General features: G+C 39.6%; 107 protein-coding genes, 1 tRNA gene, 2 other RNA genes, 1 pseudogene, 1 CRISPR repeat array and 1 riboswitch (2 of these 113 only partly in view). Of the genes and pseudogenes, 52 read left to right on the forward strand and 59 right to left on the reverse strand.

Annotated features, from left to right (window positions below; all coding sequences use genetic code 11):
* From A4G16_RS04730 to A4G16_RS04745, 4 genes are all read left to right on the forward strand, one after another.
* On the forward strand, nucleotides 1-62 hold the end of the coding sequence (locus tag A4G16_RS04730; RefSeq protein WP_165888914.1) for a SirB2 family protein. It extends 310 nt beyond the left edge of the window; the window shows 62 of its 372 coding nt (coding positions 311-372); its start codon lies off the left edge, out of view; it ends in the stop codon at nucleotides 60-62.
* A gap of 9 nt (nucleotides 63-71) precedes the next feature.
* A complete protein-coding gene (locus tag A4G16_RS04735; protein ID WP_165888915.1) occupies nucleotides 72-785 on the forward strand; it encodes a DUF554 domain-containing protein in 714 nt (237 codons plus the stop codon).
* The gene (locus A4G16_RS04740) at nucleotides 782-1,348 is read left to right on the forward strand and encodes a UbiX family flavin prenyltransferase (RefSeq protein ID WP_165888916.1); all 567 of its coding nucleotides are present in this window, start codon (nucleotides 782-784) and stop codon (nucleotides 1,346-1,348) included. Before A4G16_RS04735 ends, A4G16_RS04740 begins: the two co-directional genes overlap by 4 nt.
* Nucleotides 1,349-1,419: 71 nt before the next feature.
* Nucleotides 1,420-1,857, forward strand: a complete 438-nt coding sequence (locus A4G16_RS04745) for a hypothetical protein (RefSeq protein WP_165888917.1) — start codon at nucleotides 1,420-1,422, stop codon at nucleotides 1,855-1,857.
* Nucleotides 1,858-1,860: 3 nt separating this feature from the next.
* Here A4G16_RS04745 and A4G16_RS04750 read toward each other — a convergent pair whose 3' ends face one another.
* A complete protein-coding gene (locus A4G16_RS04750; protein WP_165888918.1) occupies nucleotides 1,861-2,733 on the reverse strand; it encodes a helix-turn-helix transcriptional regulator in 873 nt (290 codons plus the stop codon).
* A gap of 111 nt (nucleotides 2,734-2,844) precedes the next feature.
* On the opposite strand from A4G16_RS04750, the gene A4G16_RS04755 reads away from it, so the two are divergent.
* Nucleotides 2,845-4,920 (forward strand): TonB-dependent siderophore receptor, encoded by a 2,076-nt coding sequence (locus tag A4G16_RS04755; RefSeq protein ID WP_165888919.1) that lies wholly within the window; start codon nucleotides 2,845-2,847, stop codon nucleotides 4,918-4,920.
* Nucleotides 4,921-4,964: 44 nt separating this feature from the next.
* Nucleotides 4,965-6,533: an alpha/beta hydrolase-fold protein gene (locus A4G16_RS04760; protein WP_165888920.1), complete on the forward strand. Its 1,569-nt coding sequence runs from the start codon at nucleotides 4,965-4,967 to the stop codon at nucleotides 6,531-6,533.
* On the opposite strand, the gene A4G16_RS04765 is transcribed toward A4G16_RS04760, so the two are convergent.
* Genes A4G16_RS04765 through A4G16_RS04780 form a run of 4 tightly spaced genes read right to left on the reverse strand, consistent with a single transcriptional unit; the run spans nucleotide 6,530 to nucleotide 8,661 of the window.
* Nucleotides 6,530-6,766 carry a sulfurtransferase TusA family protein gene (locus A4G16_RS04765; RefSeq protein ID WP_237052393.1) on the reverse strand — a complete coding sequence of 79 codons (237 nt, stop codon included), beginning with the start codon at nucleotides 6,764-6,766 and terminating at the stop codon, nucleotides 6,530-6,532. The genes A4G16_RS04760 and A4G16_RS04765 overlap by 4 nt on opposite strands.
* A gap of 22 nt (nucleotides 6,767-6,788) precedes the next feature.
* Nucleotides 6,789-7,301: a hemerythrin domain-containing protein gene (locus A4G16_RS04770; protein ID WP_165888921.1), complete on the reverse strand. Its 513-nt coding sequence runs from the start codon at nucleotides 7,299-7,301 to the stop codon at nucleotides 6,789-6,791.
* A 10-nt stretch (nucleotides 7,302-7,311) separates the two neighbouring features.
* A complete protein-coding gene (gene tgt, locus A4G16_RS04775) occupies nucleotides 7,312-8,460 on the reverse strand; it encodes a tRNA guanosine(34) transglycosylase Tgt (protein ID WP_042803241.1) in 1,149 nt (382 codons plus the stop codon).
* A 60-nt stretch (nucleotides 8,461-8,520) separates the two neighbouring features.
* A complete protein-coding gene (locus tag A4G16_RS04780) occupies nucleotides 8,521-8,661 on the reverse strand; it encodes a hypothetical protein (RefSeq protein ID WP_165888922.1) in 141 nt (46 codons plus the stop codon).
* A 96-nt stretch (nucleotides 8,662-8,757) separates the two neighbouring features.
* Here A4G16_RS04780 and A4G16_RS04785 point away from each other — a divergent pair, with 96 nt between their 5' ends.
* From A4G16_RS04785 to A4G16_RS04795, 3 genes are all read left to right on the forward strand, one after another.
* Entirely contained in the window at nucleotides 8,758-9,330 is a 573-nt protein-coding gene (locus A4G16_RS04785) for a DUF1439 domain-containing protein (protein ID WP_165888923.1), read from the forward strand.
* A gap of 102 nt (nucleotides 9,331-9,432) precedes the next feature.
* A complete protein-coding gene (gene cspD / locus A4G16_RS04790) occupies nucleotides 9,433-9,651 on the forward strand; it encodes a cold shock domain-containing protein CspD (protein WP_165888924.1) in 219 nt (72 codons plus the stop codon).
* Between the two features lie 97 nt (nucleotides 9,652-9,748).
* The gene (locus tag A4G16_RS04795; protein ID WP_165888925.1) at nucleotides 9,749-10,660 is read left to right on the forward strand and encodes a DMT family transporter; all 912 of its coding nucleotides are present in this window, start codon (nucleotides 9,749-9,751) and stop codon (nucleotides 10,658-10,660) included.
* A gap of 94 nt (nucleotides 10,661-10,754) precedes the next feature.
* On the opposite strand, the gene A4G16_RS04800 is transcribed toward A4G16_RS04795, so the two are convergent.
* The 3 genes from A4G16_RS04800 to ppx all read right to left on the reverse strand — a co-directional run bounded on the left by A4G16_RS04800 (nucleotide 10,755) and on the right by ppx (nucleotide 13,836).
* Nucleotides 10,755-11,624, reverse strand: coding sequence for a MurR/RpiR family transcriptional regulator (locus A4G16_RS04800; RefSeq protein ID WP_027074506.1), 870 nt, complete (start codon nucleotides 11,622-11,624; stop codon nucleotides 10,755-10,757).
* 9 nt (nucleotides 11,625-11,633) lie between these two features.
* Entirely contained in the window at nucleotides 11,634-12,098 is a 465-nt protein-coding gene (gene nanQ / locus A4G16_RS04805) for an N-acetylneuraminate anomerase (RefSeq protein WP_165888926.1), read from the reverse strand.
* 232 nt (nucleotides 12,099-12,330) lie between these two features.
* Nucleotides 12,331-13,836, reverse strand: a complete 1,506-nt coding sequence (gene ppx, locus A4G16_RS04810) for an exopolyphosphatase (protein ID WP_165888927.1) — start codon at nucleotides 13,834-13,836, stop codon at nucleotides 12,331-12,333.
* 207 nt (nucleotides 13,837-14,043) lie between these two features.
* On the opposite strand from ppx, the gene A4G16_RS04815 reads away from it, so the two are divergent.
* Both A4G16_RS04815 and lysC read left to right on the forward strand, forming a co-directional pair.
* Nucleotides 14,044-14,373 (forward strand): DUF496 family protein, encoded by a 330-nt coding sequence (locus A4G16_RS04815; RefSeq protein WP_027074503.1) that lies wholly within the window; start codon nucleotides 14,044-14,046, stop codon nucleotides 14,371-14,373.
* Between the two features lie 170 nt (nucleotides 14,374-14,543).
* A riboswitch (Lysine riboswitch) is annotated at nucleotides 14,544-14,727 on the forward strand.
* A gap of 97 nt (nucleotides 14,728-14,824) precedes the next feature.
* Nucleotides 14,825-16,177, forward strand: a complete 1,353-nt coding sequence (gene lysC, locus A4G16_RS04820) for a lysine-sensitive aspartokinase 3 (RefSeq protein ID WP_165888928.1) — start codon at nucleotides 14,825-14,827, stop codon at nucleotides 16,175-16,177.
* Nucleotides 16,178-16,261: 84 nt separating this feature from the next.
* Here lysC and mukB read toward each other — a convergent pair whose 3' ends face one another.
* The 6 genes from mukB to A4G16_RS10975 form a co-directional block, all read right to left on the reverse strand.
* Nucleotides 16,262-20,680 carry a chromosome partition protein MukB gene (gene mukB, locus A4G16_RS04825; RefSeq protein WP_237052408.1) on the reverse strand — a complete coding sequence of 1,473 codons (4,419 nt, stop codon included), beginning with the start codon at nucleotides 20,678-20,680 and terminating at the stop codon, nucleotides 16,262-16,264.
* A 69-nt stretch (nucleotides 20,681-20,749) separates the two neighbouring features.
* Nucleotides 20,750-21,472, reverse strand: coding sequence for a chromosome partition protein MukE (gene mukE / locus A4G16_RS04830; RefSeq protein WP_165888930.1), 723 nt, complete (start codon nucleotides 21,470-21,472; stop codon nucleotides 20,750-20,752).
* Between the two features lie 48 nt (nucleotides 21,473-21,520).
* Nucleotides 21,521-22,864, reverse strand: coding sequence for a chromosome partition protein MukF (gene mukF, locus A4G16_RS04835; RefSeq protein ID WP_165888931.1), 1,344 nt, complete (start codon nucleotides 22,862-22,864; stop codon nucleotides 21,521-21,523).
* 173 nt (nucleotides 22,865-23,037) lie between these two features.
* Nucleotides 23,038-23,172, reverse strand: coding sequence for a LuxR C-terminal-related transcriptional regulator (locus tag A4G16_RS10965; RefSeq protein WP_237052394.1), 135 nt, complete (start codon nucleotides 23,170-23,172; stop codon nucleotides 23,038-23,040).
* Between the two features lie 219 nt (nucleotides 23,173-23,391).
* Nucleotides 23,392-23,631, reverse strand: a complete 240-nt coding sequence (locus A4G16_RS10970) for a phosphate/phosphite/phosphonate ABC transporter substrate-binding protein (RefSeq protein ID WP_257793005.1) — start codon at nucleotides 23,629-23,631, stop codon at nucleotides 23,392-23,394.
* 33 nt (nucleotides 23,632-23,664) lie between these two features.
* Nucleotides 23,665-23,898, reverse strand: a complete 234-nt coding sequence (locus A4G16_RS10975) for a hypothetical protein (RefSeq protein ID WP_237052396.1) — start codon at nucleotides 23,896-23,898, stop codon at nucleotides 23,665-23,667.
* Nucleotides 23,899-24,337: 439 nt separating this feature from the next.
* Between A4G16_RS10975 and A4G16_RS04850 the strand changes: the two genes are divergently transcribed.
* From A4G16_RS04850 to A4G16_RS04865, 4 genes and pseudogenes are all read left to right on the forward strand, one after another.
* Nucleotides 24,338-24,541, forward strand: a complete 204-nt coding sequence (locus A4G16_RS04850; protein WP_165888932.1) for a hypothetical protein — start codon at nucleotides 24,338-24,340, stop codon at nucleotides 24,539-24,541.
* Between the two features lie 32 nt (nucleotides 24,542-24,573).
* The gene (locus tag A4G16_RS04855) at nucleotides 24,574-24,891 is read left to right on the forward strand and encodes a helix-turn-helix domain-containing protein (protein ID WP_165888933.1); all 318 of its coding nucleotides are present in this window, start codon (nucleotides 24,574-24,576) and stop codon (nucleotides 24,889-24,891) included.
* A complete protein-coding gene (locus A4G16_RS04860) occupies nucleotides 24,851-25,831 on the forward strand; it encodes a reverse transcriptase family protein (protein ID WP_165888934.1) in 981 nt (326 codons plus the stop codon). Before A4G16_RS04855 ends, A4G16_RS04860 begins: the two co-directional genes overlap by 41 nt.
* Before the next feature lie 191 nt (nucleotides 25,832-26,022).
* Nucleotides 26,023-26,142: pseudogene (locus tag A4G16_RS04865) on the forward strand (twin-arginine translocation signal domain-containing protein); the annotation flags it as partial.
* Nucleotides 26,143-26,277: 135 nt separating this feature from the next.
* On the opposite strand, the gene parC reads toward A4G16_RS04865, so the two are convergent.
* Nucleotides 26,278-28,524, reverse strand: a complete 2,247-nt coding sequence (gene parC, locus A4G16_RS04870; RefSeq protein WP_165888936.1) for a DNA topoisomerase IV subunit A — start codon at nucleotides 28,522-28,524, stop codon at nucleotides 26,278-26,280.
* Between the two features lie 309 nt (nucleotides 28,525-28,833).
* Here parC and pnp point away from each other — a divergent pair, with 309 nt between their 5' ends.
* The 4 genes from pnp (at nucleotide 28,834) to tadA (ending at nucleotide 34,622) form a co-directional block, all read left to right on the forward strand.
* A complete protein-coding gene (gene pnp, locus A4G16_RS04875) occupies nucleotides 28,834-30,975 on the forward strand; it encodes a polyribonucleotide nucleotidyltransferase (protein ID WP_165888937.1) in 2,142 nt (713 codons plus the stop codon).
* Nucleotides 30,976-31,056: 81 nt separating this feature from the next.
* The gene (gene nlpI / locus A4G16_RS04880; RefSeq protein ID WP_165888938.1) at nucleotides 31,057-31,980 is read left to right on the forward strand and encodes a lipoprotein NlpI; all 924 of its coding nucleotides are present in this window, start codon (nucleotides 31,057-31,059) and stop codon (nucleotides 31,978-31,980) included.
* A 219-nt stretch (nucleotides 31,981-32,199) separates the two neighbouring features.
* Nucleotides 32,200-34,029 carry a DEAD/DEAH box helicase gene (locus tag A4G16_RS04885; RefSeq protein ID WP_165888939.1) on the forward strand — a complete coding sequence of 610 codons (1,830 nt, stop codon included), beginning with the start codon at nucleotides 32,200-32,202 and terminating at the stop codon, nucleotides 34,027-34,029.
* A gap of 74 nt (nucleotides 34,030-34,103) precedes the next feature.
* Nucleotides 34,104-34,622 carry a tRNA adenosine(34) deaminase TadA gene (tadA, locus tag A4G16_RS04890; protein ID WP_165888940.1) on the forward strand — a complete coding sequence of 173 codons (519 nt, stop codon included), beginning with the start codon at nucleotides 34,104-34,106 and terminating at the stop codon, nucleotides 34,620-34,622.
* 68 nt (nucleotides 34,623-34,690) lie between these two features.
* Here the strand turns inward: tadA and A4G16_RS04895 are convergent, their stop codons facing one another.
* From A4G16_RS04895 to mepM, 10 genes are all read right to left on the reverse strand, one after another.
* Complete coding sequence (locus tag A4G16_RS04895; protein WP_165888941.1) at nucleotides 34,691-35,782, reverse strand: lytic murein transglycosylase; 1,092 nt, start codon at nucleotides 35,780-35,782, stop codon at nucleotides 34,691-34,693.
* 3 nt (nucleotides 35,783-35,785) lie between these two features.
* On the reverse strand, nucleotides 35,786-36,709 hold the full coding sequence (gene truB / locus A4G16_RS04900) for a tRNA pseudouridine(55) synthase TruB (RefSeq protein WP_165888942.1): 924 nt from the start codon (nucleotides 36,707-36,709) through the stop codon (nucleotides 35,786-35,788).
* A 2-nt stretch (nucleotides 36,710-36,711) separates the two neighbouring features.
* A complete protein-coding gene (gene rbfA, locus A4G16_RS04905) occupies nucleotides 36,712-37,092 on the reverse strand; it encodes a 30S ribosome-binding factor RbfA (protein WP_027074477.1) in 381 nt (126 codons plus the stop codon).
* A 124-nt stretch (nucleotides 37,093-37,216) separates the two neighbouring features.
* Complete coding sequence (gene infB, locus A4G16_RS04910) at nucleotides 37,217-39,766, reverse strand: translation initiation factor IF-2 (protein ID WP_165888943.1); 2,550 nt, start codon at nucleotides 39,764-39,766, stop codon at nucleotides 37,217-37,219.
* Nucleotides 39,767-39,789: 23 nt separating this feature from the next.
* Entirely contained in the window at nucleotides 39,790-41,286 is a 1,497-nt protein-coding gene (gene nusA / locus A4G16_RS04915; RefSeq protein ID WP_165888944.1) for a transcription termination factor NusA, read from the reverse strand.
* Between the two features lie 20 nt (nucleotides 41,287-41,306).
* Nucleotides 41,307-41,768, reverse strand: coding sequence for a ribosome maturation factor RimP (rimP, locus tag A4G16_RS04920; RefSeq protein ID WP_165888945.1), 462 nt, complete (start codon nucleotides 41,766-41,768; stop codon nucleotides 41,307-41,309).
* A 246-nt stretch (nucleotides 41,769-42,014) separates the two neighbouring features.
* Nucleotides 42,015-42,091: transfer RNA gene (locus A4G16_RS04925), tRNA-Met, on the reverse strand.
* A 49-nt stretch (nucleotides 42,092-42,140) separates the two neighbouring features.
* Nucleotides 42,141-44,285, reverse strand: coding sequence for a transglycosylase SLT domain-containing protein (locus A4G16_RS04930; protein ID WP_165888946.1), 2,145 nt, complete (start codon nucleotides 44,283-44,285; stop codon nucleotides 42,141-42,143).
* Between the two features lie 210 nt (nucleotides 44,286-44,495).
* Nucleotides 44,496-45,176: a bifunctional protein-disulfide isomerase/oxidoreductase DsbC gene (dsbC, locus tag A4G16_RS04935; protein ID WP_165888947.1), complete on the reverse strand. Its 681-nt coding sequence runs from the start codon at nucleotides 45,174-45,176 to the stop codon at nucleotides 44,496-44,498.
* 9 nt (nucleotides 45,177-45,185) lie between these two features.
* Entirely contained in the window at nucleotides 45,186-46,715 is a 1,530-nt protein-coding gene (gene mepM / locus A4G16_RS04940; protein WP_165888948.1) for a murein DD-endopeptidase MepM, read from the reverse strand.
* Nucleotides 46,716-46,859: 144 nt separating this feature from the next.
* Here mepM and znuC point away from each other — a divergent pair, with 144 nt between their 5' ends.
* The 5 genes from znuC (at nucleotide 46,860) to sucD (ending at nucleotide 54,068) form a co-directional block, all read left to right on the forward strand.
* Entirely contained in the window at nucleotides 46,860-47,684 is an 825-nt protein-coding gene (gene znuC, locus A4G16_RS04945; protein WP_165888949.1) for a zinc ABC transporter ATP-binding protein ZnuC, read from the forward strand.
* A 144-nt stretch (nucleotides 47,685-47,828) separates the two neighbouring features.
* Nucleotides 47,829-50,642, forward strand: a complete 2,814-nt coding sequence (gene sucA, locus A4G16_RS04950) for a 2-oxoglutarate dehydrogenase E1 component (protein WP_165889901.1) — start codon at nucleotides 47,829-47,831, stop codon at nucleotides 50,640-50,642.
* A gap of 45 nt (nucleotides 50,643-50,687) precedes the next feature.
* Nucleotides 50,688-51,917, forward strand: a complete 1,230-nt coding sequence (gene odhB / locus A4G16_RS04955; RefSeq protein WP_165888950.1) for a 2-oxoglutarate dehydrogenase complex dihydrolipoyllysine-residue succinyltransferase — start codon at nucleotides 50,688-50,690, stop codon at nucleotides 51,915-51,917.
* Between the two features lie 112 nt (nucleotides 51,918-52,029).
* Nucleotides 52,030-53,190, forward strand: coding sequence for an ADP-forming succinate--CoA ligase subunit beta (gene sucC / locus A4G16_RS04960; RefSeq protein ID WP_165888951.1), 1,161 nt, complete (start codon nucleotides 52,030-52,032; stop codon nucleotides 53,188-53,190).
* A gap of 8 nt (nucleotides 53,191-53,198) precedes the next feature.
* Nucleotides 53,199-54,068, forward strand: a complete 870-nt coding sequence (sucD, locus tag A4G16_RS04965; RefSeq protein WP_165888952.1) for a succinate--CoA ligase subunit alpha — start codon at nucleotides 53,199-53,201, stop codon at nucleotides 54,066-54,068.
* Nucleotides 54,069-54,202: 134 nt separating this feature from the next.
* On the opposite strand, the gene A4G16_RS04970 is transcribed toward sucD, so the two are convergent.
* From A4G16_RS04970 to cas3, 12 genes are all read right to left on the reverse strand, one after another.
* Nucleotides 54,203-55,648 carry an alanine/glycine:cation symporter family protein gene (locus tag A4G16_RS04970; protein ID WP_165888953.1) on the reverse strand — a complete coding sequence of 482 codons (1,446 nt, stop codon included), beginning with the start codon at nucleotides 55,646-55,648 and terminating at the stop codon, nucleotides 54,203-54,205.
* A 100-nt stretch (nucleotides 55,649-55,748) separates the two neighbouring features.
* On the reverse strand, nucleotides 55,749-56,738 hold the full coding sequence (locus A4G16_RS04975) for a nickel/cobalt transporter (protein ID WP_165888954.1): 990 nt from the start codon (nucleotides 56,736-56,738) through the stop codon (nucleotides 55,749-55,751).
* Nucleotides 56,729-57,370 carry a DUF1007 family protein gene (locus tag A4G16_RS04980; protein ID WP_165888955.1) on the reverse strand — a complete coding sequence of 214 codons (642 nt, stop codon included), beginning with the start codon at nucleotides 57,368-57,370 and terminating at the stop codon, nucleotides 56,729-56,731. Before A4G16_RS04980 ends, A4G16_RS04975 begins: the two co-directional genes overlap by 10 nt.
* A 58-nt stretch (nucleotides 57,371-57,428) precedes the next feature.
* Nucleotides 57,429-57,828, reverse strand: an RNA gene (rnpB, locus tag A4G16_RS04985) — RNase P RNA component class A.
* A 137-nt stretch (nucleotides 57,829-57,965) separates the two neighbouring features.
* Nucleotides 57,966-60,245: direct repeats of the CRISPR family, unit length 32 nt; unit sequence GTTTCAACTCACAGCCACGCGAAGGTGGCTGC.
* Between the two features lie 198 nt (nucleotides 60,246-60,443).
* Nucleotides 60,444-60,737 carry a CRISPR-associated endonuclease Cas2 gene (cas2, locus tag A4G16_RS04990; RefSeq protein ID WP_165888956.1) on the reverse strand — a complete coding sequence of 98 codons (294 nt, stop codon included), beginning with the start codon at nucleotides 60,735-60,737 and terminating at the stop codon, nucleotides 60,444-60,446.
* A gap of 40 nt (nucleotides 60,738-60,777) precedes the next feature.
* Entirely contained in the window at nucleotides 60,778-61,791 is a 1,014-nt protein-coding gene (gene cas1c, locus A4G16_RS04995; RefSeq protein WP_165888957.1) for a type I-C CRISPR-associated endonuclease Cas1c, read from the reverse strand.
* Nucleotides 61,792-61,956: 165 nt separating this feature from the next.
* The gene (locus A4G16_RS05000; protein ID WP_165888958.1) at nucleotides 61,957-62,148 is read right to left on the reverse strand and encodes a hypothetical protein; all 192 of its coding nucleotides are present in this window, start codon (nucleotides 62,146-62,148) and stop codon (nucleotides 61,957-61,959) included.
* 202 nt (nucleotides 62,149-62,350) lie between these two features.
* On the reverse strand, nucleotides 62,351-63,010 hold the full coding sequence (gene cas4 / locus A4G16_RS05005; RefSeq protein ID WP_165888959.1) for a CRISPR-associated protein Cas4: 660 nt from the start codon (nucleotides 63,008-63,010) through the stop codon (nucleotides 62,351-62,353).
* Nucleotides 63,011-63,859 carry a type I-C CRISPR-associated protein Cas7/Csd2 gene (cas7c, locus tag A4G16_RS05010; protein WP_165888960.1) on the reverse strand — a complete coding sequence of 283 codons (849 nt, stop codon included), beginning with the start codon at nucleotides 63,857-63,859 and terminating at the stop codon, nucleotides 63,011-63,013.
* Between the two features lie 20 nt (nucleotides 63,860-63,879).
* Nucleotides 63,880-65,919, reverse strand: coding sequence for a type I-C CRISPR-associated protein Cas8c/Csd1 (cas8c, locus tag A4G16_RS05015; protein ID WP_165888961.1), 2,040 nt, complete (start codon nucleotides 65,917-65,919; stop codon nucleotides 63,880-63,882).
* On the reverse strand, nucleotides 65,916-66,656 hold the full coding sequence (gene cas5c, locus A4G16_RS05020; protein WP_165888962.1) for a type I-C CRISPR-associated protein Cas5c: 741 nt from the start codon (nucleotides 66,654-66,656) through the stop codon (nucleotides 65,916-65,918). The genes cas8c and cas5c overlap by 4 nt, the downstream gene beginning before the upstream one ends.
* A gap of 10 nt (nucleotides 66,657-66,666) precedes the next feature.
* On the reverse strand, nucleotides 66,667-69,120 hold the full coding sequence (gene cas3 / locus A4G16_RS05025; protein ID WP_165888963.1) for a CRISPR-associated helicase Cas3': 2,454 nt from the start codon (nucleotides 69,118-69,120) through the stop codon (nucleotides 66,667-66,669).
* 198 nt (nucleotides 69,121-69,318) lie between these two features.
* On the opposite strand from cas3, the gene ycaO reads away from it, so the two are divergent.
* The 5 genes from ycaO to cmoB all read left to right on the forward strand — a co-directional run bounded on the left by ycaO (nucleotide 69,319) and on the right by cmoB (nucleotide 74,934).
* Nucleotides 69,319-71,082, forward strand: a complete 1,764-nt coding sequence (ycaO, locus tag A4G16_RS05030; RefSeq protein WP_165889902.1) for a 30S ribosomal protein S12 methylthiotransferase accessory factor YcaO — start codon at nucleotides 69,319-69,321, stop codon at nucleotides 71,080-71,082.
* A 184-nt stretch (nucleotides 71,083-71,266) separates the two neighbouring features.
* Nucleotides 71,267-72,247 carry a putative oxygenase MesX gene (locus tag A4G16_RS05035; RefSeq protein WP_165888964.1) on the forward strand — a complete coding sequence of 327 codons (981 nt, stop codon included), beginning with the start codon at nucleotides 71,267-71,269 and terminating at the stop codon, nucleotides 72,245-72,247.
* 101 nt (nucleotides 72,248-72,348) lie between these two features.
* Entirely contained in the window at nucleotides 72,349-73,380 is a 1,032-nt protein-coding gene (locus A4G16_RS05040) for a methionine synthase (RefSeq protein WP_165888965.1), read from the forward strand.
* 5 nt (nucleotides 73,381-73,385) lie between these two features.
* Entirely contained in the window at nucleotides 73,386-73,748 is a 363-nt protein-coding gene (locus A4G16_RS05045; RefSeq protein WP_207951347.1) for a flavin reductase, read from the forward strand.
* A gap of 223 nt (nucleotides 73,749-73,971) precedes the next feature.
* Nucleotides 73,972-74,934: a tRNA 5-methoxyuridine(34)/uridine 5-oxyacetic acid(34) synthase CmoB gene (cmoB, locus tag A4G16_RS05050; RefSeq protein WP_165888966.1), complete on the forward strand. Its 963-nt coding sequence runs from the start codon at nucleotides 73,972-73,974 to the stop codon at nucleotides 74,932-74,934.
* Between the two features lie 117 nt (nucleotides 74,935-75,051).
* On the opposite strand, the gene bioB is transcribed toward cmoB, so the two are convergent.
* The gene (gene bioB / locus A4G16_RS05055; protein ID WP_165888967.1) at nucleotides 75,052-76,059 is read right to left on the reverse strand and encodes a biotin synthase BioB; all 1,008 of its coding nucleotides are present in this window, start codon (nucleotides 76,057-76,059) and stop codon (nucleotides 75,052-75,054) included.
* Between the two features lie 89 nt (nucleotides 76,060-76,148).
* The gene (gene pckA, locus A4G16_RS05060) at nucleotides 76,149-77,756 is read right to left on the reverse strand and encodes a phosphoenolpyruvate carboxykinase (ATP) (RefSeq protein ID WP_165888968.1); all 1,608 of its coding nucleotides are present in this window, start codon (nucleotides 77,754-77,756) and stop codon (nucleotides 76,149-76,151) included.
* A gap of 340 nt (nucleotides 77,757-78,096) precedes the next feature.
* Here pckA and ftsB point away from each other — a divergent pair, with 340 nt between their 5' ends.
* The 5 genes from ftsB to gloB all read left to right on the forward strand — a co-directional run bounded on the left by ftsB (nucleotide 78,097) and on the right by gloB (nucleotide 80,535).
* On the forward strand, nucleotides 78,097-78,378 hold the full coding sequence (ftsB, locus tag A4G16_RS05065; protein WP_165888969.1) for a cell division protein FtsB: 282 nt from the start codon (nucleotides 78,097-78,099) through the stop codon (nucleotides 78,376-78,378).
* Nucleotides 78,379-78,386: 8 nt separating this feature from the next.
* On the forward strand, nucleotides 78,387-79,067 hold the full coding sequence (gene ispD / locus A4G16_RS05070; RefSeq protein WP_165888970.1) for a 2-C-methyl-D-erythritol 4-phosphate cytidylyltransferase: 681 nt from the start codon (nucleotides 78,387-78,389) through the stop codon (nucleotides 79,065-79,067).
* 1 nt (nucleotide 79,068) lies between these two features.
* Entirely contained in the window at nucleotides 79,069-79,545 is a 477-nt protein-coding gene (gene ispF / locus A4G16_RS05075; RefSeq protein WP_165888971.1) for a 2-C-methyl-D-erythritol 2,4-cyclodiphosphate synthase, read from the forward strand.
* 143 nt (nucleotides 79,546-79,688) lie between these two features.
* Nucleotides 79,689-79,786: signal recognition particle sRNA small type (gene ffs / locus A4G16_RS05080), an RNA gene on the forward strand.
* A gap of 41 nt (nucleotides 79,787-79,827) precedes the next feature.
* Nucleotides 79,828-80,535, forward strand: a complete 708-nt coding sequence (gene gloB, locus A4G16_RS05085) for a hydroxyacylglutathione hydrolase (RefSeq protein WP_165888972.1) — start codon at nucleotides 79,828-79,830, stop codon at nucleotides 80,533-80,535.
* Here the strand turns inward: gloB and phoR are convergent.
* From phoR to pstS, 6 genes are all read right to left on the reverse strand, one after another.
* Nucleotides 80,532-81,803: a phosphate regulon sensor histidine kinase PhoR gene (phoR, locus tag A4G16_RS05090; RefSeq protein ID WP_165888973.1), complete on the reverse strand. Its 1,272-nt coding sequence runs from the start codon at nucleotides 81,801-81,803 to the stop codon at nucleotides 80,532-80,534. The two genes, gloB and phoR, sit on opposite strands and share 4 nt — an antisense overlap.
* On the reverse strand, nucleotides 81,803-82,495 hold the full coding sequence (phoB, locus tag A4G16_RS05095; RefSeq protein ID WP_042803340.1) for a phosphate regulon transcriptional regulator PhoB: 693 nt from the start codon (nucleotides 82,493-82,495) through the stop codon (nucleotides 81,803-81,805). The genes phoR and phoB overlap by 1 nt, the downstream gene beginning before the upstream one ends.
* A 79-nt stretch (nucleotides 82,496-82,574) precedes the next feature.
* Nucleotides 82,575-83,339 (reverse strand): phosphate ABC transporter ATP-binding protein PstB, encoded by a 765-nt coding sequence (gene pstB / locus A4G16_RS05100; RefSeq protein ID WP_237052397.1) that lies wholly within the window; start codon nucleotides 83,337-83,339, stop codon nucleotides 82,575-82,577.
* Between the two features lie 10 nt (nucleotides 83,340-83,349).
* Nucleotides 83,350-84,201: a phosphate ABC transporter permease PstA gene (gene pstA, locus A4G16_RS05105; protein WP_420704469.1), complete on the reverse strand. Its 852-nt coding sequence runs from the start codon at nucleotides 84,199-84,201 to the stop codon at nucleotides 83,350-83,352.
* Between the two features lie 15 nt (nucleotides 84,202-84,216).
* Complete coding sequence (pstC, locus tag A4G16_RS05110) at nucleotides 84,217-85,170, reverse strand: phosphate ABC transporter permease subunit PstC (protein ID WP_420704465.1); 954 nt, start codon at nucleotides 85,168-85,170, stop codon at nucleotides 84,217-84,219.
* Between the two features lie 71 nt (nucleotides 85,171-85,241).
* The gene (pstS, locus tag A4G16_RS05115; RefSeq protein WP_207951358.1) at nucleotides 85,242-86,252 is read right to left on the reverse strand and encodes a phosphate ABC transporter substrate-binding protein PstS; all 1,011 of its coding nucleotides are present in this window, start codon (nucleotides 86,250-86,252) and stop codon (nucleotides 85,242-85,244) included.
* Nucleotides 86,253-86,488: 236 nt separating this feature from the next.
* Between pstS and uppS the strand changes: the two genes are divergently transcribed.
* The 8 genes from uppS to lpxA all read left to right on the forward strand — a co-directional run bounded on the left by uppS (nucleotide 86,489) and on the right by lpxA (nucleotide 95,074).
* Nucleotides 86,489-87,202, forward strand: a complete 714-nt coding sequence (gene uppS, locus A4G16_RS05120) for a polyprenyl diphosphate synthase (protein ID WP_165888977.1) — start codon at nucleotides 86,489-86,491, stop codon at nucleotides 87,200-87,202.
* Between the two features lie 26 nt (nucleotides 87,203-87,228).
* A complete protein-coding gene (locus A4G16_RS05125; RefSeq protein ID WP_165888978.1) occupies nucleotides 87,229-88,098 on the forward strand; it encodes a phosphatidate cytidylyltransferase in 870 nt (289 codons plus the stop codon).
* 3 nt (nucleotides 88,099-88,101) lie between these two features.
* Entirely contained in the window at nucleotides 88,102-89,415 is a 1,314-nt protein-coding gene (rseP, locus tag A4G16_RS05130) for an RIP metalloprotease RseP (RefSeq protein ID WP_165888979.1), read from the forward strand.
* Between the two features lie 69 nt (nucleotides 89,416-89,484).
* On the forward strand, nucleotides 89,485-91,860 hold the full coding sequence (gene bamA / locus A4G16_RS05135; RefSeq protein WP_165888980.1) for an outer membrane protein assembly factor BamA: 2,376 nt from the start codon (nucleotides 89,485-89,487) through the stop codon (nucleotides 91,858-91,860).
* A gap of 76 nt (nucleotides 91,861-91,936) precedes the next feature.
* Nucleotides 91,937-92,734, forward strand: a complete 798-nt coding sequence (locus A4G16_RS05140) for an OmpH family outer membrane protein (protein WP_165888981.1) — start codon at nucleotides 91,937-91,939, stop codon at nucleotides 92,732-92,734.
* Nucleotides 92,734-93,759 (forward strand): UDP-3-O-(3-hydroxymyristoyl)glucosamine N-acyltransferase, encoded by a 1,026-nt coding sequence (lpxD, locus tag A4G16_RS05145; RefSeq protein WP_165888982.1) that lies wholly within the window; start codon nucleotides 92,734-92,736, stop codon nucleotides 93,757-93,759. Before A4G16_RS05140 ends, lpxD begins: the two co-directional genes overlap by 1 nt.
* Nucleotides 93,760-93,781: 22 nt before the next feature.
* Nucleotides 93,782-94,249 (forward strand): 3-hydroxyacyl-ACP dehydratase FabZ, encoded by a 468-nt coding sequence (fabZ, locus tag A4G16_RS05150; RefSeq protein ID WP_420704466.1) that lies wholly within the window; start codon nucleotides 93,782-93,784, stop codon nucleotides 94,247-94,249.
* A gap of 30 nt (nucleotides 94,250-94,279) precedes the next feature.
* Nucleotides 94,280-95,074 carry an acyl-ACP--UDP-N-acetylglucosamine O-acyltransferase gene (lpxA, locus tag A4G16_RS05155; protein ID WP_027074435.1) on the forward strand — a complete coding sequence of 265 codons (795 nt, stop codon included), beginning with the start codon at nucleotides 94,280-94,282 and terminating at the stop codon, nucleotides 95,072-95,074.
* A 30-nt stretch (nucleotides 95,075-95,104) separates the two neighbouring features.
* On the opposite strand, the gene mnmC is transcribed toward lpxA, so the two are convergent.
* From mnmC to trpCF, 3 genes are all read right to left on the reverse strand, one after another.
* Nucleotides 95,105-97,108, reverse strand: a complete 2,004-nt coding sequence (gene mnmC / locus A4G16_RS05160; RefSeq protein ID WP_165889905.1) for a bifunctional tRNA (5-methylaminomethyl-2-thiouridine)(34)-methyltransferase MnmD/FAD-dependent 5-carboxymethylaminomethyl-2-thiouridine(34) oxidoreductase MnmC — start codon at nucleotides 97,106-97,108, stop codon at nucleotides 95,105-95,107.
* Between the two features lie 66 nt (nucleotides 97,109-97,174).
* Entirely contained in the window at nucleotides 97,175-97,309 is a 135-nt protein-coding gene (locus tag A4G16_RS11015) for a hypothetical protein (RefSeq protein ID WP_257793002.1), read from the reverse strand.
* Between the two features lie 21 nt (nucleotides 97,310-97,330).
* On the reverse strand, nucleotides 97,331-98,752 hold the full coding sequence (gene trpCF / locus A4G16_RS05165; RefSeq protein ID WP_165888983.1) for a bifunctional indole-3-glycerol-phosphate synthase TrpC/phosphoribosylanthranilate isomerase TrpF: 1,422 nt from the start codon (nucleotides 98,750-98,752) through the stop codon (nucleotides 97,331-97,333).
* A gap of 101 nt (nucleotides 98,753-98,853) precedes the next feature.
* Here trpCF and A4G16_RS05170 point away from each other — a divergent pair, with 101 nt between their 5' ends.
* The 4 genes from A4G16_RS05170 (at nucleotide 98,854) to A4G16_RS05185 (ending at nucleotide 100,753) form a co-directional block, all read left to right on the forward strand.
* Nucleotides 98,854-99,165: a YqcC family protein gene (locus A4G16_RS05170; protein ID WP_165888984.1), complete on the forward strand. Its 312-nt coding sequence runs from the start codon at nucleotides 98,854-98,856 to the stop codon at nucleotides 99,163-99,165.
* A gap of 211 nt (nucleotides 99,166-99,376) precedes the next feature.
* A complete protein-coding gene (gene truC / locus A4G16_RS05175) occupies nucleotides 99,377-100,105 on the forward strand; it encodes a tRNA pseudouridine(65) synthase TruC (RefSeq protein WP_165888985.1) in 729 nt (242 codons plus the stop codon).
* Between the two features lie 17 nt (nucleotides 100,106-100,122).
* Complete coding sequence (locus A4G16_RS05180) at nucleotides 100,123-100,284, forward strand: YoaH family protein (protein ID WP_080686597.1); 162 nt, start codon at nucleotides 100,123-100,125, stop codon at nucleotides 100,282-100,284.
* Nucleotides 100,277-100,753: a hypothetical protein gene (locus A4G16_RS05185; RefSeq protein WP_165888986.1), complete on the forward strand. Its 477-nt coding sequence runs from the start codon at nucleotides 100,277-100,279 to the stop codon at nucleotides 100,751-100,753. Before A4G16_RS05180 ends, A4G16_RS05185 begins: the two co-directional genes overlap by 8 nt.
* A gap of 34 nt (nucleotides 100,754-100,787) precedes the next feature.
* Here A4G16_RS05185 and A4G16_RS05190 read toward each other — a convergent pair whose 3' ends face one another.
* Nucleotides 100,788-101,639, reverse strand: a complete 852-nt coding sequence (locus A4G16_RS05190; protein WP_165888987.1) for an inorganic triphosphatase — start codon at nucleotides 101,637-101,639, stop codon at nucleotides 100,788-100,790.
* Between the two features lie 60 nt (nucleotides 101,640-101,699).
* On the opposite strand from A4G16_RS05190, the gene A4G16_RS05195 reads away from it, so the two are divergent.
* The 3 genes from A4G16_RS05195 to serS all read left to right on the forward strand — a co-directional run bounded on the left by A4G16_RS05195 (nucleotide 101,700) and on the right by serS (nucleotide 105,105).
* Nucleotides 101,700-103,109 carry a YcjX family protein gene (locus tag A4G16_RS05195; protein ID WP_165888988.1) on the forward strand — a complete coding sequence of 470 codons (1,410 nt, stop codon included), beginning with the start codon at nucleotides 101,700-101,702 and terminating at the stop codon, nucleotides 103,107-103,109.
* A gap of 143 nt (nucleotides 103,110-103,252) precedes the next feature.
* Nucleotides 103,253-103,732: an SsrA-binding protein SmpB gene (gene smpB / locus A4G16_RS05200; RefSeq protein ID WP_027074427.1), complete on the forward strand. Its 480-nt coding sequence runs from the start codon at nucleotides 103,253-103,255 to the stop codon at nucleotides 103,730-103,732.
* 65 nt (nucleotides 103,733-103,797) lie between these two features.
* Nucleotides 103,798-105,105, forward strand: coding sequence for a serine--tRNA ligase (gene serS, locus A4G16_RS05205; protein ID WP_165888989.1), 1,308 nt, complete (start codon nucleotides 103,798-103,800; stop codon nucleotides 105,103-105,105).
* 26 nt (nucleotides 105,106-105,131) lie between these two features.
* Here serS and A4G16_RS05210 read toward each other — a convergent pair whose 3' ends face one another.
* Genes A4G16_RS05210 through A4G16_RS05220 form a run of 3 tightly spaced genes read right to left on the reverse strand, consistent with a single transcriptional unit; the run spans nucleotide 105,132 to nucleotide 106,779 of the window.
* Entirely contained in the window at nucleotides 105,132-106,223 is a 1,092-nt protein-coding gene (locus A4G16_RS05210) for a hypothetical protein (protein ID WP_165888990.1), read from the reverse strand.
* A gap of 24 nt (nucleotides 106,224-106,247) precedes the next feature.
* Nucleotides 106,248-106,526 (reverse strand): BrnA antitoxin family protein, encoded by a 279-nt coding sequence (locus A4G16_RS05215; RefSeq protein WP_165888991.1) that lies wholly within the window; start codon nucleotides 106,524-106,526, stop codon nucleotides 106,248-106,250.
* Nucleotides 106,495-106,779 (reverse strand): BrnT family toxin, encoded by a 285-nt coding sequence (locus A4G16_RS05220; protein WP_165888992.1) that lies wholly within the window; start codon nucleotides 106,777-106,779, stop codon nucleotides 106,495-106,497. Before A4G16_RS05220 ends, A4G16_RS05215 begins: the two co-directional genes overlap by 32 nt.
* A gap of 248 nt (nucleotides 106,780-107,027) precedes the next feature.
* On the opposite strand from A4G16_RS05220, the gene leuS reads away from it, so the two are divergent.
* Genes leuS through holA form a run of 3 tightly spaced genes read left to right on the forward strand, consistent with a single transcriptional unit; the run spans nucleotide 107,028 to nucleotide 111,229 of the window.
* Nucleotides 107,028-109,613, forward strand: a complete 2,586-nt coding sequence (gene leuS, locus A4G16_RS05225; protein WP_165888993.1) for a leucine--tRNA ligase — start codon at nucleotides 107,028-107,030, stop codon at nucleotides 109,611-109,613.
* A 53-nt stretch (nucleotides 109,614-109,666) separates the two neighbouring features.
* Nucleotides 109,667-110,161 (forward strand): LPS assembly lipoprotein LptE, encoded by a 495-nt coding sequence (lptE, locus tag A4G16_RS05230; RefSeq protein WP_165888994.1) that lies wholly within the window; start codon nucleotides 109,667-109,669, stop codon nucleotides 110,159-110,161.
* Between the two features lie 42 nt (nucleotides 110,162-110,203).
* The gene (holA, locus tag A4G16_RS05235) at nucleotides 110,204-111,229 is read left to right on the forward strand and encodes a DNA polymerase III subunit delta (protein ID WP_165888995.1); all 1,026 of its coding nucleotides are present in this window, start codon (nucleotides 110,204-110,206) and stop codon (nucleotides 111,227-111,229) included.
* A gap of 1 nt (nucleotide 111,230) precedes the next feature.
* Here the strand turns inward: holA and yacG are convergent, their stop codons facing one another.
* The 7 genes in view from yacG to A4G16_RS05270 are tightly spaced (at most 42 nt apart) and all read right to left on the reverse strand, a layout consistent with a single transcriptional unit that may run on beyond the window.
* Nucleotides 111,231-111,416 carry a DNA gyrase inhibitor YacG gene (gene yacG / locus A4G16_RS05240; RefSeq protein WP_165888996.1) on the reverse strand — a complete coding sequence of 62 codons (186 nt, stop codon included), beginning with the start codon at nucleotides 111,414-111,416 and terminating at the stop codon, nucleotides 111,231-111,233.
* Complete coding sequence (gene coaE, locus A4G16_RS05245) at nucleotides 111,401-112,036, reverse strand: dephospho-CoA kinase (protein ID WP_165888997.1); 636 nt, start codon at nucleotides 112,034-112,036, stop codon at nucleotides 111,401-111,403. Before coaE ends, yacG begins: the two co-directional genes overlap by 16 nt.
* Nucleotides 112,037-112,044: 8 nt before the next feature.
* Complete coding sequence (locus A4G16_RS05250) at nucleotides 112,045-112,356, reverse strand: helix-turn-helix domain-containing protein (protein WP_165888998.1); 312 nt, start codon at nucleotides 112,354-112,356, stop codon at nucleotides 112,045-112,047.
* The gene (locus A4G16_RS05255) at nucleotides 112,357-112,734 is read right to left on the reverse strand and encodes a type II toxin-antitoxin system RelE/ParE family toxin (RefSeq protein ID WP_165888999.1); all 378 of its coding nucleotides are present in this window, start codon (nucleotides 112,732-112,734) and stop codon (nucleotides 112,357-112,359) included. It lies immediately after the preceding gene.
* A 42-nt stretch (nucleotides 112,735-112,776) separates the two neighbouring features.
* Nucleotides 112,777-113,412: a prepilin peptidase gene (locus A4G16_RS05260; protein ID WP_165889000.1), complete on the reverse strand. Its 636-nt coding sequence runs from the start codon at nucleotides 113,410-113,412 to the stop codon at nucleotides 112,777-112,779.
* Nucleotides 113,413-113,415: 3 nt separating this feature from the next.
* Nucleotides 113,416-114,612 carry a type II secretion system F family protein gene (locus A4G16_RS05265; RefSeq protein ID WP_165889001.1) on the reverse strand — a complete coding sequence of 399 codons (1,197 nt, stop codon included), beginning with the start codon at nucleotides 114,610-114,612 and terminating at the stop codon, nucleotides 113,416-113,418.
* Nucleotides 114,605-115,343 carry the 3' portion of a GspE/PulE family protein gene (locus A4G16_RS05270; RefSeq protein WP_165889002.1) on the reverse strand. It continues 656 nt past the right edge of the window, so only the last 739 of its 1,395 coding nucleotides appear in the window; its start codon lies off the right edge, out of view; it ends in the stop codon at nucleotides 114,605-114,607. Before A4G16_RS05270 ends, A4G16_RS05265 begins: the two co-directional genes overlap by 8 nt.

Raw genomic sequence — 115,343 nt, forward strand, 5'->3', positions numbered from 1 at the left:
AACATTACTTGCTTGCGGTAGTCTCTTTTATGCTTGTAATGCTTACAGCTACGCTTCACTAAAGGATAAATATGATTGGTCCTTTTGTTAACGCCGGTGCTGTGATTTTAGGTGGTATTTTAGGTGCCTATTTAGGCAGCCGACTACCGCAAAGACTGCGTACTACTCTGCCCTTAATTTTTGGCTTATGCTGCTTTGGATTAGGCATAATGCTTACTAACGCAGTCCAAAATATGTCAGCAGTGGTACTTGCCTTGATTACCGGAACTATTATCGGTGAGTTAATTTACCTAGAAAAACTGATTGGAAAAGCAGCCGGCTCTGTGAGAGGATTAATTGATAGATTTCTTCCACCTGCCCATAATATTTCGCAAGAGGAATTTTTGGAGAAATTTATTGCGATTCTTGTACTGTTTTGTGTGAGTGGCACCGGCATTTTTGGTGCAATGAAAGAAGGAATGACAGGCGATCCTACTATCCTTTACATCAAATCTATTTTAGATTTCTTCACCGCAATGATTTTTGCAGCTACACTAGGTTATGCAGTCGCAACTATTGCTATCCCACTAGTCTTTATTCAAGGAATTTTAGTATTATTAGCAACCGTGATTATGCCATTGACTACAGCAAATATGATGGCAGATTTCTCGGCAGTGGGTGGCTTACTACTCTTTGCTACCGGTTTTCGCATTTGTGGCATTAAAATGTTCCCGGTTGCTAATATGCTACCGGCACTACTTTTAGCAATGCCGATTTCTTATTTATGGGAATACTTTATTAAATGACAAAACAACGGATTATTGTAGGTATCAGCGGGGCAAGTGGCTTTCAATATGGCTATAAAGTCTTAAAACTACTCAAACCTTTCGCAAACATTGAAACCCATTTAGTGATTACAAAAGGGGCGGAAATGACACGCAGTTTAGAAACCTGCTACACCCGAGAAGAAATCCTTGCATTAGCCGATGAAGTCCATTCCATTCAAAATATTGGAGCCAGCATCGCCAGCGGCTCCTTTAAAACCGTAGGTATGATTATTGCGCCTTGCTCCATGCGAACCTTATCTTCCATCGCTCATGGGTTTAGTGATAATCTCCTTACTCGCGCAGCAGATGTGGTACTGAAAGAACGCCGCAAGTTAGTATTAATGATAAGAGAGGCCCCACTTAATCTCGCTCATATTGATAATATGCGAAAAGTGACAGAAATGGGGGGCATCATTTTCCCACCTATTCCGGCATTCTATCAACAGCCGAAAAGCCTTGATGAAATGGTAACGCATAGCGTGAGTCACGCCCTTTCGCTGTTAGATATTGAAATTCCTAATATGCCACATTGGGGAGAATAGTAGCGAATAAAACCACTTACCTTTTGCCAAATGAATGTTAAAATACCTGATATTTTTATTAGATATTTTATATGCAACCAATTCCTAACCTTATTTCAGATTTTATCCACGCTAATCATGTTGTTAGTTTCGCGGCTCATCACCAAACTGATTTTTGGGCCGCAAACTGTTTTTATGCCTTTGATGCTAACAATGCCCGGCTGATTATTTTAAGTAGCAAGAAAACCAAACACTCAAAGTTAATGCTGAAAAATCCACATATTGTCGGTACGATTTGTGCTCAACCCGAGAAAATAAGCGAAATTGAAGGTATTCAGTTCTCAGCAACAGTACAATGTTTAGAAAGTGAGCAAGAGAAAAACAGCGCTTTGCAAATTTATTACGAAAAACACCCGCTTGCACGGCTAAAACCTAGCGATGTTTGGGTATTATCTTTCAACACCATCAAGCATACCAGCAATAAAATAATATTTGCGAAAAAGACGATTTGGGAAAAACATAAAACCTGAGATTCAAATACTCCCTCTAGCTCTATCACGTTTAATCTGGCTAGGTGTTATCCCAAAAGTTCGCTTAAATGCCGTTGAAAAATTCTCCGAATTTGAATATCCAGCAAATTCAGCCGCTTGTGTAACACTCAATCCTTGTAATAATAATTTATAAGCTTGTTCTAATTTAGAACGTCTTAAATAGGCAAAAATGGAAGTTTTGTGATAATGCTGAAATTCATTTTGTAATGTTGTTACATTGGTATGGAAATACATTGCGATCTGCTTCAAATTCCAACCGTCAAATTTACCGTTATCTAATGATTCCGTTAGCTGTTGTACTCGATCTTTTTTTAACTGGGGAGCTTGCGTTAGCTGCGAAAAAGCACTTGCTAATAAAGCTAATAATTTCCCTTCTTTTTCAAGCAGCCCAAATGGTTGTATTTCCTGTTCTGACACAATATCGTGAATAAGCTTTAACATTCTCTGAGTCAAAATAATTTGGTGAGCTTTTAAATGCTGTTTAAAGTGATGATAGCTAGCTAAATTCAACTGACTTTCTATTATCCATTTAGGATATAGAAAGATAACAACCTCTTTTTGAAGTTGCCCTTTCCTAAAAATTTTACGCCCCATTTCAGCTCTATTTAGAGATAAAAACGCTGCTTGAGGGTTTAAACTTGCATCTAATTCAAATACTTCCGAATTAAAATCAATTTCAGAACGCCCACTCAATAATATAACCAATCTTAGCCCAGCTTCAAATTCTGCGTATTCTTGTTCTACTGTTTCGGTTACTAAAACCTCTGTATATTTCAGCATAAGATCTGAACGCAGTCGGTATAAATGTGAAAAACCTTTCATTCTGTTGGCTTCATCAATCAATATAGTTTTCATAAAATTAAAAACTTTTTTTCTCACAGTAAAAATTTTATTTTACAAAGGTTTTTTGCATAAAAACAAGATATTATTATATTCAATAATCATTCTTATTTAAGGGTAAACATAATGAAAATAACAAAATATTCACTCTCTTTAATAACTTTAGCTATTGTAGCCCCTCAAGTATTAGCACAAACAATATCTGAAATAGAATTAGATGCTATTGATGTCAAAGAAAAGTTAGCTGCTACTACTGGTTATATTCCTGTCTACACTACTGTAGGAACTAAAACATTGACCTCTTTGGCTCGCATACCTTTTAGTATCAACGTTATCTCTGATGATTTAATGAATGATCAAGCTGTTCGTTCTGTTACTGACGCTGTAGCTTATACCTCCGGTATGATGGGTGGTTATCGTGGTAACAATGCTCTTATCGAAATATCTATTCGTGGCATTGGTAATAAAAGTGATGGTGGTACAATCCCTACCTATTTAAATGGTTCTCGCTACCAAACCGCATTTGAAATTGATCCGTTCTTCTTAGAAAGTATCAATGTGATTAAAGGTCCAAATTCTATTCTATACGGGCAAGCTAATCCCGGTGGTGTAATGGATATTATCACCAAAAAAGCGAGTGGTAATCCGCATCGCCATTTGCAATTTATTGTTGGTAATCACAACCGCTACCAAGTAGGGCTTGATGTAGAAAAAAATCTTTCTGAAACGCTATCCGCTCGTTTAATTGGTCAATTGGAAAGAGCAAATTGGAATACACAATTTGTGAAAGAAAAAGGTGGAGCTTTTGCTCCAAGCCTTTTATGGAAACCAACTACAAATACAGAACTTAATGTTTATGCTTACTATGCAAAAAAACCACAAGCAGGCGACCGTAATTTCTTACCAAAAGAAGGGACGATTAATAGCGTAAACGGGAAAAAGCTCCCCTATGATATGTTCCTAAGCGATCTGAACTATCACAGTTTAAAATCAGAGCAAATGCAAGTAGGTTACAATTTTTCACATAAATTCTCACCAAACCTGACGTTCCGTCAGAATACAAGTTACCATAATGGGGAGGAGAATTTTAAAAATTTAGTGTATTGGGGTGATACTGGATCAGTTTTAGAGCGTAGAGCTCGCCGTTGGGATGTAAAAACCCAAGAAATCAGCTTAGATAACCAATTAGAATTTGTATTTAACACTGCAAATATAAATCATACCTTGTTATCCGGCATTGATTATAAACGAGTACGTGAAGATCTTGATAACTATATGGGGATTGCTCCTGATTTTGATTGGCAGAACCCAGTTTATGGCGTGACTATTGCAGAGCCTAGCTTATTTTCAAGTGAAGTAAAGCATTTAAAACAACTTGGTATTTATCTACAAGATCAAATGGAAATAGGTAACTTTGACTTCCTATTAGGTGGTCGTTACGATCAAGCAAAAAATAGCAATCAAGATCGCCTGAACAATAAAACAACTAATAACAAAGAAGGCAAATTTACTTGGCGTACCGGGTTAGTTTACAACTTTGAAAACGGTATCGCCCCGTATATCAGCTATAGTACCTCTTTTGTACCATCAGCCGAAAAAGATGCTCAAGGAAATTTCTTAAAACCAACTACTGCAGGGCAATGGGAAGTAGGAATGAAATACCAACCAACCCAAGACACCTTGCTCACCTTGACAGGATTTAAAATTACACAAAAAGGTTTAGCAAATTATCAATGGCAAACTCGCTCTTACGAACAAATTGGTGAAGTAGAAACCAAAGGAATTGAAGTTAGTTTAAATCAGCAATTATCCGATAAATTTTCAATAGCGGCTTCTTATGCTTACTTGAAAAAAGAAATTACCGCAGATAATGATGGTACTACGATTGGAAAAACACAATGGGGAGTTCCTCGCCATCAAGCATCACTTTGGGCAAAATATAAATTCTTTGATAAGCTAACCACGGGTGTAGGTGTACGCTATATGGGAACGACTTTTGGTAATAACCAAAATAATTTTACTGTACCGGCATACACAATTTACGATATGTCTCTGGCTTATGATTTTATGCCTAATTTGAACTTACAGCTCAACGCTCAAAATCTGACTAATAAAAAATATGTCGCAAGTTGTGCCAATAATTTTTCCTGTTTCTATGGAAAAGATCGCAATTTAAGTGCAACCTTAAACTATCATTTTTAATCTTTAACAGCCCTCAAATGAGGGCTTAAACTTTTGCAAAAAATATGAAAAAAACGACCGCTTGTATTATTAGTTTCTTAGTTTCATCTGTGCTTTATGCTAACAATATGACAATTGAGCTTAAACAAAATGATTTTGTTCAAGGAAAATTAATTCAGAAGGCTGAGCAGCCTCTTTCATTATCTATTGTTTTTCCTGATAAAAGTTCTCGCCTGCTGGCTAAAAATGTCTTTGGCGAACAAGATTTTATGTTTAAATCCGAACAAAACGGTACTGCTACTTTTTCTATTTTAGGTAATGGCTCAACTGTTTCAGACCAAGATTTCACATTAACGATTGAACGTCATATCCCAATCTCGGCACAAATTGCTCCACCTAAAGCAATTGAAAATGTACAGCTTGAAGAGCTCAGACAAAAGATTGCAAAAAATTCTAAAAAACAGACCGCTTTAATTAACGATTTTTGGGATAAAGTAAAACAAGTCGGTACGCCACTGATTGAACCATTGGACGAACAGCAAAGCCGAGTAACCTTTTTATGGCGTGGAGCAAAACAAAATGTTCGTATTTGGGGTGGTGTTTCAACCGAACACGATTTTATGGAACGCTTTGGCGAAACCGATTTATGGTATAAAAGCTATGTCGTGCCTAATGACACTTTGGTTGAATATCGCCTTTCGCCAGATATTCCAACTTTACCCGTGGATGAATATACCCAACGAAGAGCCTTGCTTGCAACAGCACAAGCCGATCCGCTCAACAAAATACCTTACTTTGAGAAAATTGGGCAGAATCTACAAAATACAGATAAGTTTAACTACTATTCTCTTGTTAAATTAGCAAAAGCCCCAACACAGTCTTATCTGCTTGAGGAGTCAAATACCGCCAAAGGCACAATGCAAGAATTGGTTTTCGATAGTGCAAAACTTGGAAATAAACGCCGATTATTTGCCTATTTGCCAGCGAATTTTAGTGTTGAAAACACCTATCCGGTTCTCTACCTGTTTGATGGTGTAGAATATACCGAACGTGTGCCAACTAAAACTATTTTAGATAATATGATCGCTCATAAAGCGATTCCGCCTACAGTGGCAGTTTTTATTGAAAACCCATCGAGTGAATCAAGACGCATTGAGCTGCCAGCCAACCCAATTTTTACTAAAATATTAGCGGAAGAAATCGTCCCTTTTGCCGAAAAATCCATTGGCGTGAAAGCAAAAGAGCGAATTATCGGCGGTTCTAGCTACGGCGGATTATCTTCGGCTTATACAGTGCTAAATTATTCTCATATATTTAACAAAGCACTAATTTTATCGGGCTCATTTTGGTGGAACCCTAAAAATACACCGAGTGAAAATAGTCACTACATCGCACACGAATTTGCGATAAAAGAAAAGTTGCCTGTTTGCTTTTTTATCAGTGCCGGATTTTATGAAAGCGGAAGATCTAATATACTGGAAACCTCTCGCCATTTAAAAGATGTGTTACTGGCAAAAGGCTACCCTGTTACTTATATGGAACAATCCACTTCCCACGGCTATTTAGCATGGCAAGGGTTAATTAGCGATGGATTAAAAGCTTTATTAGGGAAAGATTGCCAATATTCTCACTAAGGAATTGCAAAAATCATCCGATTTTCAACCGCTTGTATCTCGCAAAGCCAACCTTGCTCTTTGGCAAGCAATTCAAAATCGGTAAGGCTACTCTGCTGATTAAGTACAACCTCCAAGCTGTCGCCTTTTTTAAGATCGGTCATCGCTTTTTTAGTGGTTAGAAGCGGAATCGGACAAGCGTAGCCTGTTAAATCTAAAAAATAGTACATAATAAAAAACGGGCGAATCATCATTCGCCCATAAACCACAAGAAAATTAAAGTTTACGGCGTTCTGCCATCACCTTACCCATTGCCGATAATTTATCTTGCTCTAAATGCTCACGCCCAAGCTCAAATAACGGTTCTTCAATGGCGATGTGTGCATCGTAGCCTGCAACAAAATGAGTAATCAAATCACGATCCACATTTTCACGCGTACCTGCTAGTAACTCTCTCAACTGTTCAGATAAATCGTCCCAATTTTTGTGCAAATGCGTATGCTGACGCTCTAATTCATCCACATCTGCTTTTACTTGCGGCTGAACTTTGATAAGTTCAGGGAAAAAATCATCTTCTTCATCAGTATGATGAAGCGGAGCTGAAATATTAAAATAGTTCAGGATTTGCTGAACGTCATTTTTCACCGCTTGGTTCACGCCGTTTTTCTCAAGATAATCAGGCAAAATTTGAAGCTGTTTACAGAAGCTTTTTACTTTACCGTGACAGGCATAAAGCATATCAATCGGCTCAGCCCAGCTTGCAAATGCTTGTGGTTCGAGTTGTTGCATATAACCTCTGTTATTTGTTAATTTCAGACTGTAACGGTGGTACCTCTTTACCGATTCTAGCATAGAACTCAATCACAAAATCATCAAAACGATCATCTTCAATCGCTTGGCGAATTTCTGCCATTAAGCGTTGGTAATAACGTAAATTGTGAATAGTATTTAATCTCGCCCCTAAAATTTCACCACATTTATCTAAATGATATAAATAAGCTTTGGTGTAATTTTTACAGGTGTAGCAATCACATTCCGGATCAAGTGGTGTCGTGTCATTACGGTATTTTGCATTACGAATTTTCACAATGCCATTGGTCACAAATAAATGGCCGTTACGTGCGTTACGGGTTGGCATTACGCAGTCAAACATGTCAATCCCTCGGCGAACACCTTCTACCAAATCTTCCGGCTTACCAACCCCCATTAAGTAACGGGGCTTATCTGCCGGAATTTGCGGGCAAACATATTCTAAAATACGGTGCATATCCTCTTTTGGTTCACCAACAGCTAAACCACCGACCGCATAGCCATCAAAGCCGATCTCGACTAATTTTTCCACCGAAACCTTACGTAGTTCTTCGTAAATTCCACCTTGAATAATACCAAACAGCGCATTTGGATTTTCTAATTCATCAAAGCGATCGCGTGATCGTTTCGCCCAACGTAACGACATTTCCATTGATTTTTTCGCATAATCAAAGGTCGCTGGATAAGGCGTACATTCATCAAAAATCATCACAATATCAGAACCAAGATCGTACTGGATTTCCATTGATTTTTCAGGTGAAAGGAAAATTTTCTCCCCGCTAATTGGGTTTTGGAAAGTTACCCCTTCTTCTTTAATTTTACGTAATTTACCTAAACTAAATACTTGGAACCCACCGGAGTCAGTCAAAATGGGACCGTGCCATTGCATAAAATCATGTAAATCACCGTGCATTCTCATTACTTCTTGCCCCGGACGAAGCCAAAGGTGGAAAGTATTACCCAGTAAAATTTGAGCACCTGTTGCAGCCACCTCTTCAGGGGTCATACCTTTAACCGTCCCATAAGTACCCACCGGCATAAAGGCTGGTGTTTCAACATGATATTCGCCTTTAGGGCGAGAGAATGTTAATCGTCCACGGCGTGCATTGCCACTTGTTTTTTTTAATTCATACTTCATTTTTTATTCCACAAATAAACAGTTCGTGAAAGCGGTCAAAAACCGCCAAAATTTTACCAATTAGAATCTAAAGCCTGTGCCTATACCCAAACCGATTCCAACACCATTTGAGCCACCACCGGCTCCTATGCTTCCGCCCATACCGGTTGATGAGCAAGCAATTAAAGTCAAAATGCTAACGCATAATAAGAATTTTTTCATTTTTTCCTGTCCTAAAAGAAAAAGAGGGACTATGATGATAGCCCAAACGTATTTTAACCTGTTTAGATGATTAAACCTAATTTTAAAGGGTAAATTATGAAAATTTTACGTAAACTGACTATTTTATTACTTTCTTCAACCGCAATTCTTAACGCTAAAGCCGATTTACTTCGCATAAGTGAACAAGAAGTTAATGATTATTTAGCAACTAAGCTTGCTGAAAAAGTACCATTAAAAGATAAAGTTGGGGTCCCACAATTATTTGAATTGGATTACCACCTTCACTCTCTCTCAAGCCAGATTGGTAGAACAGAGGATAAAAAAGTGGCTATTTCCGGTGTAGTTGATGGGCTTTTAAAAGCCAGAGGGAAGAAATATGATGCCTCTATTACTTTGAATATGGATACAACTCCCTATTATGATTCACAAAAAGGTGCATTATTTCTAAAAGATATTAGACTACTTAATTGGTCTGCAACACCGTCAAGATACCAAAGCGAACTGCAAATGTTCTTACCGGTCTTAGTCGATGGTCTAAATAGCTTCCTCAGTAACAATCCAGTCTATACATTAGATGAAAGTAAAGCTCAAGAAGCAATGGTAAAAAAATTCGGTAAAGCTATCGTGGTCGAAAATGGAAGTATCAAATTAGAAACGACTATTTTTTAAATAATTTTGTGATCTTTGTCTAATTTTCAAACTTTAGCGGTTGAGATTTTGATCGTTTTATTTACAATCCGCTTATCGTCATTCAGTTATTTGGAGATTTGTATGGATATCGGTATTGTTAAATGGTTTAACAACGTAAAAGGATTTGGTTTTATTACATCAGAAGTATGCGAAAGCGACATTTTTGCTCATTTTTCTGAAATTAAAACCGAAGGATATCGATCATTAAAAGTTGGGCAAAAAGTACAGTTTGAATTAGTTCAAGGAGAACGTGGCGCCTCTGCCGCGAATATTCTCCCGATTGATGAAAAAGCATCATAAAATGCTGTATCACTGAAAAAATTATTGCTATTCTAATCGCATTTCTATTAACTGTTGTTCGACATAGTCTATGTCGAACACTTTTTATATCTAAACTATGTCTTTGTTCAGCCATTTTATTTTTATTAATCTTCTTTATGTTTTCGGTATCGGACTGAATATTGTTTTTCTACGTTTTTTAAGTCTACATTTTGATCCACTTAACAATAACGGCATACGTTTTTTAGCCGGTAGTTTGGTTTTATTGCTCCTTATTTTATGGCGATTTCGCTCATCACTTATCCAGCTTGCCCGTAGTCCTAAATTAATTGCTATTACTCTGTTTGTAGGATTAATGATGTCAGCCAATATGTATTTTTGGTTGAAAGGTGTAAAAATTACCAATGCCGTAACAGCCTCCATTTTCGGGGTACTGGCTATGCCTTTTGGAGTAATTATCGCGGCAATCTTCTTTCAAGATGAACGGCAAAAAATAAAATATAAAGCCTTTTGGTTCGGTTCATTACTTACTATTATCGGTTCACTTGGCTTTGTCTGGTATGGCAAAACACTCGCGATTGAAGAGGGATTTCTGCTTGGTTCATTCTTTCTCTTTTTATCTATCGTTATTCGAAACATCCAAAATTTAATGGTTAAATTCAGTAAAGCATTAAATGTCTTTACTTTAAGTTGTATAACCTCACTTACCACCTCTTTTTCCAGCTTGTTACTGAGCCAACAAGCGGGTAAATTTGATGAAATCTTTACCACTCCAAGCTGGCTAATGTTCTGTTTAATCGCAGTCGGTATCTACGCCATTCTGGTTGGAATGGTATTAACTTTCCACATCATCCAGACTCAAGGATTAGTTACTTACCAAGTACTTGAGCTACTTATGCCCGTTTCAACCGCGATTATGGCTTATCTCATACTTGGCGAGCATATCTACTTGATGCAAATTGTTTTTGCATTTATTGTGATTTTAGGGGCAAGTATCGCTCTCAGATTAGTAAAATTTCAGAAAAAATAGACCGCTTGTAAGCTGCCATTTAATTGCCTAAAAACACAAAACCTTTGAAAGCATCGACTTTCAAAGGTTTTTTAGAACAAATTTAGTACTTATATTAGCTTTTAACACGTTGCTCTAAAATCACATTAAGCGTTTTTTGTTTTTGCTTCAATGCAGTTTCAGGCTCCGCTTTTACCAGTAATGTATAAATTAAATCGAGCACAAAAAGTTGCGACATTTTAGTCCCGATAGAGTCACCTTGCATATGCCCTTGTCGATTGCCGTTGATGAGAACATAATTTGCCTCCTCCGTCACCGGGGAGCGTAAATTATGGGTAATAGCTACTGTGGTCGCTTTATTTGCCCGAGAAAAACGAAGCGATTTTACAATCTCTTCCGAGTAACCGGAATGGCTAATTCCAATGACTAAGTCTCCCTCTTTTACCAACGCCGCTTGCATATACATAAAGTGATTATTAGTAACCGCATCAGTTTGTAAACCAATACGCATTAATTTGTGTTTAGCGTCTTCTGCAGTTATGCCTGATGAGCCTACACCAAATAAAAATATACGTTTTGCTTGGCGTAATTCTTGTACAACTTTTTCCAATACATCAAAATCCAGCAAATTAATGGTCTCACCAATAGCACTATCTAAACTTATCTTTAATTTATCTGCAATATCTCGTGCGGTATCAGTTTCTGAAACATCCGTATCCAGCAAAACGCGGTTATCTTGATTTTGAGTCGCTAATTCAATCGCTAACTCTAATTTAAAATCGGTATAACCTTTAAAACCCAAAGTACGACAAAAACGGATAAAAGTTGCCTCACCAACATCTAACTGCTTGGCAACATCCGACAATGAACATTGATTAAGTAATTCCGGCTGCGACAAAATGGCTGCTGCTATTTTCTTTTCGGTTTTAGTCAGACTATTTTGAAGCGAGCTGATCGTATTTAGAATTTTTCCTCGAGCAGACATGGCTGACTCCTATAGCAATTCAGCTGGAACTTTCACCACTAATTTCTTCAATGTTTTGTTACCATTTACTGAATTACCTGGTTTATGTGGCTCATAAGGAAGAAAAATCGCAAACATATTCGGTTTTAGAATGACCTCATTTTTATCATCAATAGCATCAGTTAATTGGTAGTCATCTTCATCACGATATTCATCATATTTTGTTAAATCCGGTTGGCTTAAACCATATTCAATCATCTCTTCACCTTCAATTAATAATTGAATATCGACAAATTTACGATGCATTTCTGCTTTTTTACCTTCTGCAGGACTGGTTTCAAATGACATTACATTCATTCTAATCCCATCTTCAAGATCTTGCCAGCCTAGTTCTAATGTAGATAAGTCTAATGCTTTTAGTTTTGTACAAAGACGAGCAAATACAGGTGGAAGAGATTTTGCATAATCCTCTCTTGATAAATCAGCTAATAACATATAAGGCTCCTTAAATTATTTATCTATCCTAAGCACTCCATAAGATCATTCATATATGAAGATATGCTCCAATAAAAGTAGAATAATTTGTAAAGCGAAGAATCTCAATAGGGAAAATGAAAAAATGCGAACTAGATCAAATTTTTATTTGCAAACTCTTAGCAAATAATTGATAAAATCTTACCGCTTGTAGGGAAATGTACATAAAGGAGGCACTTTACCTCCTTATATGTTAAGAAATGGTTAAACTTAATTCTGTCAGTGATAGTATTTTTTGCTCATCCTCCAAATCGGCTAAAACTAACGGATTATGGTTTAAAAAGTGTTGATTAAATTGTAAGTGCCAGTGATTATTTTCAATAGTGAGCGTCAATTTTTCAGGTTCCACTGTCGCCTGTCTTGAGCGATTGAGTAACACTGCCAAGCGGAATACCCGAACCAACGTTAATACATCTCGACATTGATAGCGATTAATACTGCGAATGTCGGAGCGTTTAAAATTTTTCAAATGAAAACGCATTAATACAGAGAGAAGTGTTTGTTGCTCAAAATCAAAACCTGGTAAATCTCGGTTGGAAATTAAATAGGCAGAATGACGATGTACATTGTTATGATTAACTACAATGCCGATTTCATGCAATAAACTTGCCCATTTCAACATAGAACGTAGATCTTGAACTTGGCGGCGGTTTCGCCAATTTTTTATTTGATCAAATAAAATTAAGGCCGTATGTTCAACTCGGCTGGCTTGCAGCTGATCTAAATCGAATTGCTCTACTAACGCCTGTGCTGTACATTGTCTGATATCTCCTACTTGGAAGCTTTTTTCCAACCCATACATTACCCCTTCCCGCAATGCTCCGTTTGAATAACGCAACACCTCAATTCTAAATGTATGAAATAATGCCAGTAAAATCGCAAGTCCCGGCACTAATACATCAGCTCGCTCCTCTAATAATCCCCGCATTTTAATTTCATTTAGCGATTTAAATTCCAAGCAAATATCAATCAGTTTTTGCAAACGTTGCTCGGTGATAAGACCATCTCTATAGCCATTTGCTATAAGTACTTGATGAACGGTTTTAATCGTGCCGGAAGAGCCTAATGCGTGTTCCCAGCCTAATTCTTGATATTCCCACATCAAATCTTCAATTTTTTCCATCGCTAACTGGTAAGCACTATCAAAGCGTTCAATCGTTAACTCACCATTAGGAAAAAAACGTTTTGCAAAACTGACACAGCCCATATGGCGGCTTTCTGCCCGAATCGGGGTAAAATTATCGCCAATAGTGATTTCTGTTGAGCCTCCGCCGATATCAACTACCAATTTACGGCCTTTTTCCGGCTGGGTATGGCTCACACCTGAATAAATTAACCTTGCTTCTTCTTGACCTGAAATAATCGAAATAGAATAGGGAAAAACCTCTTTTGCCTGATCTAAAAAGTCTTGCTTATTGATTGCTCGACGTAACGTATAGGTGCCTACAACTTTAACATTTTCCTCAGAAAAGCCTTGTAGGCGTTTGGCAAATAAAGCTAAACAGGCCACACCCCGCTCAATCGCTTCTTGGCTTAGCACTAAATTCTCATCCAGCCCGTCAGCCAAACGAACACGGCGTTTAATACGTGAAAGGACTTGAATAGAGCCATTCACAATACGGGCAACAATCATATGAAAGCTATTCGACCCTAAATCAATCGCAGCAAATTCACGAGGAGCAATATTTTGAGATGACATATATAAAATCCTGTACTAACCATAATAGTCAAAGATATTACCATTTTTAAAGCAGCTATATCACTAGTCATACTATAAAAATTTGACTTTATTTAGACATAATAGTCTTAAATCATAAAATTTAGCAAAATTTTTTGACGAATTGTTGGAAAAAGACTAGGATTCACTTACTAAAATCTAAATTAAACCTAACTAAGAGGAAGTTCTATGTCTGAAGTAAATAAATCATTCCAAGATATGCTTGATTATGTGCATCTTTATCGCCTAAAAAATAAATTACACCGTGAAACAGCGGATAACGATCGCAAAATTCGTGATAACCAAAAACGCGTATTACTACTTGATAATCTCACACAATATATTACAGATGAAATGTCTATTAATGATGTACGTGCAATTATTTCGAATATGCGTGATGATTATGAAAACCGTGTTGATGATTACATGATTCGCAATGCAGAACTTTCGAAACAGCGTCGCGAAATCCGCCAAAAAATGGCATCGCATAAACAATCACCTACCAATAAAAAATCATAAATATACAAGCGGTTAATTTCCTGCAAAATTTTGCAAAAATTAACCGCTTACTTTTTTAGTTTAAGTATTTAATTTTTCATTCAAAAAACCAAATATTCATTGACAAAATCCTAATAAAAAGGTATTTCTATACAAGTTTTTCAAGCATTGAAAAATAGTAATGGGCTTACCATTGCGGGAGAGGTGCAACACTCAGGCAACTTAATTTGAGGCAACTAGGGCCGTTTGAAAATTATGTGATGGGAGTGATTGCCGAGGTGTGAATTCACTAGACTGGAATTAACATCGGCTGAGCAGGTTGAATCCTATCAGCTGTCATTTAATATTTGATATTAAATGGAGTGCTCTGATTAATAGGTTCTCAAATCAAACCGTATAATCTACTCAAATTTCCTTTCCGAATATCCCCTAATACAACATTTATCTATTTTGTTTTAAGGAAATTTTTATTATGTCTAATCTTTCTGTGGCTAAATTTGGTGGTACTAGCGTTGCAAATTTTGATGCAATGACTTCATCGGCAAATATTGTGATTGCAGATAACAACACCCGCGTTGTTGTACTTTCTGCCTCTGCCGGGGTAACAAATTATTTAGTTGAACTTGCAAACGGTTGTGAAAAAGCACATCGCGATGAAGTCATTGCAGCAGTTCGTCAAATTCAATACAACATCATCGAAAAATTACAATCTCAAGATGCTGTTCGCGCTGAAATTGATGAATTATTGGAGCATATTGAAGCATTAGCCGAATCAGCAAGCCTCGCAACCTCTGCAGCGTTAAGCGATGAATTAATTAGCCACGGGGAAATGATGTCCACTAAGATTTTCACGCAATTATTAATTGAACGTGGACACCCTGCCGTATGGGTAGATGTACGTGATGTTGTCGCAACAAACAGCCATTACGGAAAAGCCGCACCTAATGACGAAAAAACCCAACAACAATCTGATAATGTAATTAAGCCACTTATTCAATCAGGTAAAATCGTGATTACCCAAGGCTTTATCGGTCGTGATGATGAAGGTAAAACGACTACTCTTGGCCGCGGTGGTTCTGACTACTCTGCTGCATTGCTGGCTGAAGTGTTAGGAGCTAATGATGTATTAATTTGGACTGATGTTCCGGGTATTTACACTACAGATCCTCGTGTTGTACCAAATGCACAACGTATTGATACTATGGCATTTAATGAGGCTGCTGAAATGGCAACTTTTGGGGCAAAAGTATTACATCCGGCGACCTTATTACCGGCAGTTCGCAGTAATATCCCGGTTTATGTAGGTTCAAGTAAAGCGCCTGAACAAGGAGGAACTTGGGTGACACGTGATCCTCAGCCTCGTCCGACTTTCCGTGCAATTGCGTTACGTCGTAACCAGATTTTATTAACGCTCTCAAGCCTTTCCATGCTACATGCTCAAGGCTTCTTAGCCAATGTGTTTGCAATTTTAGCAAAACATAAAATTTCAGTAGATGTGATTACTACTTCAGAGGTAAGTGTTGCATTAACATTAGATAAAACAGGGTCTGCTTCATCAGGTGCAGATATGCTCTCTCCTGAGTTATTAGATGAGTTAAACAATTGTTGCAATGTTCAAGTAGAAACCGACCTTGCATTAGTAGCCATTATTGGTAATAACTTACATACACAATCCGGGGTTGCAAAACGTTTATTCCAAACAATTGAAAACCATAATATTCGTTTAATTAGCTATGGTGCAAGCTCGAATAACGTTTGTACTTTAGTGAAAAACGAAGAAGCAGATGAAGTAGTTCGCTCACTTCATAAAGCTTTATTTGAGTAATTAATACTTAATTACCCGCTCTTACAAAAACGGTCAAGTTTATTCAACTTGACCGTTTTTATTATCTTACAGAATAAATAGATACTACTTCTGCCCAAACCCTTTCAACCCAACCACATGCACATACTCTTGGTTATTGGTAATTTTACGCACCAATTTATAAGTTGTACCACGCTCCGGGCTGATATTTTCAGGAGCGGCAATTAATAACTGCATGTCCAAACGCTCACATAATTCAAATAGCGTATTAATTGACGTTGCATCTAAACGAGCAGCTTCATCTAAGAAGAGTAAGCGTGCCGGAAGAATATCTTTAGCACGCATACGACGAGCTTCCTCTTCCCAACTTTGAACCACCATCAAGAGAATTGACATACCCGTACCAATTGCTTCACCGGTTGATAATGCGCTACTTTCTGCCCGCATCCAACCATCTGCACCACGGAAGGTTTCCACTTCTAAATCTAAATAGTTACGATAATCTAACAGTTCTTCACCAATGGTTTGAGGTGTACGCTGCCCCATTTCAATATGAGGATTCACACGTTTATACAACATTGCTAACGCTTCCGAGAAGCTTAGTTTTTGGCTGTCAAATAGATCCTTATGTTCTTCACGATTATTGGATAATGCATTGAGTAAAATCGCATGAGTATCGCGAATATTCACCACTAAACGCACCCCTTTTACCTGACCAAAGGCAATATTTTGCAAACCTTGATTGAGTTGCAAAATACGGTGCTGCTCACGTTGAATGGTTTTGCGTAAAATATTTGCCACACTCTCTGCACTAATTGCCAATTTTTTCTCACGACCTGTCAGCTCATTGGTTAAACGAGATAATTCAATTTCCATTTGCTCAATTGCATCAATAGGATCATCAGTTTTGATAATATCTTGACGAATACGCTCACGCAGATGTTGATAAACTGCAATAAAGAATGCCACTTTATTTTCCGGCTTACGGCTGTCTTCTGAAGCACGCAGGCTGTCACGCAAGTATTCATTATCCGCCACCGCAGTACGCAATGCACCTAATGCTTTATCGGAAATAGAACGTAGCTCTTCCGCTGATTGATAAGCCAATTCACGACGATTTAAACGTTTTTCTACATCACTGTTGCGAGATAAACGTTGCACAATACACCAACTGGCTTTTGCTTGTACTACCAATTCACGTTGAGCATGATAATCACGCTCTGCTTTGCGTAATGTGCGGTTAAGATTGTCCATTTCTGCTTCAATCACCGCAATTTGCTTATCCAAATAGCCTTTGCGAGAACGTTGTTGGCTTAAACGCTGTTGTAATTCATCACGGCGGAATCTTGCGCGCTCTTCTGCTCCACTATCACCGCGCACGCCTAAATCGTCAATTTCACGAATTAACTCTTGCAACATTTGGTTTTTCGCTTCATAAGAGCTACGTAAACCGGTTAACACTTGGTTATATTGCGTAAGTTGAGCTTGAGCCTGACGTTGTTGTTCACGGGCTTGCTCACGTTCACGTTGCGCATTTTCTAAACGTTGGCGTAGTTGCTCAGTTAATGCTGAACCTTCAACCCCTACCGTTTCTTCATAACTAAAATGTAGGCGACGGTTCATCACATCAGCAAGGCTAAATACTTTTTGCTGCAACACTTTTTGTTCTGCCACAATACGGCTGTAATCCGCTTCCAACTGCTCAAATAAAGCCGGATCACTTTTTAATGCTGCTGCAATTGGCTCTAACTGGCTTAACGTCGCTCCAAACTGACGGATAAACATTTCGTCTTCTTCAGCTAATTCCAATTGTTCACGGCACTCTTGTGCACGTTCGGCTAATGTTTCGTCTGCTAATAGGTTCGCAAGCGGTAGAATTTTATTTAAAATTTGCAACTGGGCTTTAACGCTCTCTAATTGATGACGTAATTGCTGCTCATTACCACTGGATTGAGCCAATTCACGTTCAATTTCCGCTCGCTCGGCTGCAATTTCTTGCATTAAAGTTTCCGGATTTTCTTGGAATGCTAAATTAAGATGCGTACCTACAAACTGACTTAAATGTTGGTGTAAACGTTGGCATTTCTGTACATCAAACGCACGTTCAGCATGCTTTTCAGCAATTTCATCACGTTCAGCTTTTAAGGTTTCTAAATGTTTTTCGCGGGCAGCACGACCAAATAGCGGTACATCCGGGAATTTCGAGTAACGCCATTGACGATCAGAAACTTTCACCACCACACCTTCGCTTAACTCTTCGGCACTGAATACCGCATCGTCAAAGGCAGATGGATCACCTTCTATCAAATAGAGATCACTTGGGCAATCATCCAATTTCTCAAGCTGTGCCTTAGTTGCTTCTAAATCACGTACTACGATAGCGTGGCGAGCCTCTCCATATAAGGCAGAGAAATATGGTGCATCTTCAATGGATACATCATCATATAATTCTGATAGCAATACACCACCAAAACGCTCTGCCAAGTGATTTAGACGGGCATCTTCCGAGCCGTCCGGTTGGCTTAATCGAGTAATTTTCTCATCAAGTAACTGCTCCTTGCGAGCTAATTCATCACGAGCAAGAGTAGCTTCACGTTCTTTACTCAACATCGTTTGCATAAACTGCATAACTGACTGACCGGCTTCAAACTTCTCACCGCATTGCTCTTCCAAACGGGCTAATGCAGACTGTGCTGTATGCCAAGCAGGAGCATTTTTCGCTAGTTGTTGATATTGTTGATTAAGCTGTTCACGTTGTTGACGCTGGGTAGAACGCTGCTCAACAAAATCTGATAATTCTGCCTCTAAATCTTCTAGTCGTGCTTGTTGCTCATCAAAATAGTCTTCTAAGGCTTCTGATGAATTTAGCTGTTGCTGCGATTTTTGGTTAAATTCTGCAAGCAAGCGCTGCGCATTTTGCTGTTGCTGCAAGCGCTGTTCTAAATCGTTTAATTTTTGGCGTAAGCTAATTGCTTGCTGTGCCTGCATTTTTTGCTCGGGGAAAGCAGATAATAATGCTCGAGCCTCTTCCCAAGCTTGCAAGCGGTCAATTTCACCGGAAATTTTGCAAACTAATTCAAAAGCTTTCTCAAACTGGGTTTTCGCCATATCCGATACGCTTAAGCGTTGCTCAAGCTCAAACACTTTATCCGTTAAATCCTCTGCTTGAGCTTCAAATTCAGCGTGGTAATCTTCGATATTATTTAAATCTAAATTTACCAAGCCAGTTAATTGCTTCGCTTTTTCTAACGCATTCACCGCCTGCTGATATTGTAATGCTCGGGTTTGCTGAGCATCTAAAGCTTGTTGATAATCCGCCATTTGAGAACGTAATGCTTCTACGTGTTCATCTGCTTCATCTGCACGAGATTGTGCATTTTCCGCCATCTCAGCGATTTCTTCTAACGCTTCTTGTTGCTCTTCAAGCTTGATATTCAGCTCTTCCACTTCATCTTGATAGCGTTCGATTTTTTCTTGATGGCGTAAGGCGTTCATTACTAAATTTAGATGATCGTTCGCACTATTATAGTCTGCTTCTAATGCCTGTTCCGCCTCATTAAGATCAGCACTTTCGCGGCTAAATTCCACAAAGCGTTGTTGCTCTACCAAAATTTTCGATTTTGCCGCATACCACTCTTTACGTTGTTCTAATGCTTGCAGAACATTGCCTCGACGTTCATTCGCATTGCGCATATAGTCTGCAGATACATAATTAGTAGACTCGGTAATCAAACGTTTGAACATATCGCGATCAGATTGAGTAACTTTAATCGCTTCTAATGTCATTCGGTTTTCACGTAAAGCAGATTCCATATCTTGGAATGCTTGGCGAACGCCTGTATTTTCCGGCAATAAGTAATCACGCAATGATTTGGTGATCACACTAGAAATACCACCATAAAGTGAGGCTTCGATTAATTTATAGAATTTGCTGCGATCAGCCGCTGAACGTAAGCGTTTTGGGATCACGCCTAAGTCAAACATAAAGCTGTGGTAGTCAGTAATTGAGTGATATTGTTTGAAGTGTACTTCACTACCCTCGAATTTATCTTTAAGCTCATTAAGTGGAAGTACTCGAGCTTTGTTACCCACTTGTTCAGTTAAAAGCCCGATAATAGTTTGATCTAGCGGAATATTTTGTACCGAGAATGAACGGATATCCACTTTCTTATCGCGACCAACAATTTGTTGCAAACGCACACCGGTAATAATACGCTGACCACGAGAATTGAGAGACTCTAACACGGCATAACAAACACCGGCTTTTAATTTACCGTATAAACCTTTATCACGAGAGCCAGCAGTCGAACCGGCCTCTGTCGTATTACGGAAATTCAGTAAGGTTAAATCAGGAATCAATGCGGTCACAAAACCCGCCATAGTAGTCGATTTACCCGCACCATTACCACCTGAAAGGGTTGTAACCAGTTCATCTAAATCAAAAGTACGAGCAAAAAAACCATTCCAATTAATTAGAGTTAAAGATTGGAACTTACCGCGTTTTAAACCTTCGTGACGAGGCATGACTGGCGCAAGAACGGTTGTTTGTTCAATTGCATTTTGTTCTAATAATTCAATATTTTCCATTATTTATTATTCCTCATCAGCCACTTCTGTATCATCTAACTCATTTGCAAGATTTTCATCTAATTCAACCGCTTGTTCGGCTAGAAGTGACGGTGTAGTTGCTTCACCATCACGAATCAAACGCAATTGTGCTTCTCGTGGATCGTCCCCTGTCCTCACATCCGCACCAAAACGGAATACTGATTCTGAAATCACAAATTTTTTACTATTTTGCTCACCTACACGGGTAATAATACCGATACGTGCGAGACGACGTAACGCACCACCAACTTTTTCTGATAACTTAGCGCGATCTAAATCAGAACCTGTCGAGCGTGGATTTACCGCTTTTAACAATTTGCTTTCATCCGCGAGGCTCAGCAATTCTTCATACACATCATCTTGGCTAAAAATACCTTGTTGCGCCAAACGCTCCGGGCTTAAGTAGAGATAACATAATACCTTTCCAACCAACATTTCCATTTCAGACATCGCCGAACGGTTAATCAAAGTGGAAGCTTTAGGGCGTAAGTAGAAAAAGCCCTCAGGTGCGCGAATTAATTCTACATGATAACGGCGGTAAAACTCTTCTAATTCCGTTTGAAAATCCATCAGAAAAGCGTGTTCATCAAGGGATTCTATACTAATATGGCGACCGGCACGTAGTTGGCTGTCAAGCTGTGGGAAAATTGAATTAGCAATCGCCAACGCCAATTTTGGGGAAATCATCTCTTGGATATTATCTGTCATGTTATATCTCTCTTAATTTGCAAAACTTTTATAAAAAACAACCGCTTGTTACTTATTATATTGGTCAATCACATTAGCTTGCACTTCCGCACCCTGATCGTTAATCGACTGCCATTGTGGATAAACAGCCTGACTGTCTTGGCTTGCCATACCGAGTTTAACTGCTTGGTCAACAATAATCCTAGCCACATCAAAATGACGAGATTCCGGGAATCGAGCAAGTTGCTCCCGTAAAATTACACCTAAATCTATCGGCTTACCTTCTGCTCGGAATGGTGCTAAATGAGCTTGCATTGCCGATACAATTTGTTCTTGCACATCAGAAAGGGATTCATATTCCAATTCACTTGGCAGCTCTCCGACCGACTCAGCTTCATTCAGCATGGCTTCATCATCACGCAAATCCAACAAAGCGTCTGCTTTTGCGGTATAAAGTAACCAAGGGGAATTGTAGTAATCTTGAATAGATTGACGCAAACGCTGCCCGAACACTCGATTTTTATCCATATCAATGGCTGTACGAATAAATTTATGTACGTGGCGATCATAGCCGATCCAAAGATCGATTGCTTGCTGCCCCCAACTGATAATTCGGTCAAGCTTATTTTGTAAATTGACAATAAGCTGGTCAATAAAATCCAAATCATCCCGTGCAATTAAGCAACTTTGAATACGCAATAATTGAGCCTGTAGCTTATCGCCTGCTGCATTTAGGGTATCTTGCAACTCTCTCAAATTGCCTGAAGTTTCATCTAATAACTGCTCACAACTCATAATCGCTTCGTGCCAATTTTGACTAAGTAGCTCAGCAATTCGCTCACGAATTTGGTGCTGGTTTTCATCCATAATACGTTGTGAAAGATCGATACTATCAAAAATTTCTGCTACCGAATATTTTAGTGGTGCAAATACATTATTTCGCCAAAACCGTTCATCTTTTGACGCTTCTGTACCCTCTTCAGCAGCAACAGAAGCTCGCTGAATTTCATCTGCCACAATAGAGAGCTGAATTGAAAGGCGAAGCGTTGAAAATTCGCGCTGACGAACATAGTAGTTTGAAATCCCGACACCCAAAGGCGTTACCCGATAAATTGCCAAACCTTCTGTAAATTCACTACTAAAACGATTTAACAAACGTTGTCTAACTAAGTCATTAATCGCATTATTGGCACGCTGCGTAAAAGTCGCATCTGATTGCTCAAACGAATTTGAAACATAGCGAAAAAGATCGATTAGATCACTTTCTAACAGTTCACCATCTGTCTGTTCTTGATTATAAATAGAGATAGCAAGTAAAAAAGCTAAGCGGTCAGAAGAAAGTGAAAGAGAAAATTCACGATCTTTCGTCCACGAAATGAGTTCTGGAATAGTCTGTGCCAATTCGTTTTGCATACGGGCTCAATCTTTGATTTAGTATAAAATAGAAAAATAGTCTTTATTGTAACTGAACGAGAGGAAAATGGGAATGGAAGGATAAAATACAAACAGTAATTTTTATAAACTACCCTAACTATTTATAACTCTTTCTCAATAATTTCATACTTATCTTCATAATAGACAAGCGGTTATATTTTCTCAATTTTTTGCAAATCACTAATTTTCTGTACCAGCCCTGCTAAGCTCTCCGCCTGCATTTTTTCCATCACGCTTGCGCGGTGTACTTCCACTATGCGCACCGACACAGCAAGCTGATCATCCATCTGCTTGTTGGTGATGCTTTGCTAATCTAGAGCACTAAATTCCGCTCTTTTCTGGTAAGTTTAGCGTAATTTTTAATACACTTATTGACCGTCCAGCAGCGACACACGAATATTGAGCAACACCGCACCGAGTTGGGGCAAATCGCCTGCTCAATAAATTCCACTCTGTTTTACCAGGTTCAATCGGACAATTGGCTCTGCCAAAAGTGCATCCAAAATTTAGGCGGCAAGGACATTCGGCTTCACCGCCTCAAGCTGATTTTCTGCAAATAAAAACAAAGTCTTATCCACAGGAAAGCCGGAAAATCGCACCTCAAAATCCCGGTTTTGACGCATTCCTTGCCGATGAAATTCGTAGTAACCGAGCAGAAAACCGCCGAGCGCATCGTTATCCACCGCACTCAGGGTTTTACCTTTCAGAACGGTCAAGTATTGATAAGGACTGTTGAGCGTCGCCAGCCAACGAACATTCTGCCGATTTAAATAGAAAAATTAGGCTTGGTTAGTTAGCAAAAAATCCAACTCCGCCCGACTGTTCGCCTCACCCAATCCCAACGGCACAAGCTCAAACTGCTCACTCGAAAACTGCCCGTTCAACCAATGCACCCAAGGTTGCCAATGGGTACGAGTATAGGCTTCCCCACGTTGGGCGAGAATGCCGATTTGGTAGGTTTCTGCCCAAACGGTGTGGGAGAGGAATAAGATGAATAAAAGTAGGCGTTTCATTTTTTACCTTTTTGAACATAGCTATGCCAACACAAACGAGCAGATTTCACGGGAAATTGCAAAACTTAGGTTATCATTAATGATTAGTTACAATGAATAAATACATTAGTCTATTTTATTCAAAATTCACTATCATCGAATTTTTTATTGACTTCTCTCTAGCCTCCTTATAAAATTCGCTCGTTGTGAATTTTCTGAATGTCATCAGTAAAATATATATGATTCTTTTGAATCGGGAGAAATCCTAACAATCAGCGGGCAAAAGCATTCAAATGTCTAGAGCATAAAGTGCAATAGCTGTAATGCAGCTGGCCAATGACTTAGCCAGCTGCTCAATATTAGGGGTTGAGAGTACCAAAGCAGACTTGTTATTGCGATGACACTGCCAAGTTTAAAACATGGTGTTTTAAAGGGATGCAGGAATAACAGGAGTGTATTTATGAAAAATAATACTTCACACAACCTTTGGTATTCGTTAATCAAGGAAAGAAATCGCAGAAATTCATCTAAGCAAAAGGATAAAGAAAAGCGAAAATCTTTAGTTAAAAAATTACTATCAGTGCTTGAATGCATAACAAAAATTGCTAATGTCATTGATAAATTAATTGATTTCCTAAATCAACTAAAGAAATCTTTTTTATGATTTGAAAACCCCTAACTTTTGAGAATTATATTATGTTACCTAAAGCATTAAAATTGATTAGACAATTCAACTCTATCAAGCAAAAAGATATGGCAATAAAATTGGGCATATCACCTTCACACTTATCAGAAATAGAATCAGGTAAAAATTCAATATCTATAGAATTATTAAATAAATATTCTTATATCTTTGATATAAAGACATCTCAAATATTGTTGTTTTCTGAACAACTAGAAAATGAAAAAGCATTTAGTCAGTCCGTAAGAACTTTTGTTGCAGATAAAATACTGAAAATTATGGAGTGGAAAATTGAACAAGATAAGAAAAAAATCTCTAAAAATCCCTATTAAACAGAATAAAGAATATGAATTAAATCAAAGCCCATTCTTTAAATTAGTATCTCTTAAGAGACTTCTGTCTATATTAAGAGTATCTGAAGATGAATTAAAGGATATTTTAGACAATCCTGCTAGTTATTATTCTATTAGAGTAGAGAATAATAGAGAGATCCAGTCACCAAAGAAAACTAAGTCTTTATACCGAATACATAATAGAATTGCACATCATTTAAGAGCTATTATTACTCCTTGCTATCTTTTTTCTGATAAAGTAGGTTGTAGTATATATGATAATGCTAGTGTTCATATCGGCTGTAAGATGCTACTAAATGTAGACATTTCTAAATTCTTTCCATCGACTAATAGAAATAAAATATATTCCTTTTTCAAAAAGGATATGGAATGTTCACCTCAAATATCTGAAATACTGTCCTATGTTTGTTCTATAAATGGCCATATTCCAACAGGAAGCCAGCTAAGTATGAGGTTAGCTTATTTAGTAAATAAGAAGTTATTTGATCATCTATTTCATTTCGCAGAATCTAAATCTCTAAAAATGAGCGTTTGGGTTGATGATATTTCCTTTTCAGGAGAGAAAATTAACTCTAATTTTCTTAATTCGGTTGAAAAAATTATCGAAAGACACGGATTTAATATCAGCAAACATAAAACCAAGCTAAAACACTCTACAGAAAGTAAATCAATCACTGGGATTTTTATTAGTGGTGAGAAAATGGAAGCAAGTAATGAAAGTTATCAGAAACGTAGAGTGCTTTTAGAAAAATGGAAAGAATCTATAAAAAATAAAGAAATTCCTATTAAAGAATTAGAAAAATTGAAAGACTCTTTACTAGGTTTGCTAAATTATCTTAATCATTTTGAGAATTCATCAAAAAAGTATATTTTCCAGATAGAAAAGGATTTTATAGAATATTTAAAAAGAGTCTCATAGTCCTTAATTGTGATATTAAAATTGTGAAGGTACTCAAACCCCTTCACAAATTATGTATGCATATCTAACAAAATCCTCCCCCTTGACCCAAATCAAACTTCCCCTTGATATGTGGAAAACCACAATCCCCTCCCAATCAGCCCGTTTTTACAATGACCGCATTGAATTTAGCTTTGCTTGTGGGGAATAAAATGAATCACAAACGGCGGAATTTATTAAAAGGTAGCCTAGCACTCGGTGGTGCGGCGGCGTTTGGGGCTGGGTATACGCCGAAGGTGTCGGAGATTGCCAAAGGGGTGATGCACGGCACATAGAACAACACCTCTGAAAGCAGGTATACTAGGTGAAAGTTCAACATAAGCACACTGCACAACAGCTGTATGACAAAATCGCCGCAAGCAATCAAGCTTTGTGCAGTATCTGAAAATCTTTTATCTTAGTTAAATCTACTCAACAATCTCCACCGTAGAATTGGTGCTTAAGCCTCTCACTAATTGTGAGCCTTTTCTTGCACGTTCGCCGCGGTAGTTGTCAATATCGCTTGGTTTGAGCGTAATTTTTCGTTTGCCGGAAACAAACACGAGCGATTGTGTTGGTTTGATGACCAACAGGCGAGCAAGGTACTCATCACCTGATTTTGCCGCAGCAGCGGAAATATTGATAATTTTATTACCTTTACCTTTGGATAATTCAGGCAGTTCACGTACCGGGAATACTAACATTCGTCCAACATTGCTCATGGCCACTAATGATAAGTTCTCATCATTCTCAAGTAACTGAGGCGGTAATACTTTTGCATTTTCTGTTAAAGAAATCACTGCCTTACCCGCTTTATTACGAGAAACAAGATCTTCAAACGTACAGATAAAACCATAGCCTGAATCCGATGCCATTAACACTTTGGTGTCTGAGTTCGCCATTAATACGTGTTGAATGGTTGCGCCTTCCGGTAAGGTAATTTTTCCGGTAAGCGGTTCACCTTGTGAACGTGCAGATGGCAATGAGGTAGGATCTAGCGCATAGGCTCGCCCTGTGCTGTCTAAAAAGACCACAGGTTGATTGCTTCTGCCACGTGCGTGAGCGAGATAGCCATCACCGGCACGGTAACTTAAGCCTTCCACCTCAATATCGTGTCCTTTAGCACAACGTACCCAGCCTTTTTCGGAGAGGATCACCGTCACATCTTCAGTTGGGGTTAAATCACTTTCGGCAATCGCTTTAGATTCTGCACGTTCTACTAATGGCGAACGGCGAGGGCTGGCAAAGGTTTTTGCATCTGCCTGAATCTCTTTTTTAATTAAGCTGTTTAAACGGCGTTCCGAGCCTAAAATTAGTTGCAGCTCATCACGCTCTTTTTCAAGCTCTGATTTTTCTGCTTGTAATTGGTGTTCTTCCAATTTAGCTAAATGGCGTAAACGTAAATTGAGAATCGCTTCTGCTTGAATATCAGTCAGATTAAAACGTGCCATTAATTCCGCTTTCGGCTCGTCTTCGTTACGGATAATTTCTATTACCTCATCAATATTTAAGAAAGCAATCATCAAGCCGTCTAAAATATGTAAGCGGCTTAAAATTTTATCCAAACGATAATTTAAACGGCGAGTCACCGTGGTGCGGCGGAAAGTAAGCCATTCTGTGAGAATGGTCAGTAAATTTTTAACCGCCGGCTTGCCATCTAAGCCAATCATATTCATATTGACTCGGTAGCTTTTTTCCAAATCGGTCGTGGCAAAAAGGTGATCCATTAACGCATCGAAATCAATACGATTTGAGCGTGGCACAATCACAATCCGAATTGGATTTTCGTGATCGGATTCGTCACGAATATCATCTACCATCGGTAATTTTTTATTCCGCATTTGAGTAGCGATTTGCTCAATAATCTTTGACGGTGAAGCTTGGTGAGGTAAGGCAGAAATTACAATTTCGCCGTCTTCTTTTTTCCATACCGCACGCATTTTAATCGAACCACGGCCTTGCTCATACATTTTGGCAATTTCTGCTTTTGGTGTGATAATTTCTGCCTCAGTTGGATAATCCGGTCCTTGAACGACGGTTAGAATTTCGTCTAGCGAAGCTTTAGGGTTATCCAATAACATCACGCTGGCATCGGCTAACTCGTTGATATTATGCGGTGGAATATCGGTTGCCATGCCAACAGCAATCCCCATTGTGCCGTTCAGTAAAATATGTGGCAAACGGGCGGGTAGATATTTTGGCTCTTCAAGTGAACCATCAAAATTCGGCTGATAATCTACAGTGCCTTGTCCTAGCTCCCCAAGCAACACTTCCGCAATTTTAGACAGCTTAGATTCGGTATAACGCATTGCCGCAAAGGATTTTGGATCGTCCGGAGCTCCCCAGTTCCCTTGTCCATCCACAAGCGGATAGCGGTAAGAGAATGGCTGAGCCATTAATACCATTGCTTCATAACAGGCACTGTCACCATGCGGGTGAAATTTACCTAACACATCCCCCACTGTTCTGGCCGATTTTTTATATTTTGCCGAAGCATTTAGCCCAAGCTCAGACATTGCATAGATGATACGGCGCTGTACAGGTTTTAAACCATCACCGATAAACGGCAATGCCCTGTCCATAATTACATACATAGAATAATTGAGATAAGCATCTTCGGTAAAACGCTTAATCGGCATTTGCTCAATGCCTTCATAATTGATTTCAGTCGTCATTTTTTATGTTTTAGATAATGAAAAATGAGAGCTATTTTCTACGATTTAGCTCTTTTAGTCTAGCCTGAAAGACAAGCGGTTATAAAAGCATTGTTTTTTGCAAAATTCTTCACAAAAACGACCGCTTGTAAAAGCAAAAATAATAGGCGATTTTTTATGAAAATCTCTGTATAATGGATGAGTTTTATTTTTTACTTTGAGAGGCGGCTATCAAAAATTCTTTTGTAATAACACGAGTATTTTTGCTAGTCGCAATTTAAAAAAATAAAACGAAACTTAACTTTAATTCGTTTAATAAAGGAAAACAGAATGAATCCAATCGTAAGACAATTTAAATATGGTCAGCACACCGTAACTTTAGAAACAGGTGCTATCGCGCGTCAAGCAACAGCTGCGGTAATGGCAAGTATGGATGACACAACCGTTTTTGTAACTGTGGTTGCGAAAAAAGATGTTAAAGAAGGCCAAGATTTCTTCCCATTAACCGTAGATTACCAAGAACGTACTTACGCTGCAGGTCGTATTCCGGGTGGATTCTTCAAACGTGAAGGTCGTCCTTCTGAAGGTGAAACCTTAGTTGCCCGCTTAATTGACCGCCCTGTGCGTCCACTTTTTCCTGAAGGTTTCTTCAATGAAATTCAAGTGATTGCAACGGTTGTTTCTGTCAATCCACAAATCAGCCCGGACTTAGTAGCTATGATTGGTGCATCAGCTGCCCTATCATTATCAGGCGTACCGTTTAACGGTCCTATCGGTGCAGCACGTGTTGGTTTCATTAATGATCAATTTGTATTAAACCCAACAACATCTGAGCAAAAAATCAGCCGTTTAGATTTAGTGGTTGCAGGTACAGATAAAGCTGTATTAATGGTGGAATCTGAAGCAGATATTTTAACTGAAGAACAAATGCTTTCAGCAGTGGTATTCGGCCATCAGCAACAACAAGTTGTAATTGAAAATATCAAAGAATTTGTAAAAGAAGCAGGTAAACCACGTTGGGATTGGGTTGCTCCAGAGCCAAATACAGATTTAATCAATAAAGTGAAAGCCTTAGCAGAAAGCCGTATCGGCAATGCTTATCGTATTACTGAAAAACAAGCACGTTATGAGCAAATTGATGCAATCAAAGCAGAAGTTATTGCACAATTAACAGCAGAAGATGAAACAGTAAGCGAAGGTGCTATCGTTGATATCATCACTTCATTAGAAAGCTCTGTAGTGCGTAGCCGTATTATCGCCGGTGAGCCGCGTATTGACGGTCGTACCGTGGATACCGTGCGTGCATTAGATATTTGCACAGGCGTCTTACCACGTACTCACGGTTCTGCCATCTTTACCCGTGGTGAAACTCAAGCATTAGCGGTTGCAACTCTTGGTACAGAGCGTGATGCTCAAATTATTGATGAATTAACCGGTGAGAAATCAGATCGTTTCTTATTCCACTATAACTTCCCTCCGTTCTCTGTAGGTGAAACAGGGCGTATCGGCTCGCCAAAACGTCGTGAAATCGGTCATGGTCGTTTAGCAAAACGTGGTGTGTTAGCGGTAATGCCAACTGCGGAAGAGTTCCCATATGTTGTGCGTGTAGTGTCTGAGATCACTGAATCTAACGGTTCATCTTCAATGGCTTCTGTATGTGGTGCATCTTTGGCGTTAATGGATGCGGGCGTACCAATTAAAGCAGCAGTTGCGGGTATCGCAATGGGCTTAGTAAAAGAAGAAGAAAAATTTGTTGTTCTTTCAGATATTTTAGGCGATGAAGACCACTTAGGCGATATGGACTTTAAAGTAGCCGGCACACGTGAAGGGGTAACTGCATTACAAATGGATATTAAAATTGAAGGTATTACACCGGAAATTATGCAGATCGCATTAAATCAAGCTAAAGGTGCACGTATGCACATTTTAGGTGTTATGGAACAAGCAATTCCTGCACCTCGTGCGGATATTTCAGACTTCGCACCACGTATTCACACAATGAAAATTGATCCGAAGAAAATCAAAGATGTGATTGGTAAAGGCGGTGCGGTCATTCGTGCGTTAACTGAAGAAACAGGTACTTCAATTGATATTGATGATGACGGTACAGTAAAAATCGCTGCAACTGATAATAATGCAGCGAAAGCAGTCATGGCTCGTATTGAAGATATCGTTGCTGAAGTTGAAGTGAACGCTGTTTACACAGGTAAAGTAACCCGTGTTGTTGATTTCGGCGCATTCGTGTCAATTTTAGGTGGTAAAGAAGGTTTAGTCCATATTTCCCAAATTACCAGCGAACGTGTTGATCGTGTTGCTGATTACTTATCTGTCGGCCAAGAAGTACAGGTAAAAGTGGTTGAAATTGACCGCCAAAACCGTATCCGCTTAACGATGAAGGATCTTAATAGCACCGACAATGCTACTGAAACTGTAGCGGAAGAAGCTGTTTTTGAAGAACAAGAGAATATCTAATTCTTCATAAATCGTGAATAACGGACTATTTAACTGTCCGTTATTCTATTTTATAGTTCATTATTTAAAGGCAATTTAGTAATGGTACAGCTGTTTAAATTGTTTCGAATTCGGTTCTTTTTACTTAATTTAATCTCTGTTTTAGTATTAACGGGCTGTAGCAATCGCTATTCGGATTTAGTTTCAATTAAAAATTTAGCTTTAGCTGAATTAAATCCACAACTTCGCTTTGAACAAGAAGCGATGGTTGTCCGTATAAATCAAGTATTAGAAGAAGCGAAATTAAACTCATCTGAACAAGCCGATCTCTACTTTGAAAGAGGGGTAATTTACGACAGCTTAGGATTATGGTCTCTTGCCCGTTATGATTTTGCTCAAGCTATTTCACTTAACCAGCGAATGGCGGCAGCTTACAATTATATGGGATTGTATCTACTACTAGAAGGTGATTATGATAGCTCTATTGATGCTTTTAATGCAGTATTAGAGTTAGATCGTGAATATAGCTATACTTATCTCAATCGAGGCTTAGCCTTCTATTATAGTGGTCGATACTCCGAAGCTGAGCGTGATCTTTTACGTTTTTACGAAGAAGATAAAAGAGACCCCTACCGTGTTTTATGGCTTTATTTTAACGAGTTAGAATTTACTCCTTTAGAAGCCAAGAAAAATTTACAAACACGTGTAACATTACTTTCTCCCAATTTTTGGGGAACAAATATTGTGAATTATTTTTTAGGGGATTTATCTTTAGCCCAACTTCGTGCTAAAATAGATTCTGAAGCTAAAGAAAACAGCTCACAATATGCAGAAATACTCACAGAGACGTATTTCTATTTAGCAAAACAACAACTCAAATTAGATCGTAAAGATGAGGCTATCAGTCTTTTCCGACTTGCTCTTGCAAATCAAGTGTTTAACTTCGTTGAGTATCGTTTTGCCCTGTTTGAACTTGGACAATTGCGTTCATTAGCTCAAACAACTCCCGTTGTTGATAAAGAATAGGGAAAGATTAGGACAATATTAAGCGGTCAACTTTGCAAAAAAATTTGCAAATTTCACCGCTTGTACTCAGGGGATTGTTAAAGCATTTATTTTGCTTTTTTATTTCATTTTTCTTCCTACTAAATAATTCAACAATATAATACTCATTTGGATATGCAAACAGAAAATAGTGTTTATTTTCTGCTTTTTGTTTTGCTATCCACCAATTAATGGTTTTTTATGACAACTGAATCTTTAACATTTGCCGATTTAGGCTTACCTCAACCTATCCTTGATGCAGTAAATGAGATGGGGTTTGTAACACCCTCTCCTATCCAACAAGAATGTATCCCTCACTTACTCGCCGGCCGTGATGTTCTCGGTATGGCACAAACAGGTAGCGGTAAAACAGCAGCTTTCTCACTACCTTTACTCGCTCAAATTGATCCTTCTCAACGCCATCCACAAATGTTGGTAATGGCTCCAACTCGTGAACTAGCTATCCAAGTAGCTGATGCTTGCGAACAATTTAGCAAAAACATGAAAGGCATACGTGTTGTAACCGTTTACGGTGGACAGCGTTACGACATTCAATTACGAGCTTTAAAACAGGGCTCACAAGTGGTTGTCGGCACACCTGGTCGTATTCTTGACCATATTCGTCGTGGTACTTTAGACTTATCCGAACTAAAATTTATCGTGTTAGATGAAGCCGATGAAATGCTCCGTATGGGCTTTATTGATGATGTTGAAACCGTTATGGCAGAATTACCAGAAAATCACCAAACGGCGTTATTCTCAGCAACAATGCCGGAACCGATTCGCCGTATTACCCGCCGCTTTATGAAAGATCCGCAAGAGGTTAAAATTAAGGCGACAGAACGCTCTGCTCCAGATATCGAACAAAGCTACTGGTTAGTTAACGGTTTCCGTAAAAATGATGCGTTATTACGTTTCTTAGAAGTGGAAGAATTTGACGCAGCCATCATATTCACCCGAACCAAAACAGGCACAATTGATATTACCGAATTATGCGAGCGTAATGGCTATCGTACTGCAGCGTTAAATGGTGATATGACCCAACAAGCTCGTGAACAAACTTTAGAAAAATTACGCTCAGGGCGTTTAGACATTTTGGTTGCGACCGATGTTGCTGCCCGTGGTATTGATATTGAACGTATCAGCCTAGTTGTAAACTATGATATTCCGTTAGAAGAAGAATCTTATGTTCACCGTATTGGTCGTACCGGTCGTGCCGGTCGTTCAGGTCGTGCATTATTATTCGTTGAGCCACGTGAGCGTCGTTTGCTACGTAATATCGAAAATCTCATCAAAAAACCAATTGAAGAAGTGGCTATTCCAAACCACGAAATTTTAATGGAAAAACGCCGTGAAAAATTCAAAGCACGTATTTCTAAGCAATTAGAACACCATGATTTAGAAAAATATCGTGAGTTATTGGAAGATTTATTTACCGCCGATCAAGATCATGAAGAACTGGCAGCGGCAATGATGATGTTACTACAAGAAAAACAAAAATTAATTCTTCCACCAGACCCTGTAGTCCGCGCTGCACGTTCAGAACGTGGACGCGATCGTAACGATAGAAACGACCGCCGTAATGGTCGTGAACATCGTGAAAATAACGGTGTTGCGATGGATTTATACCGTATTGAACTGGGTCGTGAAGATGGTGTAGAAGTTCGCCATATTGTAGGCGCAATTGCTAACGAAGGCGATATCAGCAGCCGCTATATTGGCCATATTAAACTCTATGATACCTACTCAACCATTGAATTACCACAAGGTATGCCAAATCACTTAGTTCAACATTTCGCTCACAAAGCGCGCGTGTTGAATAAACAAATGCAGATGTCACTTATCGGCACTACAAACAGCGGTAATGAGCATCCGTATGATGCTCGTGGTCGTCGTGGTGGCGAGCGTAGAGGTGATCGTAATGAGCGTGGCGGCCGCCGTGATTCAAGAGATAATGGCTTCAATAAAGATCGTAAAGGCGGTTTTAAAGAGAAACGCTTTAATGATAAAGGTCGCTCTCGCCGTGACTAAATAGCCGCAAATCATAATGCCCCATCCGTTGGGGCATTTTACTAGCGGTCAAAAAAATTTTATTTTTTGCAACTATGTTTATCAAACCTACTCAAACAACTTGCCGAACTGATGTTTCCGAGCAAGATATCGCTTTTATGCAATATGCATTAGATTTAGCTGATTTAGCCGAAGCCAAAGGAGAGATACCCGTTGGTGCGGTGTTGGTCGATAAAAATCACAATATTATCGGCAGAGGTTGGAATCAGACTATCCAACTTTGCGACCCGTCTGCTCACGCTGAAATGCAAGCCATCCGTCAAGCCGGGCAAACCTTAGAAAATTATCGCCTGCTAAATTGCACTCTTTATGTGACTCTTGAACCTTGCCCTATGTGTGCCGGGGCAATTTTACACAGCCGTATTGGTCGTTTGGTCTTTGGGGCCAGTGACTATAAAACAGGGGCTGTAGGTTCCCGCTATCATTTATTTGAAGATTATAAAATGAATCATTTTTTAGAGATTCAGGGTAATGTGCTTGGTAAAGAATGTAGCCAAAAAATCAGCAATTTTTTCAAAAAACGTCGTTTGGAACAAAAATCAAAAGCCTTATAAAAAACAACTAAAACAAAAAAGCATAGTAAATTTTCATTTACTATGCTTTTCATTTATTCACTTTTAGCTTATTGCCCAACGGCGGATAAAATTCTATCTGCAAATTTACCGATGCTGATACCAAAATTGTTGGATTTATTCCAATCCATCAACGTACGGAAATTATTTGACACCAAAAATGCTCGTCCGGCTTCCTTATCAGGGCGAATCAGCCATAATTTATGGCCATTAAGCTTAGCTAATTTTGCCGATTCTTGCCCATTCGGATAAGCCAAATAAACACCTAAACCTTGCCATTCACCTAAAGTTTTCGCTTTCTTGGATTCAATACCGGAAAAACTTAGATCCATTGGGGCAGATAATTTCACCTCAACACCCCAAGGTAATTGATTGTCCCAACCAACAGTGGAAAGATATTTAGCAATAGATGCAAAGGCATCTGCTTCATTATCCCAAATATCTTTTTTGCCATCAGAGTCACCATCTGCCGCATAAGTGAGATAAGAGCTTGGCATAAATTGGGTTTGCCCCATTGCTCCAGCCCAAGACCCCAATAATTCGTAACGCTTAATCGTTCCATCATCAAGCATCTTCATTGCGTTTACAAATTCTTTGGTGAATAACGTTTCACGCCGGCCATCAAATGCTAGAGTTGCTAAAACAGAAAGCACATCAAAATCCCCTTGATAACGACCAAAGCTGCTCTCCATACCCCATAACGCCATAATGTATTCTTTCTGAACACCATATTTTTGGCTTGCACGGGTTAACGGTGCATTATATTCATACCAACGCTCTGCCGCCTGATCCACTTTCGTTTGAGTTAACACTTTATTTAAGTAATTAGTTACCCCATTTGGATTAGCTAGAGGCAATGGTGAGTTTGGATCACGTTTGCGAGCAGATTGCTGTTTATCTAACTGGATGGCTCGTGCATTATAATTAATAAATTTTTGAGCATTTAAAGTTTTTGCCGATACACCCGCGCCAGCGGCTTTCTGTTTCAAGAAATGTACATAGTCATTAAAATTATTCACAGAGCGTGATTTAGTGTATTTGGCATCCAAATCTAAAGTTGAATAGCTGCCTTTATCATTAGAGCACCCTGCCAAAGCAAAGGTTATGATCGTTAACGGCAAAGTAAAAATTTTCAATTTCATCTTCTATTCTGCTAAATTAATCATTCGGTTAGGGCGAATCACATTATCATCGGTGATTTCTGCCACTCCTAAAAACTGTCCATTATCTGAAAACAGACGTACTAAGCCATAAATCTTATTTGGGTTTTCGTATTTAACTCTTTGACCGAAACCCACCGCTTTAGTTTGCTCGGCAGTCAAATTTATTTTAGCGACATTTGCCACTGCTGTATCTAGTGGCAACAGATAACTATCTAGCTCTTCAAGCGGTCGATTTTCAGCAATTTTTTGCAAATTTTCAAAGCTCATCATCGCCTCAATTGGGTAACTTGCAACTGCCGTGCGACGTAACATTGTTACGTGTGCTCCGCAGCCAAGTGCTTCACCTAAGTCATCCACCAAAGTGCGAATATAAGTTCCCTTAGAGCAATGGACTTCAAGAGTTAAATAAGGGGCTTGATACTCAATAAAATTTAACTCAAAAATAGTAATCGGGCGGGCCTCACGATCAACAGTAATCCCCGCTCGGGCGTACTCATACAACGGCTTACCATTATGTTTTAATGCGGAAAACATCGTTGGAACTTGTAAAATATCACCGCGAAACGGCTCTAAATGAGCTAGAATTTCCGCTTCTGTTACATTTACGGTTTTGCTTTCCACTACTTGTCCTTCAGCATCAGAAGTATCAGTACGTTCACCTAATTTTGCAGTTACTAAATAACGTTTATCAGAATCTAATAAAAATTGTGAAAACTTGGTTGCCTCTCCTAAGCAAATTGGAAGCATACCCGTTGCTAAAGGATCTAAAGCGCCTGTGTGTCCGGCTTTGTTTGCTTGGAAAATCCGCTTTACTTTTTGCAATACATCATTAGATGACACACCTTGTGGCTTATCTAATAGGAAAACACCATGCACATCACGCCCACGTTTACGAGGTCTAGACACTATTAGTCCTCTCTATGCTTTTCTTCATCATTTTTGATGACATTAGAGACTAGGTTAGACATACGCATGCCCTCTACCAAAGATTCATCGTAAATAAAGCGCAATTCAGGCACAATACGCAAGCGCATAGCTTTACCGAGTAGAGTTCGAATATAAGGGCTTGCTTTTTCTAAACCTTGCATACCTTGTGCAATAGCCTCAGGATCGTTATCAAATAAGAAGGTTACAAATACTTTCGCGTAAGCTAAATCTCTTGATACTTCGACATCTGAAACGGTTACCATCCCTACACGAGGATCTTTGACTTCTCGCTGTAAAATAACTGCAATCTCTTTTTGTAATTCTTGTGCGACACGGTCGCTACGTTTAAATTCTCTAGACATTTTTTCTCCAAAAAGTAGGGACGTACTATATACGCCCTTGAGGTTTCCTATTTGCAAATCTTAGCAAAAATTCAACCGCTTGCATACGCACATAGTACGCCCCTACATTGAAATTGGCTTAATTTTAAATTGAGCGTTTAATCTCAACGATTTCAAACACCTCGATTTGGTCACCAACTTTTACATCATTATAGTTCTTAACGCCGATACCACATTCCATACCGTTACGCACTTCTGATACGTCATCTTTGAAACGGCGAAGTGATTCCAACTCACCTTCAAAGATAACCACATTATCACGCAATACACGGATTGGGTTGTTACGTTTCACCATACCTTCTGTTACCATACAGCCTGCGATTGCCCCAAATTTAGGATGACGGAATACATCACGTACTTCTGCCAAGCCAATAATTTCCTGTTTAAATTCAGGCTGTAACATACCACTCATTGCTGCTTTCACGTCATTTAACAATTCATAAATGATGGAATAGTAACGTAAATCAATGCTTTCTGTTTCAATAATACGACGAGCAGATGCATCTGCACGTACATTGAAACCAACCATAATAGCGTTAGAGGCTGCAGCTAAAGTCGCATCAGTTTCAGTAATACCACCTACACCTGAACCCACAATTTTTACTTTCACTTCAGATGTCGAAAGTTCCATTAATGATTGACTGATAGCTTCAACAGAACCTTGTACGTCTGCTTTCACAATAATGTTCAACTCTGCTACATCACCCGCAGTCATGTTGCTAAACATATTTTCTAATTTCGCTTTTTGTTGACGAGCAAGTTTCACCTCACGGAATTTGCCTTGACGGTAAAGTGCTACCTCACGGGCTTTTTTCTCATCGCGCACAACTGTTGCTTCATCACCTGCTGCCGGTACGCCCGAAAGACCTAACACTTCAACAGGAATCGACGGGCCTGCGGATTCAATATCTTTACCGTTTTCATCACGCATTGCACGTACACGACCGTATTCAAAACCACACAACACGATGTCGCCTTTGTTCAGTGTACCTGATTGAACAAGAATAGTTGCCACCGGGCCACGACCTTTATCTAGGTATGATTCAATTACCACACCGCTTGCCATACCATCTTTCACTGCAGTCAATTCAAGCACTTCTGATTGCAGGATAATCGCTTCTAACAAGTCATCAATACCCATACCTTTTTTCGCTGAAACTGGCACGAATTGTACATCACCACCGAATTTCTCGGAGATAACATCGTGTTGTAACAATTCTTGTTCTACACGGTCTGGGTTCGCCTCCGGTTTATCAATTTTATTTACCGCAACAACTAATGGCGCGCCTGCCGCTTTTGCATGTTGGATCGCTTCAATAGTTTGTGGCATCACACCATCGTCCGCTGCAACTACAAGAACGACGATGTCAGTCGCTTTGGCACCACGCGCACGCATAGACGTAAAGGCTGCGTGTCCTGGAGTGTCTAAGAAGGTGATCATCTTGCCATCATCGGTTTCTACATGGTATGCACCAATGTGCTGAGTAATACCACCCGCTTCGCCTGCCGCTACTTTTGCTTTACGAATATAGTCAAGTAATGAGGTTTTACCGTGGTCAACGTGCCCCATAATAGTAACAACCGGAGCTCGGGTTACTTTTTCTGCATCAGTATCACGGTCTTCCAATACCGCTTCTTCTAATTCATTTTCTTTACGCAAAATAACTTTGTGGCCTAATTCTTCCGCCACTAATTGCGCTGTTTCTTGGTCGATAACTTGGTTAATCGTTACCATTTCACCCATTTTCATCATCATCTTGATAATTTCAGTTGCTTTTACCGCCATTTTGTTAGCAAGTTCAGCAACCGTAATGGTTTCACCAATCACCACATCAGCTTTTACAACTTGTGCAGGTTTTGTAAAGGCTTGTTGTAAAGCAGCACCTTTTTTGCCATGCTTACCTTTGCCCTTAACTTCTTTTTGATTGCGGCGATCAGCATTACGTTCGTTTTTATCATCTTCACGTCCGCCTTTTTTAGCCTTAGCTACGCCACCTTTATTATTACGCCCGCGATTTTCACTACGACGATCGTTATCTCTATCTGCTTCACGAGCGTAAGAGGAGGTGAAACGATCATCATCAAAATCTTCACTTGAGTTCTCACTTGACTCTTCACGTTCAATCTCAGCTAAACGACGGGCATTTTCTGCTGCACGTTTTGCTTCCATTTCTGCTTTTTGACGAGCCAGTTCTTCTTGTTTACGGCGTAATTCAGCTTCTTCTTTACGCTTCGCTTCTTTTTCAGGATCGAGTGCTTTTTCTTGTTTTGGCTGAGATTGCGCTACCGCTTTCGGCTTATCTTCTTTTGCCTTAGTATTTGGCATTACCGGTACAGGATGAGTTTTACTAGCGGTCGATTCTGCTGCTTTTTTTGCAGCTTCTTCTTGCTTCGCTTTTTCTTTAGCTTCTGCTTCAGCTTTTTCTTTGGCTAATTTCTCAGCTGCTTCTTTTTCCTCTCTTGCTTTTGCTGCAAGAGCTTCTCTTTCTGCTTTTTCTTGTAACGCTTTGGCATCAATTTTCGGTTTTTTCTCTTTTACTTCAACCGCTTTTACTTTGCCGCTAGTTGTCGTAGCATTAACTTTACTCGCTTTACGAGCACCACCAAGCGAAAGTGTTTTTTTCTCTTCAGTCATTTTTTTATCCTCTTTGCCTGTGATTAGTTAAACCAACAAATTTGACGGGCAGCCATAATGAGCTCGCCTGCTTTCTCTGCCGATAACTCTTCAATATCTGCTAAATCATCTACGCCTTGTTCAGCAAGATCTTCAAGGGTTGTAATTTGTTTCTCGGCTAATTTAAATGCAATATGGCGCTCCATTCCTTCAAGAGCTAACAGCCTCTCTTCAATTTGGGCTGATTTTAAAGCTTGTTCTTCTGCTAATGCTTTCTTCGTAATCGCATTTTTAGCACGTGATTGTAGCTCTTCAACTAAATCTTCATCTTCTAATCCATCAATTGCAGTTAATGTACTTACCGGTACATAAGCAACAGCTTCTAATGAAGTAAAGCCTTCTTCAATCAATACTTGAGCAAATTCTTCATCAATTTCTAACGCAGAGGTTAATAAATTGATGACTTTGCCATCTTCCTCTTCATTTTTCTTGGTTAGCTCTTCAACCGTCATCACATTTAAGGTCCAACCGGTTAATTGCGTAGCTAAACGGACATTTTGTCCATTGCGCCCGATAGCTTGTGCTAAATTTTTAGATTCAACAGCAATATCCATAGAGTGAGCTTCATCATTAATTACAATAGAACTAACATCTGCCGGCGCCATCGCATTGATCACAAATTGTGCTGGGTTATCATCCCAAAGCACGATATCTACGCGTTCACCACCTAATTCGCTGCTGATAGCTTGCACACGTGCACCACGCATACCAACGCAAGCACCAACCGGATCGATACGTTTATCATGAGTTTTTACTGCGATTTTGGCACGAGAACCTGCATCACGAGCAGCGCCTTTGATTTCAATTACTTCTTCACCAATTTCCGGTACTTCTAACTTAAATAATTCTTCAAGCATAACCGATTTTGCACGGGTAACAAATAATTGAGGACCTTTTGATTCAGGTTTGATCTCATATAATACACCGCGCACGCGGTCGCCCGGGCGGAAATTCTCACGTGGAATCATATCTTCACGAACAATCACCGCTTCGCCTTTGATATCTTCCGATTTTCCTACTAACTCAAGGAAAATATTATCACGAGTCACTTTTTTAACTGTTGCAATAATAATCTTACCTAAATCGGCACGGAATTCATCAATGATTTTAGTTTTCTCTGCTTCACGGATTTTTGTTTTGATCACTTGACCAAAGGTCTGAATAGCAACTCGACCAAATTCGATAGATTCAACTTCATCTTCAATGAAATCACCTAATTGTACATTAGGATCTTCAAACTGCGCAGCCTCTAAACTGATCTCACGCGTCATATTATTGACATTCTCAACAACAGCCCAACGACGGAATGTTTGGAAATCACCGGTTTTACGGTCAACAACAACGCGAACATCAATATCTAAATCGCGACTTTTTTTAGTTGCAATTGTCAATGCTGTTTCTAAAGCTTCAAAAATGGCTTCTTTTGGTAATTGTTTCTCGTTTGATACTGCTTCTGCAGCTAATAAAATCTCTTTACTCATTGTTAGTTTGCCTTATTAATTTAAAAATTAAAAACGGGGACTAAATTCGCTTTTTGAATGTTACCGAATGCGAATTGGCGATCTTCATTTTCTACAGTTAAGGTAATTAAATCACCATCGACTTCTCTAATCTTGCCTTGCCATTTACGGCGATCGAACATCGGAATTCGCAAATGAATCACCACATCACGTCCGATAAAACGCTCATAATGGGCTGTAGTAAATAATGGACGGTCTAGCCCTGGTGAAGAAACCTCTAGGTTATATTTATCTGCAATAGGATCTTCAACATCAAAAATCGCGCTTACTTGACGGCTCACATCGCTACAATCATCAATCGTTACGCCACCTTCTTTATCAATATACAGGCGAACCGTTAAAAAACGCCCTGCTCGTTGGCATTCAATGCCAACTAACTCAAAACCTAATGCTTCGATTGAATCTAACACTAAATCTTCTAATTTTTGCTCTAATGTTGCCAATTAAAACTCTCCAAATACAAAAAAAGCCGGTATATTACCAGCTCTTGATACGTTAAATCTGTACCAATTTCCGCAAAAAAGCCCCAGACGGGAAACCGTGGGGCTTTAAGCGATTTGTTTCTCGGTGAGAAAAAACATTTAACCGTAACAAGCGGTCTGTTTTATGATTTTTTTGCAATTGCAAAATTTATCATACACCCTATAAAACAAAACTCACAACTTTAACCAAAGCTGTGAGCTTAAAACTGGTTGCGGGGGCTGGATTTGAACCAACGACCTTCGGGTTATGAGCCCGACGAGCTACCAAGCTGCTCCACCCCGCGTCTGATGGGCTGTATTATAGATACTTCACTCAATAATGCAAGCACTTTTTTAATATTTTTGCTCTAACTCCTCTTTATAGAACATTTTTAAGCCATTTTTAGTAGAGGAATCTGAAGTATAGAGCATTTGGTAATAGTAGTCATAGGCTAACACATTTTGTACATAACCACGGGTTTCATAAAAAGGTATAGTCGCAATAAATTCATCCATGGCTAATTTACCATTAGCACGTTTTAACCATTGTTCGACTCTTCCTGCTCCCGCGTTATAAGCTGCAGCAATTAAAATACGATTATTTAGGTATTTCTCGTTTAATTCCGACAAATGGGTTGTCCCTAGCATTATATTGTTAAACGGTCTAAATAAATCACCATCACCTTTAAACGGCAAACCGTTGTCTTTTGCCGTTTTTTCTGCTGTAGCCGGCAACATTTGCATTAGACCTCTCGCATTAGCATGTGATCTCGCCTGAAAATTCCAAGCACTTTCCTGACGGGCTATTGCTTGGGCAAAGGTTTTACTGATTTTTTTATCTGCTAATGTCAAATCATACCAATCTGAATATGCATTAGGTAATCTTAAATCAATATTATCAAATGCCTTTATTTGAATTGTTCCTTCTACCGCCAAATCATACCAATTTTGAGCTGAAGCATATTTAATTACCGATAACTGTTGTGACTGAGTTGAAAGACTTTTAATAAAGTAAGTCCAAATATTTCTTGCCTGCTCAAAGCGCTCTAATTGGCGTAATTCTCTTATCCTCTCAAATTCCGGTTGATATAACTCAAGCTCTGCTGAAGTTAAATTCGGTGTATCTATAATAGGAAATCGATAGACAATCCCTAGCTGCTGAGCCGCAAGCATAGGATAAAAACCACGTTCTTGAGCTAACGTTTCAAATATTGACTTACGTTTAACTTCATTTTTCTCCGTTTTCGCCAACCAATAACGCCATTCAGGTTTTGCTTTACCTTCATTTGAAAGCACAGATAACCACTCAGTTAAATCAGAGTGTTGCCAAATTGCCATACGCAAGCGGCGTTCGGTTAAACTATCAACATTTAAGGTTTTAATCTGTTCATCTCGCCATAACTGAAAAGTTGGCTCTACATTATCAAATAATCGACTAATAAATGCAGTTTTCCATTCTTTGATTTCGGCTTCTGTAAGCTGATATTTTTCTGCCCATGCCTGATATGCTTCAAATGTTGGATTTTCTAACTTTTCAGAGAGCGTTTTTATATATTTAGGAAATAGCTGCAAAATTACCGCTTTATTTTCTGCACGGGCAGCAACCTCAAGCGGTTGATTTTCAATAAATTTTTGCAAATCTTGAGGATTATTGGCAATAGAAGAAACTTCGTTTAACCACGCTTTTAAATTTCCATCCGTGCTATTCATTGCCAAATTCGCAATTTCAGCATTCGCACTTTGTTTGATTAATTCAATTGCTTTCAAACGTACTTTTTCATCTGTTTTAAAACCCTGATCTCGCCAATAGCTTTCTAAATTAGCACAATCAGAAGTTAATTTAGGCGTTGCAAACCACAGCTGTTCAAATTCATTTGCTAAAGCAAACAGCTCGCTATTTTTTGTATTTTTCTCAGTGACTTTGCTCACTTCAGGATTTATTTCTGCTTTGCTGGCAGCAAGTTCATAACGAGCTGACAGTAAACGACACTGGTCAGCCAGACTGATGGGCTTTACACTCTTAGCATATTCCACCAGCTCATCAAAGTTTTGTTGCTGATACAGCAGCTCAAATCTAAGTTGCTGTAATGTTTTTTGATAGACCGAATTAGGATATTTATGTATAAATGCATGAATATCACTCTCTTTTGCCTGTTTTAACGTTATTTTAGCATTCAATAACGCCCAATTTGCCTCCATTTCCAATGGATAGCCGGATAATGTTGCCAATAATCGCTGAATAATTTGCTCACCAGAGGCAGATAAATTTTTTTGCAGTACAGCATTCTCAATTAAATAATTAAGTTGTTGAAAATTTTCTCTCTGTTTAAGGCGTAACTGCTTCGCATGTTCTATTTCTTTTTGATAAACTGCCAGCCAATCTGTTTTTAATTGTGCTAATTCTTTTTCATTATACGTTTTAACAGACTCTCTACCTGCTTCTAATGCCCATCCATAACTACTTGCCAGCAATAATGCTAGTGCTGTTTTTTTCCACATATATGACTCCTCGTTACTTCGCTTTAGGCAGAAAAAAGATGACTAAGTTTCAAAATAATGTCATTTATCGACACTCAACTAGAAATCAAATTAAGCCATTTTGTATTTCGTTGCATAAATTTATAAAATTTGACCGCTTGTGATAATAAAAACGGTCTGTTTTGCAAAATATTTACAAAATCAGACCGCTTGTTTTCAAATCAGTAATGCTTATTTCAGCATTTTTGCCAATTCTTTTGGTTCTACATAACCTGCAATCAGCTCCCCACCAGAAGTCACCATATTAGGCGTGCCTGTTACGCCAAATTTAATTCCGAGTTGATAATGTTTTTTTACAATATTCGGTGTTTTAAGTTGTGTTGGTAAATTGCCTTTTTCAGCCTCATTGAGTGCATTAATTTTATCAGAAGAGCTCCAAATCGCTTCCATCTGTTTTGCTGTTTGCGTATTCATACCGCCACGAGGGAAAGCTAAATAACGAATAGTGATTCCCAAATCATTATATTCTTTGATACGTTCATGTAACAGGTGACAGTAATGGCAAGTAATATCCATAAACACCGTAATCACATGTTTTTCGTTTTTAGCTGGATAAACAATCATTTCATTATGGTAAGAGTTTAATTCTGCTAATAACTCTTGGTTTGTAATATCTACTGCCTTTCCGTTTTTTAACTCAAAAATTTTACCTTGGATCACATAACGTCCATCTTCACTGATATAAACCACGCCCTCATTAGATGTCGCTTTTCTAAAGCCAGATAAAGGAGAAGCAGAAATATTAACCTCTGTTGCCCCCATTTTTTCAAGTTGTTTTTTTAAATTTGCATCTGATGCTAATACCGCTGTTGATAAACAAGCTAATCCTAGCATGATAAGATTTTTCTTCATTTAGAATCCTTACATTCTTAATTTTGCTTCTACATGTTTCGCCTTATATATGAAGGCTTGGCGTTCTTTATTACTCATACCTGAACTTGAGCCTGGTAATTTCACAGTCATTGGATTTACCGGTCTTCCGTTAATATGAAACTCATAGTGTAAATGTGGTCCGGTCGAACCGCCGGTATTGCCGGACAAGGCAATACGCTCACCTTTTTTCACACTTTGCCCCGGCTTCACTAAGGGTTTACTAAGGTGCATATACACTGTTGTAATGTGCCCGTGCTTTATTCGAATATAACGCCCAGCCCCTCTAGCTTGGTAGGCAACATGCTCAACCACTCCATCACTTGGTGCGATAATCGGTGTTCCAACCGGAATACCATAATCTACCCCTTTATGCGGGCTAATACGACCTGTAATTGGGTGCCTACGTTTAGGATTAAACGAAGAAGTTACCCGAGCAGCATACAACAACGGATGCCGAGCAAAACCACCACTTAACGTTTCCCCATATTTACTATAGTAGCGCCCATTCTCTGCTTGAATTGCATAGTAGCTTTTATTACCACTAATAACATGAATACCTTCCACATTACCTAAGTCTGTTACTTTACCGTTAATGTATTCTCGTTTAACTAAAATTGCAAACTTATCACCTTTTTTAAGTTTATTCGTGGCAATTTGTGATTGTAATCCAACCGCCAGTTGATTAATTTGACGATCCGATAAATCAACTGCTTTTAGGCTAGATGCAAAACTACCTTGGATAGTTCCACGAACAACATCTAATTTCCACTCGCCTTTTTTCTCAAATTCTTGATAAGCAAATTTTCCGTTTGCTTTACGTTCATAAACTCGCTCTTCTTTTTCAGAAACAAGCCAGTTCATGTATTCTAACTCACCATCATTGTCCAATATCCAATAAAATTGCTGACCTGGTTGTAATTGTGCCAGTGCAGGATATTGCTTAATTAGATCTTTAGCAACACTTGGCCCGAGACCCGATTGTTCCAGTACATCTTTTAATTTATCACCACGAGCAACAGTATAACTAAATTGGTCTTGGATTCTTAAAGCTTGATCAGCAACTTCCAACAAATCACCAATAGCCTGCTCAGCCTCTTGTGGCAATGCTTCTTCAAGCTCTTTTTTAGCTGCTGTATCAATACTCTCTTCAACTTCATCATCCGGACCGATTAACTCATCTTCATAGGATGTTGCTGTTTGGTCATCTATAATCTGTTCCTCACCGTCTGATACTAATGCAGATTCAGTAAGCAAATCGGTAATACGGCTGATAAAACCCGCTTCATTTTCCGATTTCGGTAAATCAATTACATTTAATTCAACTTCATCTTCGTGCTTTATGTCCTGCTCATCCAAAATAAGGGTATTTTCTCGCTGGTTTTTACTCTCAACCGACGGCTGCTCCTTTAATGCCAGAACAATGCCCACCAGCAAACTCACTACAGCTAATAAAAACACCGTTATTTTGATATGTTGCTTATGTTTTTTACGATCTCTCGCTAAAATAACGTGTTGCAAAATATATCTCGCCTATTTTTTATTTACTAAAATTTACATAATCTATTGGTAGACCATTTTACCAAGAAAAAATTCATTTAATCTATTGTCATAATATGAAAAATCAGCTAATTTTAACTCAATATCCATAAATTTTTTATATTAATGAAAATTAATCAACTGACACAAACGCAAACATTCAATCCGTTTTCACCCATTAGGCCTGTTAGCCCATTGGTTTCTCTTGAAAAGATTGATGTTTCTTTCAACGATCAAAAAGCGTTACAAAATATCAATCTTTCTATCTACCCTAATTCTATTACTACTATTGTTGGGCCTAACGGTGGCGGAAAATCAACGCTATTGAAAGTGTTGCTAAAATTAATCACCCCAAATAAAGGAAAAGTCTTTCACCAAAAAGGCTTAAAAATTGGCTATGTCCCGCAAAAACTGCATTTAGACCCTTCTATGCCAATTACAGTAGCTCATTTCTTAGCACTGAAACCCAATACGGACAAAAAAATGATTGAAGAGGTATTATCATTATTTTCAATCACACATCTAGCCGAAAACAGTATGCAAAAATTATCGGGTGGGGAGCTTCAACGTGTACTACTTGCCAGAGCTGTGTTAAACCAACCACAATTACTTGTGTTAGATGAGCCAATGCAAGGTGTGGATATTACAGGTCAAACCGAACTCTATCAACTGTTAAATAAAACACGCTCTTTACTTAATTGTGCTATTTTAATGGTATCACACGATCTAAATATTGTGATGGCAAATACCGATGAAGTGCTTTGTGTTAACAAACATATCTGCTGTGCCGGCACACCTGAAGTAATTACAAATGACCCGAGTTTCATCCATTTCTTTGGTGATCAGTTTGCTCGAAATGTTGCATTTTATTCACATAATCATAATCACCACCACAATTTGCATGGTGATATCTGCTTGGAGCAGTGCAACTGTAAACACTCGCCTCAGTGAGTTGTTTAAAATTTGTAAATTTTTTGCTAAAAATGACCGCTTATCTGCAAATTATTGTTTAAAAATCTGACCTAGCTCACATTTTCTTATCAGAATTTGGAGTATAATAGTATGAAGTTCAAACCATTATCAGGTAAGGTCTATATGCAATATAACAATTTTGATGATTGGATTAAGTCATCGCCATTTGGCGGCTCAAGCCAATCTTATGTTGAAGAAATTTATGAACAATATTTAGTAAATCCACAGAGTGTTGATGCCAGCTGGAAAGCTATATTTGATTCATTTCCGACACACGATACAAATCAAGTTGAACAATCACATTCTCAAGTCCGTGATTATTTTCGTAAATTAGCACGAGAGCAACAGCCTCAATCCATTACCGTTATCGATCCAAAAGCCAGTGCCAAACAAGTTCGTTTATTACAATGGATTAATGCACATCGTTTCCGTGGTTATTTAGAAGCACAACTTGACCCTATCAATTATTATCGCTGGAAAACCTCTAGTGTACCTGAATTAGATTACAAATATCATGGTTTTACCGACGCCGACTTAGACGAAACCTTTACCGTAGGTCGCTATGTTTACGGCAAAGAAACTATGAAACTAAGCGAATTAAATCATGCTCTTAAAGAAACCTATCTTGGCCCTATCGGCTTAGAATTTATGCACGTTCAAGATATTGAGCAACGTAATTGGTTGCAAGAAAAAATTGAGAGTGTATTGAACAAACCACTTTTTACGAAAGAAGAGAAACTCAATTTATTAAGTGAACTCACCGCCGCAGATGGTTTAGAGCGGTACTTAGGGGCGAAATTCCCTGGCGCAAAACGATTCTCGCTTGAGGGAAGCGATGCCTTTATTCCAATGATGAAAGAGATCATCCGTCACTCTGCCCGCCAAGGTATGACAGACGTGGTATTAGGCATGGCACACCGTGGGCGCTTAAATATGTTGGTAAACGTATTCGGTAAACGCCCTGCAGAATTATTTGATGAGTTTGCCGGCAAACACGCTGATGAAAGTCGTACAGGGGATGTAAAATATCACCAAGGCTTCTCATCTAACTTTGCTGTTGACAATAAAAACGTGCATTTAACCCTTGCTTTCAACCCATCACACTTGGAAATTGTAAGCCCGGTGGTGATTGGCTCTGTGCGTGCAAGACAAGAACGTATGCGTGATACTGCACATGAAAAAGTGCTTGCAGTAACCGTGCATGGTGACTCTGCTGTGGCTGGTCAAGGTGTTGTACAAGAAACACTCAACATGGCCAATGCCCGTGGTTATAAAGTGGGTGGTACAATCCGCATTGTGATCAACAACCAAATTGGTTTCACTACTTCTAATCCGAATGACACTCGCTCAACTGAATTCTGTACCGATATTGCGAAAATGATTCAAGCACCGATTATTCACGTAAATGGTGATGACCCTGAAGCAGTGGCTTTCGCAGCAAGAATGGCAGTGGAATATCGCACTAAATTCAAACGCGATATTTTTATTGATCTGATTTCTTATCGTCGTCATGGTCATAACGAAGCCGACGAGCCATTAGCAACTCAACCGATGATGTACAGCATTATCAAAAAGCACCCTACACCTCGTAAGGTATATGCAGATCGCTTAATTGCCGAAGGTGTTTTAAGCAATGAGCAAGAAATTGAAATGCTCAATCTGTATCGTGATGCCCTAGATAATGGTGATCGAGTTGTACCTGAATGGCGTGAAATGAATATGGCGGCTGTCGATTGGTTGCAATACCTCAACTACGATTGGACCGAGCCGTATGAAAGTAAATTCCCGTTAGAGCGTTTCTTAACGATTGCCAAACGTGTCTGTGAATATCCGCAATCTCTCAAAGCTCACTCTCGTGTGGAAAAAATTTACGCTGATCGTAAAGAAATGTACGAAGGCAAAAAATTATTCGACTGGGGGATGGCAGAAACGATGGCTTATGCAACGCTGCTTGATGATGGCACACACGTACGTTTATCCGGTGAAGATGCCGGTCGTGGTACATTCTTCCATCGCCATGCTGTAATCCATAACCAAAATGATGGTACAGGCTATGTTCCACTAACTAATTTACATGCCAATCAAGGCCGCTTCCAAGTATGGGACTCTGTGCTGTCTGAAGAAGCAGTACTAGCCTTTGAATATGGTTTTGCTACAACCGATCCGAAAACATTGACCATTTGGGAAGCTCAATTTGGTGATTTTGCTAACGGTGCGCAAATTGTAATCGACCAATTTATTAGTTCCGGTGAACAAAAATGGGGCAGAATGTGTGGTTTAGCAATGCTGTTGCCTCACGGCTATGAAGGGCAAGGCCCGGAACACTCCTCTGCCCGACTTGAACGCTATTTACAGCTTTGTGCACAACAGAATATGCAAGTCTGTGTGCCATCAACACCGGCTCAGGTTTATCACATGTTACGTCGTCAAGCGATCCGTAAAATGCGCCGTCCACTCATTGCAATTACCCCGAAATCTTTATTACGCCACCCACTTGCGGTTTCATCATTAGATGATTTGGTAAATGGTACATTCCTAAATGTGATTGGCGAAGTCGATAGTATCGATCCAAAACAAGTAAAACGTGTGGTGATGTGCTCGGGTAAAGTATATTACGATTTACTTGAGCAACGCCGCCAAAATAACCAAACGGATATTGCTATTATTCGTATCGAGCAGCTTTACCCATTCCCTTATGAGGAAATGAAACAGATTCTTGAGCCTTACGCTCACGTAAAAGATTTTGTCTGGTGTCAAGAAGAGCCACTTAACCAAGGCGCGTGGTATTGCAGTAAACATAATTTTGAAGCCTCTATTCCGGAAGGTGTAAAATTAACTTATGCGGGTAGACCTGCTTCAGCTTCACCGGCTGTAGGTTATCCATCCCTACACGCTAAACAGCAAAAACAACTCGTTGAAGATGCATTAACACTCTAAAAATGCCTTCTTTTGTCGAAAAGATAAGAAAAAAGGAAGAAAACAATGACAATCGAAATTTTAACTCCTGATTTACCAGAATCTGTTGCGGATGCAACAGTCGCTACTTGGCATAAAAAAGTAGGTGATACTGTAAAACGTGATGAAATTCTAGTCGAAATTGAAACTGATAAAGTCGTTTTAGAAGTGCCGGCTTCTAACGATGGTGTTCTTGCAGAAATCTGCCAAGAACAAGGGGCGACAGTGGTATCAAAGCAACTACTAGGTAAAATAAATACCGCACAAGCCGGTGATATTACTCAAGAAAAAATCGAACAACAAACAGAGGCAACACCGGCTGATCGCAAATATGCCGCAATTGAACATAGCCACACAAATGCCGATGACCAAAGCCCTGCAATTCGCCGCTTATTAGCCGAGCACGACTTACAAGCTTCAGAGATAGTAGGCAGTGGAGTGGGCGGAAGAATCACTCGTGAGGATATTGAAAAAGAGATTGCAAAACGTGTTCAGCTTGCTCAAGCCACTCAAGTTGCAACTACACAAAATACAGTAAGTACTGTCGCATTTAATAGCCGCAGCGAAAAACGTGTACCAATGACACGTTTACGCAAACGCATTGCAGAACGCCTGCTCGAAGCCAAAAATACCACAGCAATGCTGACTACATTCAATGAATTGGATATGTTGCCAATTATGAACCTGCGTAAAACCTATGGTGAAAAATTTGAAAAACAACACGGTGTACGCCTAGGCTTTATGTCTTTCTACATCAAAGCAGTGGTGGAAGCGTTAAAACGCTACCCTGAAATTAACGCCTCAATTGATGGTGATGATGTAATTTACCACAATTATTTTGATATCAGTATTGCGGTTTCCACGCCTCGTGGCTTAGTGACTCCGGTTCTGCGTGATTGCGATAAAATGAGCATGGCAGATATTGAGAAAAAAATTAAAGAGCTTGCCGAAAAAGGCCGTGACGGCAAATTAACGGTGGAAGACTTAACCGGTGGTAACTTCACCATCACTAATGGTGGTGTATTCGGCTCGCTAATGTCCACCCCGATTATCAACCCACCGCAAAGTGCGATTTTAGGCATGCACGCGATTAAAGATCGCCCGGTGGCAGTTGATGGACAAGTAGTTATCCGCCCAATGATGTACTTAGCTCTAAGCTACGATCACCGCTTAATTGACGGCAAAGAGTCTGTTGGTTTCTTAGTAACAGTGAAAGAGTTGTTGGAAGATCCGACTCGTTTATTACTTGAAATTTAATTGAAAAATTAGACCGCTTGTAAGGTTACAAGCGGTCTAATTTTACTGAAATTTTGCAAACATGATATATTCGGCTATTAAACAATAGCAAAATAAACTAAGAGGAATCTCTATGAATCTACACGAATATCAAGCAAAACAAATTTTTAAACAATATGGATTGCTTGTCAGCCAAGGGATTGCCTGCACTTCTGCCGCTGAAGCAGTAACGGCAATCAGCCAGCTCCAAGGAGAGCAATGGGCGATCAAATGCCAAGTTCACGCAGGCGGGCGTGGCAAAGCCGGCGGGGTGAAATTAGTTCGTAATGCCAATGAAGTGAAAGCCTTTGCTGAAAAATGGTTGGGGAATCGCTTAGTCACTTTCCAAACCGATAGCCTCGGGCAGCCGGTGAATGTAATTTATGTAGAAGAAACCTGTAATATTGACAGAGAGCTTTATTTAGGGGCGGTAATCGATCGTTCTGCACAAAAAGTGGTGTTTATGGCATCGAGTGCCGGCGGGATGAATATTGAAGATGTCGCCCACAACACGCCAGAACTCATCCACAAAACTACCATCGACCCACTCACTGGCGGTCAGCCGTTCCAAGGGCGTGAACTTGCCTTTAAATTAGGCTTAAAAGGTGATGAAGTAAAACAGTTCGCGGATATTTTTGTGAAACTCTCGAACTTATTTGTGGAAAAAGATTTAGCCCTATTGGAAGTTAATCCACTTGTGGTCACAAAAGAAGGACAACTCCTCTGCTTAGACGCGAAAATGTCGATTGACAGTAACGCCCTTTATCGCCACCCTGACCTAAAAGCTTTACAAGATTTAAGCCAAGATGATGAGCGTGAAGCTGAAGCAGAAAAATGGAGCCTGAACTATGTGGCATTAGACGGCAATATCGGCTGTATGGTAAACGGTGCAGGTTTAGCGATGGGGACAATGGATATCGTCAAACTCTATGGTGGCAAACCGGCAAACTTCCTCGATGTAGGCGGTGGTGCAACCAAAGAGCGTGTAGCAGCGGCATTTAAGTTGATTTTATCTGACCCGAACGTAAAAGCCGTGTTAGTCAATATCTTTGGCGGCATTGTGCGTTGTGATTTAATTGCCGAAGGCATCATTGCCGCAGTAAACGAAGTCGGCGTGGATGTCCCTGTGATTGTGCGTTTAGAAGGAACCAACGCAGAAAAAGGACGTGAGATTTTATCTACCAGCGGGCTCAGTATTTTAGCGGCGACATCCCTAAAACAAGCGGCTGAATTAGCAGTAAAATCTGCAAATTAGGAGGAACAATGTCGATTTTAATTGATAAAAATACAAAAGTCATTTGCCAAGGCTTTACCGGCGGACAAGGCACATTCCATAGCGAACAAACACTGGCCTACGGCACACAACTAGTTGGTGGCGTTTCTCCCAATAAAGGTGGAACCACCCATTTAGGCTTACCGGTGTTTGATACGGTAAAAGATGCTGTGAAAGCTACCGGGGCTACAGCAACAGTTATTTATGTACCGGCACCAGGCTGTAAAGATGCTATTTTAGAAGCGATTGATGGCGGCATTCAACTTATTGTCTGTATTACCGAGGGCATCCCAACCCTTGATATGCTGCAAGTTAAGCAACGCTTAAATGAAAGCGGTGTACGTATGATCGGCCCGAACTGCCCGGGCGTGATTACCCCTGATGAATGCAAAATCGGCATTATGCCGGGCAATATCCATAAAAAAGGTAAAATCGGTATTGTTTCCCGCTCAGGTACTCTCACCTATGAGGCGGTCAAACAAACAACAGACGAAGGCTTTGGGCAATCTACTTGTGTTGGTATCGGAGGGGATCCGATTCCAGGCTCAAACTTTATCGATATTTTAAAACTATTCCAAGATGACCCTGAAACCGAAGCAATTGTAATGATTGGTGAAATCGGCGGCTCAGCGGAAGAAGAAGCGGCAGCCTTCATTAAAGCGAATGTAACCAAGCCTATTGTGAGCTATATTGCAGGTGTTACCGCACCAAAAGGTAAACGAATGGGACATGCAGGTGCAATTATCAGCGGCGGCAAAGGCACTGCAGATGAGAAATTCAAAGCCTTAGAAGATGCGGGCGTGACTACTGTCAGAAGCCTTGCTGAAATTGGTTCCGCCTTACGCAAGATTTTAGGCTAGAAAAATCCTAGAAAAATCATTGGAAGAACAATATTCGCTCCCCAATTTTTTAATCCTTAAAACTAAAACTCAAGCGGTCTAATTTGCAATATTTTTTACAAATTAGACCGCTTGTTTTGTTTTAGTCTTTTATCTTATTCTTTCGATTTCCAAATTAATGGATCAACACCTTTACGAATAAGCTCTGGGTGGTCTTCAATTTTAAATACTGGATCTTTGCCAGCTTTTAATTGGCGGATATAGTCTTTCATAATAATCCAAACGATTGGAGCAAGAATTAAAATCGCCACAAGGTTGATTACTGCCATTGATGCCATCACTGTATCAGCAAACGCCCAAACGATACCACCATCTCTAACCGCACCAAAGTACACAAAGAACAATACAATCGCTCTAAAGCCCCAAACAAACCATGCTTTGTTTTTAATATAGCGGATATTTGTTTCTGCATAAGCATAGTTACCGATAATTGAAGTAAAGCAGAACAATAAAATAATAAAGGCTAAGAAATGTAAACCAAATTCACCTAAGTGGAATTGCAATGCAGTCTGAGTAAGAGAGATACCTTTTAAACTTTCACCACCGTAGTTATCTGACATTAAAATAATAACCGCAGTACAAGTACAAACTACTATCGTATCAACGAATACCCCTAACATCTGAATTAAACCTTGGCTTGCAGGGTGCTTAGCATCAGAAGTTGCTGCTGAGTTTGGTGCAGAACCCATACCTGCTTCATTTGAGAATAAACCACGTTTGATCCCCATTAACATTGTTTTTGATACTAAAGCACCAAACATCCCACCCGCTGCTGCTGAGAAATCAAAAGCACTCTCAATAATTAAACCAATAATACTTGGTACTCTCTCAATGTTCATGCCTAAAATAATCACAGCAATAATTAAGTAAAACAGCGCCATCATCGGAACGACTTGAGCAGAAACCTTACCAATACGTTTTACCCCGCCGGCAATAATAATGCCTGTAATCACCACTAATGCGATCCCCACATAAATAGGATCCCACTCCCAAGCGTTACGTGTTGCCTCTACAATTGAGTTTGCTTGTACTGCGTTAAAAGCAAAACCAAAAGTAAAAATAAGCGTTATAGCAAAAGCAATTGCTAATGGAGGTAATTTTAAACCACGGGTAATATAGTAAGCTGGCCCACCACGAAACATGCCATTTGGATCACGCGTTTTGTATAACTGTGCTAGTGAAGACTCAGCAAACGCAGAACTCATTCCCATCAGTGCTGTTAACCACATCCAGAAAACAGCACCTGGTCCACCTAAAGCAATAGCGGTTGCAACACCACCGATATTACCGACACCTACACGGCTTGCAAGACCTGTTGTAAACGCTTGGAATGGTGTTAATGAAGCACCATCTGCAGAACGTCCACCCCACATTTCACGTAAACTTTGCGGAAAAAGACGTAGCTGTACAAAGCCTGTTGTGATAGTAAAAAATAGACCTGCACCTAATAACAGCAGAATAGTAATATCCCAAAGCGGACCGTCAATTGTATTAACAATCCAAGTAAGGATACTTTCAAATAACGAAATAATAGAATCCATGAAGACCTCTTTAATATAATAAAAATGGTTGTATTTTAGCGAGTTTCCAATTTTTGAAAAGATTTTTTAATGGTTTTTATTAATTTTTTCTATAAAAAAATTAACGTCTAAATAAACTGCCTCCACTGTCAGTTTCAATAAAGCTGCCATGAAATAAACTAGCTCCTAACAAAATTAACGCTACACCTATTATTAATTTCAGTATTAAAACTAATGTTTGATTCATCTGTGCAGAAAGATACCAACGGCTTATTTGAAAAGCCTTATTTCTTGCCACAATAACCAAATAAGCAAACAGAGTTAATGTAGAACCGGTGCCTATTGCCATGGTAATAGCAGCAATCACGCCCCATAAATAAAGATTTAGTGTATAAGAGAGAAAAAGCACCAAAATTGCACCGGAACAAGGTCTTGCACCGATGCTGAAAATAAGCATTAATTGAGATTTCCAATCTGCAGCTTTTTTCATTTCATCAGTAGTGGGTAAATGTTTATGTCCACAGCCACAATGCTCATTGTGTACATGGTGTTTCGGTGTTACAAGCGGTAATTTTTTAGTTGAATTTTGCGAAAGACGAAGGGATCTAATCATCAGCTTATCTGATTTCCGAACTCCTCTAAATACTTGGTAGCACCAGTAAAGTCCGAACAATATCATCATACTAAAGCTGGCTCTTTCAACCCATTTCAACGTCACATTAAAATATTGACGGGAAAGAGTGAAAATTACCACTATAATCGTCACCAGTGAAATTGCAACCAAACCTTGCACTAAAGCAGAAGCAAAGGTAATTTTCATAGCTTGCTTTAGTTTTGTTTTCTCAAAAGAGAGATAACTACTTAAAATGAATTTTCCATGCCCCGGGCCTATTGCATGAAAGACACCATATAAAAAGCTAACCAAAACTAAGGTGGCACCTGCCCTGTTTTGATTCTCCCCCAACTCATTCATTGAGCTGGCAAGTTGCAAGTTAAACGATTTTTGCCATTCCATCACTTTAAATAACATGAACGGATAGAGTTGATAAATTGCAAAAAAAGCCAATAAACCAACCGCTATCCATCCTAAAAATTTAGCATTTATTCGCATATTATCTCCACTTTTTGTGAAAATTGAGCCCCTAATGAGTAATCTATATTTTCAGGTATATCCGGTGATTGATTTTTGTCTAAACCTGAAGCATACAGACGCAGTTTACTATCAACTTGCGGCAATACTAATTTTGCCGTACAAACAGTATTTGAAATGCTAATATCCTTAGCGTTATTGTATTCCATCGAAATATAATAGCTCGGCTCATAGGTATAAAAGCGAACTTGATTCTGCTTTAAATTATAAGGTTGGCTTAGGTGGAAGGTAATATAAAACACAACCCGATTTCCTTTTATATCAAAACGGGTCTCTGTCGGCTTAGTTGTAAATTTAATCGGCTGATTTTTACTATCATACAAAGTGCTGAAATAGTGATTTTGCACAGCAGATTGCACCATTTCAGCGGTAATATCTTTTTTTGTTTTCTCTTTATCTACGCTGTTTTGAAGTTCGTAAATCAGCTCTGAAGAACTGATTTCATCTAACATCCATTCCATCTGGAAGGATTTTAACAGACTATCTTCTACTATAATCCGGTTTTTAAGATCAACAAACGAATGCGGATGAGCAAGTGCTTGAGAAACATATAAAGAAGCACAAGCAACAATAAATATTTTTACTAATTTCATTTTTCCAGCCATATAAAAATAAAAAGCGAACAAGTTACCCTGTTCGCTATGTCAAAATTCAGTGAGTTGGTCGATAAGCCGAGTTCTGTCGCGGACAATCATTCCTCTAGGCGTATATTCACACATACGCTCAAGCAACCTACCCGAACTCTCGGCGGGCCACCGATTGAGTTCCTATTTGGTCTTGCTACGAGTGGAGTTTACCGTGCCGTGGAATGTTGCCACCCACGCGGTGTGCTCTTACCACACCCTTTCACCCTTACCTGCACTTACGTACATCGGCGGTTTGCTCTCTGTTGCACTAGTCGTAGGCTCACGCCTCCCAGACGTTATCTGGCACTCTGCCCTATGTAGCTCGGACTTTCCTCTCGTTTATTTGTCCCACTTATCACCCGTTTCGGGCTTTTACTTTACAGCACTAAGGGCTTCAATAAACCAGCGATTGCCTAACCAACTCAAGGGAAGTATAACAGATTTGCAAACTTTTGCAAAAATTTAACCGCTAGCCGAATCTTGAAATCCATACTAAAAGCTGCTACAAAAAATAATGCAAAATAGTTTCGTCCATTTTTTTATAAATAAAAAGAAAGGAACAGTTTCAACTCACAGCCGCGCGAAGGCGGCTGCTAGCAATATATCTATCTGCAACGGCTTTTTGTGCAGTTTCAACTCACAGCCGCACGAAGGCGGCTGCACGTTCAATCCATAGATTCATTCTCTCTACCCCGCGTTTCAACTCACAGCCGCACGAAGGCGGCTGCTGACAGGTACTCCAACGGGTATTCAAGGTATTGATGTTTCAACTCACAGCCACGCGAAGGTGGCTGCGCTCATCCATTCGTAGGTGTTTGAGCTGCTATCGGTTTCAACTCACAGCCACGCGAAGGTGGCTGCCGTGAACAACCTCAAAGGCTGTCGGAACTTTGCGTTTCAACTCACAGCCACGCGAAGGTGGCTGCCGGTTTATCCGTTTTAGACTTAGAGTGGGATTACGTTTCAACTCACAGCCACGCGAAGGTGGCTGGCGTGCAGGTGTGTCGTTTGGTACAGCTCGCCGTTGGTTTCAACTCACAGCCACGCGAAGGTGGCTGCTTTGGTTCGCTTGCTATGAAAGTGTTTAATGGCAGTGTTTCAACTCACAGCCACGCGAAGGTGGCTGCATATTCACGGTTATATTGTGTTTTTCGGGTCTGCGTTTCAACTCACAGCCACGCGAAGGTGGCTGCCGTGAACAACCTCAAAGGCTGTCGGAACTTTGCGTTTCAACTCACAGCCACGCGAAGGTGGCTGCCGGTTTATCCGTTTTAGACTTAGAGTGGGATTACGTTTCAACTCACAGCCACGCGAAGGTGGCTGGCGTGCAGGTGTGTCGTTTGGTACAGCTCGCCGTTGGTTTCAACTCACAGCCACGCGAAGGTGGCTGCTTTGGTTCGCTTGCTATGAAAGTGTTTAATGGCAGTGTTTCAACTCACAGCCACGCGAAGGTGGCTGCATATTCACGGTTATATTGTGTTTTTCGGGTCTGCGTTTCAACTCACAGCCACGCGAAGGTGGCTGCATGATATAGGGAAATCGGAAGAAGCTACATCAGCAGTTTCAACTCACAGCCACGCGAAGGTGGCTGTTAACAAGTTAGCAATAGCATTAATCAACTTAGGCGTTTCAACTCACAGCCACGCGAAGGTGGCTGCCTTGGCTCAACGTTACAGACGGCAGGGGCAACCGTTTCAACTCACAGCCACGCGAAGGTGGCTGCGATATCATTATAGCAGCCCATCGGCTCATCCATGTTTCAACTCACAGCCACGCGAAGGTGGCTGCCGATTTTTCTTGCAATCCATGAGACCAATTATGTTTCAACTCACAGCCACGCGAAGGTGGCTGGTATATTGGTCATTGGTTGGGGATTAGTGCGGATGTTTCAACTCACAGCCACGCGAAGGTGGCTGCAGCTAACATAACGTCCCTCTTGGTCACGACAGTGTTTCAACTCACAGCCACGCGAAGGTGGCTGCTTAGTAACAGTGAAAGAGTTGTTGGAAGATCCGAGTTTCAACTCACAGCCACGCGAAGGTGGCTGCGGCAATTACTCGCCAAACGTGCGGGCATTCGCCTGTTTCAACTCACAGCCACGCGAAGGTGGCTGCGTCATCTTAATTTCTCCTAAATCCAAATCTATCGTTGTTTCAACTCACAGCCACGCGAAGGTGGCTGCGAGCCAAAGCATATCAGCCAATACTTACAGTGGAGTTTCAACTCACAGCCACGCGAAGGTGGCTGCGGGCAAAAGCATTCAAATGTCTAGAGCATAAAGTGCGTTTCAACTCACAGCCACGCGAAGGTGGCTGCCACCCGATTACCGATAATCACACCACCTGTTTGGTTTCAACTCACAGCCACGCGAAGGTGGCTGCGACTCTCTTTAATAGTCCACTCTTGTTCCAAAATGTTTCAACTCACAGCCACGCGAAGGTGGCTGCTATTGCTTTTAAATCTAAACCGAAATGACTTTCAAGTTTCAACTCACAGCCACGCGAAGGTGGCTGCCACCCGATTACCGATAATCACACCACCTGTTTGGTTTCAACTCACAGCCACGCGAAGGTGGCTGCGACTCTCTTTAATAGTCCACTCTTGTTCCAAAATGTTTCAACTCACAGCCACGCGAAGGTGGCTGGCTTTGAGCAACTTGAGCATTTAAAGCTGTTCTTGGTTTCAACTCACAGCCACGCGAAGGTGGCTGTTGTCATGCGTAAGATGACGATGTTTGGTTCAGCGTTTCAACTCACAGCCACGCGAAGGTGGCTGTCCTTTTCTGCCACTGTTTCGCTTTGGTTTTTCGCGTTTCAACTCACAGCCACGCGAAGGTGGCTGCCCCTATATCCGCAAGCATTGCGCCACAAGGCTTTGCAGCCTCGGATTCGCTAACTGTTTCTATAAGGAGTAATTTAAAGTGTAACACAACATCTATTGTGCTACCAAAATTTATAATCTATTGATTTTTAAAGAACTTAGATATTCGCTAACCTCACGGCATTTTGATGAGAACCACCCATTAGCGATCACAAAAACACTACAAAATCAGGGTATCTTTAAACACATCCACCGCCCGTTTCGCGCCGTGGTGTTCAACTTTATTTCGCCATTTGCTGCCCAAATGATAAAACCGCAGGCTATCGCAGTCAGGATTATAAGTGTCGAGCAATTTTTGTTTTAATTTTACCCATTGATCAGGGGTAACCTCACATTCAAACACCGAATATTGCGCCCGCACACCGTAATCAAGGCAATGTTTCGCAATATGGCGCAAGCGTTTTTGCCCCTCTGGGTCATCCAACGAAATATCATAGGTAATCAACATCATCATAGAAAAGCTCCCTTTTCTTTTAAGGCCGTCTGAAAACCTTTTAACGCATTAAAAATGGCGGATATTCAGCCAAATCACCACGCAAATGGCGTGCCAGCAGCATAGCCTGAATATAAGGTAACAACCCGATTTCCACTTCTTCATTTAAAAACGGATGGGTGATTTTTTCCTGCTTTTTGGCTTGCAGCGTTTGAAAAATCAATTTGCGCGCTTCGGGTTTTAAGATGACCCCGCCACTTGCCTCATAAATAAAATCATCAGGCTTGATTTGGCGGCGGTTAATCAGCGACAACACCATTCTATCCACCCACCACGCGCGAAACTCTTCCAAAATATCCTGAGCCAAACTATCGCGACCTGGGCGGTCGGCGTGTAAAAAGCCTACTTGCGGATCCAAGCCTACACCTTGCAACGCACCCGAAATATCCTTACCTAAAATACTGTATAAAAACGATAAAAGCGCATTCACGCCATCACGCGGCGGTCGGCGGTTTCGCCCGTCAAATGCAAAACCGCTGTCTGCCTTAATCATCTGACCGAACACACTGAAATAACGCGCCGCCGCATCGCCCTCAATCCCTCGAATCAAATCAAGATTATCGGCATTTTTTAATTGCGACAAACTGAAATTTAACGATTTAATCGCGCTCTCAATCTCCGCATTTTCGCCATGATTACGGATTTGCCGCTGCAACACCCGCTTACTCGCTTGAATTTTGGCGGCAATCATATTTCTCGCAATCAGCACAGGCGCGTGTTCGGAAACCCGATACTGCGCCCGCCGCAACAACACATTCCCACTCTGCCGACCTTGCAAGCGGGCTAAAAAGCGACCATTTTCGCTAAAAAATGCGACATTGACGTTATTTTCACCGCAAAACCCCAATAAAAACGGTGACACCAACACATTACCAAAACAGAAAATATGCCCAATCGAATGCACCGGCAACTGCGCCACTTTTTTGCGCTCTTGCTCCACCACTAAAGTTTCGCGTTCTTTGTGGAGATAGCTGCCTTGGGTAGTGATGTAGAGGGTGTTTTGGAGTTTTTTCATTAGAATTTCTCTTAGAATAACCGCACTTTATATATTGATTTCATTAGATATTTTAAAAATGTGCCACGTTAAATACGTGGCACCATATTAGTTACTTAATAAGTAACTGTAATTTATATTTCAACTCACAGCTCTATAACAAGAACTGACAATAAAACTAGCTTATTACGCACCTCCTAATAAAAGAGCAAAAAATTTCCTAAGTTGAGGAAACTGAGACACAAATAAACTAACTGCAAGTAAAGCAACTACAATAAGAATTTTTAAGTTACTTATCCCCTTACAACGTAAGGAAAACTCATCATTTTCACTCTTTTCTACATGAAAAAACCAACTTTTTTTGGGATTATTATGCATATGCATCTCCTTTAAGATTTAAGATATGCATTAATACTAAACGATCCCTCGCTTAACCTCAAGTAATTTTCATAAAATACAGATACTTAATAAACCCTAACACATCCCCCACCAACCTGTACTTCTCCCCAACAACTCCGTCTGGTAAATTTCCACTAACAAATTTCAAATAATTTTTCATAAAATATACTTATTAAAGATATCACCCAAACAACCCCTTCACATACCCCACCGACCTATCCTTCTCCAACAGCTTCGGCTGGCAAATCTCCACCAATGAACAGGCTTTGCAATGTTTGCCATATTCGGGCGGTGGGGTTTTGCCGCTTTTTAACAGTCCACGGACTTGGGCAATGGTATACAGCGTTTGTTTTCTCAGGCCGTCTGAAAACACCACAGGCACACGATGGCGGGTTTGCATATACCACAGCGCGCCTTCTTCGATGGTTTGCCCCATCATTTCTTCTAGGCAAAGCGCTTGAGCGCAGAGTTGGATTTCGTCGATGGCAGTAGGTTTGGGCTTGCCGCGTTTGTATTCAACAGGTTTCAGACGGCCTGTTTTTAAATCGTGTTCGACCATATCGGCAATACCCGTCAGTCCCAATTGTTCAGCAGATAAATGCACGCTACGTTCATAGCGCACGCCTTTGCGGGTTTCGGGTTCGCCGCCATCAACGCGTTCATGCAACACGCGACCTTGGGCAGTCAGATAATTTTCTGCCCACACCTGTTCGTTGTGGATTAACGCACATTGGCGAGGGCAAAAGGCGTGGTGTTGCAGGGCGGAAAGCGGCACGATAAGCGGCTCGCATTCCGCTACAAGCGGTCGGTTTTGCTCGATTTTTTGCAAAACGTTCAACATTTAGAATCCATCAATTTCTTGCGGGATTAAACCATCAAGCGCTTTGATTTGATAACTGCCGTCCGCATTGACTTGCAGACTATCATGCACTTTGGCTGACGAATATTGCCCTGATTTGCAGTTATGCTCCCACCAAATCAGCTTCACGACTTGCATTGAACCTTCCGGACGTGCAGAAGAGGCATCGCCTTCAAACAGCTTGGTTAGAACAGATTTGATCTTCTCCGCATCGCTATCTGAAAAACCAGTACGCTCCGCCAGTTGTGGCGACATAGCTCCATAAGCCACATAAACGCCTCCATCTACACGGTGTTTCATCCCCATGGTGTCGGAACTTTTATTTTTACCATCTTTTGGGTCTTCGCCGCTGACACTTTTGGTAATTTGGGTGCTGGTAATCATCACAGGCTCAATACTGAATGCAGATTGAATAGTGACCGGCCCACGAATCGCAATGGAAACGCCCGAAGCCTCTTCGCTTTTACCGAAAGCAAAAACTTGCCCAAAACTACGAACATCCAGCCATTTTTCACAAGCTTTTTGAGCAGTTTCATCACGGCTGGATTTTTTAGCGTTGAAAGCATCACTACCTAAACCGACATCTTTATCTTTCGCACGGTTGGCAAGGCTGGTCATACCGTCTGTTTTCTTTTCATCCGATTGCACGAAAATGCTCTCGCCAGCATCTTGCAAGCGGTCACGAATTTTACGTTTTAAGCAAACATCGGTGATTTCACCAAAACCGTGAAAATCAGTACGCGGACGATTACCATTTAATGGATCACCATTAGGATTAGCATTTTTAACGCCGATGATTAAAGCAAAATCAATTTTCTTTGTTAAAGACATAATTTATCTCCATAGATTAATTAGTTAGTTTCAGATGGCTCAGACTCAGTATTTGATTGATTCTGGTAAGCCATTTTTTGACTGTGGTAACCAAGTAAAAACTCTGGCTCTAGCGGTTTATGTAAATCACAGCCTGATTTTTCTAATTCAGCTAAGATACAAACTAACCGAGTAATTTCATTTTCCCGCTTACGTAAAAATGCAAGCGGATTGTCTAAAACGAATTTTTCAGAAATTCTTACTGGATAATCCTTGCGTAGTCTAGCTTTATAAGGCTTAAGATTCCTTTCAAGTTGCTCCCATGTTTTAAAAGGGTTTGTAACAAACCGTGGCATATAACGTTCAGCATTAGTCGCTCGTATTTCACTTGCCATATTTAATGCCATACGCTCCAGATTCTCAGCAATAGCTAATAATCTGCCAAATATATAATCACGCGAGCGATTTTCTTTATCTAAACTCATTGAGTATTCTCTCCTTTCTGATTCATCATAATGACGGGTTCGCCAGCCTTTATATAAGGCACAAGCCACACCGATATTCCGTTGCCATTCCCAACTTTCACAACCATGTGGATTACATGCTACTTGAAAACTCTGTTGTACTAAATCATAGGGGATAGGAACACTTTTTCCACCAGCAATCACTGGTAACAAGCGGGCATAAAGTTGTTTTTTTAGGGAATCACTTAATGTTGCTGCTCCATACACTGCATTGCCAATCGCGAATGGCGAAGGCGGAACGACTGCCCAAATCGTGCGTTTCTCGTTTTTCTTGCCGTTTTTCGTTTCAATGCTGTGGCGTTGATACCAAGAAAAATCATCAATCCACGCCTCTAAATTGGCAAAATAATCCGCAGGTAAAAATTCTTGATAGTAGGTTAAAGCCATTCGCCCCGGCGTTGCCGAATCTAACATCAATAACGAAATCTGCTCGTGTGCTTTGAGCTTGGCTTTATAACCATGATATTTCTTTTTAATGATTTCAGCCGCACTTTTACCCAAATCTACTGAATGATCAATGTTGCCTTCGGTTTCAGACGGCAATTCAATTTCTACATCATTTTCGACCTTACTTATCTCTTCGTCCTCATTGTCATAGAATTCATCGAAATAATCTTTTAATGGAGAAGGGATTTTTTCGCCACTGACTGCCCACGCTACGGTGACTTGTTCGCCATTACGAATACCTTGACGGGAGATAAGCCAACGTAAAGCACTGTGTGCTTTTGCAGAGACCTCCGTAGAAATAGTCGCAGCCTCTTCTGCTGTTTCAAAACGTCCGCGGAAAGTATAACCTGCGGTATCATTGGATGAAATCAGTTTAGCCTTATCGCCTGTGTGGCGTAATTTAGCTGGGTGCATAGTAGAAATAGGGCTTTCCTTGCCTTGTATAAAACAAAAGCCTATTTGGCTGTCCGATGAAGCCAAATAATCAATCCAGGATTGTTGAATGGTTGTATCCGTCCAAGTATCACTTTGTGGATCGCCCTTGATTTCTACACTCCAACAAACCAATGCTGAACCGAATTCAATCTCGCCTTTCGTTTTAGGCAATGTTGAAAAAATCGCAGGAGCCTCTCCTTCGCCTTCCCACTTGTTAAGCACTTTTCCCTCAGAATCAAGCTGAAATACGCCTACCGAGATTAGGTCTTCAACCACTTTCCCTTTTTTCACATAGTTCAGAATAGCGGATACTTTGGGATGAGATGCACTAGAATCACACCAAGCTTGTAGTTGGTGCAAATAACTTCCGAAATAGGCTTTTTTCTCACCGCCATAAGCGACATAATCTTTAGCCACATATTGGATTTTATCTGCTAACGGATGTGGTGCTTCCCCACTGGTACGGTTTTCAGAAGATTCCGTTGCCGGCAACATAATCGCTGTTTTAGGCGGCATAACACGAGCAGTTCGAAACTCGCCATCACCCTTTAACACAATCACGATATGTGCATTTTGCTGAGTGTGACCAACAGGCGTTAAAGGTTCTTCATTCAGATTCGATTCTTTCTGTAAAGCAGCTTCATACGTGTGGTATAACTTTTGCATCCAACTCATAGATCAAGCTCCTTTGCTTCTTCTTCCACTGCTTTCACATTTTCGCCACGTTTAAAGGGCTTAAATGGTTTCATTTTGCGAATAAAGCGGGTTTTCAATTCAGTATCGCTGACAGCAGGAAACTTAATCACGCCTTTTTGCATACTCGCCTGCCAAAAACGACTAATTAATTCATCATTCCCTGTTTCTTCCGGATAGCCGAAACTGTGGAACATCAAGCCAAAATCAATGGACTCATCCACATTATCATAAAAGCCTTCGCCTTCACCAAATTGGCAAGGTGCAACATAACCCTGACAATCACGGGTGCCTAAGAAAATATCCTGCCGCCCGCCTCGTTCAAGCATTCTTTCAATAATTGCGGTATGTTTGCCAACATTACGGTCGCCCGCTAACTCTTCCCAATACACATTCCACGTAAAATGCGCTTCAACTTGATATTCCACATCATTTAAAAATGTGTAAATCGCCAAAGTATTACCACCATTCCAATCCAAAGGTTTGGTCGATTTGGCTTGGGTTCGGATTGGCTTCACTATGCGAATACGGTCGATATGCCAAATAATGGTCGGTTTCCAGTAAATACTTCTCAGAATGCCTTTAATCGCTTCGTAAGTAGGAACAGGATAGGTAAATTTCTCACCGCCAATTTTGGTAATAGGGTCGGTAAATAACGCTTGTCTGCCCCATACACGAAAGCTAAATGATTTGCTACGGAATGTATTTTCGTTACTCATATCGCTCCTTCTATAAATCATAAAAAGTCAGATTACCTGATTCTTCAATAGATAATCCATATTCTTCACTATAATGACGCTCTTTTAAATAATAGATCCCCGAGCCTACTTGGGTTTCTTGAATAGCATCCTTTTCTTGTAGTTTTTGCCAAACATTCGGAAAGACATTAACGCTATAACGCTGGGCTTGTGACAAGGCTTTATATTTTTGTGCATTGTCATCTGTGCCACATAGTGTTGCAATCAACTCCTTTGCATTTTTATAAGGCACAATGACCGCTTGCGTTGGGGCATCAATTGTTTGAAATAATTTACCCGCACTTTTAAAAGATTGCATTAATAGTGGATATTTGGTGCTACGTTTATCATTTTTAGGGGTATAAGTATTCTCTGCATTATCTGATAACCAATCTAACAACGTACCTGAATAATTATTTGGTAGGGAATAGCCCATTTCATTACTACGACTATAAAAGTAGCAGTCAAAATACTGATTCATCGCGTTAGGCTGTAAAATATCTTGTCCTTCAAAATTTTCCAACACACTCTCAGCTTTTTGCTGACCAATACCAATATCCGGCAATACTTCTGCTAAATTTGGCTCCTGTAAGTTCAATACATAAACCTGCCCTTTGCCAGCATTTTCTCCGTGACGATTGCAACGCCCGGCTGCCTGAGCAATACTATCTAGGCCACCTAATGCCCGAATAACACAAGCCATAGAAATATCAACACCCGCCTCTATCAACTGAGTACTAATACAGATCACAGGCTCTTTATTTTGTAAACGTAATTTAATTTTATCAAAAATGGTTTTACGATGAGCGGAACATTGATTGGTACTTAAATGGAAAAGTGCATCTTGGGAAATATGACGATTTTGACAATAACGATATAAATCCTGTGCCCATTTCTTCGTATTCACAATAAATAAGCAGCTAGAATATTTTTCAAATTGCTCTAATAAAAACTCACCTGCATTTTCTAGCGAATATCTACCCCCTTGTGGGCGATAATGTACTTCAACACGTGATAAATTATCAAATAATTCCTGCAATGATGATTGAGAACCCATTAATTCTGCATTTTCAGCTAATTGAACCTGCCCTAATTCAGGATTTTTCAATGCGTTCAATAATGGCTGAGTGGCTGTGCATAATACTGCACTGGATTTCCCAAATTGCGTCAGCCAATTTAAAACATTACAGAATAAATGGACACATTTAATTGGAAGAGTTTGAATTTCATCAAAGATCAATACACTTTTGGTCATTGCATGTATATGACGTACACCACGCGTACCACTGCCAAACCAAGCATCGAGAAATTGCACCATCGTAGTAAACACTATCGGTTTATCCCAGTTTTCTGATAAGAGTTTATTCTGCCAAGTTTGTTTTTCCGGTTCGATATTAGAATGATGTTCAAGTACCCATTCTTCGCCTAATATTTCACGAACGGCTTGGGCATTTTGGTCAATAATGGAAGTGTAGGGGATAATATAGATAATTCTATCAAGATTATGCTGTTTGGCGTGATGAAGTGCGTAACGGAGACTGGCAAGTGTTTTTCCACCACCCGTTGGTACCGTTAAAGTATAAATACCTTGTTTATCTGTTGAGCGTGCGAGGCAAGATTCAGAAATTTTCTGACGAACTTCATCAATCGGATATTTCATTTCAAAATCGGACAAATGCGATTCTAATTTATCAATCGCTGTTTGCCAATTTGGTGTTTTGGTCAGATTACGAATCTCTTTTTGTCTCTCATTTTCAAAATCTGAGGTATTAATGCGATCGGCATCGATTAAACAACTAAATAAAAAACGAGTTAAACAGCCTAAATAAAATTCTTTAACTTTTGGTGAAATCTCTTTTTGCTTTAAAATAGACAATATTGGTTTATCTAATAACTTTATTAACTCTAAACTAATTAATTCTTCCGCTCGGGTGATAATCACTTCATCAGCATTTTTCTCACATTCAGATAAGTGTGTCAGAGCATCATCTTTTTCAAAACGCTCTCGCCATTTTACATCCCCTTTGGGGCTTAAACAGTCAATTAAACCCGCTCCGTGATGTGAAGCAATACACAATCCTAAAATCTGTCCAACAAGCTCACCGATGCCGTTTGCTTTCCCTTCTTCATTTTTAGCCGCACCAAATTTCCTTAAACGGCGATAAATCCATTGTGCACCAGCAGTTGAATGATCTCCACCATTATTTTCATCTTCGCTGTCTAAATCCGCAGAACTTAGCATGCCTGTTACACGACGAATATATGTTTGAAATTTCTCGGAATATTTACCGAAATCATGCATTAAGCCGAGCAATTCTCCTGCTTCGGCCAAATCAAGTTTAGAGGACAAAACTTTAGCAATATAAGAAGTTTGCTTTAAATGCTCAAAAACAGATTGTTTTAAGCTGTCTTTCTTACGAACATGAGCAATATATTGTTGTTGCATAAAATTCACTCATTTTTTATAAAATGTTATTTATTAAGAATACCATAAATAATTTCCTTTCTACCTTAATTTATATCAAACTTCATATAAAAACTTTGAGCTAATAACCTATAACTAATTCTTATAAATTAACTTCTCCTTTTCTCTTCATTTTTTGTTAGAATACCGCATTTTTAAACATATACTTTAAGGTAAATGATGACTGAGCAAACCTTTATTACCGGTAAAGATGCTGCACTTGAAGACAGTATCTCCACTTTCCAACATAAATTAAAAACATTAGGCTTTAACATTGAGGAAGCCTCTTGGTTAAACCCAGTTCCGAATGTGTGGTCTGTACATATTCGTGATGTTGATTGCCCTCAATGTTTTACAAACGGTAAAGGAGCAAGCAAAAAAGCCGCTCTTGCTTCAGCGTTAGGAGAATATTTTGAGCGTTTATCCAGCAACTATTTCTGGGCAGATTTCTATTTAGGTCAGGAATTAGCAAATGCTGATTTTGTGCATTATCCAACTGAGAAATGGTTCCCGATTGAAGATGAAGAAATTCCACCACCCGAAATGATGGATGATTTCTTATGGGAATATTTCGATCCGAATGGTGAGCTAACACCTGAGCTGTTAGTTGATTTACAATCGGGCAATTACGATCGCGGTATCGTCACTGTGCCTTACGTTCGCCAATCTGATAACCAAACTGTTTATATTCCACAAAGTATTATCGGCAACTTGTTTGTGTCTAACGGTATGTCAGCAGGTAACAGCAAAAATGAAGCCCGTGTACAAGGTTTATCGGAAGTTTTTGAGCGTTTTGTAAAAAATCGCATTATTACTGAAGCAATCAGCTTGCCTGAAATTCCACAAAATGTGATTGACGGCTACCCGACTATCAAGGCTTCGATTGAAAAATTAGAGCAAGAAGGCTTCCCGATTCTTTGTTACGATGCTTCATTAGGTGGAGAGTTCCCAGTAATTTGTGTGATTTTATTGAATCCACAAAACGGTACGTGTTTCGCCTCTTTCGGTGCTCACCCTAACTTTCAAGTTGCATTTGAGCGTACTGTCACCGAATTATTACAAGGGCGTAGCTTAAAAGATTTAGATGTATTTGCTCCGCCATCGTTTAATAATGAAGATGTTGCCGATCACGCCAACCTTGAAACTCATTTTATTGATTCAAGCGGTCTAATTTCTTGGGATCTTTTCAAACATGATGCGAACTACCCTTTTGTGCATTGGGATTTCTCCGGCACCACCGAAGAAGAATTTAATAACATGATGGCGATTTTCAATAAGCATAATCAGCCTGTTTATATTATGGATTACGAGCATTTAGGCGTGTATGCGTGCCGTATTTTGGCACCGGGAATGTCTAACATTTACCCAAGCGATGACCTGATTTATGCCAATAACAATATGGGTATGGATTGGCGTGAGATTTTATTGGATCTGCCACATTTCCACCATGATGCTGAGACTTATCAAGAGTTGTTAGATGAGCTAGATGAGCAAGGTATTGATGATTTAACCCGCGTTCGTGAATTTATCGGTGTGGTGGCTGAAAAAGGGTCAGCCTTGCAAACCTTGCGTATTGGTGAATTAAAATCAATGCTTCACCTTGCATTAGGCAACTTAGAGCAAGCATTAGACTGGGCGAACTGGACGGCAAATATGAACGCAAGTGTCTTTGCCGCTGAACGTAACAACTACTATCGTTGCTTAATTCAATCTATTGAATTACACCTAGACGAAAACCGTGAGCCGGCACAATACCGCCGTGTATTTGAGAAAATGTACGGTGTTCAAGCCGTTGAATCTGCTTGGACAGCCATTACTGGTGGCAATCCGTTTGTTGGACTAACCGCTTCTGATGAAACTTTAGAAAATATGGCAGCACATCAGAAATTGTTGAATGCTTATCGCAAATTGCAAAAAGCAAAAGTAAATCCTATTGCGAGATAACCATTAAAAACACTATAGGGGGAAGACTTATCCCCCTTTTTCATTCAAATAAATTTTCTCATCAAATTTACTTTCCACTTAGAATATGAATTTATTTCATATTTATTTCAAAAATCTATCATTTTTATTCAAAAATAATTTATGGTTTAATTCATCATACATAATTACAAAGGAGAAATGTAAAATGACAACCAATTTTGAATGCCGTGTGCATACCCTTGAATTTGATGAAAATTATCAACCTGACGATAATAGCACCCGCTTAACCACTAACTTTGCTAACCTTGCTCGTGGCGAGAACCGCAAAGAGAACCTGCAAAATGCGATTGCGATGATCAATAAGCGTTTCAATGATTTGGCAGATTGGGATAACCCGACTTCTGATCGTTATTCGGTGAAATTAGACATCGTCTCAATGGATATCGATGTAGAAGGCAATGGCGAGTTTTTCCCTGCGTTAGAGTGGCTTAAAACCTATGTGGTCGATCACAAAACGGGTAAAACCATTGACGGTATCGTCGGTAACAACTTCTCTTCTTTCGTGCGTGACTACGATTTCAGCGTGCTGCTGCTCGATCACAACAAAGACAAACCGGAATTTACCGTGCCGGAAGGCTACGGCGAACTGCACGGCAAGCTATTCAAACATTTATTGGCATCGCCTGCCTACAAAGCAAAATATAGCAAACCGCCGGTAATCTGTTTGAGCGTGGCGACAACCCGCACCTACACCAGAACGACCAACGTTCACCCAATTTTAGGCGTGGAATATCTGCAAGATAGTTATTCATTAACCGATGCGTATTTTGCCAAAATGGGCTTAAAAGTGCGTTACTTTATGCCGCCGAAATCCGTTGCACCATATGCGTTCTACTTCGATGAGAATGCCGACTTGCTCAACGATTACACTAATTTGGAACTTATCAGCACGATTGCCACGATGGAAGCGTTCCAAAAAATCTACCGTCCGGAGATTTACAATGCTAATTCTGTTGCAGGACAGGTATATAAAGGTAGTCTCACTTACCAAGACTACTCAGTAACCAAAGTGGAATACGACCGTGTAGAGCGTACCCAGCTTGCGATAAAGCAAGGGAAATATGCCGAAGAACACTTTATCAAGCCGTATAAAGCGATTTTAGAGGCTTGGGCAAACGAAAAATAAGTAAAAAATTATTCATAAATAAATCCCCCTCTTTAGCAAAGAGGGGAGTTTGATCTCCACAACATAAACTTAAAAACACAAACAAATTAGAGAGCAAAAAAATGAGCAGAATTCTTCTCCCTACCTCCACCGCTGGCAGCCTACCAAAACCTGCTTGGCTTGCCGAGCCTGAAAAACTTTGGTCTGAATGGAAATTCCAAGGCGACGAACTTCTCCAAGCCAAACGTGATGCCCTGTTGGTTTCTCTTGCTGAGCAAATTGCCGCAGGGATTGATATTGTCAGCGACGGCGAACAGACCCGCCAGCACTTCGTTACCACTTTTATTGAGCATTTAGACGGCGTGGATTTCAACAAACGTGAAACTGTGCGTATCCGCAACCGTTACGATGCCAGCGTGCCGACCGTTGTCGGTGCGGTTTCCCGCCCGAAATCGGTGTTTGTGGACGATGCGAAATTCCTCCGTGCGCACACCGACAAGCCAATCAAATGGGCGTTACCAGGGCCGATGACCATGATCGACACCCTCTACGATGCCCACTACAAAAGCCGTGAAAAACTGGCGTGGGAATTTGCCAAAATCCTCAACGAAGAGGCAAAAGAGCTGGAAGCGGCTGGCGTGGACATCATTCAATTTGACGAGCCGGCGTTTAACGTCTTCTTTGACGAGCTGAACGATTGGGGCGTAGCAGCCTTAGAACGTGCGGCAGAAGGCTTAAAATGCGAAACGGCGGTGCATATCTGCTACGGCTACGGCATTAAGGCAAACACCGACTGGAAACAGACTCTCGGCAACGAATGGCGTCAGTACGAAGAGAGCTTCCCGAAACTGCAACAGTCGAAAATCGACATCATCTCATTAGAGTGCCAAAACTCCCGTGTACCAATGGATTTAATCGAATTAGTGCGTGGTAAAAAAGTAATGCTCGGTGCGATTGATGTGGCAACCAACATCATCGAAACGCCGGAACAAGTGGCAGACACCCTGCGTAAAGCGTTGCAATTCGTTGATGCAGAAAACCTCTACCCTTGCACCAACTGCGGAATGGCACCGCTTTCACGCCAAGTGGCTCGTGGTAAACTCGAAGCGCTAAGCCAAGGGGCGGCGATTTTGCGTGCGGAGCTTGCAGGCTAATCGTTATGGTAGATATTGCACAATTTAAAGATGCAATGGCAACACTTGCAACAGCTGTTCACGTGGTGACTACAGATGGAGAATCCGGTCGCCACTGCTTTACAGCCTCAGCTGTCTGTAGTGTGACCGATTCACCACCAACATTGTTGGTGTGTATGAATAGCAATGCGAGAGCCTATGAACATTTTGTTAGAAACCGTGTACTCATGGTGAATACCTTGACCGCCGAACAATCACATTTATCAAACTTATTTGCTTCGCCGCTAAGTCAAGATGAACGATTTGCAAAAGCTACTTGGACAACCCTAAATACAGGCTCGCCAATGCTTAAAGGGGCCTTGATCAATTTTGATTGTGAAATTACATAAATTAAACAGGTTGGCACCCACGGCATTATGATTTGTAAAATTATAGAGATCGAACGAACTAACAACCAAGAGGCTCTGATATATTTTGATCGCAATTATCATAGTGCCGGCCAAGCAACAGTTCTGGTGAAGTGATTTTTTGCTTTGAGACTTTAAATAAAACTTGATTTGGGATAGATAAAAGGCGTATAACATACGCCTTTATATTTTTACATTATTTATTATGATCGACTTCCGTCCTTTTTATCAACAAATTGCAACCTCTCCTCTTTCTGCTTGGTTAGAAACCTTGCCTTTGCAGTTAACTCAATGGGAGAAAACCACCCATGCTGATTACTCTAAATGGGCAAAAGTTGCAAATTTTTTACCAAATTCAACCGCTTGTATTAACCTAAAAGATAAGGTGGAATCTATTCCTACTCAGCCGTTATCTGAAGGAGAAATCAAGCAAATTACTCATCACTTAAAACAACTTATGCCGTGGCGTAAAGGTCCATACCACTTACACGGCATTCATATTGATACCGAATGGCGTTCCGATTTCAAATGGGATCGTGTACTACCCCACCTTGCGCCTCTTGAAGGTAGAACAATTTTAGATGTAGGCTGTGGTAGCGGCTATCATATGTGGCGAATGGTAGGTGAAGGTGCCCAAATGGTGGTAGGCATTGACCCAACCGAGCTTTTTCTATGTCAATTTGAAGCAGTACGTAAGCTGCTTGGCAACGACCGCCGAGCGAATTTAATTCCACTAGGTATCGAGCAAATGCAGCCCCTTGCCGCTTTTGATACCGTCTTTTCAATGGGTGTGCTTTACCACCGTAAATCACCACTTGATCATCTTTCACAGCTCAAAGCTCAGCTTGTTAAAGGCGGAGAATTAGTGTTGGAAACCCTTGTGATTGACGGTGATGTGAATGATGTTCTCGTGCCGGCTGATCGCTACGCTAAAATGAAAAATGTTTATTTTATTCCGTCCGTACCGGCTCTGATTAATTGGTTAGAAAAAGTAGGCTTTAAAAATGTACGTTGCGTGGATGAGGCCATCACAACACTTGAAGAACAGCGAAAAACCGATTGGTTGGAAAATGAGAGCTTAGTGGATTTCTTAGACCCTAACGATCATAGCAAAACTATTGAAGGCTACCTTGCCCCGAAGCGAGCTGTGATTCTGGCCAATGTTTAAAACGAGTAAATAAATAATAGGACGAAAAATTTTTCGTCCTTCCCTATATCACATAAGCCTTAGTTTTCAAACTGAGGCTTTTCTTGCAAAAAAATTAGCTTTTTTAACCGCTTGCAATTAAACATCGCACTCATATTTCAATGGATATAAATTGAGCTTATCCATTAATTGTCTATCGTGATCTTCTTCCGGGTTTTCGGTAGTGAGAAGTTTATCTCCATAGAAAATTGAGTTTGCCCCTGCCATAAAGCAAAGTGCTTGCATTGCTTCCGGCATAGCGGTTCTACCGGCAGAAAGACGAACAAAACTACGAGGCATGGTAATTCTGGCAACAGCAATAGTACGAACAAATTCTGTCCAGTCGAGGTCTTCAGCATTCTCTAACGGTGTACCTTCTACTTTAATAAGTTGGTTAATTGGTACACTTTCAGGTTGTGGATCAAGGTTTGCTAAACTTGCAATTAAGCCTGCTCTTTCCGGACGGGTTTCATTCATGCCAACAATACCACCACAGCATACCTTAAGCCCTGCATTACGCACTTTACCGAGGGTATCCATTCTATCATCATGATTACGAGTATGGATAATTTTATTGTAACGTTCCGGATCCGTATCTAAATTGTGATTGTAGTAATCTAAGCCAGCATCTTTTAATTCTTCTGCCATGCCTTCTTCTAACATACCAAAAGTGCCACAAGTTTCTAAACCCAACGATTTCACCGCATTGATAATTTCAGACACCACTTTAATATCCTTTGGCTTTGGCCCCCGCCATGCAGCCCCCATACAAAAGCGGCTCGCACCTCTTTCTTTAGCAATTTTGGCTTTTTCTACAATAGTTTCAATATCTAACATTGTCTGCTTTTCTATACCGGTATCATAGCGGGCGGATTGTGGACAATATTCACAATCCTCTGCACAACCACCTGTTTTAATTGAAAGTAACGTAGAGAGCTGAATTGCATTAGGATCAAAGTTTTCACGATGAATTTTTGCCGCTTTGAACACTAAATCCATAAACGGCATATCGAAAAGCTCTTCCACTTGGCATTTCCGCCAATATTGTGCTGTTGGGTGGAGAGTTAATTCATCTTTGGCTTTGAGTTTTAATTGAAATGTTGTCACTTATTTCTCCTTGATAGAAAAGGACTAAACCTCGTAAAAGGTTTAGCCCTTGTTTTTATTTTTTATAGATTATAACTCATCAAAATACATTATAACTTCGGACCAGCTGAAATTAATGCTTTACCCTCATCGTTCGTCGCATATTTTTCAAAGTTTTTCACAAATCGACCCGCTAAATCTTCTGCTTTGGCCTGCCATTGTGATTGGTCTGCGTAGGTATTACGTGGGTCTAAAATCGCTGTATCTACACCCGGTAACTCAGTTGGAATCGCTAAATCAAAGATTGGTAATTTACCCATTTCCGCTTTATCAATTGAGCCATCTAAAATTGCATCAATAATACCACGAGTATCTTTAATTGAAATACGTTTGCCTGTGCCGTTCCAACCTGTATTCACTAAGTACGCTTCTGCTCCAGCAGCTTCCATACGTTTCACTAATACTTCTGCATATTGCGTTGGATGTAGAGATAAAAACGCTGCACCGAAACAAGCTGAGAATGTTGGAGTTGGCTCAGTAATGCCTCGCTCTGTACCTGCTAATTTCGCAGTAAAGCCAGATAAGAAGTAATATTTAGTTTGCTCTGGCGTTAATTTAGACACTGGAGGTAACACCCCAAATGCATCCGCAGTCAAGAAAATCACTTTCTTAGCATGGCCAGCTTTTGATGGAACCGCAATATTATCAATATGGTAAATAGGATAACTTACACGCGTATTTTCTGTTTTAGATTTATCATCAAAATCAATAGTACCATCTTCACGTACAACAACGTTTTCTAACAACGCATCGCGGCGAATAGCACGGTAAATATCCGGTTCATTTTCGATAGAGAGATTAATGGTTTTCGCATAACAACCGCCTTCATAGTTAAATACGCCATTTTCATCCCAGCCATGTTCGTCATCACCGATTAGTTTGCGTTTCGGATCGGTTGATAATGTCGTTTTACCTGTTCCTGATAAGCCGAAGAATACAGCTACATCGCCTTCTTCACCTACATTTGCCGAACAGTGCATTGAAGCAACACCTTTAAGTGGTAAGAAGTAGTTCATCATTGAGAACATACCTTTTTTCATTTCACCACCGTACCAAGTACCACCAATAATTTGAACACCTTCAGTTACGTTAAACGCCACAAAGTTTTCAGAATTTAGTCCTTGCTCTTTCCAATTTGGATTAGTTACTTTAGAGCCATTCATTACCACGAAATCAGGTTTGAAATCTTTTAATTCTTCTTCTGTCGGGCGAATAAACATATTCTTCACAAAATGCGCTTGCCAAGCAACTTGAGTAATAATACGTACATTGATACGGTGTTCCGGACTCGCACCACAAAATGCATCAATAATGAATAAACGTTTATTTGAAAGTTCATCGGTTACTAAACCTTTTAAGCTCTGCCATGTAGATTGGTTCATCGGCTTATTATCATTTTTAGCAGCTTCTGATGTCCACCAAATTGTATCTTTTGTAGTTTCATCTAACACAATATATTTATCTTTAGGAGAACGACCTGTAAAAATACCAGTATCTACTGCAACCGCGCCTAAATTTGTTAATACACCTTTTTCATAACCTTGAAGATCGGGCTTCATCTCCTCTTCAAACAGTTGCTCATAGCTAGGGTTACGAACGATTTCTTTTACATTTGTAATACCTAAAACTGCAAGTTCTTGTTCAATACGATTTAACATAGTGGTTACCTCATAATAGTTATAAAATTAAACTGGGTCTATTATACGAAAACAAAAAAAAAAAAATGTTACATACTTCAAATTTTTGAAAATTCATTACAAAAATTTGTAAAATATCTATGCTTATTTGTCTTACGTCAAAATTTAAAAGTTATTTTGGCTTGCTAAACTCAAAATTTCATTATAGGCAGTAAAATTTTTCTTATAAAATCACAGATAATTTTGATTACGCGCTAAAACTCCTACCTTAAAACGCTATGCGTTTTGTTAGGATTTTTTGCAAATTCAGGGTAAAATCAGACCGCTTACCATTCAGATAACTTTACACAAGAGAAAATAGATGCGTTTATTGATTATTTTTTTTGCATTACTGCTCGGACTCTCCCAATATACATTCTGGTTCGGTAAAAACGGCTGGAATGACTACCAAGACGTTCAACATGAAGTCACATTACTAAAAGAAGAGAATGCGAAATTAACTGCTCGTAATAAACTGATTGAAGCTGAAATTTACGATTTAAAAAACGGCGTGGATGCCTTAGAAGAACGAGCCAGACTTGAACGTGAAATGGTAAAAGAAAATGAAGTATTTTACCGTATTGTGCCAAAAACTAAGCAGTAAGGAGCCCTATGACTCGAAAGATTATTGCGGTCATTCCGGCTTCAGGTGTTGGTAGCCGAATGATGGCTGAAAAACCGAAACAATATTTAAAGCTACAGGGGAAAACGATTTTAGAACATACGGTTTCCCTTTTTCTTGAACATCCTTTAATTGAAAAAGTAATTGTAGCAGTTGCAAAAGATGATCCTTTCTATGCCCATATTGATCTGCTGAAATCAACAAAAGTACAAATTGTTTTTGGTGGTGCAACTCGTGCAGATTCTGTCTTTAACGCGCTACAACATATTGAAGACAGTGCTTGGGCATTAGTGCATGATGCTGCACGCCCTTGTCTCAAGCGGTCCGATTTAGACAAAATTTTGCAAATCGAAAACAAACAGGGTGCCATTCTTGCCACCCCTGCGGTGGATACGATGAAACGTGCCGAGGGATCACATATTCTGCATACAGAAGACCGCTCAACCTTATGGCACGCGTTAACTCCACAATTTTTCCCAGCAAAAATTCTAAGAGATGCTCTAGCTTCTGCTTTTGCGAAAAAACAAAGTGTGACCGATGAAGCCTCAGCGATGGAACTCAGCGGCTATCAACCGGAATTAGTTGCCGGTAGAAGTGATAACTTGAAAATTACCCGTCCGGAAGACTTAGCCTTGGCGGAATTTTATTTAACACATCATTTGGAGAAATAATATGATTCGTATCGGACACGGTTTTGATGTTCATGCCTTTGGCGAAAACCGCCGCTTGATTATCGCCGGCGTTGAAGTGCCTTACCACACTGGCTTTATCGCCCATAGCGACGGCGATGTTGCTCTACACGCCCTCACCGATGCCCTATTAGGTGCAGTAGCGTTAGGCGACATTGGTAAACTCTTCCCCGATACCGATATGCAATATAAAAATGCCGACAGCCGTGGTTTATTGATTGAAGCCTATCGCCAAGTACAAGAACAAGGTTATAAAGTGGGCAATGTGGATGTCACTATTATCGCACAAGCCCCGAAAATGCGTCCGCATATTGATAAAATGCGTCAAACCATCGCTGAAGATTTGAAATGCGATATTGCTCAAGTGAATGTAAAAGCCACTACTACCGAAAAATTAGGCTTTACCGGCAGAGGAGAAGGCATTGCTTGTGAAGCGGTTGCATTGTTAGTCAAAGCTTAATTTATCTTACAAGCGGTTATTTTTAAGCAAAATCTTGCAAAATTTCGCCAGAAAATGACCGCTTGTAAAATTCAGTCTTGTCTTATTTTAAAATTTATCTATAATAAAAACCCTTACGCCTTAAGGAGTAATTCTATGGGGCGTTATTGGTTCCTCGCAATGGTGTTCAGCTTACTTGATCAGGTTCGGAAGAAAGCAGTCTGGGTTGAAATTTCCGTGTGCCGAGGGTGGCTGGTAACGCCCCACCCTTTTATCTGAACTCTCTTTTATCAGGAGAATGTTATGCTTCGGATTATCCCTATTCCCGCCCTGTCTGATAATTACATTTGGGCGATTATCCAACACCAAGATTTGATTATTGTCGATCCTTCAGAAGCTAAACCTGTATTGGATTTTATCGCAAAAAATTCGTTAAATTTGACCGCTTGTTTGTTGACCCATAACCACCACGATCACACCGATGGCGTTCCAGAGATCCTGCAACATTACCCTAACTTGCCTGTTTACGGACCGGCAGAAGTAGCGGAATTTGCCAATAACATTGTTGCCCCAAACGAGAGCTTCAAGCTGTTTAGCTATGAAGTAAAGGTGATGGAAAGTGCTGGCCACACTGCGGGACATATCAGTTATTTGTTCGGTTACGATTATCTGTTTTGTGGAGACTCACTTTTTTCTGGTGGCTGCGGTCGGGTATTTACCGGCGATCATCAAGCCCAATTTGAAGCCCTGCAACGCTTTAAAGCCTTACCTGATTCGGTAAAAGTCTATCCTGCTCACGAATATACCCAAAGCAACTTGAAATTTGCAACCGCCGTTCTGCCGCAAAGCTGTGCATTAAGCGAATATCAGGATTATGTTGAGATTCTTCGCTCCCAACATAAACCGACCTTGCCTACTACAATCGGGCAAGAGATGAAGGTAAACCCCTTTATGCAAGCGGTCGATTTAGCTGAATTTATTGCACTTCGCCAACAAAAGGACAATTTTTAATCATTAGAGATTAGACTTTGGTTTAATATAAAAGAAAAGCAGCTGCCTTCTCCTTCTTGGCTGGTGATGATTAAATTAGCATTGTGTTGTTCTAATGCGTGTTTAACAATCGCTAGCCCTAAGCCACTGCCGCCAGTTTTTTTACTGCGAGATTCATCCACCCGATAAAAACGTTCGGTTAAATGCGGCAGGTGAATGTCGGGAATCCCGATACCATTATCTTTTACACTAAATTCCATTCCTTGTTCGCAAGGTTGCCAGTGAATTTCGATTCGGCACTCTTTGCCTGAATGTTTAATTGCATTATAAATTAAGTTAGATACCACACTATGCAGTTGATCTTGGTTGCCCCATATCTCAATATTAGGGATAACATTAAAACTAATTTGGTGATTATAAGTATTTAAAATTTCAGCTTCTGTTTGTAGTGATAATATCATCGCTGACATATTAAATAGTTTGTGTTCTTTATTCGATGAGGTCTCAATTTTTGCCAATAAGTTGAGCTGTTCTAATAAATGTGTCATTCGAAAGCTCTGTTCTTGCATGGCTTTTATCGCTTTTTGTTGCAACACAGTTTGTTTGGGACTATCTTCAAGTATTTCTAGATAGCCTTGTAATATCGTAAGCGGAGTTCTTAATTCGTGATTAATATTACTTAAAAAGGTTTGGCGTGAACGTAGTAATTTAATCATTTCGGTAATATCACGCCCAATAATTAATAAGGTTTGCGGATCGTATTGATGGATATGAATTTCAATATAACGTTTATTATATGTAAATAATACAAGTGGTCGATTCTTTTTTCTCTGTGCAAAATAATGTTTAAATTGCTTATAAAAAATAATATTGAAAATATTTTTTTGAATCTTTTTATGCCAATAAAAATCAAACATCCTTTGCGCTACTTGGTTACACCAAGATATTTCGCCATCTGCCTGACAAATAATAATCGCATCAGGAAGAACTTGAATATTTTTATTTAATTTAGAAAGTAAGCGTAAATTTTCGAGCTTCTCTTTTTTATTTTTATTTCGATAATAAGAAATAGTTTGCGAAAAGCTCTCTAAATTCATGAGTTCAGTTACCTTATCTGTTTTGGGATTTAGCATTTGCAAGAGCTTATACTCAGTAACATGATGCCAGATCAACAGTCCAAGCAAAATAACAATAAGCCAAGTTGAAAAAGCTAAGCCAAATAAACTAAATATGAATGCGGTAACCACAGCAGCTATCAGTTCTAACAAAAAATTAAGTAATTTTTTCATTATCCCTCCGAGAGATAGGTAGAAAAGCAGTAACCGCTTCCTCGAACAGTTTGCAAATAGATCTCGCAATGAAACGGCTCAAGACTTCGGCGTAGGCGGCGAATATAACTATCTACCGTGCGGTCTTCCACCTCTAAATCATCACCCCAAATATGGTTGAGTAGCTGTTCTCGGGAATAGACCTTTTCCGGATTTTTCATAAAGAAGTGAAGTAGCTTAAATTCGGTATGGCTTAAATGAATTTGTTCTTGCTGATAAAACACCCGCTGAGTATTTTCATCCAAGCTAAGTTGATTGATTTGAATGAGTTGCGAGTTTTGCTCGTAAATACGTCGCCAAACAGCCTCAATACGGGCAAGTAGTACTTTAGGCGAGAAAGGTTTAACTACATAATCATCAGCACCAGCATTTAGGCTGGTAATACAATCTTCCTCAGCACTACGGGCAGTGAGCATAATAATCGGAATTTGTGAGGTTTCCTCCTGCTTTTTAAGATACTGAATAAGTTGTATGCCGGAACGCCCCGGCAACATCCAGTCCAGCAAGATGAGTTGTGGGTTTTCTTTTAATTTATTAACCGCACTTTGGTAATCTTCCGCTTCCAATACTTGATAATCGTGCTGCATTAGAAACAGGCAGATCATTTCCCGAATACCGCGTTCATCTTCGACCACTAAAATACGTTTTGTCATTTTCAAATCCTTCTTGCAAATTTTTCTGAAAAATAGACCGCTTGCTCCAGATTTTATCGACTCAAAGTGCGGTTGGAATTTACCCCATTTTACCTAAAATATAATCGGCGGTACGAGGAACTTTCGGCTCGTTGAAAATTTGTTTAGTTTCACCAAACTCCACTAATTCGCCCAAATACATAAAGGCGGTGTAATCAGAACAACGTGCCGCTTGTTGCATATTGTGGGTAACCATTGCCAATGTATAGTCTTGTTTTAGCTCGGTAATGAGTTCTTCAATTTTCATGGTAGAAATCGGATCTAACGCCGAGCAAGGCTCATCCAACAACAAAACATCTGGTTTCACCGCAATAGCTCGAGCAATACACAAGCGTTGCTGTTGCCCGCCCGATAAGCTATCACCGCTTTGGCGTAATTTATCTTTCACTTCATTCCAAAGTGCCGCTTTGGTTAATGCCCATTCTACCCGATCATTTAATTCCGCTTTTGGCAGCTTTTCAAACAAACGGATCCCAAAGGCAATATTATCATAAATCGACATTGGGAATGGGGTCGGTTTTTGGAAAACCATACCCACTTTCGCCCGCAATAATGCCACATCAGTGTGAGTGGTGAGTAAATTTTCACCGTCTAAATTGATTTCCCCCGTTGCTCTTTGGTTCGGGTAGAGTTCAAACATTCGGTTAAAAGTACGTAATAAGCTTGATTTACCGCAGCCTGATGGCCCGATAAATGCCGTCACTTTGTTTTTGGCAATAGTTAAGTTAATGTTTTTTAACGCGTGAAAATCACCATAATAAAAATTCAGATTATTTACCGCAATTTTAATATTCGCATTCATCATAAAAATCCTTTTATTTCTGTTTTGGTTGTAAGAAGAAACGGCTCAGTACATTAATACATAGTACAAATAAGGTGATTAAAATCGCCCCCGCCCAAGCTAAATTATTCCAATCGGTAAATGGACTTGCAGCATATTGATAAATCACCACCGGCAAATTCGCTATTGGTGTATTCATATCCCAAGACATAAATTGGTTGGATAACGCCGTGAATAAGAGCGGTGCAGTTTCACCTGCAATGCGGGCAACAGCTAATAATACGCCGGTTAAAATTCCCGATTTTGCCGCTCGATAACAAATCATTACAATCATTCGCCATTGCGGGCAACCCAAAGCAATCGCCGCTTCTCGCAAGTTATTGGGAATGAGGTTCAGCATGCTGTCGGTGGTTCGCACCACAATCGGGATCATCAAAACAGCCAAAGCTAAAGAACCTGCCCAGCCGGAAAAATGCCCGACTTTGGAAACATAAATAGTGTAAATAAACAAACCGATAATAATAGAGGGTGCGGAAAGTAAAATATCGTTTAAAAAACGAGTCACTTTGGCAAAACGGCTGTAATGCCCATATTCCGCCAAGTAGGTTCCTGCCAACACACCGATAGGTGTACCAATTAACGTACCTAAACCCACCATTAATAATGAGCCGACAATGGCATTAATCAAACCACCTTTTTCGTTCGGAGCCGGCGTTTCCATTGTAAAAAGATCCAATGATAGCGCCGGAATCCCACGGCTAATCAGCGAAAATAAAATCCAGCACAGCCAAAACAAGCCAAACACAACAGCCACATACGCCAAGCCAAGCATTATTTTGTTGCAACATTTACGCCAGTAAAAACGTGAGTTATCTAAATTTTTCATCATCGTTTTCCTTCTTTACTTCTTCCCTTCTTTTTTCTGCATTCTCAAAATCAATAAACGAGAAATAGCTAACACTACGGTTGTAATTAAAAACAGTAATAAGCCTAATTCAATGAGTGCCGCTTTTTGTAATCCTGCTGCCTCATTAAATTCATTGGCAATTGCTGAAGAAATTGAGGTAGATGGAGAGAATAGTGAGTCTGGCAGCTGGAAGGCATTACCAATCACAAAAGTTACCGCCATTGTTTCGCCTAATGCACGACCGAAGCCCAACATAATGCTGCCGATAAGTCCTGTTTTGGTATAAGGCAACACTACTTTCCATAACACTTCCCAACGGGTTGAGCCTAAACCATAAGCACTTTCTTTCAACATCGGCGGCACAATGCTAAAGACATCACGCATCATTGAAGCAATAAATGGAATTACCATAATTGCTAATACCAAGCCTGCGGTAAATAAACCGATACCAAACGGGGCTCCGGCAAAAAAGTATTCCAAAATCGGTAAATCGCCTAAACTTTCAATCAGCGTAGGCTGAATATATTCTTGAAATAGCGGCACAAAAACGAATAAGCCCCACATACCATAGATAACAGATGGAATCGCTGCCAACATTTCAATAGCGATCCCAATCGGGCGTTTTAACCATTCTGGGGCAAGCTCGGTAATAAAAACCGCAATCCCAAAAGAGATCGGTACGGCAATGAGCAAAGCTAAGAAAGAAGTAATCAGTGTGCCGATAATCGGTACTAATGCTCCGTACTGATTCTGTACAGGATCCCAATTCTCACTCCATAAAAAACTCACGCCAAAATGCTGAATGCTTTGCCAACTTTCCAGCATCAACGCAATCAAAATGGCAGCCAGTAATATGAACACGCACCAAGCAAAACAAGCGGTCATATATTTGAAAAAAAGTTCAAATCGTTTTTGATTTAAACATTGTGTCGTTTTAAGCATAGTCATTCCTTGCTTAGCTTGTTATTAATCAGCAACCACTCGCCTACAAGCGGTCGCTTTTTCAATGATTTTTGCAACTATTTTGGTAATTCACTCTGCCACTTAGCTTGAATGTTTTTCACCACATCACTTGGAATTGGTACATAATCCAATTCAGTCGCTGCCTCTTGACCTTTAGCAAACGCCCAGTCAAAGAACTTCAACACATTTTGTGTGTTTTCAGGCTTGTTGCTTTGCTTGTTGAGCAAAATAAAACTTGCGGCAGTAATCGGCCAAGATTGCTCACCGGCTTCGTTGGTTAGAACAACACCCATGCCCGCTGCTTCGTTCCATTTGGCATTGCTTGCCGCTGCCATAAAGCTCTCTTTAGTTGGCTGAACAAATTTGCCGCTTTGATTTTGTAAGGCTGTCCAAGCTAGGTTATTTTGTTTCGCATAAGCATATTCCACATAGCCGATGGAATATTTCATTTGACGAACGTAGGCTGCAATACCTTCATTGCCTTTTCCGCCTTGCCCTACCGGCCATTTCACCGCTTTGCCTTCACCCACTTTCATTTTCCAATCAGAAGAGACTTTAGATAAATAGTTAGTGAAGCCAAAGGTAGTACCCGAACCATCTGAACGATGAATCACGAGAATTTTTTTGTCGGGTAAATTTAATGATGGGTTTAATTTTTGAATGGCAACATCATTCCATTGAGCAATGTTACCGAGATAGATTTGCGCTAATAATTCTCCGGATAATTTTAATTCACCTGCTTTAATACCCGGTACATTAATCACCGGAACTGTTGCTCCAATAATAGCAGGGAATTGTAATAATTGATGTTGTTGCAAAAGTTCTGCCTTCATTGGGTCATCTGACGCACCAAAATCTACTGTTTGTGCAATAATTTGTTGCTGTCCGCCACCTGAACCGATGGATTGATAATTCACTTTATTACCGGTTTCTTTTTCATATAACGATGCCCACTTCGCATAAATCGGGTAAGGAAATGATGCTCCGGCGCCTGTAATGGTGTGTGCTTGTGAAAATGAAGCTACTGCAGTAACCAGAGAGCCTAATAAGATCGTTTTTTTAGTCATACGCATTAGCATAGTTAATTCTCCTTAAATTGAATTGAGTTGCTGTTGCGTGACTAAGTGTAGAAAAGAATTATGACAGTTTGATGACAATTTATAGTATTTTTCAATTTGATATTTATTGAGTTGGGTTATATTTCCAAGATAAAACTTTTCAAATATTGCTTGCCAATTCCACTATGACTCATCCTGTGGTATAGTTATGCCTATTTTATTTATCTATTTAGCGAGTAAATTCTGTGAACTTTGATCCTCAAAATATGCCCCGACACGTCGCAATTATTATGGATGGCAATGGTCGTTGGGCTAAGCAGAAAGGGAAATTACGCATTTTTGGTCATCAAAACGGTGTGAAAGCGGTTCGTTCTGCGGTAAGTTTTGCAGCTAAACATCAAATTAAAGTGCTTACACTTTATGCTTTCAGTAGTGAAAACTGGAGCAGACCGGAAACTGAAGTCTCAGCCTTAATGTCGCTTTTTATGCGAGCATTGGATTCTGAGGTGAAAAAATTACATAAAAACAATATTCGTTTGAATATTATTGGCGATAAATCTGCCTTTAGTGAAAACTTACAAAAACGTATTGCGGAATCGGAAAAATTAACCGAAAACAATACAGGATTAATTTTAAATATTGCTGCAAACTATGGCGGTTATTGGGATATTGTTCAAGCAGCTCAAAAAGTTGCTGCTCAAGTAAAGGACAATCAATTGGCTATTGAACAAATTACTCCAGAATTATTTCAACAGCAATTATCCACAGAAAATCAGCCTGAAGTGGATTTATTAATTCGTACCAGTGGCGAGCAGCGAATCAGCAATTTTTTATTATGGCAGATTGCTTATGCTGAGCTATTTTTTACGCCCGTATTATGGCCCGATTTTGATGATGAAACCTTTAGTCAAGCAATTTTGTCTTACCAACAACGTGAACGCCGTTTTGGTAGCTGTTAGTTCAAATAAAAGGAAATAAAATTAAGATGTTAAAAGAACGTGTACTTTCAGCAATTTTAATGATTTTTGCCGTTTTGGCTGCTATTTTTTGGCTTTCGCCTCTTCCACTTACATTAGTATTAGCTGCCATTATTGTTGCCGCAATGTGGGAATGGGCACAATTTGCAGGTATTAAACGCCCGGTTCCTCGAGCAATAGTCGCGATGGTAAGCATCTGTCTGTTACTCTTTCTTATTTTTGCTAATACAGACTACATTCGTGCAGCCCGTTTCTTAACTGATGAAACTACCCCTCTACTCTTTTTGGGCTGTATCTGGTGGTTTATCGCCTTGCTTCTTGTAGTTAGCTATCCGAAATCTGCCAATATTTGGGCAAAATCAGTCGTTGCCAAATTCCTATTTGGTTTCGCAACCCTGCTCCCTTTTTTAATTGGTGTTTTAGCATTACGCTTTTATAACTATTCGTTTAATCCATATCAAGGTACTTATTTATTCCTCTATGTTTGCTTATTAGTATGGGGAGCGGATTCCGGTGCCTATTTCTTCGGTCGAGCATTTGGTAAACGTAAATTAGCACCGAAAGTCTCTCCGGGTAAGTCTTGGGAAGGCGTTATAGGAGGATTATTTACATCCGGCATTATTGCCTTTGTTTTCTTACAACTTACCCCCAATAATGTTTTTGGTCGTGAATTATCAACCGTGCCATTTATTTTAGTTTCAGTGGCAACAGTCGCAATTTCCGTATTGGGCGATCTTGCTGAAAGTATGTTTAAACGTCAAGCAGGTATTAAAGACAGCAGTAACTTAATCCCGGGACATGGCGGTATTTTAGACCGTATTGATAGTTTAACTGCAGCTATTCCTTTTTTTGCAACGTTTTTCTTCTTTGTACTTTAAACTATGACTTCAACGATTGCTTTTTTTATTCTAATCTGTGTTCTGGTTTTTGTTCATGAATATGGACACTTCTGGGCTGCACGCCGATGTGGTGTGAAAGTTATTCGTTTTTCAATTGGTTTTGGCAAGGTTTTATTTAAAAAGAGAGATAAATACGGTACTGAATTTGCTTTTTCCTTGATTCCTCTAGGTGGCTATGTACAAATGTGGAATGGGGAAGAAGATATCATTGCCCCAGCAGAACAATCTTTAGCAAATAAATCAGTTTTGCAGCGTGCATTTATTATTTTTGCGGGACCTGCTGCTAATTTTATTTTTGCAATACTGGCCTATTGGACGGTATTCGCTTCCGGTATTCCAACCATTAAACCTGTGATCGGGGAAATTTTACCAAATAGTATCGCAGCAGAAGCTAAACTGATTCCCGAATTAGAAATTACTAAAATCGGCAATCAAAATATTCAAGATTGGGAAAGTGCCGGATTAGCATTGGTAGGGAATGTAGGTAATAAAAATGTCGTTTTAGAAGGAAGTTTAATTGACAGTAATGAAACACGCTCTTTCCAGCTAGACCTTTCCAATTGGAATGTAGATGGTGCAAAAGAAAATCCGTTAACAACTCTCGGTATTCGACCGAAAAGTGCTAAAGTTAGTGCTGAGATTAAACAAGTTGTTGATGCTTCCCCAGCCAGCAAAGCAGGGTTACAAAGTGGCGATCATATTCTTCTTGTGAATCAACAACCTTTTAATTGGCAAACATTAATTGAACTGGTACAAACAGGAAATTTACTTGAACTTCAAGTTGAACAAAAAGGAGAAATCAAAACTCTAATGCTTCAGCCTGAAAAACGAGATGAAAGATATATTATCGGTATTGTGCCAACATATGAAGCGCTTGCAGATAAATATCGTACCGAATTAAAATATGATATTCTTAGTGCATTTTACAAAAGTATTGAAAAAGTATGGTCTTTAATCCAAACCATACTTCAGTTTATCGGCAATTTAATTACCGGTGATTTATCAATTAAAAATTTAGGTGGTCCGATTTCAATGGCAAAAGGAGCAGGTGCTACAGCCGAAATCGGTTGGATTTACTACTTAAGTTTTATGGCTTTAATCAGTGTTAATCTAGGGGTAATGAACTTATTCCCTATATTACCTCTAGATGGTGGACAACTGGTTTTATTGGCAATTGAAGCTGTTCGAGGCAAAGCATTATCTGAAAAAGTACAGTTCAGATTTCAACAAATCGGTATTGCACTTGTAATCAGTTTAATGTTATTTGCCTTTGTAAATGATCTGATTCATTTTTAATAAGCAATCTGCGATGCAGATTGTAAACAATTTCGCAAACAACCTTGCAAACTCCATAGGATAATTTCAATGAAAAAATTATTACTTTCTTCGCTTTTAATTGCAAACGGTGTAGTTGCTGCACCTTTTGTTGTAAAAGATATTCGTGTTGAAGGTGTACAGCCGACAACCGGTGCAGCTATCATATCTTCCATTCCGGTAAGAGTCGGTCAAACTGCAACAGATACCGATGTATCTAATGTCGTTCGTCATTTATTCAACCAACAACGTTTTGCCGATGTACGTGCAAGCCGCGAGGGTAATACACTTGTTATTAAAGTGGCAGAAAAACCGATTATTGGCAAACTGGACATTGAAGGTAATAAAGCAGTTCCTAAAGATGCTTTAGAACAAAACTTAAAAGCAAATCTTATCAATCAAGGTGAAATTTTTGATGCAGCTAAATTAGAGGCTTTCAAACAAAGTTTACTTGACTATTACCGTTCTGCCGGACGTTATGAAGCAAAAATAGACACCGTTGTCACCAACAATAATGAGGGTGGCGTTAATGTAAAATTAGTGATTGATGAAGGTGAGGTTGCGAAAGCGAAGACAATCAAGTTTGAAGGTAATCAAGCTTTCTCTGAAAATGAGCTATTAGATCATTTATCTATCCAACCGGATGTATCATGGTGGAATATTTTTGAAAGTAGCAAATTTGAACAAACTGCTCACCAAAAAGATTTAGAAACATTAAGAGATTTCTATTTAAATCGTGGTTATGCAAAATTTGCGCTCCAAGATACTGATGTGCAATTCAATGATAATAAAACCGAAGTCTATTTAACCTATAAATTAAATGAAGGCTCACCATATCATGTCAGCGAAATGCGTATCGTTGGTAATACTGCTAATATGGATGCCGAAATGAATAAATTGCTCAAAGATTTTAAACCGGGGCAATTATTCCGTAAGTCCGACTTAACTCATATTGAAGAAGAAATTAAGCAAATTTTAGGTGACGCCGGCTACGGCTCTGCAAAAGTAGATATTTATCCGCAATTTAATGATGCCGAAAACAGCGTTAAAATTAGCTTCGTGGTTGATGCAGGCCGCCGCATCTATGTACGTAAAATTCGCTTTGAAGGTAACGATGTAACCGCAGACTCTACTCTACGCCGTGAAATGCGTCAGCAAGAAGGTGCGTGGCTTTCTACCAATAAAGTCTCTTTAGGTAAAGCTCGTCTAGAGAGAACTGGCTTCTATGAAAGCGTTGAAATGTCAATGCCAAATGTAGAAAATACAACAGACCAAGTAGATGTTGTTTATAAAATAAAAGAACGTAATACAGGTAGCATTAACTTTGGTATTGGTTACGGTACCGAAAGTGGTATCAGCTACCAAGCAGGAATCAAACAAGAAAACTTCTTAGGTATGGGTTCTACTATCAGCTTAAACGGTACCCGAAATGACTACGGTACAAGTGTAAACCTAGGCTATACCGAGCCTTACTTCACAAAAGATGGTGTAAGTTTAGGCGGTAACATCTTCTATGAAGATTATGATAATTCTAAAAATGACAATGTTGCTTCATATAAACGTCAAACCTATGGTGTTAACGGTACACTTGGTTTCCCGGTTAATGAAAACAACTCCTATTATTTAGGTTTAGGTTATACACATGACAAAATCAAAAATGCGTCACGTGAATACACTCGAGAAAAATATGTAAAATCAATGAATTTCGAGATTGATCCTAATACTAACTATTACAAAAAAATCAAAGCAGATGATTTTGATTTTTCATTAGGCTGGAACTATAACAACTTAAATAGAGGTTATTTCCCAACAGAAGGCTCAACTGCGAGCATTAATGGTAAAATTACGATTCCGGGTTCTGACAATAAGTATTACCGAGTCAGTGCTGATTTCAGAAATTACTTCCCGTTAAACCGCGAGCATAAATGGGTAATTTCAAGTAAGGCCGGTATTGCTTACACTAACGGGTTCGGCGGTAAAGAAGTGCCATTCTATCAGCTTTACTCAGCAGGCGGTATTGGCACATTAAGAGGATTTGCTTACGGTGCAATTGGACCTCAAGCTATTTATTATAAAGATGGTTCATTCAGCAATAGAAATGGCGATGTAATTGGTGGTAATGCTTTAGCGACAGCCAGCCTAGAATTAATTACGCCAACTCCATTTGTGAGTGAAAAATATCAACATCACGTCAGAACCTCTCTGTTTGTTGATGCGGCAAGTGCTTGGAATACCAAATGGAAAAAAGATGAATACCCAATGCTTCCTAACTACGGTGATTTCAAACGCGTTAGAGCCTCTGCAGGTATAGCATTCCAATGGATGTCTCCAATTGGTCCGCTTTCTTTCTCTTACGCGAAACCAATTCGTAAATATGAAGGTGATGAAATTGAGCAATTCCAATTTAACATTGGTAGCTCATTCTAGATTAATCATAGCGGTTAAATTGTAAAATTTTGCCAAAATTTAACCGCTTCTATTAAAGTTAAATTAAGGAAAAAACATGAAGAAACTATTTAAAATTGCAACGTTAACTGTCGCTTTAAGCACTGCAACAGGAATGGCAACTGCAGCTGACACGATCGGCTTTGTTGACCCTGCATATGTATTACAAAACCACCCGGTATTATTAGATGCCTCTGCAAAATTTGATAAATTCATGAAAGAAAGCCAAGTAAAATTTGCTGAAGAGGATAAAAAATTAGCAGAAGAAAATAAAACCTTAACCGCAGAACGAGACAAAATCAATGCGGATGCACAAAAGCTACAAAATGAACAAAAAGCGGTAGAAGCCTCTATCAAGAAAAAAGTAGCGGCATTAGAAAAAGAAGCCCCACGCTTACGCTCAAAAGAGATTCAAGCTCGTCAAACTGCTATCCAAAAAGAAGCAGATGCGTTCCAAAATAAAGTTTCTGCTATCCAAAAACGTGAAGCCGATTTCGCTAAAAAAGCAGAAGCGTTCCAAAAACGTGCTGATGAGTTCCAAAAGAAAATTGAACAAGCTAACAAAGAAAACGGTGGCGTAAATCCACAAGATGCGCAAAAACAAGCAGTAGACGAAGTTAATGCAACTATCAAAGAAATTGCAAAATCTAAAGGTTATACTTTAGTGCTTCAACCACAAGTAGCTTTATACGCTGAAGATGAAAGTAAAGATATCACCGAAGCAGTACTTGAAGCGATCGTAAAAAAACACCCTGAAATTAAAGTCGAGAAACCGGCACCTGAAGCACAACCTGCAACAGAAAAACCGGCTGAAGCAAAGGCGGAAGAATCTAAACCAGAAGAAGTGAAAAAATAATGGCAAATTTCCGTTTAATTGATTTGGCGGAGCATATCGGCGGTACTCTTAAGGGTAACGCCGATTTGGCTATTCAAAGTATTGCGGCTTTAGATAAAGCTGGCAGCTCGCAAATTACCTTTATTTCAAATGCAAAATATCGGGAAAATTTAACCGCTTGTAATGCAGCAGCCATTATTGTAAGCCCGGCTGATGTTGAATTTTGCCGTGAAGATCAGAATCTGATTATTGTAGATAATCCTTATGTAGCTTATGCTAAACTAGCACAATATATGGATTCTACTCCTAAAGCTGCAAACGGAATTCATCCGAATGCTGTTATTTCTCCGGATGCGAAATTAGGTAATAATGTCTCCATCGCTGCTAATGCTGTCATTGAAAGTGGTGTGGAATTAGGTGATGATGTTATTATCGGTGCAGGCTGCTTTGTTGGTAAAAACAGTAAAATTGGAGCAAGAACCCAACTTTGGGCAAATGTTTCTATATACCATAACGTGCAAATCGGTTCAGACTGTTTGATTCAATCTTCGGCAGTTATCGGTAGTGATGGTTTTGGTTACGCTAACGATAAAGGACAATGGATTAAAATACCACAAACAGGTGGTGTGATTATCGGTAATCGGGTGGAAATCGGCTCTTGTACCTGTATTGACCGCGGAGCATTAGATCCAACTGTAATCGAAGATAATGTTATTATTGATAATCTTTGCCAAATTGCACACAATGTTCACATCGGCTTTGGTACAGCTGTTGCCGGTGGTGTAATTATGGCAGGAAGTTTAAAAGTTGGTCGTTTCTGCCAAATTGGTGGTGCAAGTGTTATCAACGGACATATGGAAATCTGTGATGGAGCCATTATTACCGGTATGGGAATGGTGATGCGCCCAATTACAGAAAAAGGAATTTACTCATCAGGTATTCCATTACAAACCAATAAAGAATGGCGAAAAACAGCTGCTTTAGTAATGAATATTGATGAAATGAACAAACGCTTAAAATCGTTAGAAAAACGTTTTAACGATTAGTTTTTACTTAGAGGTCTTTAAAGTGACAGAAATTACAACCGAAAATCGTGAAGCAAGAATTATTGAAGTAACTGAAATTATGGGTATGTTACCTCACCGTTATCCATTCCTATTAGTAGATCGTGTAACAGACTACGAACCGGGGAAATGGCTAAAAGCAATCAAAAACGTGAGTTTTAATGAGCCTTGCTTTACGGGTCACTTCCCACATGCACCGATTTTCCCGGGTGTATTAATTCTTGAAGCGATGGCACAAGCGACCGGAGTATTAGCCGTTGCAACTTACGGAAAATTAAGTGAAGATGAGCTTTATTACTTTGCTGCTATTGATAATGCCCGTTTCAAACGTCCAGTTGTACCGGGAGACAGACTAGAACTTGAAGTTGAGTTTTTAAAAGAAGTACGTGGCATTACTAAATTTACCGGTAAAGCATTTGTTGATGGCAAATTAGTTTGCGAAGCAGACTTAATGTGTGCTCGTCGTAAATAATTCATTTCAGCCTAAGGGAGCAAGCAAGCTATGCGTCTAATTGATTCAACTGCTAAAATTAGCCCATTTGCTATTGTTGAAGATGGTGCTCAAATTGGTGCTCAAGTTGAGATCGGGCCATTTTCTGTGATTGGCAAAGATGTCAAAATTGGAGCAAAAACGAAAATTCACTCACATGTAGTGATCAACGGTGTAACTGAAATTGGTGAAGATAACCATATTTTCCAATTTGCCAGCATTGGTGAAATTAATCAAGATTTAAAATACCAAGGTGAGCCGACCAAAGTGGTGATCGGGAATCGTAACCGTATTCGTGAGAGTGTAACCATCCACCGCGGTACTGTCCAAGGTGGTGGAGTGACTAAAATCGGGGATGATAACTTATTTATGATCAATACCCACATTGCCCACGACTGCTCTATCGGTAATCGTTGTATTATTGCCAATAACGGTACCCTTGCAGGTCATGTAACGCTAGATGATTTCGTCATTGTTGGTGGTATGTCTGCCATCCACCAATTCGTAGTGGTAGGTTCACACGTTATGCTTGGCGGTGGCTCAATGGTTAGTCAAGATGTACCACCCTACGTAATGGCACAGGGCAACCACGCCCGCCCATTTGGTATTAACCTTGAAGGCTTAAAACGCAGAGGGTTTGATAAACCAACGCTCCATGCTATTCGTAAAGCCTACAAACTGATTTATTCTAGCGGTAAAACATTAGAAGAGTGCTTGACAGAAATTGAGCAACTTGCTGCTACCGAGCCGGCAGTTGCGATTTTCTTGCAATTTTTCAAACGCTCAACACGTGGTATTATCCGCTAAAACGAAACCCCGATTATCTCGGGGTTCTTTTTAATCAACGGTTGATCCTTTCAGTAATTTTCTTAGCCAAGTACGATTTGGGCTTAAGTTATGCCAAATATCTTCGCTTATTGGCACAGGCTCGTTAGCAATTAGGCTTGCCAGCAGTTCGCCTAATAATGGTGCTGTTGTTAAACCACGAGAAGCCAACCCATTGACCATATATAAATTTGCAAAAATTTCCGCATTTTCGACCGCTTGTTTTCGTCTTAATTGATTATACAAATTGGCATATTGTAATTTTTGCTGCTCAAAATGATGTACAATACCGACCATTGGCACACGGTCCCTCAGTGCAGCCCGGATACCAACTTTAGCTGAATGTTGAGATAAATCAATACCTTGTGTCCATTCACAAGCGGTCAAATTTTGCTGAAGTTTTGCCATATTTTCCTGATGCTCTTCCATACTAAAATGGGCTTCTGAATTATCACGCAAGTGGCTGGCTCCAATGCAATGGCTCCCTGCTTTCGACATAGGCGTTAGATAACCGTCATAGCAAATAACACATTTTAATTTTTGCAACCGGCTATTGGTTGGAATATGGCTTACCTGCCCTCGTACCGGATAGAGCGGAATGCCGTTTGCTTGATTAAATTCATTTAAGGTATGCCCATTTGCTAAGACCAGTGTTTGATGACAGAAAGTTTCGCCATGGGTAGTCCAATGCCATTTACCTTCATCAAAGGTTACATTTTCCACCTTGTGGTTTAATACAATCTTCAAGCCTCTTCTTGCTAATAAAGCAAAACCGGCACGCACAAATTGCACCGGCGATAACCATCCGCCTTGAGGAATAAATGCCCCACCGTTTGGTACCGTTAAACCTAATTTTTCGCTCAGTTCCTCTGCAGTACACAATTTTAACAGTGTGTCATCTGCTGTCTGCTCAGCCATTTTTTCTAATTTTTTCGCGGTTTTCTCATTATAGGCATACAGCACGACACCATTAAGATCATGCTCAAACTCAATCAAATTTTCTAATTGGGCTAATCGTTGCAAAGCATAATCAAAACTGTGGATATAAAAGCGCACATTGCGTTCATCATCATCGCTTAACTGCGGATAAATCGCCCCTTGTAAATTTCCCGAAGCATTCATTGCCAAAGCTTCATCTTGACAATAAAGCGTTACCTTTTTGCCTTTTTCCAATAAAGACAATGCCACAAAAAAGCTCGCCACTCCCCCACCAACAATGGCAATATCATTTTGCTCGCACTCATTTTTTCCATAAAAATAAGGATATTTGAGCGGGGCTATTACACTTTCCAGCGGTTTTTCGCCCCAAAGCATTTCCCGTTTTTTGCCAAATCCTTTTCGCTTATAAACATGAAATCCAGCCGCTTGCAAGCCTTTACGCACCGCACTTGCGGCAGTAAAAGTGGCAAAACTGCCGCCGTTACAACTTAAACGAAACATCTGCTGATACAAATTTTCGTTCCACATTTCAGGGTTTTTATCCGGTGAGAAGCCGTCTAAAAACCAAGCATCAATGCTATTGTTATAAAGATCGCCTAATTGAGGTAAATTATCCGCCATATCACCCAACCAAATATCCAGATAGATATGTTCAAAATGATAACGCTGACACCCAACTTGACGAGGCTGCCAGCAAGCGGTCAAAATTTGTGAATTTTTTGCAAATTGTGGGTAATTTTGATGAATGTGTTGCAATTGCGTCGCTGTTAAAGGGTATTTTTCAAAAGAAATAAAATAAAGACGTTGCAGGATACTATGCGGAAACTCAGCTCTAAATTGATGGAATTTCTCTGCCACCGCCAAAAAATTCAATCCGGTGCCAAAACCTGTTTCAGCAATAACAAAGGCTTCTCTTGGATGAGTTTGCCATTTTTCCCAAAGTTGATTTCCTTGTTGGAATACATAGTGGCTTTCTGCCAAGCCATCTTGGGTAGAAAAATAAATATCATCAAACTGCTCGGAAATCGGTGTATTAGTCCCATTAAAAGCAAGTGAAGCAAAAGTTAATTTAGTCATCATATCCCCAAAACAAAACACGGAAAACCTGAAGATTTTCCGTGTTTTAAATCAATAACATAAATATTAGAAAATATTATAGGCAATGAATACGATCATACCGAGAGCGCCTACAACTGTCATCATTGAATAACCAAAAGTTCCCATATTTAATCCTCGTTTATTATTAGTAAATGATTTATGCTGATACAATTCTAGCATAAAGTAATTCAATTTGAAAAACTAGGCTTGAATAATTTTCTCAAAACAAGCGGTCAATTTTGTCAAATCTTTTACACCTTTGGCACTTTCAACGCCGGAATTTAAATCCAGTCCTAAGCAACCTTGTGCTAACGCTGCTTCAATATTCTCTAGCTTGATTCCCCCCGCTAATAACGCTTTTTGCTTGAGTTGTGGAGGGATAAGTGACCAATCAAAGGTCTTGCCTGTGCCGCCTTGTTGTGAGCCACTTTTGCTGTCTAACACATAACGGCTTACTTTAGCATTATCATTAAAATCAAAAGTTTCAGCCTCAATATCTATCGATAGAGCTTTCCAGATCTGGATACTCTCGCCTAGTTTTTCAGAAAGCAACTCAATGTAAGACTCATCTTCCGAACCGTGTAATTGAACTGCAAATAAACCTAACTGTTTTGCAATTTTTTCGACAAATTCAACCGCTTGATCTTGGAAAACGCCCACATAACGCAGCGGTGCATTCACTACCAATTCCTGTGCTTGACGTAACGAAAGCTGGCGTGGTGAGCCTTCGGCAAAAATTAAACCACCATATAACGCCCCTTGTGCATAAGCAGCCTGAATATCTTGCACACGAGTCAAACCGCACACTTTATTTTCCCCGAAAATCACTGCACGCACTGCATTATCTAAATCCGTATTGCCCATCAAGCTACTGCCGATCAAAAAGGCGTGGGCGTAAGGTTTGATCTTCTTCACTTGATTATGATCGCTAATACCCGATTCGGAAATCAAACAAACATCGGACGGAATTTGGCTTTGATATTTTTCTACCAAGCGGGTAATCCGGTTCATATCAATGGTAAGAGTATGTAAATCGCGGTTATTCACGCCAATCACTTTCGCCCCCAACGCTAACGCCCGCTCAAATTCCGATTCGGTACTGGTTTCAGTCAACACACCCATACCGAGAGAATGTGCCAAGTCTGCCAGTTCACGGTAAGTTTCATCATCTACCACCGAAAGCATTAATAAAATCGCATCCGCATTATAAAAACGGGCAAGATAGACTTGATAGGATGAAATCATAAAATCTTTACACAAAATCGGCTGCGTAGTCTGGCGTTTAACTTGGTCAATATAGCGGAAATCTCCTTGGAAATATTGCTCATCAGTCAGCACTGAAATTGCAGCGGCATATTTTGAATAAATCTGTGCGATGGTATCTAAATTGAAATCCGAACGGATTAAACCTTTCGATGGCGAGGCTTTTTTGCATTCTAAAATATAGGCCGGTACTTGGTGAGTTCCTTTCGCTAATGCGGCATAAAAATCTCGATCGCTTTGGGTAATTTTTTGTTGAAATTCAGTTAACGGAAAATTTCGCTGTTTTTGTGCGACCCAAATGGCTTTATCTTGTACGATTTTTTGTAAAATAGTCGGTTGGCTATCTTTTATGTTTTGCATATAAATTCCTAGAGAGAAATAAGATTGAGTGGTAGAATCCGCTCTTTTAAACTAGCCATAGTTTTAACCCAAAAAACAAAATTTAACAAGACGAAACTAAGATGAAATCCCAAGTTAAACAATATTTATCTGATTTAGAAATTACGATGCGTTTACACCATCTTTGGGAAAGCACTCCCCCAAGCATTGAAGCGATGGCAAATCCACAACCTTTCTGTGTAGAAACCTTAAGCCCTACCCAATGGCTACAATGGATTTTTCTTCCAAGAATGCAAGCACTTTTAGATGCTAATGCCGAATTACCGCGTAACTTTGCGATAACGCCTTATTTGGAAGAAGCATTGAAAAATGAAGTGTATTTGCAAGCGATTTGTGGGCCTATATTAAAATTGGAAATGTTGCTGAAAGATTAATTTATCCCTCACTTCGCCAATTTATTCTGCCAAATCTCCCCTTCCCCTCTTTGCTAAAGAGGGAGATCATTCAGAGAAAATATTGAGTTTATCTGGCTACTTTAAAATTGATTTTAGAAAAATGAATTAATGGATTATGGGATCTAATTCCCCTCTTTAGCAAAGAGGGGTTAGAGGAGATTTGATAAATTACGCTTATACTTAACATATTATGACATTAGAGATTTTATACCACGATGATGAACTCATCGCTATTAACAAGCCCGCAGGTATGCTGGTACACCGTTCTTGGTTAGACAAACACGAAACGGTGTTTGCGATGCAAACCTTACGAGATCAAATCGGGCAACATGTTTTCCCCATTCATCGCTTAGACCGCCCTACCTCAGGCGTTCTGCTTTTTGCCTTAAACAGCGAAACTGCACGTTTAATGAGTGAGCAATTTGAGCAACATAAAGTACAGAAAAGCTATTTAGCCATTGTACGGGGATATTTACAAGGCGAAGCTCGCATTGATTATCCGCTAAAGGTGATTTTAGATAAAATCGCAGATAAATTTTCGCAAGAAAAAGAGGCTCAAGAAGCAATTACCGATTATAAAGGCTTAGCTACCGTTGAAATGCCTTATGCGGCAGGAAAACATCAAACCGCTCGTTATAGCTTGGTGAAACTATTTCCAAAAACAGGTAGAAAGCACCAACTTCGCCGCCATCTTAAACACTTGTTTCACCCGATTATAGGGGATTCAAAATACGGAGACTTGCACCAAAATCGGGCTTTATCAGAAAAAGCGAATGTCAATCGCTTGATGTTGCACGCATACAGTTTGCACTTTCAGCACCCAAAAACTTTGCAAAAAATTGAGATAATCGCACCGCTTGATGAGCAATGGCAGCGACTCTTTACATTTTTTGACTGGAACTTTACGCAATACTATTAGACAAACACGAGGATTGTATGGATAATTCACTTCTATCACTCACGCACGAACAGCAACAAGCTGCTGTGGAAGAAATTCAAAAACTGATGGCAGAAGGTGTAAGTGCCGGAGAAGCAATTCAGCTTATCGCCAATAAATTACGCCAACAGTATCAAACCCCGGAGACAAAAAATGAATAAATTATGGATAGCACTTACCTTATCACTTGCAGCTAATTACAGTACTGCTGCAGCAGAAAAAAAAGTAACCGAGCCTAAGCCGTTTGAGGGTAAACCGAGTGTTGTATTACAAGTTTTCGATATTAGTAGTCAAATTGCCAGACCAATTACCGGTAATACACTTTCTATCAGCAAAAAACAGAGTAGACTATGTTGGAGTAGCGTCAATCTTCCTGTACAAAATAAAGCTATGGTAGTTGAAGCTTTCTATGCACCTAATACCCTAACTTTAGTTTCACCAGGCTCAAAAATTGATTCATCTCCAGATAAAAAGAATCACACTATTGTGACTGAAATCAATAATATGGGAAACCAAAACGTAAACCGCTGCTGGGGTTTTGATAAAACTGACCCAATCGGTAAATATAAAATGGAAATTCAAATTAATGACTACATTTTTAAAGGTCTAGAATTTGAAATTGTAAAATAAGAAAAAGCCACAGACATCAATCTGTGGCTTTATGCTAAATTATGGTTTTTAAATCCGCCAAACCAGAAATCAGGTAATTTTTACTTTTTACCCATTCTCTAGCATGCTTCCAAGAGATTAAATTTTGATGAGTACATTGATTAAAACGTTCAATAACATCTGCTTTTTCATCCGCTATACGAATAAAATCAGCCAATAATTGTTCTAATTTCTTGCTATTCTCACCTTGTAAGGCTTTTGCAATTTCTTGTTCAAATTTAACCGCTTGTCCACTCAAATAGCCACGCTGTGCTTTGCTTAAATTACTTAGCCACATACCATCTGCTTTTGGTATTGCCTCCACCAAAGCAAAAAGATCAGCCAGTTCACCTTGTTTGATTTCAAACTCCAGTTCACAAATAGGCTCTTGTGAGAATTGATTTTTGATTAATCCTTGATCGAGAGCAACTTCAATTTGAGATGCGCCCACTTGGAATAACCAAGTTTGACGAGTGAAATCGGTACTAAAAATCGCTTGTAAGTTCTGTGCAATTTCATCAGCACTCTCAAACGGTAAATCAAACTTTTCAACCAACGCCAGAAAATCAGGCTGATTATTGGGCAAAGGCAAATTATATTCCGGGCGAATATGCAAGCCCCCCACAATATTTCCTTTAGTTTTTAGCGTTATCTCAAATTCACGATTTTGCGCTCGCACACGCAACCCCATTTTCTGCGAAGCAAAAAACAGCTTCGGTGTATCATAGTAAGTATTACCGAGCAAATCGCACCTATGAGAAAGGCACGGAAAGTCAGTTGCCGTTTTCAGCCAATTTTTAATTAAGGGTACATTTTGCTGATCCAGCATGATTTTTAGCTCAATTTCAGCTTGATTTTGGTTTTTCATTTCACACCACATCACAACGTTGTATAATCAAGCGGTTATTTTATCAATAAATTTTGCAAAATGTTTTCTAAAATTCAACATAAACTCAATAACTTTGTCCAACGTGGGCTAGACAACCACTTACGCCTTGCGGTAACAGGTTTAAGCCGCAGTGGTAAAACTGCTTTTATTACCAGTTTTGTCGATCAACTTCTGCATATCAACAAAAACGGTAACCCACATTTAAATCTGTTTGCCCCTGCCAGACAAGGACAAATTCTCTCTGTCAAACGTATTGAGCAAGGTGATCTGACTATTCCTCGATTTGAATATGACAAAAACCGCCAATGTTTAGAAACACAACCGCCACGCTGGCCGGATTCCACCACAGGTATTAGCGAAATTCGCCTTGCGATTCGCTACCAACGCCAACATTCTATACTTCGTCACATTAAAGAAACCGGTACGCTTTATTTAGATATTTTTGACTATCCCGGAGAATGGCTGCTTGATTTACCACTGCTTTCACTCTCATTTAAAGAATGGTCTCAAACCCAACAAACCGTGCATAAAGAGGAGCGTGCAGAGCTTGCTCAACCGTGGCTACAAGCGGTCAAAAATCTCGATCTTTTTGCAAAAGCCGATGAAAATCAACTTGCCGAACTCAGCCAAACCTACACCAACTATTTGCTTGAATGCAAAGCTCGAGGAATGCAATACATTCAACCGGGTCGTTTTGTGCTACCAACCGAACATGCCAAAGGGGCACCGGTATTCCAATTTTTTCCGCTGCTGAATTTAAGCGAATCGGAATGGGAAAAATTAGAACAAAGTGATCAAAACAGCACATTCCACACCCTGAAAAAACGCTATCAACATTATCAGCAAAAAATTGTGAAACCTTTTTATGAAGACTACTTTTCTCAATTTGATCGACAAGTGATTCTTGCCGATTGCCTAACCCCATTAAACTATGGCTATCATGAATTTATGGAAATGAAACTAGGCTTACAGCAGCTTTTCAAACATTTTCATTACGGCAATCGTTCGCTGTTCCACCGCCTGTTTTCATCCAATATAGATAAACTGCTCTTTATTGCAACCAAAGCAGACCATATCACCAGCGATCAACTCCCGAATTTGGAAAGTCTGATGCGACAATTAGTACAAGAAGGCGGTCTCTTTGCCGAATTTGATGGTATCGAAACCGGCTATTTAGCTATTTCCGCCATTCAATCAACAGATGCAGTGAACGTGACTCAAAATGGTAAAACAATCAAAGCGATCCGAGGTATTCGTTCCAGCGATAAAAAACAAGTTACTCTCTACCCCGGCTCAGTACCAAGCCGCTTACCGGATAAAAACTACTGGCAATTTAACCGTTTCGAGTTCGACCAATTTGAACCTAAACCGTTGGAATTTAATCAATCTATTCCCCATTTACGCATGGATTCGGTCTTACAATTTTTATTGGCAGATCGATTTGAATAGCATTTTTAGATAGCAAGCGGTGCAGTTTTGCTAAAAATTTGCAAATCTTTCGCTAAAATCAACCGCTTGCAGTGGTTTTGTGGTTCACTGTTCAAACGGTTTGAGGTAAAATCTAAAGAATTTTTCTGACAATTTTAAAGATTATGGCAAAAAAACCAAAAGTAGCATCCAATACGATTGCGCTAAATAAGCGTGCCAGACACGAATATTTTATTGAAGATGAAATTGAAGCAGGGCTTGAACTACAAGGCTGGGAAGTTAAAGCGATACGTGCAGGTAAAGTGAATATCGGCGATAGCTATGTCATTTTCCGCAACGGAGAAGCTTTTTTATTCGGGGCGATGATTACACCACTGAATATGGCATCTACCCATATTGTTTCAGATCCAACCCGTACCCGCAAACTGTTGCTCAATAAACGCGAGTTAGACTCCCTATTCGGTAAAGTAAACCGTGAAGGCTATACCATAGTTGCAACATCAATGTATTGGAAAAATGCCTGGGTGAAAGTTAAAATCGGTTTAGCTAAAGGTAAAAAATTGCACGATAAACGCGAGGATATTAAAGACCGCGAATGGCAAGTTGCTAAACAACGTATTATGAAAAATGCAAATCGTGGGTAAATACCCTTCTTCCCTTTGTGGAAGAGTGTAAATAAAACCCAATTTTCTAAATTAAGGAACATAAAATGATCGACCAAAATCTGCTCCGTACAAACCTAGAAGAAGTTGCCCAAACTCTCAAAATTAAACGTAACTTTATTTTAGATGTAGAACGCGTAAAAACTCTTGAAGAACAACGTAAAACCTTGCAAGTGAAAACCGAAACCTTGCAGGCAGAACGTAATGCTCGTTCGAAAAATATCGGTGCGGCAAAAGCACGTGGTGAAGATATTTCAGCCCTATTAGCCGAAGTAGATTCAATGGGTAGTGAGTTAGATAGTGCCAAAGCTGAATTAGACAAAGTACAAAATGAAATCCGCGATTTGCTTTTATCTGTACCAAACTTACCGGCAGAGGAAGTGCCAATCGGCAAAGATGATAGCGAAAACTTAGAAGTTGCCCGCTGGGGTGAGCCTCGTCAATTTGATTTTGAAGTGAAAGATCACGTGGCTTTAGGCGAAAACTTAGACGGATTAGACTTTGCAGCCGGCGTAAAATTAACCGCAAGCCGTTTTGTGGTAATGAAAGGCAAATTAGCCCGTTTACACCGCGCCTTATCACAATTTATGTTAGATCTACACACCGAACAACACGGCTATGTAGAAACTAACGTACCATTCTTAGTGAACCACGATACCCTTTATGGCACTGGTCAGTTACCGAAATTTGGTGAAGATTTATTCCACACGCAGCCATTGATGGGACAAGATCCAAACGAAGTACAACGCCCATTCGGCTTAATTCCAACGGCAGAAGTACCGGTAACGAACTTAGTGCGTGATGAAATCATTGATGAAGACACATTGCCACTACGCTACACCGCCCACACACCGTGCTTCCGAGCAGAAGCCGGTTCTTACGGACGTGATACGCGTGGTTTAATCCGTATGCACCAATTTGAAAAAGTGGAACTGGTGCAAATTGTAGCTCCTGAAAAATCAATGGAAGCCTTAGAAGAATTAACCGGCCACGCTGAAAAAGTGTTACAACTTTTAGGCTTACCATACCGCAAAATGCTACTCTGCTCTGGTGATATGGGATTCGGAGCAGCTAAAACCTACGATTTAGAAGTTTGGTTACCGGCGCAAAACACTTACCGCGAAATTTCTTCTTGCTCAAATATGTGGGATTTTCAAGCCCGCCGAATGTCTGCCCGCAGTAAAGCGAAAGGTGACAAGAAAACTCGTTTAGTACATACCTTAAACGGTTCAGGTTTAGCGGTAGGTCGTACACTTGTGGCAGTTTTAGAAAACTACCAAAATGCTGATGGATCAATTACTGTGCCAGAGGTGTTAAGACCTTATATGGGTGGAACTGAGATTATCACAGTCTAGTCTGTTATACTACATAGAAGCCAATCTTAATCAGGTTGGCTTCTAACTGTTAAATTCCGAAAATATTTTTCCAATGCATCATCCAATTGAGAAATTGATTCTGTGATATTTTCAATTTTTATATCAAATTGACTATCAGATAAATATTTTCTATCATTTAACACATTTGAAGATAAATTATCAACTTCCTTCCAATAAGAAAATTCTAGTAACTCTTTTTCTCTTACAGATTCTATAATATATCCAAACCCATTTATGCTTTGGACGGGCTTTATATCATTAGCTATAATATAGAGTTTATCATCATTAGTTGCTAGCCAATGTTCACAAATAGTATATCCATTCAAAATAACCTCTCTTTCATCAGTCCCAAAACAAATACTTCTTATCCAATATGTATCCATTGCAGAATTAAGACAGGCAGCTCTGATTGAATTTAATGAATTCCTTTCTTTCACAAAATTTTTTCTTATTCTTTTTCGTCTTTCCTTTATTTCACTTGATAAAGTATGAATTACTGATTTATCATTAATTTCCCAAAAGGCATATTTTGCCAATTCTAATTCAAAAGCTGACACCATATCTAAATAATGGATAACCCCATATAAATAATGCCTGAATTTATCTAAACCAGATTGTCCCGAGTTATACTTATAGATATACTGTATTAATAAATATGGTAAATAAAAACATCCTAATGCTTTTTGTGTATCTACAGGAAGATCTCTAAATATTATTTTTTCTTCCTCAACATTAAATAGTTTATTCGTTGCATTAGGATCGTCAACATAACTAGGAATAAATTTTTTACAAAATAAGTTATAAGCCTCTCTCGCTCTAGAGATATAACAGCCAGGCATTTCATTTATACCTAAAGCAGAAATTAATATATTTGGACACTCGGTAAGTATCTTATATAAAGGATATAGCCCTAATTTCTTAATATCTTCAACAGTAGAATTTTTATCTAACCTTTCCATTCTTTGGATCGTACAATTATCCAAATTGATTTGAATCGCTTCTTTTAGCCTATTTTTATACTTAGCATACCATATTAAATAGTCTAAATTATCACTAGATAATATTGGACTATAAACTCTTACATTATTAACATTCATAATGTATCTCCTACTTTTCTTAATTCAATGCTGAGCAATATAATCTTCCAACACCTTATTCATTCTACTTTGCCAGCCTTTACCTGTCGCCTTAAAAGCGTCAATAACGTTTGATGAATAACGAATCGTTACACTCACTTTTTTGCTTTGACTTAAAGGTCTGCCCCTTTTCTTGGCTTGGGATTGTAGCACCAAGGATTGAAGTTGTTCTGGCATTTGTTGGAATGCCAAAGCATTATCAATATCTGCCTGTGTCCATTCCGGATTTTCATTATCTATTATCTGATTGTCTGTTTTTTTCATAAATTATAATCTCTCTTGAATTGGCTTTTCTAAAACTGATCACCCTAACAGCACCATTCCTTAAACAAAATACTAATGCGTAAAGTCGATTTTCAATTAGTCCTAAAGCTTGATACCTGATTTCACTGTATTCATTGCGTAAATCTTGTTTAATAAATGCAGTATCAAATTCAAAATTCTGCACCAGTGAGAAAGGAAGCCCTCTTTCTAAGGTATTTTTTATACTTTTTTGCTCATCATATTCCAATTTCATTTGCGATGAACCTCATCAGTTATAACATCATCACTCAATCAAATCAACACTTTTTGTAGTTACAATATATATTAGAATATAATAATCAAAGTTCTAGATTTTCTCATTTACCATTTAATATTTTTCGAAGCAGATCGCAAAAATCTGCAAAAAACCGTGCAAATTAGACCGCTTGCCATTCAAAAAAGCCCTGTTTTGCGGTATCATCACAGCAATTTTTTAACTAATTCAAAGCAAGGTTAGATTTTATGCAACAACAATACAACCCAAGTGAAATTGAACCGAAAGTTCAGCACTATTGGGCAGAAAATAAAGTTTTTAAAGCGGTCAAAGACGTTACCAAAGAGAAATATTATTGCCTGTCAATGTTGCCTTATCCATCAGGCAAATTACATATGGGGCACGTGCGTAACTATACCATTGGCGATGTGGTTTCACGCTACCAGCGTATGATCGGCAAAAACGTACTTCAACCAATGGGTTGGGATGCGTTCGGTTTACCGGCAGAAGGAGCTGCTGTGAAAAACAATACCGCACCGGCAAAATGGACGTATGAAAATATCGAATATATGAAAGGTCAGCTCAAAATGTTGGGCTTTTCTTACGATTGGGATCGTGAAGTGACCACTTGCCGTCCTGAATACTATAAGTGGGAACAATGGTTCTTCACCGAGCTTTATAAAAAAGGTTTAGTGTATAAAAAAACCTCAACGGTAAACTGGTGTCCGAACGATGAAACCGTGCTTGCGAACGAACAAGTACACGAAGGCTGTTGCTGGCGTTGTGATACCCCTGTAGAACAGCGTGAAATTCCACAATGGTTTATCAAAATTACCGACTATGCAGAAGAATTATTAAATTGCTTAGATAACTTACCACAATGGCCGGATCAAGTTAAAACCATGCAACGTAACTGGATCGGGCGTTCAGAAGGGGTGGAAATCACCTTTAAAATCGCAGGTTCAAACGCAACATTGCCTGTTTATACCACTCGACCAGATACGTTCTTTGGCGTGAGTTATGTAGCGGTAGCAGCTGCTCACCCATTAGCAGAATTAGCGGCAGAAAATAACCCTGCCCTTGCGGAATTTATCCGTGAGGCAAAAAACACCAAAGTGGCAGAAGCAGAATTAGCCACAATGGAGAAAAAAGGCATGGCGACAGGCTTGTTTGCTATCCATCCATTAACAGGCAAAGAAGTGCCGGTTTGGGTTGCTAACTTTGTATTAATGCACTACGGAACAGGTGCAGTAATGGCTGTACCTGCTCACGATGAACGTGACTTTGAGTTCGCACAAAAATACTATTTGCAAATTAATCAGGTAATTCAACCGCTTGATGGCTCAGAATGGGACTTCAGCAAAGCGGCCTATACTGAACACGGTAAATTAGTGAATTCTGCTGAATTTGACGGTTTAGAATTTGATGCTGCATTCAATGCGATTGCCGATAAATTAGAGTCTATGGGCGTGGGCAAACGCCAAGTGAATTTCCGTCTGCGTGACTGGGGTGTTTCTCGCCAACGTTATTGGGGAGCTCCAATTCCAATGATGACAACCGAAGAGGGGGAAGTCGTCACCGTTCCACTTCAAGATTTACCAGTAATTCTGCCTGAAGATGTGGTAATGGACGGCGTAAAAAGCCCAATTAAGGCTGATCCACAATGGGCAAAAACCAGTTATAACGGCAAACCTGCTCTGCGTGAAACGGATACTTTCGATACCTTTATGGAATCGTCTTGGTATTATGCACGCTACACTTGCCCGCAATATCATGAAGGAATGTTAGATGCTGACGAAGCAAACTACTGGTTGCCGGTGGATCAATATATTGGCGGTATCGAACACGCTACAATGCACTTGCTCTACTTCCGATTCTTCCACAAATTATTGCGTGATGCAGGTATTTTAAATTCTGACGAACCGGCAACCAAGCTGCTTTGTCAAGGTATGGTACTTGCCGATGCGTTCTACTACACCAGCCCAACTAACGAGCGTATTTGGGTCAGCCCAACACAAGTGACTTTAGAGCGTGATGAGAAAGGTAGAATCATTAAAGCAACCGATCCTGAAGGGCGTGAATTGGTTCACAGCGGTATGACCAAAATGTCGAAATCGAAAAATAACGGTATCGACCCACAAGAGATGGTGGAAAAATATGGTGCAGACACCGTTCGCTTATTTATGATGTTCGCATCGCCTGCAGAAATGACGCTTGAATGGCAAGAGTCTGGTGTGGAAGGTGCTAAACGTTTCTTAGGTCGTGTGTGGAATTTAGTGTATGAATATGCACAAAATCCGGCAACTGTTGGCTTAGATGTGAATGCATTAACCAAAACACAAAAAGAGCTACGCCGTGATGTGCATAAAACCATTGCTAAAGTGTCTGATGACATTGGGCGCCGCCAAACATTCAACACAGCTATTGCTGCCGTGATGGAATTAATGAACAAGCTAACTAAAGCACCTCTTGAATCAGATCAAGATAAAGCTGTGATGGCAGAAGCTTTAAGTGCGGTTGTGCGTATGCTCTACCCAATCACACCGCATATTTGTTTTGAATTATGGCAAGCGCTTGGTAATGAAAAAACCATTGACTTCGCCCCTTGGGTTCAAGCGGATGAGGCGGCAATGGTAGAAGATGAAAAACTCGTTGTAGTACAAGTAAACGGTAAAGTACGCGGTAAAATTACCGTCTCTGCTACTGCAACCGAAGATGAAGTCAAAGCAATCGCAAAAGCCGATGCGAATGTGGCGAAATTCTTAGACGGTCAAGAAATTGTCAAAGAAATCTACATTCCATTTAAAATGTTAAGCTTTGCGGTTAAAGCATAATAAATCTCCTCTCCCCCTCTTTGATTCAAGAGGGGGAATATAAGGAAACACCTATGATTAAAAAACTCTCTATTGTTTTTGTCCTTACATTAACTGCCTGCGGATGGCATTTCAAAAATAATGAAGTGTTACCTGAATCACTCAGAACACTGACATTTGAAAGTGCCGACCCGCATAGCGAAATGTCTCGTATTTTGCGCACGCAGCTCCAACTCAGTGATGTGAAATTAGTGCCAAGTAATGCCAACATTACAAAGCTACGTCTTGTTTCAACATCAACAGACAGCAAAGTGGTTTCTGTGTTTAAACAAGCTCGTGAAGCGGAAAAAATCCTGACTCTAAATGTCGAAGCCATTGCGGATATTCCAAATAAAGGGCAATATCCATTAGAAGTTTCTGTACATCGTACATTCTTTGATGATTCTCGTGCCGCGTTGGCAAAATCAGCAGAAAAAGAGATGATTATGAAAGATATGTATGAACAAGCCTCTCGCCAATTGATTATCAAAATGGCGAGCTTAAAAAAAGCACTTTCACAAGCGAAATAACTTATCCCCTCTTCAAAAAAGAGGGGTTATTTAGAGCCTATCATGCAAAAGATCTTCCCGGAAACTATTCAACTCACACTAGAGAAAGGATTACAGCCTTTTTATTTACTTACAGGCAGTGATCTTCTTTTAGTTAATGAATCAAAAGACCTCATCATACAATCCGCACGCTCTCAAGGGTTTGATGAAAAACAAGAAGTTAACATTAATAATGAAACTAACTGGGAAGCTCTTTTTGAATCAGCCCAATCTATCGGGCTATTTTTTACACGTCAAATCATCGTATTTAATTTCCCGGAATCTCCTACTTCCACACAATTTAAACAACTTGCGGAGTTCTGTGCTTTAAGCCATAGTGATCTAATTTTGATCATTCATTTGCCTAAATTTTCCAAAACAATGGAAAAACAAGCTTGGTTTAACCAAATTGAGCCACAGTTAATACAGATAAACTGCCAAACACCAGAAATAGGGAAATTACCTCAATGGCTCTCTAACCGCTCAAAAGCAATGAATTTAAGCCTCGAAAATGAAGCGAATCAACTCCTTTGCTACAGCTACGAGGGGAACTTACTAGCCTTAAAGCAAGCATTGCAACTACTTCAATTACGCTTTCCAGATGGGAAAATTAACCTCAACCGCGCTCAAGAAATTGTTGAACACTCAGCACAATTCACCCCATTTCAATGGATAGATGCTTTATTTGAAGGAAAAATCGGAAGAGCTCAACGCATCTTGCAACATCTACAAAATGAAGATGTGCAAGCAGTAGTTTTATTAAGAATTGTGCAAAAAGAGCTAATGATTTTACTTGAAATCACACGCTCTCCAGCACCAATAAACGCAAGCAATCAGCCGTTATTTAGTGGTAATTTACGCCAAGAATTTGACCGCTTGAAAATTTGGCAAAACCGCCGCCCTTTCTACACTCAAGTTGTCCAACGCTTAAGCTATAAAAAACTTTATGCTCTTATCCAACAATTAGCTGAACTTGAGCGTAAAGTAAAACAAGAATTTAGTGATGAAATTTGGCAAGAATTAGCCCGTTTTTCTGCTAACTTCGCTTAGCCTAATAACGTTCTAATTCCTCACTAAATACCTCATCTTCAACACTGGCAATAGTGTGTTTTTCCGCTGCCCAATCGCCCAAATCAATGAGTTGGCAACGCTCACTACAAAACGGGCGGTATTTACTCTCTCTATTCCACACAACTGCTTTTTCACAAGTTGGGCAATTTACTATTGTTTCTGACATTGTGGTTCCTTATTTTTAGCGAATTCTAAATATTGCTGATGCAATGCTTCCACCTGTTGCTGAATTTTTACTAAGCCTTGTTCAAGTGGTTCATTATTTTCAATAATATCATCAGCATAGCTTAATCGTTCTTCGCGACTAACTTGGGCTGCGATAATTTTTTGAATGGTCTCTATTTTGTTTTGATCTCGCTTAGCTGCTCGTTCTAACTGAATTTCAGGCAGAACATCGACTACTAAAATGCGGTCGCAAAATTCGGTGAGCTTGTTTTCAATTAAAAGTGGAACCACCCAAATCACATAACAAGCGGTTGATTCTGCCAATTTTTTTACCATTTCTTCACGAATGGCCGGGTGGAGTAAATTATTCAACCACGTTTTTTCTGCTTCATTATTAAACACAATTTGGCGAAGTGCAGTGCGGTTTAGCTCTTTTTCAGTGGTTAAAATCTGTTGACCAAAATGCTCTGCAATTTTTGCCAATAAAGGTGAGCCTTTTTCCACTACTTGACGAGCGATAATATCCGCATCAATAATTTCCACACCTAGCTCGGCAAAGAGATTAGAAACTGTGGTTTTACCGCTGCCGATTCCGCCGGTTAGCCCTACAACATAGCTCATAAGATTCCTTAAATTCTGAAAATACGGCTGTTACCTGTCGGCATTTGCACCGCAAGACTTAGCTTGCCACCCATCGCTTCCACATAACGCTTTAAGGTAGAGAGTTTAATATCATTACCTCTCTGTTCCATCTGAACAACTGCCGGCTGTGAAACACCCAATGCCTTCGCCAGCTCTTTTTGAGAAATTTCCAGATCTTCACGCAGCATAGAAAGCCCAGCTTCTAAAATCAGTTCTTCCGCCATTCGATGTATTTCATCTTGCTGATCCTGTGGTAGCTCAGCAATTACTTCATCTAATGTTCTTAGTTTATTAGCCATTTATTCCTCCAAACTAGCTAAATAATTTTTAAATTCCTTATCCGCTAATTTAAGCATTTTTTCATAAAATAATTTGTCATTACTTTTATCCCCAGCACAGAGTACTATTGCTTTTCTGAGTGGATCAAAAGCAAAGAAAGCTCTTATAACTTTTCCCTGATACTGTACACGCAATTCCTTCATATTTTTATAATTAGATCCTTTTATATGATCTGCGTAAGGTCTAGCAAGATACGGGCCAAAAAGCCTCAATCTCTCCAAAGCCGACAATATACAATTTTTCGTACCTTTGTCTTGCTCACATAACCAAAAATAGAAGCAATCGGTAACTAATAACTCCCATTTGAAAGTAGGATCGTCTAAGTTAAGCTCTTTCATAAATTATAACACCCTCAATTTTATAAGCCATAAATTATATTTTCAAGTTAAATATACAATCACCGTTGCAACACTGATAAAGGGAATAAAAGGCAGTTTTTCAAGTTTTTTCTTATGCCATCGCCAATAAAGCCCATAAGTAAAAATTCCAAACAGGCTTGCAATTAACATCAGCAACAGCATTTTTTCCGACTCAAACAGGGGAGATAACGCACATAACAGTAGCATATCACCTGAACCGAAAGTTTCTTTTTTAAACATAATTTGTGAAAAAATGGTGATAAAGATGCAAAATAAGAGGGTAAAAAGCAGGGTTTCATTATGAAAGTTAGTTAGCGTTTCCACCAAAACCAGTAGGAAGATCAAAATAATCGCGCGCAGATCGGCAAGGTAATAGCAGATATCCAGTAGCGATAGAAAACAAAGCGAAATAAAAATGCCAGCAACCATCGGGCTTTCGGAAAATAAAGTTATCAACGGAAAAAGCCCAAAAAAGAGATTCTCCCATTGGCTTTGTTGGGGCTTAAGTTGCGACTCCGCCAAAAAATGTTGTTCTGAAAAATCAAGATTAATTAATGAGACCATATCTTGATAAATCTGTTTATTGGTTCGAATCGCAAATTTGCGTATTTCAGCCTTCAGCCAAAATGCCGCAAAAATTGAGCACAATATCAACATACTCTACTCCATGAGATTACCCATATCAAAAATTGGTAGATACAGCCCGATAATAATAGTGCCGACAATCACTCCCATAATTAACATCAGCACAGGCTCTAACAATTGGGAGAGAATGTCTATTTGGTAATCTAGTTTATGCTGATAAATCTCGCTAATATGCTCGCCCATTTTTGCCAAATTACCGCTTTTCTCACCAATATCTATCATTTGCACCAAATCCGAGCCAAACACTGTTGGATTTATGCCTTCTGAAAATCGATAACCTTGCTTTAATAAATCCAGCATAAATTGAACTTCATATTGTAAAATTGGATCATCACTCTTTTCAGATAAAAATGAATTTAATGCCATTTCCAACGGAATATGAGCATTGAGCATCAGAGCAAGGTTTTGGCTGAAAAATATAATGCGGGAATGTGCAATAATCTTGCTAAATATAGGCATAGCAGACAGTAATCGCATTTTTAGTAGCCCCCAGAATTTAAGTTTATTTGCAAAAAACAGGAAAAAAATAACCGCTAGTAGCAGCAGAACCAGTAAACTTATTTTATGTTCTAGCAAAAAACGGGAAAGCCCAAATAGCACATCTGTAATAAAAGGTAAGCTTTTTGCCTTTGAGCCGTAAAGCTCGGCAAATTGTGGAACAATAAACACCAATAAACCGATAGAAAGTGCGAGTGAAATCACCAACACAATTACAGGATAAAATAAAATTTTCTTCACTTTTTTCGCAAGCCTTTCTGATTTCATTCGACTTTTAGCTAAATTTGTCAAAATTATACTTAGCTTCCCACTCTGCTCCCCCATTCTTATCAATTGGATTTCTTGGTTCGTAATAAATTTATCTAACTTTTGTAGCGATTGGGAAAAAGTATAGCCATGTTCAATGAATTGAATTAACTCAGCCAGCCATTGATAAAGCCGGATATTATGGCAATTTTGTAAAATCATAGATAACGCTTGTTTAAGCGGAATAGCGGAATTAACCAATAAAGCAAGTTGCGATAAAAACTGACTTACATCTTCCTTTTTTGGATTTTGCGACAGCACAAAATTACGACTGATACGAATTTGATGATATCCCTTAGCAATCAGGTAATTTTCTAACGCTATCCGACTATCTGCCAGTTGCTTGCCGTAACGTTTTTGCTGAAAACGATCAACGGCTTTCCAGTGGTATTCATAAATTTTAAGCATTCCCCAATACCCTTAAAATTTCAGCTTGATTGGTCTTTCCTGCTGCTAATTTCTCCTTTGCACTTTCCTGCAAACTTTCGAAATCTAAACAAGCGGTCATTTTTTCAAAATTTTTTGCCGTTCGACTAAACAGTTGGTAAACGCCAATTCTGCCTTTATATCCTTGATAACAATGTTCACAGCCCGCTCCACAACATTTCACACAAAGTCGTCGTAATAAACGTTGTGCCACCACTAACAAAAGTGAATTTTTTAATTCATACTCTTTTATGCCTAACTGCAATAAACGTTCAAAGGCTGAAGGAGCATCATTGGTATGTAAGGTTGAAAGCACTAAATGCCCAGTTTGTGCCGCTCTAAGAGCAATTTCTGCACTCTCCTCATCGCGAATTTCTCCTAGCATAATGACATCCGGATCTTGTCGGAGAAATGTGCGTAAAAGCTGGCTAAAATCCAGCTCAATCCCACGGTTAACTTGGGTCTGAATAACCCCCTCGATTTCAATTTCAATCGGATCTTCTGCTGTTAAAATATGCTTTTCATTACTGTTTAAATATCTCAAAGCACTATAAAGCGTGATACTTTTACCGCTCCCCGTTGGGCCGGTAACTAAAATTAAACCTTGTGGCTGCTGTAATGCGTTCAGTAAGGTGTTTTTTTGGCTTTCGCTAAAACCGAGATCCAGAAAATCAAAATGAGTAGGTTTATTTTTCTGTAATCTGAGGACGATT

The sequence above is a fragment of the Mannheimia granulomatis genome (genome assembly GCF_011455695.1).
Lineage (GTDB): Bacteria > Pseudomonadota > Gammaproteobacteria > Enterobacterales > Pasteurellaceae > Mannheimia > Mannheimia granulomatis_A.

Coding starts and splice junctions, on each gene's coding strand:
- A4G16_RS04735 (WP_165888915.1), top strand. CDS start 72: ATGATTGGTCCTTTTGTTAACGCCGGTGCTGTGATTTTAGGTGGTATT.
- A4G16_RS04740 (WP_165888916.1), top strand. CDS start 782: ATGACAAAACAACGGATTATTGTAGGTATCAGCGGGGCAAGTGGCTTT.
- A4G16_RS04745 (WP_165888917.1), top strand. CDS start 1,420: ATGCAACCAATTCCTAACCTTATTTCAGATTTTATCCACGCTAATCAT.
- A4G16_RS04750 (WP_165888918.1), bottom strand. CDS start 2,733: ATGAAAACTATATTGATTGATGAAGCCAACAGAATGAAAGGTTTTTCA.
- A4G16_RS04755 (WP_165888919.1), top strand. CDS start 2,845: ATGAAAATAACAAAATATTCACTCTCTTTAATAACTTTAGCTATTGTA.
- A4G16_RS04760 (WP_165888920.1), top strand. CDS start 4,965: ATGAAAAAAACGACCGCTTGTATTATTAGTTTCTTAGTTTCATCTGTG.
- A4G16_RS04765 (WP_237052393.1), bottom strand. CDS start 6,766: ATGATGATTCGCCCGTTTTTTATTATGTACTATTTTTTAGATTTAACA.
- A4G16_RS04770 (WP_165888921.1), bottom strand. CDS start 7,301: ATGCAACAACTCGAACCACAAGCATTTGCAAGCTGGGCTGAGCCGATT.
- tgt (WP_042803241.1), bottom strand. CDS start 8,460: ATGAAGTATGAATTAAAAAAAACAAGTGGCAATGCACGCCGTGGACGA.
- A4G16_RS04780 (WP_165888922.1), bottom strand. CDS start 8,661: ATGAAAAAATTCTTATTATGCGTTAGCATTTTGACTTTAATTGCTTGC.
- A4G16_RS04785 (WP_165888923.1), top strand. CDS start 8,758: ATGAAAATTTTACGTAAACTGACTATTTTATTACTTTCTTCAACCGCA.
- cspD (WP_165888924.1), top strand. CDS start 9,433: ATGGATATCGGTATTGTTAAATGGTTTAACAACGTAAAAGGATTTGGT.
- A4G16_RS04795 (WP_165888925.1), top strand. CDS start 9,749: ATGTCTTTGTTCAGCCATTTTATTTTTATTAATCTTCTTTATGTTTTC.
- A4G16_RS04800 (WP_027074506.1), bottom strand. CDS start 11,624: ATGTCTGCTCGAGGAAAAATTCTAAATACGATCAGCTCGCTTCAAAAT.
- nanQ (WP_165888926.1), bottom strand. CDS start 12,098: ATGTTATTAGCTGATTTATCAAGAGAGGATTATGCAAAATCTCTTCCA.
- ppx (WP_165888927.1), bottom strand. CDS start 13,836: ATGTCATCTCAAAATATTGCTCCTCGTGAATTTGCTGCGATTGATTTA.
- A4G16_RS04815 (WP_027074503.1), top strand. CDS start 14,044: ATGTCTGAAGTAAATAAATCATTCCAAGATATGCTTGATTATGTGCAT.
- lysC (WP_165888928.1), top strand. CDS start 14,825: ATGTCTAATCTTTCTGTGGCTAAATTTGGTGGTACTAGCGTTGCAAAT.
- mukB (WP_237052408.1), bottom strand. CDS start 20,680: ATGCCTCGTCACGAAGGTTTAAAACGCGGTAAGTTCCAATCTTTAACT.
- mukE (WP_165888930.1), bottom strand. CDS start 21,472: ATGACAGATAATATCCAAGAGATGATTTCCCCAAAATTGGCGTTGGCG.
- mukF (WP_165888931.1), bottom strand. CDS start 22,864: ATGCAAAACGAATTGGCACAGACTATTCCAGAACTCATTTCGTGGACG.
- A4G16_RS10965 (WP_237052394.1), bottom strand. CDS start 23,172: ATGGATGATCAGCTTGCTGTGTCGGTGCGCATAGTGGAAGTACACCGC.
- A4G16_RS10975 (WP_237052396.1), bottom strand. CDS start 23,898: ATGAAACGCCTACTTTTATTCATCTTATTCCTCTCCCACACCGTTTGG.
- A4G16_RS04850 (WP_165888932.1), top strand. CDS start 24,338: ATGAAAAATAATACTTCACACAACCTTTGGTATTCGTTAATCAAGGAA.
- A4G16_RS04855 (WP_165888933.1), top strand. CDS start 24,574: ATGTTACCTAAAGCATTAAAATTGATTAGACAATTCAACTCTATCAAG.
- parC (WP_165888936.1), bottom strand. CDS start 28,524: ATGACGACTGAAATCAATTATGAAGGCATTGAGCAAATGCCGATTAAG.
- pnp (WP_165888937.1), top strand. CDS start 28,834: ATGAATCCAATCGTAAGACAATTTAAATATGGTCAGCACACCGTAACT.
- nlpI (WP_165888938.1), top strand. CDS start 31,057: ATGGTACAGCTGTTTAAATTGTTTCGAATTCGGTTCTTTTTACTTAAT.
- A4G16_RS04885 (WP_165888939.1), top strand. CDS start 32,200: ATGACAACTGAATCTTTAACATTTGCCGATTTAGGCTTACCTCAACCT.
- tadA (WP_165888940.1), top strand. CDS start 34,104: ATGTTTATCAAACCTACTCAAACAACTTGCCGAACTGATGTTTCCGAG.
- A4G16_RS04895 (WP_165888941.1), bottom strand. CDS start 35,782: ATGAAATTGAAAATTTTTACTTTGCCGTTAACGATCATAACCTTTGCT.
- rbfA (WP_027074477.1), bottom strand. CDS start 37,092: ATGTCTAGAGAATTTAAACGTAGCGACCGTGTCGCACAAGAATTACAA.
- infB (WP_165888943.1), bottom strand. CDS start 39,766: ATGACTGAAGAGAAAAAAACACTTTCGCTTGGTGGTGCTCGTAAAGCG.
- nusA (WP_165888944.1), bottom strand. CDS start 41,286: ATGAGTAAAGAGATTTTATTAGCTGCAGAAGCAGTATCAAACGAGAAA.
- A4G16_RS04930 (WP_165888946.1), bottom strand. CDS start 44,285: ATGTGGAAAAAAACAGCACTAGCATTATTGCTGGCAAGTAGTTATGGA.
- dsbC (WP_165888947.1), bottom strand. CDS start 45,176: ATGAAGAAAAATCTTATCATGCTAGGATTAGCTTGTTTATCAACAGCG.
- znuC (WP_165888949.1), top strand. CDS start 46,860: ATGAAAATTAATCAACTGACACAAACGCAAACATTCAATCCGTTTTCA.
- sucA (WP_165889901.1), top strand. CDS start 47,829: ATGCAATATAACAATTTTGATGATTGGATTAAGTCATCGCCATTTGGC.
- odhB (WP_165888950.1), top strand. CDS start 50,688: ATGACAATCGAAATTTTAACTCCTGATTTACCAGAATCTGTTGCGGAT.
- sucC (WP_165888951.1), top strand. CDS start 52,030: ATGAATCTACACGAATATCAAGCAAAACAAATTTTTAAACAATATGGA.
- sucD (WP_165888952.1), top strand. CDS start 53,199: ATGTCGATTTTAATTGATAAAAATACAAAAGTCATTTGCCAAGGCTTT.
- A4G16_RS04970 (WP_165888953.1), bottom strand. CDS start 55,648: ATGGATTCTATTATTTCGTTATTTGAAAGTATCCTTACTTGGATTGTT.
- A4G16_RS04975 (WP_165888954.1), bottom strand. CDS start 56,738: ATGCGAATAAATGCTAAATTTTTAGGATGGATAGCGGTTGGTTTATTG.
- A4G16_RS04980 (WP_165888955.1), bottom strand. CDS start 57,370: ATGAAATTAGTAAAAATATTTATTGTTGCTTGTGCTTCTTTATATGTT.
- cas2 (WP_165888956.1), bottom strand. CDS start 60,737: ATGATGATGTTGATTACCTATGATATTTCGTTGGATGACCCAGAGGGG.
- cas1c (WP_165888957.1), bottom strand. CDS start 61,791: ATGAAAAAACTCCAAAACACCCTCTACATCACTACCCAAGGCAGCTAT.
- A4G16_RS05000 (WP_165888958.1), bottom strand. CDS start 62,148: ATGCATAATAATCCCAAAAAAAGTTGGTTTTTTCATGTAGAAAAGAGT.
- cas4 (WP_165888959.1), bottom strand. CDS start 63,010: ATGTTGAACGTTTTGCAAAAAATCGAGCAAAACCGACCGCTTGTAGCG.
- cas7c (WP_165888960.1), bottom strand. CDS start 63,859: ATGTCTTTAACAAAGAAAATTGATTTTGCTTTAATCATCGGCGTTAAA.
- cas8c (WP_165888961.1), bottom strand. CDS start 65,919: ATGAGTTGGATGCAAAAGTTATACCACACGTATGAAGCTGCTTTACAG.
- cas5c (WP_165888962.1), bottom strand. CDS start 66,656: ATGAGTAACGAAAATACATTCCGTAGCAAATCATTTAGCTTTCGTGTA.
- cas3 (WP_165888963.1), bottom strand. CDS start 69,120: ATGCAACAACAATATATTGCTCATGTTCGTAAGAAAGACAGCTTAAAA.
- ycaO (WP_165889902.1), top strand. CDS start 69,319: ATGACTGAGCAAACCTTTATTACCGGTAAAGATGCTGCACTTGAAGAC.
- A4G16_RS05035 (WP_165888964.1), top strand. CDS start 71,267: ATGACAACCAATTTTGAATGCCGTGTGCATACCCTTGAATTTGATGAA.
- A4G16_RS05040 (WP_165888965.1), top strand. CDS start 72,349: ATGAGCAGAATTCTTCTCCCTACCTCCACCGCTGGCAGCCTACCAAAA.
- A4G16_RS05045 (WP_207951347.1), top strand. CDS start 73,386: ATGGTAGATATTGCACAATTTAAAGATGCAATGGCAACACTTGCAACA.
- cmoB (WP_165888966.1), top strand. CDS start 73,972: ATGATCGACTTCCGTCCTTTTTATCAACAAATTGCAACCTCTCCTCTT.
- pckA (WP_165888968.1), bottom strand. CDS start 77,756: ATGTTAAATCGTATTGAACAAGAACTTGCAGTTTTAGGTATTACAAAT.
- ftsB (WP_165888969.1), top strand. CDS start 78,097: ATGCGTTTATTGATTATTTTTTTTGCATTACTGCTCGGACTCTCCCAA.
- ispD (WP_165888970.1), top strand. CDS start 78,387: ATGACTCGAAAGATTATTGCGGTCATTCCGGCTTCAGGTGTTGGTAGC.
- ispF (WP_165888971.1), top strand. CDS start 79,069: ATGATTCGTATCGGACACGGTTTTGATGTTCATGCCTTTGGCGAAAAC.
- gloB (WP_165888972.1), top strand. CDS start 79,828: ATGCTTCGGATTATCCCTATTCCCGCCCTGTCTGATAATTACATTTGG.
- phoR (WP_165888973.1), bottom strand. CDS start 81,803: ATGAAAAAATTACTTAATTTTTTGTTAGAACTGATAGCTGCTGTGGTT.
- phoB (WP_042803340.1), bottom strand. CDS start 82,495: ATGACAAAACGTATTTTAGTGGTCGAAGATGAACGCGGTATTCGGGAA.
- pstB (WP_237052397.1), bottom strand. CDS start 83,339: ATGATGAATGCGAATATTAAAATTGCGGTAAATAATCTGAATTTTTAT.
- pstA (WP_420704469.1), bottom strand. CDS start 84,201: ATGAAAAATTTAGATAACTCACGTTTTTACTGGCGTAAATGTTGCAAC.
- pstC (WP_420704465.1), bottom strand. CDS start 85,170: ATGACTATGCTTAAAACGACACAATGTTTAAATCAAAAACGATTTGAA.
- pstS (WP_207951358.1), bottom strand. CDS start 86,252: ATGACTAAAAAAACGATCTTATTAGGCTCTCTGGTTACTGCAGTAGCT.
- A4G16_RS05125 (WP_165888978.1), top strand. CDS start 87,229: ATGTTAAAAGAACGTGTACTTTCAGCAATTTTAATGATTTTTGCCGTT.
- rseP (WP_165888979.1), top strand. CDS start 88,102: ATGACTTCAACGATTGCTTTTTTTATTCTAATCTGTGTTCTGGTTTTT.
- bamA (WP_165888980.1), top strand. CDS start 89,485: ATGAAAAAATTATTACTTTCTTCGCTTTTAATTGCAAACGGTGTAGTT.
- A4G16_RS05140 (WP_165888981.1), top strand. CDS start 91,937: ATGAAGAAACTATTTAAAATTGCAACGTTAACTGTCGCTTTAAGCACT.
- lpxD (WP_165888982.1), top strand. CDS start 92,734: ATGGCAAATTTCCGTTTAATTGATTTGGCGGAGCATATCGGCGGTACT.
- lpxA (WP_027074435.1), top strand. CDS start 94,280: ATGCGTCTAATTGATTCAACTGCTAAAATTAGCCCATTTGCTATTGTT.
- mnmC (WP_165889905.1), bottom strand. CDS start 97,108: ATGACTAAATTAACTTTTGCTTCACTTGCTTTTAATGGGACTAATACA.
- A4G16_RS11015 (WP_257793002.1), bottom strand. CDS start 97,309: ATGCTAGAATTGTATCAGCATAAATCATTTACTAATAATAAACGAGGA.
- trpCF (WP_165888983.1), bottom strand. CDS start 98,752: ATGCAAAACATAAAAGATAGCCAACCGACTATTTTACAAAAAATCGTA.
- A4G16_RS05170 (WP_165888984.1), top strand. CDS start 98,854: ATGAAATCCCAAGTTAAACAATATTTATCTGATTTAGAAATTACGATG.
- truC (WP_165888985.1), top strand. CDS start 99,377: ATGACATTAGAGATTTTATACCACGATGATGAACTCATCGCTATTAAC.
- A4G16_RS05180 (WP_080686597.1), top strand. CDS start 100,123: ATGGATAATTCACTTCTATCACTCACGCACGAACAGCAACAAGCTGCT.
- A4G16_RS05185 (WP_165888986.1), top strand. CDS start 100,277: ATGAATAAATTATGGATAGCACTTACCTTATCACTTGCAGCTAATTAC.
- A4G16_RS05190 (WP_165888987.1), bottom strand. CDS start 101,639: ATGAAAAACCAAAATCAAGCTGAAATTGAGCTAAAAATCATGCTGGAT.
- A4G16_RS05195 (WP_165888988.1), top strand. CDS start 101,700: ATGTTTTCTAAAATTCAACATAAACTCAATAACTTTGTCCAACGTGGG.
- smpB (WP_027074427.1), top strand. CDS start 103,253: ATGGCAAAAAAACCAAAAGTAGCATCCAATACGATTGCGCTAAATAAG.
- serS (WP_165888989.1), top strand. CDS start 103,798: ATGATCGACCAAAATCTGCTCCGTACAAACCTAGAAGAAGTTGCCCAA.
- A4G16_RS05210 (WP_165888990.1), bottom strand. CDS start 106,223: ATGAATGTTAATAATGTAAGAGTTTATAGTCCAATATTATCTAGTGAT.
- A4G16_RS05215 (WP_165888991.1), bottom strand. CDS start 106,526: ATGAAAAAAACAGACAATCAGATAATAGATAATGAAAATCCGGAATGG.
- A4G16_RS05220 (WP_165888992.1), bottom strand. CDS start 106,779: ATGAAATTGGAATATGATGAGCAAAAAAGTATAAAAAATACCTTAGAA.
- leuS (WP_165888993.1), top strand. CDS start 107,028: ATGCAACAACAATACAACCCAAGTGAAATTGAACCGAAAGTTCAGCAC.
- lptE (WP_165888994.1), top strand. CDS start 109,667: ATGATTAAAAAACTCTCTATTGTTTTTGTCCTTACATTAACTGCCTGC.
- holA (WP_165888995.1), top strand. CDS start 110,204: ATGCAAAAGATCTTCCCGGAAACTATTCAACTCACACTAGAGAAAGGA.
- yacG (WP_165888996.1), bottom strand. CDS start 111,416: ATGTCAGAAACAATAGTAAATTGCCCAACTTGTGAAAAAGCAGTTGTG.
- coaE (WP_165888997.1), bottom strand. CDS start 112,036: ATGAGCTATGTTGTAGGGCTAACCGGCGGAATCGGCAGCGGTAAAACC.
- A4G16_RS05250 (WP_165888998.1), bottom strand. CDS start 112,356: ATGGCTAATAAACTAAGAACATTAGATGAAGTAATTGCTGAGCTACCA.
- A4G16_RS05255 (WP_165888999.1), bottom strand. CDS start 112,734: ATGAAAGAGCTTAACTTAGACGATCCTACTTTCAAATGGGAGTTATTA.
- A4G16_RS05260 (WP_165889000.1), bottom strand. CDS start 113,412: ATGTTGATATTGTGCTCAATTTTTGCGGCATTTTGGCTGAAGGCTGAA.
- A4G16_RS05265 (WP_165889001.1), bottom strand. CDS start 114,612: ATGCTTAAAATTTATGAATACCACTGGAAAGCCGTTGATCGTTTTCAG.